Genomic DNA, 93,789 nt, shown 5'->3' with positions numbered 1-93,789 from the left:
AGCTTCGACTCCGAGCGTTGCTCCAGGCAACGGGAAGGATATCTTTGCCCTTGACAACATCTTCGCCCTTATTGACGAATACATTTGCGCAGACCTGTCGTTCGCTCTTCGCTTTTCCCTTGCATTCCGGCGGCGGACCATACATTTTCGGGAGCTAGACAAAGCTGTCAATTCCTAGAAGCTGACGGGTGATTGAGGAAGCTTCTGAAGTTGTCGCGTTTGAACGACGCGCTCCAGTATTGCCTGACGGAATTGGTCTGTGTTGTTGACGATCGATGCAAGGTAAGCAGACTCTTTCATGGCATTTCTCTGCCATTCAACATCGGGGTTCAACTCGCAACTAAAGCGGGCCAGCAAATTCACTGCGGCATCACTCCTTCCACAAATGCCGTGCGCTACTGCGGCGTGAAATGCTGGCCAACCATCACCTGGCTCTTCTTCCCTTCGGAGGTAAAACTTAGACACAGCCTCGATGGACGGAAATAGTGCGCGATAGTGGAGCACTTTCTCCTTCGCACGAACTGCGAGTCCTTCAGCAACTGCTCGGAACTGACCTTCATTCTCGAACGCCTCGAAATTGCTCTCTCTGATATTTCCTACATCGAATGAGATATGGTCTTTCACGTTCCAGAGCCACGTGCAACTGACGTTCAAGTAGCTTCCCTTCGACCAACTGCTGGGTTGGAACTCCACGACGTCCAACCACCATCCATGATCTCCAAGCCAAAGGCGAGAGCGGCCTCTCTGAAACATCCCGATGGGCGCGAATACTCTGCGGGCTGCGTCTATGAGAATTTTCGAGTGTATCGGGCTAGTCTGCGCCATATGCAGAATTCTACGGTGCGTATGGCTTGACTTCCTGAAAAGTCGGGTTTTCGGAAGTTGACAGCTTTGACGCTCCGCCACCTCTAATTACGGCTTTGCGCGAGCAACTGGGTTTGAGAGTCAGAACTGGAAATAATCCTGTAGGGGTAATAGTCATCGATCAAATGACTCCCCCGTCAGCAAACTGAAGGGCACCGTCACATCTGACATCACCTGCACTCTAAGGTCTTGGAGCTAAACCAAATCGTCGTTGCCGCAAAGTCGTGCCAGCTCAACCGGTCGATGCAACACTATCTAATCATCTGATTTCTACCAATGCTTACTTTGAAGAATCAATCTGTTTGGGTGATGTAGCAAAACCGAAGCCAGGGTAAGGTTCCGGCTGATCTAATCTTCACCAGCGCTTTTAGCTTTTGTTTTCAGATGAATGTGGGTCTGAGCTGAGTGTTGCATCGACCCATTGAGACCACCGCGCATGCTGCAATCAGTGTTTTCAACGAAGGCACCTTGAGGCTTAGGGTCTTGACGAGCAACGACGCGGGACTCGCGTATCGCCGAGTGTAAGTTGCCGAGTACGAGAGGAATTTTCTGAAAAGCTGGGCGAATCACAACGGTAACTGGTCGGACGTACGTCGTTTAGAGAGCTTTGGGCAGCCGGAAATCGGGCATTTTGGTAGTCACCGCCCGACTTTTCGGGATTGACAAGTTCTCGATGAGTGCATCGGCGATTATGCGCTCATTGAGATTTGCGGCTGAATCCCTTCCGAATGGCCGATTCAGAACTTTGGCTTATGAAGCCAAAGAGAGGTACTTGGGCGCTTGCTGACACAGCCCATGCGGCCGTCACCGGGGAATGGGCAAATGTGCTATTTGGGTCTTGAACTCGACCCTGTAGCTTGCAAGGGGATAACCATCGAGCGTCGTAAATGCCATAGGCGTAAGTACAAAACTGTATGTCTGGTTCGGCTTCAATTGCACGGGCAACAGAATCTGCAGGCCGTCCGCCGTGAAAGTTGGTTTGCCGGTAACGGGAAAATGTTCATCGCCGTCCATTCCCTTATTGATGGAATATCCTGCACTCGGATCGAGGCGCTTGTCCACTGTAATTGTGATCGTTGTAGCGGAAGCATCCACGTTCTCCGCATGATTGGCAAACGGTTCCATGCTGGTTACATGTGCGGATTTCGCGTCGAATGCGGCGGCCTCAGAAGCAACATGGGGCGCGAATTCACTATAGAACAATTCAATCTGCGGAATATACGAAGTAAAAGTCGGATATTGCGCCCGCTCAGACTCATAACGCTTTAGGCTATCCACCAGCCGATCCATCCAGAAAAAACCGTTTCGCTGCTCTTCGTGTATTCGTTTCAAGTTCTTACGACTGTCCTCACCAGCATCCTGAGAATAGATGATGACCGCCGCACGGACCAGGGACTCATCCACCATCGTTTGTGCAGAACCATAAGCCATTTGCTGCATTTGGGCCGCGACATGTGTATAAATCTGCTCCGCACCCGAGAACTCCTTCCAGTGCTCTGCCACAGCCGGATTAACAAAGGAATGGTTGAATTCATGGATGATGGTTGAGAGATACCCCTTGTCCGGTGGATAGGTTGGATCGCCGGCGTCGTCATGCGTCCAACAACCGATGATCGAGAATAGATCCGTGCGGCCATCTGAATGAACGAGTCTCGGTCCATAGTTTCCGCCCCCATTGTCCATTCCCAGAACGAGGTGATAGGCAAGGTCCGAAGCATTCCCATAAAAATGCGGATACCAGTCGAAATGCACTGTCCCCAAAGTAGTCGCAAAGCGTTCCTCGGCCAGTCGATACATCGCTTGATGCGCCGCATAAAAGTCCGCAAACTTGGTGTCGCGGTAGAAATCACGTAGCAGGGGCAGAAACTTCTCTGCATCTGGCCCCCATCGCTTGTCTGGAATATCCGCGGTAAAGGGAACCAAGGGGTTCAGTTCTGGAGGTGGCGATAAGGAAATCGCCATAACCATCACGGCGTCGAATCCTACATCATTCTTATCTGCAAGCCTATGGGCCATCTGGACGGCAGGATGGGTTCTGTACGGTAAGAAGTAGCGATCAATGTCTGACGAATAGGCCGGAAGCGTGTTCATGTTGTATTCAAAGCTGTCCGCTAGTCGAAAGACAATGCTCAACAGTTCGACACGCTCATCTACCCTTGGCTGAGGTGTCGCCATTTTTGACTGTGTCTGGCACCAGACATTGCCGACAAGCAAAAGAACGACTGCGAGCCAACAGCGCTTGAGCATGAATCCCTCCACGGGTATTGATTTTCTTTATAAATGAGCTAGGGCAGTACAGTCATCCGGGGGAAGCTTCGCATTTCGTCTTTCACGCATGAAAATGTCCTTCATCATTCACGAATTCGCTTGGTAAAAGCCGTTTGGTAGTCCCTTTGTAGGCGGCTTCACGGTCTGCAAATCATCTCATCGTGGCTCACGAGTAGAGCGGATGGATTCTCAACTGCGGTATCAGGCCGATGCACTCATTGAGCCCTGATCGTCGAACTTCCAGGAAACCGGGGTTTTCGTCAAGTGTTGTCAGTTTCCGAAAACCCGACTTTGCAGGAAGAAGAAGCTTCTTAAAAGATTCCCAGAAAGCGCCGCCGCTTTATATAGACGGCTGGGTCAGAAAGAATCAACGGGATTGCCATAACGGTTACGTGCTGTATATCCGATGGCGGCGGATAAGACTCAGTGTCTTCGCCTTCTGATGCAAGTCTGTACGTCACCACGTACGGACATGTTCTCGGTCCTGTGTAGGGGTTGACCTCAAGTGACTGAGCGGAGGCCGTGGCGGAAGCTACTAGCATCGGCGGTCCGCTTACTAGCACGGTGTTCACTACGTTTCCGTCGAGATCGAAGGTCAGCATGAGGATCACGATTTCCTGAACCCGGGCTGCTTTAGCTATGGGCGGATAGAGCGGTGCCTTCCTCTCCCGAACGGAGGTGAACCCGCCACAGTGAGAAACTTGCCCTCTTACACCCGTTGCGATGAGCCAGAAAAGAAGCAGTAAACACAGAGTCCGGCTGTCTTTGATCGTATTCACAAGCTGTCCTCGTCAAAGAATTATGCACTACGGCGCTCCACCCCCGATAAACGGGGTTTTCGGCAAGTGACGGTCAGTTTCCCATTACACGACTTTTCAGGCTCTTTAGAGCTAAATAGAGAGTTGGCCATAGCACCCGTGCTAAAACGTAATATGTTTTGGAAACGGATCGTCTGGCTAACAAAGTGCGTGTTCTGCTGCATATTAGGAATGTTCGTCGCAGGGAGACTGGCGGATCTGCTCAATCCAGTTGTCTGGTGGGCATTGCACAGAAACGCAACAACGGCTTTATCACGCCCGATGTTCATCCCGACTTACTATTTGCCCCTGATAGCGACATATGGATTTGCTTTGGGACTCATTCCGATCCACCGCTTGAAGGAACTAGTAGCTTCGTCGTTGGGTCAATTCAATTTTCAGCCGTCAGATCGGCGAGAAAATGTCTTTAGCCGTCCCTTGCTATGGGCTTGGGCACCAGTAGGGCTAGTGCTGCTGCTCCGCATATTGACCTTTCGTACAAATACAGATCAAAGCGTTCTCGGGGCTGCATACGGAGAGACCCGTTTTGAGCACTTTTTTGCGCCTTCGAGTTGGCGCTCCACAATTGATACTTCTCGATGGATATTTGACCGCTTCGTCCTAACCGGTCCAACACTATTCCTCTTCATGTACACAGTTGCCGTTTGGCTCCGCCATCAATTTCCTGAGCCTCCGCGCAAATCTGCGGAGCCGGAAGTTTAGCTCCCGGGAAACGCGCTTCTCGTCACCGATACGGGAGCTAACCTTCCCCACATCGGTGCAGCGTTACACGCGAGCCGAAAAGGCGACGCTGTATGAAGGGCTCTTCCAGAGTGCAACTTCACTGATCTTCCAACAGCCACCAAAACAGCCACTCGATGACGCTAGCGGAAAGATGCTTTCGGCGGATGGTTTAAATTATTGATTCTAGGGAAGAAATGGTGGACGCGGTAGGGATCGAACCTACGACCAGTCGATTAAGAGTCGAATGCTCTACCAACTGAGCTACGCGTCCTTTTGGTTTTTGCTCCTGGAGAGGAGATCGGCGAGAGTCTTTGCATGGGGTGTTACAGCCTGGACTCAATCACTCGACTTATTAAAGATAACACAGCTTGCAGCCTAAAACTGGCGCTGCAAACTGTGAGTTATGGGAAAGAATTCCGCTGAGCGTTGGTGCTCGGCCAACTGCAGATCTCCGGTTAGCCGACGAAGTCTACATTGGCGCGGTGGGGGATGATGCCGCGATCGTAACCCATGTCGAGCAGCTTGCGAATGGCTTCCTTGCCGTCTTCCCCATAGTTGAGCGTGCGTTCATTGACGTACATGCCGACGAAGCGATTGGCGAGTGTGGGGTCCAGATCGCGGGCGAACTGCATCGCGTAGGTCAGGGCCTCTTCGCGGTTGTCGAGGGCGTGCTGGATGCTGTCGCGCAGGGCATTGGTGGTAGTAAGGAGGGTCTCGGCTCCGAGAGAACGACGAATTGCGTTGCCGCCGAGGGGGAGTGGGAGGCTGGTCTGTTCGCGCCACCACTGGCCCAGATCGAGGAGCTTGATAAGGCCGTCGTTAGCGTAGGTGAGTTGGCCTTCGTGGATGATGAGGCCGGCATCAAACTCGCCCGCGACGACAGCGGGAATGATCTTGTCGAAGGGAACGGTTACGGTTTCGATCTCGGGAGCGAAGAGCTTGAGGGTGAGGTAAGCAGTGGTGAGAGTGCCGGGGACCGCGATGCGAGTCTTCTTAACCTCGTCGAGAGAGAGCTTGCGGGGGGCGACGATCATGGGACCGTAGCCTTCGCCAACACTGCCGCCGCAGGCCATGAGGGTGTAAGTGTCCTGCAGGTACGGGTAGGCGTGGAAGGAGATGGCGGTGACGTCGTAGAAGGCCTCGTTGATGGCGCGATGATTGAGGGTCTCGATGTCGGTGAGGGTGTGGGTGAACTTGAAGCCGGGGACTCGAACCTTATTGGTGGCGAGGCCGTAGAACATAAAGGCGTCGTCGGAGTCGGGGCTGTGGGCGATGCTGATTTCCTGGATTGCAGTGCTCGTGGTGGTCATGATGCTTCCTTCGATGTTCTTGATTGCAGGTGAGAGGCGCAGAAGGAGTGAATGGGGCTCTGCGCTGAGGGTGGATGCTTGCGGTTGATCGCTTGGGTTACGACTGACGCCAGCGTTGAAGTGAGCTGAAGATGCCGGCGGCAGCGGTGATCTTTACGACTTCACCGGGAAGGAACGGGGCGACGGCCATGGTCCATGTGGCTGCAGTGCCGATGTGGAGAAGATGAGCCAGCCAGCCTGCGCCGAGGAGAAAGATGGGTGCGCTGGCAACGGCGGCGGCAACGAGGCCGGCGCGGAAGCGTGTGGTAATGCGCTGCATGACGCGGACAGCCCAACCGGCGGTTGCAGCGGCAAGAGGATAGGAGAAGAGGTAGCCCGCATTGGGGCCGAGCAGATGCGCGACGCCCCCCACACTGTGGGGGGTGAAGACGGGCAGGCCCATTGCCCCTTCGGCAAGATAAAGCACCATCGCGGAGAAGCCGGCGACCGGGCCGAGCAGCATGCCGACCAAAATGACGGCGAAGTTCTGCAGGGTGAGTGGTACGGGAGTAAAGGGAAGCGGGAGAGAGATGTGAGCGCAGATCGCTACGAAGGCGCTGGCCGCGACGGTAAGGATGACTTTGCCGGAGAGGGACTCTTGAAGCGATCCGGTGCGGTGGGTGAGACCGAGTTGAGACGAAGTGGCGGATTGCATGCTGGAGGGTCCTTTCGTGCTGGTGATGATGTGAGGAGCTTGCTTCAGTATTGATTCCGTAGTTTCGAAATTTAAATGGTCGCCTGGTGAGTTTATGTGGCCTTTTGAGATGCAGCTAAGGCTTGTGAGAGAGTCGATGTCGGCTCTTTGATTGTAAGCCAAAGAAAAAAGAATGCGATTGCCGCTGTGTTGTGAGCAGGGAAACGCCGCGTCGAGATGGCAAAGGAATTTGCATGCTCCACAAGAAGGATAACAAGGCGGCTGCGCTTCGTGCAGTTTTTCGGTTTCGCGTTGCTGCGATATGAAATAGAGTTTCGACTAGTGCGGAGGCGGCGGTATGAAGTAGGTACATGCCTGCGGGAAACAGGTTTTCCACTTGACGCTGAAGGGTGAGAAGTTTGTACTTGGTGTGAGATGACTCGTTTAAATACAACGGGCGTGGTGGCGAAACGGTCTGGAGCAATCGCGCGTCTGTATGAGCGGGGCCGGGTGGGGTGGCGGAAGGTCGCTACCGGAGCCGCAGCGGTGCTTGCGGTGGCGATGGGTTACCACGTCATCTTTGGGCAGAATGGGCTGACGGTATATCAGCAGAAGCGTAACGACGCGCAGAGCTTGGACGTTCAGCTGCATAGTCTGCAGCGCGAGAACGATCTGTTGAAGGGGCATGTCGGCAGACTGCAGAGTGATCCGAACGCGATTGAGCACCAGGCCCGCGAAGAGCTGCACTACACGCGGCCCGGTGAGGTGATCGTGTATATGCCTGCTCCCACGGGATTAAGTCCCGCGAGTGTCGCGAAGCAGTGAACGAACGAATCTAGCTGCTTAGTCTTGCAGTGCTGCAACTTCCAGACACTTTCCCTATCTTTCATCCTCTAAGCTGTCTTCTTCTTGCTTACCTGAGGCGGAGCCCTTGAGCTACTCGGAGCGTAGTGCCTGGGTCAGGTCGACAGAGGCTGCGCGTCGGGCGGGAAGCAGAGAGGCGACCAGGGCGAGCAGCAGGAGCGAGAGTGTCGCGATGGTCAGGACCAGAGGATCAAAGGCACTCACCCCAAAGAGGAAAGACCGAAGCAGACGAGAAGCGGCCAAGGCTCCGGCTAGACCGATTGCGCAGCCGAAGAGTGCGAGCTTCGCTCCCGAGGTGACGACGAGGCGGACGATGCCGGCACGCTGGGAGCCAAGCGCGATGCGAATGGCCATCTCTTGAACGCGCAGCGCGACCGAGAACGCGATGACACTGTAGATGCCAAGCACGGCCAGCAGGACTGCGATCGCAGCGAAGGCTGAGATCAACGCAGTGTTGAAGCGGCGGGGAGCCTCGGTATCCGAGATGGCGTGCTCCATGCTTTGCACTTGAGTGAGAGGAAGCTGCGGGTCGATAGAGTGCACGGTGGAGCGCAAGAGGTTTTCCATCTGCTCGGGAGCCATCGCTGTTCGCACTGCAATGTATCCGCCGTCGCCACTGATATCAGTGGGTGAGCCGAGCGATCCCGCCATCTCCTCCTGCTGTTCGACGGGCATGTAGTACTGCTGCTTGAGGGGCAGATCGGGTGAGTTCTCCTTCACGTCCGCGACTTCGCCGACTACCGTCGCCCAAGGGGTCTTCATCGTCTCTGTGCCGATACGAAACCTCTTGCCGATTGGGTTTTGATTGGGCCAGGACTGCTGGGCCAGCATGTGATTGACGATAACAACAGGCGGCTGACTGGCGTTGTCGTCAGCGGTAAAGAGCCTGCCCTGGAGGAGTGGAATCCCCATCGCGCGGAAGTAGTCGCCTTGGACTGCGATCGAGGTTCCGAGGTCGAGTCCTCCTGCAGTAGCCGGCAGAACATGTCCTTCTGCGACGAAGGCGCTGCTGGAGTTATTGCCACTTGCGGGCAAGAAGGTGGTAAGGCCTACACTTTTTACTCCGGGAAGAGCCTGCAGTCGCGCCAAAAGCTGGTGACTGAACTCATTAACTGCGGTCTGGTTTCCATACTGTTTTTTGGGGAGGCTGTAGTTCGCGACGAGGGTGTGGTCCGGTTGAAAGCCAAGATCGACTTGACGCATCTTCTCGAAGCTGCGGAGTAGAAGTCCGGACGCAGCTAGCAGGACGAGCGCGACGGCGATCTCTGAGATAACCAGGGCTGACCGAAGCCTTGCGTGACCTCCACCAGAGGTTCCGGTTCGCCCGCCTTCTTTGAGTGTGTCGTTGACGCTGGTGCGGATGGCGGCGAAGGCCGGTGCCAGACCGCAGAGGACGCCGGTGACGACCGCAAGGCCCAGGGCAAAGGCGACGACCGGCCAGTCGAGGCCAATCTCGTTGATCCGTGGCAGAGTCTCGGGGAGCGCCTGAATGCCGACGCGGAGAGCAATCGCGGCGAGAATGAGCCCCAGAACGCCTCCGGTTACGCTCAGGACGAGGCTTTCCAGGATGGCCTGCCAGAGCAGAGTGGACGCAGTAGCGCCAAGCGCGAGACGGACGGCAATCTCGCGGCGGCGGCGGATGGAACGTACCAGAAGGAGCCCGGCGAGGTTCGCGCACGCGATCAAAAGAACGACGGCAACAGCGAGAAAGAGGGTGCGAATGAGAGGGCGTGCTTCTTCGACGGTCTCTTCGTCGAGCGGCCTGATGATGGACGTGATGCTGAATCCGGCCATGAACGCGGGGTAGTTCCGGACAGTCTCTTTGGCGACAAGGTTTGCGTCCTCAATGGCCTGAGAGATTGTTACACCCGGTTTGAGGCGACCAACCATCTGAAAGTTCCACGAGGCTGCGCCGATGCCGAGCTCCTCCGTTTCGAAGCTGACGGGAACCCAGAACTCACTGCGGTTAAGATGACCGGGGACGAGGGGGAACTCGAAGTTGCGAGGCATGACGCCGATGATGAGGTAGGGCTTGCGATCAAGCAGGACCTTTCGGCCGAGGATGTTGGGGTCGCCCTGAAAACGGGTCTGCCAGGTGGCGTAGCTGAGGACCAGGACCTGCTGACGCTGATCGTCCTCCTGCTGCGTGAAGAAACGACCGAGGAGGGGCTGTACTGCAAGCGCGGGGAAGACACCACTGCTCATGCGGGTAGCGTTGACATTGGCGGGCTCGCCTGCGCCGGAGAGCTCGTAGCTGGTGGAGTGGTAACCGCCAAGGCTGGTGAAGCTGTGGGTGTCGCGAGTGTAGTTACGGATATCGGGTGCGGTGACACCGGCTTCATTGTTACCGCTGCCGGTGTCCAGACCTTTGAGGATGTCTGAGAGAACCACGAGGCGGCTGGGCTCAGGAAAGGGAAGCGGCCTCAGAAGAACGCCTTCGACGAGAGAAAAGATTGCAGTGGTCGCGCCGATGGCTAAGGCCAGCATCAAAATGGCTGTGGCAGCGAATCCGGGCGACTTGGAGAGGTGGCGAATTGCAATCTTCAGATCTTGAAAGAAAGAGCGCATGCGGGTCCTCGGAGAGATGATTATGAGGGAGTTAGCAATTGTCTTGCCAGAGAGAATAGGACGAAGATCCTGTTTTTTGGGGTTTATTGAGTTATGCATGCGTTGGTAAAACTGTATGGTGTCCACGATCGGAATGAATGTCCGCAGATGGACACAGAATTGGGTGGAGTTCTGGACGGCCTTCGCGGATGCGGGTGAATTTCCATAGCTGGTGATTTATACTTGTCGCTTGCCCTGCAACCGGCGTGGCGTTGGTCGAGAGACCTCCCCGCAAGGTCACGCAAAATCCCGGGCACGCAGCCAATTCCCAGCAGGGAAGCGGCTTTCGCGCGAAGTGAAGGTTTTAGTCAAGCATGATTCGTATTCTGCAGCAGGACAACCGCATCACGAAGATTATCTTCGCCGTCATCATTGGATTCGCAGTGATCACAATGGTGATTACGCTGGTGCCCGGCATCTTTGACAACGCTACGACGAACGATGCGTCGGTCTACGCCACGGTCAAGCAGCCTGGGCCCATCGGGCGGATTTTTGGTGAAAGCACCCCGATCAAGACGGTTGAGGTGAACCAGCTGGCGAGCCGGCAGCTGCAGCAGCAGCACTTTCCCGATGCGTTGCTGCCCTACTTCCTACCGCGTGCTGGTCAGATTCTGGTGCAGCGGGCGATCCTGAAGCATGAAGCTGACAGGATGAACCTGCAGGTGAGCGATGAGGATCTGCGTCGCGAGCTGCAGACCGGACCATTTGCACAGTACCTGTTTCCCAATGGCCAGTACATTGGCGACGATGCCTACATCAACTTCGTACAGAGCGCATTCCAGACGACTCGCGGCGACTTTGAGTCGCAGGTGAAGAGCGACATGGAGCTGAACCGCCTGCAGGCGCTGATCACGGGTGGTGTTTCGGTCTCTGACAACGCGGTGCGCGAAGCCTACAAGGTCGATGGGACCAAGGTGAAGTTTGATTACGCGGTGATCTCGGCGGATGATGTCCGCAAGACGATCAACCCATCGGACTCGGAGCTGCAGGCGTTCTTCAAGACGAACGCGGCGCGTTATGCGAATGCCGTTCCTGAGACGCGAAAGATTGAGTATGTTTCGTTCGACACGTCGAATCTGCCTGGCGGGAAGCCGCAGATCTCGGATGCGGATGTGTTGGCCTACTACAACGCGCATCAGGACCAGTATCAGGTGAAGGAGCAGGTGAAGGTTCGCCACATCCTGATCGCCGTTCCTGCTGGTTCTGATGCGAAGACGGATGCCGCGGCAAAGGCGAAAGCCGAAGACATTCTGAAGCAGATCAAGAGCGGCGGAAGCTTTGCGGATCTAGCAAGCAAGAACTCGGACGACCCGGGCAGCAAGACGCAGGGTGGCGAGCTGGGTTGGCTGGATCGCGGCAAGACGGTACCGGAGTTTGATAAGGCGGCATTTACGCTGGCTCCCGGACAGACCTCGGATCTGGTCAAAACTCAGTTTGGCTATCACATCCTGCAGGTGGAGGAGAAGAAGACCGCGCATCTTCGTCCACTGGCAGAGGTAAAGCCCGAGATCGTGCCGGTGCTCGAACAGCAGAGGGCGGGCGCAGCGGAGCAGACCTTCGCTTCGGCGTTGGCTGCAGATGCGAAGAAGAATGGTCTGGAGAAGGCTGCTGCTTCCAAGGGGCTGCACGCGGTGACGACAGAATTCGTAGCCAAAGACGGTGTTATTCCCGGACTGGCGGACGGTTCGGCGTTGCTGACGCAGGCGTTTTCGGTGGTGAAGGGCGCAGACCCGGCTCCGGTCGCTACTGGCGATGGATTTGCTGTCTTCCAGGTGACCGACGTGAAGTCGGCTCATGCTCCCGAGTTCGCGGATTACAAGTCTCACATTCTCGAGGACTATCGCGAGCAGCAGGTGCCTCAGTTGCTGAGCGCCCAGTTGAACAAATTGGATGATCGGGCGAAGGTACTGAACGATCTGAAGAAGGCGGCTGCAGAGATGAACGTTCCGCTGAAGACGAGCGATCTGGTCGGCAAGGATGGTCAGGTGCCGGATCTCGGTGCGATGAGCGGCGCAGGTTCGGTGGCGTTCTCGCTGCCGAAGGGTGCTATCTCAGGGCCGATCAATGCTGGGCGCGTTGGAGTTGTGCTTAGCGTGATCGACAAGCAGGAGCCAACGGCCGACGACATTGCGAAGAACTTCAACGCAACCAAGGACAAGCTGCTCAACGATCAGCGGGAGGAGATCTTCCGCGTCTATATCGGCGAGTTGACCCAGAAGTACGAGAAGGGCGGCGCGGTCAGGTTCTCGAAGAAGCAGGCTGAGCCGGGTTTGCCCGCCGGCAACTAACCGCTCGCTCCATGCTGTAAGAGATGCCCCAGGAAAATCAAGGCCTGGGGCATCTTTGCGTTTTGCACCGAACGGCATTGGCGGCGAGCGAGGGCTCTCCCGGAGCGGTCGACTTCTGGCATCATAGTTGGAGCTACACAAGGGGGCTGGATGAGTGGGGAAGTGAGCAATCAGGAACGTCAGTCGGGAGTTTTGCTGCATGTTACCTCGCTGCCTTCGTATGGTGGGATAGGGGACTTTGGACCAGCTGCGTATGCGTTTGTGGATTTTCTGGCAGCCGCGAAGCAGAGGATGTGGCAGGTACTGCCGCTTAGTCCGACCGGTTACGGGAGTTCTCCCTACTCCGCGCTTTCGGCGTTTGCGGGGAATCCGCTTTTGATCAGCCTCGAGCTTCTGGTGAATGACGGGTGGATTGCGGGAGAGCGGCTCGCAGGACTGCCGGGACATGACGGGCCAGCGGACTTCGACGCGGCGTTCCGCCTGAAGCTACCGCTGATCGAAGAGGCGGCGGGGAATTTTCTCGATCATGCGCCCGATAACAGACGCGCGAGCTTCCTGAGGTTCTGCGAACACAACAGTTCGTGGCTGCAGGACTATGCGATGTTCAACGTCCTTCGTCGTATGCACGAGTATGGCAGTTGGCATGAGTGGCCACCGGAGTATGCACGGCGTGCGGGCGATGCACTGAGCAAGCTGTTGAACGATCGTGGACGCGAGCTTGCCATTGAGCAGGTGGTCCAGTTTTTTTTCAACGAGCAGTGGTGCGCGCTGCGGGGATACTGTGCCAAGCGGAAGATTCGCATCATGGGGGATGTTGCGATCTTCGTAAACTACGACAGCGCCGATGTATGGACGCACCCCGAGATGTTCGAGCTGGACGAAGAACTCAGGCCAGTTCGCGTGTCCGGTGTGCCGCCGGATTACTTTTCCGTGACCGGACAGCGGTGGGGAAATCCTCTCTACAAGTGGGGGCTGCTGAAGGAGCGAGGATTCGACTGGTGGGTGGCGCGGATTAGACGTTCATTGACGCTGTATGACGTGATTCGGCTGGACCACTTCCGCGGATTTGAGGCGTTCTGGTCGATTCCCGCGGAGGAGGAGACGGCGATCAATGGGCAGTGGGTGAAGGCTCCTGGGCATGAGCTGTTTCAGCGTCTGAAGGAGGTCTTTGGGGATCTTCCGTTTGTCGCGGAGGATCTTGGGCTGATCACTCCCGAGGTGGACGAACTGCGGGAGCACTTTGGCATGCCAGGTATGCGGATCCTGCAGTTCGGGTTTTCGGATCGCGGCGCACATCTCTATCTGCCGCACCGGTACGTTCCGAATACGGTGGTGTACACGGGCACGCACGACAACAACACGACGCTGGGTTGGTGGCGGGATGATGTGACCGATGTCGAGCGTACCAATGTGCAGACCTATCTGCAGAAGTTCGATCACGACGAGGATATCGTCTGGGCGATGATTCGGGCGGCAGCACGGTCGGTGGCGAATCTCTGTGTCTTTCCGATGCAGGATGTGTTGCATTTGGGCAGCGAAGCGAGAATGAATACGCCGTCGGCGGGAGCGGGCAACTGGAGCTGGCGGTATGGCCTGAACGCCGTGCATCCGGACTTTGCGACTCAGCTGGCCGAGTTGATGGCCATGACCGATCGCGATGGATGGGAGAAGCCAACCGAGGGGGTCGAAGCAGGCAAGCCGGTAGAAGAGGCGTCGAAACGGGCAGAGCTGGGCGCGAACGTTTAGACTGGATAAGTATCTTTAATCTCTTAGGAGCACCAAAGCATGCCTCTCTCTGGCGAAGCAATCCGCACTATGAACTACGTTGATGACATCTCAGTAACGCTGCGCCGCATTCTCGCGGTGCTGCCGTCGCTGACAGAGGAGGAGCGCCAGCGCGTGTCCGACCATATCAAGGGCGCGGAGCCGAGCTACGACTCCGTAATCGCTGCCGTCGCGAGCAAAAAGTGATGCAGGAGGTTGCGGGCCAGCTGCCGCTCGAGATTCGCAGGGTCGCGATTATCGGAGCCGGAGTGGCTGGCCGCAGCTTCGCTTTAGCTTGTGCTGCAGCGGGCTTCGACGTGGTGCTCGAAGATGTAATGCCAGCCAATCTTTGGCGGGCAGAGGCGGAGTATTCAGACCTCAGCAAGCGCGTTGCGGCGGGAAGCCTTGAGTTGGCTTCAACCGTTGAAGATGCCGTTCGTACGGCTGATATTGCCGTTGACTTTGTGCCGGATGAGCTCGAGTCGAAGCTTGAAATCTTCAGCATGATCGACCGGATGGCCCCGCCCAAAACGATTCTGTGTACGCCGAGTTACGCGCTGAGCATTACCGACCTAGCGTCCTGCGTCTATCGGCCGGATCGGTGCATTGCAGTGCGGGGCGATCTGGTTCGTGGCGATGCACCAGTAGCGCCGGTGGTACGGGTGTTATATCCAGCCGCTGCATTGACGTCGATTGTCGAGACAGTCAGCCGGTTTCTCTCTACACTTGGACTTGCGGTGCAGGCGGAGCCGGATCCCGAGGAGCCTGCGCTGATCAAGAACGTCTCCCGGGCGACGCACTAGTTGCTTTCCTGTTGCAGTTATCCCTTTCTGTGTCAGCGAAGATTGCCGATGTTAATTCATTGGTGGAAGGGAACTGGTTTGCGCAACTTTGCGTAGACAACTTCGGGAAGCTTTCGTCCAACCATAGCTATGCGCGCTCTTATCAATATCTTCGCTCAGGTATTCCGCTCGATCGGGGCCAACAAGCTGCGTTCGTTCCTGACGATGTTCGGCATTGCCTGGGGTGTTGCCTCGCTTTTGTTGTTGATCGGATTGGGAGAAGGATTTCGTTCGGGGCAGCGCAGGGGGCTCGCCGAGCTTGGCACCGATGAGATCATGATGTGGGGTGGGACGATCCCTGTGCTGCCGGAGCAGCATGTGGGGATGCGTCCGTACAAGCTGACGATGAGCGATGCGGCCGCGATTCGTGAGCAGGCGCCGAACGTTCGTAACGTCACCTCGATCATCAATCGCAGTGATCTGAAGCAGGTAAGCGATTTTTCGAGCGCGGGCGGCCAGGTCTTGGGAGTTGAACTCAACTATCCAGAGATTGCGAATCTTCCAATCGCGCAAGGCCGCTACTTGAACCAGCAGGACCTGGGGGAACGGCGGCAGGTCGTGGTGCTGGGACAAAGGATGGTGGGGCTTTTATTTCCGGGTCGGCCGCCTCTCGGTGCCGTCATCACGTTGAACGGCTACCGGTTTCAGGTGATCGGGGTGGCGAAGAAGGTAGGCCGCGGCAACAGTGATGGGCTGAATCAGCGTATCTACATTCCGTTGACGACGATGCAGGAGTTCTTTCCTCTGACGGGTGACAACATCCCACAGGATTCGATCTCCCAAATCCAGTACCAGCCGCTGACAGAAGAGTTGAACGAGACCGCGAAGGCTGAGGTACATAAAGTCATCGCGACCCGGCACGGCTTCGATCCATCGCGGAAAGAGGGGTTCGAGGAGTGGGATACGATCAGGTCGAACCGGATGGTTGGGTTGATCTTTACCGCGATGGACGTGTTCCTCGGGGGCGTCGGAATTGTAACGCTGGCTCTGGGTGCGGTGGGAATCATCAACATTATGCTGGTGACGGTGACGGAGCGGACGAAAGAGATTGGCCTGCGGAAGGCACTTGGTGCGACCAATCGAAGCATCCTCTTCCAGTTCTTTCTTGAGGGGCTGACGCTGACGGCGTTGAGTGGACTGATTGGCATTATTGGTGCTGCGGCTCTGATGACAGCGCTCGGTTCGGTAGTCGGAAATAACGATATGGGATTCGATCCGCCGCGCCTTGTGCCATGGTCGGCAGCGATGGCGATGGGGACGCTGACATTGTGCGGAATTGTGGCCGGGCTTTATCCGGCGAGACAGGCTGCGATGCTCGCTCCTGTGGAAGCACTGCGAAAGGAATAGACCATGCTGAGTGACATCCTGGGGCAGGCTGTTGAGGCGATGAAACATAATCGTCGAAGGACGATGATTACGATTGTTGGCATGGCCTGGGGCATTGCGACGGTAGTGCTGCTGCTAGCCTATGGCGCGGGCTTCGGGCAGGCGTTCGAGAACATCTTTGCGCAGTTTGGAACGAACATGATAGGCGTCTTTCCGGGGCGCACCAGCGAGCAGGCGGGAGGATCGAAGGCCGGCGTGCAGGTCCGATTGACGCAGGAGGATGTGGAACGGATTCAGGAGACGGTGCCAGGTGTGATGCGTGTGGCGCCGACGGTGGATAAGACCGTTCCGGTGCAGAACGATCTGCATAGTTACAGCTGGGACGTGACTGGGATTACGCCGGAGCTGCAGTCAATCCAGAGGCTGGAGCTCGCCGAGGGCCGGCCGATCACCGAGGCGGATGTCCAGCAAAGAGCGCACGTAACCGTGATTGGATCAGAGGCGAAGACGAAGCTGTTTTCGGGCTTGTATCCGATCGGAGAGAAGATTCGGCTGAATGGAGTGAGCTTCGAAGTGGTGGGGGTGATGACGCCGAAGATGCAGGAGGGTGATGACAGCGACATCAACCGCCAGGTGAATGTGCCGCTCACGACGATGAGCGATATCAAAGACACAAAGTACCTCGATGGTATATGGCTGGACTACAAGGGCGACCCGAAGATGGTCGAGGTGGCGCTGCGCAAGACCCTCGCGATGGCGCATGGCTACAGACCGAGCGATCGGCGCGCTGTGTTTGTGGCGAACATCATGGAGCAACTGACGCAGTTCCGAATTATTTCGCTGGGGTTGCAGGTGCTGCTGTCGTTTATCGGCGCTCTGACCTTGGGGATCGCCGGCATCGGTCTGATGAACATCATGCTGGTGAGTGTCCAGCAGAGAACGCGCGAGATCGGCGTGGAGAAGGCGCTGGGAGCAAGAAAACGCCATATTTTGCTGCAGTTTCTGGCTGAAGCGCTGGTGATCTCCGGAATCGGCGGCGTGGGTGGAATCGCCCTGGCGTACGCCGTGGCGAAGGGCGTGGGGAAAATTACTTTCTACAGCGCATTGGCCTCGAACGCGGAGGCTGGAGATATTCATCTGCTGATTTCGCCGAACACAGTTCTGGTGGCGACGGTAATTCTCATCATCGTAGGAACCATCAGTGGGATGATTCCGGCGATGAAGGCAGCAAGCCTGGATCCCATCGAGGCGCTCCGGTACGAGTAATCAGTTCTCCGTCTGCTCGCGCTTATAGGGCTTCTGCATCGAAGCACGGGCTTCGTTGACGGCACCCTGAGTGTTGTCGTTGGTCTGGACAGCGAGCCGGTACTCGTTGACGGCTCGGTCGCGCTGACCAGTGACGTCAAAGATGCGACCCAACTCAATGTGGCTCCAGACCTCGACCCACTTGGGGTCGCCGTCACCGCGAAGGGCGTCGCGGAAGCTATTGGCGGCGGACTGGTAGTTGCGTTGCATGAAGAAGATCTCGCCGATGCGGTAGGCAGCGAGCGAGCTGTTCTTGTTGGCATCGAGAGCCTTTTGATACTCGATAAGTGCGGCTGTGAGATCCCCCTGAGCAACCTGCTCCTGACCACGGAGGACAGCCACGCGGACAGCCAGATCGGGGGTACTCTTCAGAAGCCAGTTGTCGGGGTCGATGCTGATGCGACGGGGACGGCCGAAGGTTTCAATGGAGTACTGCGAGTCAGAGCCGGAGATATCGACGCGACGGATCTCTGTCTTCCCGTCGGTTTCTATGCGAAGCTCAATCGGCATTCGGAAGAGATCGAGGTCCTGAGTGATGGCACCTATGGTGCGGAAGCCCTTGTTGTCGCCCAGACGAAACACAGAGTACTTGTCAGCGAAGGCTGGCGCGCCGGTGCCGTCGAGCCACTGGGCAAAGAATGGCTCGAGCTGCAGGTTTGATTCCTTTTCGGCTAAAGCCTGGACGTTTGAGGTGCGAACGGACTTGTCGGTGTACTGCGAAAGAATGGCGCGGAGAAACTTGGTAAAGACGTCGTCGCCCATCTCCCAGCGAAGCATGTGAAAGACCATAGCGCCTTTTTCGAGGGTCATGGACTGGAACTGCGGGGAGAATGGATCGAGGCGGCCGATGGTGGTGAGGGGTTCGGTGTCGTAGGCAAGAGCGCCGGCGGAGACGTCGGTGATGGCGGACTGGAAGGCGTTTTTGCCGGAGGAATCTTCCAGATACATCAGCTCAGAGTAGCGAGACATGCCATTAGTGATCCAGGCGTCGTTCATCGTCGCGGGCGATACCTGGCTGCCCCACCATTGATGGGCGAGGGTATTGGAGAGCAGCCGTTGCTCGTTGCGCGCTGCAATTCGATTGCCTGCGATAGCGGCGATCTCCGGGGCCCAGGCAGCGGAGACGGCGTCGTCAGGCAGCTCGACCAGGTTCATGCGAGTAGATTCGGGCTGGCCAAAGGTGCCGGACAGGAAGAGATATTCGCGCTCACCCAGGCTGGCGAAGTCGTGGGCGTGGTCTTTGTGTTTTTCGGTGACGTAGACGCGCATGTTTCCGGCGGTGATCGGCTCAAGAAACTTGCCTGCGATGATGGTGCCGGGGAAGCCGGGTTTGGACCACTTGAAGGTGTGCTCCGTGCGATTGCCAGGGAGGCTCTTTGCTGCGGCGACTCCGCTGCCTGAGCCTACAACGCGCTCGTCCGAAGGGACCCGGATGTGCATCTCGGCGGTGAACCGGTTGGTGAAGAGGCCGGTCATTGGGAACCAGCGCCCGGCGTAGAGCAGGATGCTGATCGGGTCTTCGACGGAGGCGAGCTTGATGCCTTCGACCGGGCTGGTCTCCGCGCCTTTTAGGGTCCCGGAGTACTCGAAGTGATAGGTGGTGCTTGTTCCCTTCCGTAGAGGCGTGGCCAGGGTAAAGCGGACCGTACTGTTGTTGGTCAGCCGTTCGGATTCGAGGGGATGGCCCTGCGCGTCGGTGACCTTGGTGATCTGAAGGCCGTTGTTCAGCTCAAAGGTGGGGGTGGAGAGCTCTTCAAGCGCCGTGAAGGTGACATCGGCGGTGGCGCTGAGGCGGTTGGCGGAGGGGTCAAGGTCGGCACTGATCAGGTAGCTGGTGATCTGCAACTGAGGTTTGACAGGCGCGGCCCATACGGTAGCTGTGAGGAGGCAGAGAGAGAGCACTCTCGTGGGTGTCGTTCGAAGGATGCGGAAGAGAGCGGACATGCGAGCTAAGATTCCTCAAAACATCATGGTACAGCGGTCGGTTGGTTAGACGCTTGCCGTTACGTTTAGGCCACCTGCGGGAGTACTTCGAGACAGCAGTTCTTCGACCCCATCGCAAACCCCCTGTATCGAGCCTGAATTCAAGTCTGGACGCAGGATATCGCGGATTTCTGCGAGGTCGGCGATCATCTGCTGGCGCTGGGGGGTGTCGGCGAGCAGAGGAGCCAGCGCGTCCGCCAAGTCTTTGGCGGTGAATCGGTCTTGCAGCAGCTCCGGCACGATGCGGCGGCGGCCGATTAGGTTGACCATGGCGATCGGAAGGTTGCCGTCGGCATCGGTCTGGGCGGGCGGCCAAATCTCAGGAGGGTAATGGACGAGGCGTTTTGCCAGCCGAAAGGTGACGGGGGAGACCCGATAGACAACGACAAAGGGGTTTCCAATGACCGCCGCCTGGACCGTGGCTGTGCCGCTGGCGACGACGCTGGCGCGGGCGTGGTAGAGAGCGTCGCGAGCGTCCGGCACGAGATGGAGATGCAGGCGTTTCAGGTCGGACTCAGGCTTCGCGGGCCACCATTCGTCTGGGCCGGCGATATAGGCCTCCAGCTTTTGGCGATCAATCGTGGCGGCTACGGGCAATAAGAACTCGAACCCGGAAGAGAGTTGGTGAGCCAACTCGATCATTGCCTCTACGTTGGCGGTGATCTCTTTCCAGCGACTACCGGGTAAGAGCGCGATCCACTGCTTGGCCGGGTCGAGACCATGGGCTGCGGCGTATTCTCCGCGAGAGACCGTCGGCCTGGGAAGTTCAGCCAGGGGATGACCGACAAATACGGCATCGACTCCTCGGGCTCGGTAGAACTTCTCTTCAAACGGAAAGATGACCATCATGCGATCCACGCGCTTCTGGACCCAACGGAGGCGGCGGCGCTTCCAGGCCCAGAGTTGCGGGCTTACGAAGTAGATGACTGGAACGCCCAGTTTTTTCAGTTCGCGCGCAAGGCGGAGGTTGACATCGGGAAAGTCGATCAGGATGGCGACGTCGGGGCGGCGTTTTTTGATGGCGGCCACGAGGCGGCGGTACTCCCCATAAATGTAAGGAATGTGCCGGATGACCTCGGTGATGCCCATATGGGCGACATCCTCGGCGCGGACGATGCGCTCAAGGCCGGCCTCTTCCAGCTCCTTGCCTCCGAGACCAAAGCTGGTGAGGCCTGGTCGGCGGCTGCGAAGTTCGGACAGGATCTGGGCGCCATAGTGGTCGCCGCTGGCTTCGCCTGCCGAGAGAAAGATCCGCGGGTTGGAACTCGTAACAATGGATACAGTGTAGATTTTTATCCTGGAGATTGCATGGCTTTAAGTGCAGTTAAAAAGATTCGCGCAGTACTCGAGCCGGCCAACAACGGACTAGGTTGGGTCATCGTTCGGCTTCCGTTCGAGGTTGATAAAACCTTGAAGAACATGGTTCGTCTCCGGGTGAAGGTCGAAATAGGGGGCGAGGTCTTTCGCACTTCGCTATTCGGCGATGCCGTACGGGGCGGCCACTTCGTTCTGATAAACAAGAAGATGCAGCGGGCAGCCGAGGCAAAAGTCGGAGCGATGGTCGACCTCCAGATTGAGCCTGACCTGGAGGAGCGCGAGGCGGTCGTAACGCCCGAGTTTGAAAGGCTGCTAAAGCGGGAGAAGAGGCTCGCCAGATGGTACGGAGAGCAGAGCGAGTCGATGCAGCGTGAGGTGGGCAAGTGGTTGGGCGCGGTGAAGAGTCCAGAGGCTCGGAAGAGGCGGGCGGAGCAGATGGCCGAACGGATGTTGCTGACCATGGAAGGAGAGAAGGTGCTGCCGCCGGTGTTGGAAGTTGCCTTTAACCGGGTGCCGGTAGCGCGCAGAGGGTGGGAGTTACTGACGGAGACGCAGAGGAGGAACAGTCTGCTCGCGATCTTTTATTATCAAAGCCCTGAGGCGCGGGAGAGACGAGTGAAGAAGTTGGTGGAAGACTGCCTGAAGGCGGCAAAAAGATGAGAGACCGAATTCTTTCTTTTGGGCTGGATATCGTCGGCCGGGTGTTTCTTCGAAGAGATCGCCTGAATGGCTCGATGAAACGTTTGCTCGGTGCGTTCGCTTTCGACCAGCAGCGTCTGACTATCCGAAGCGGTGGCAGGGAACTGTCTGCCGTATATGTTCGAGCGAGCAATGACGCACCGGTGTTTCTGATCTGCCACGGAATCGGTGAGCAGGTTGAGTACTGGAGTGGCGTTCAGGAGCTTTTGAAGGCAATGGGAGTCTCATCGCTCGTGTTCAACTACTCCGGATATGGCGCGAGTTCCGGAAGAGTGAGCGTGACCCATTGCGAAGAAGATGCGATAGCGGCCTATCGGTTGTTGAAGGATCGCGGGCACGGATGTATTTTTCTGCTGGGCTTTTCTCTTGGTTCAGGGGTGGTCTTAGCTGTCACACCGACAATCCAGGTTGAAGGTGTGATTCTTTGCCAGGGGTATCCCACGCTTCGCGAAGCGGCACTCGCGATGGGGTTTCGCCGTTGGATGACGCATGCTATGCCGGATGTCTGGCACAATCTTCGTCGGCTGAAGGAAATAACAACTCCGGTCCTGGTCGTACACACTGATGGAGATCAACTGTTTCCTGTAGCCATGGCGAAGCGAGTCCATGAGGCTTGTGGGTTGAAAGGAGAGCTGATCATCGTCTCCGGATTCGCACACGATGGGCCGGTCTACTTTCCGACAGAGGCATACTGGCGTCCTATCGTTGAGTGGGCTGCGCGAACCTCTTCAAGGGTCGCAGCGGAGCAGTTGCCGACCGGAGATTAGTCGGCGCTGAGTGGTTCCAGGGGGATCGAGTCGCTGCCCGTGCCGAGCTCCTGGTCGCGGTACTGCAGTTGGTAAAGCTTCCAGTAAAGCCCGCGTTCGGTGAGCAACTGCTGGTGGGTGCCGCGTTCGCGAAGCTGACCTTTGTGCATCACCAAGATAGTATCGGCGCGTTGAATTGTGGAGAGACGGTGCGCTATAAGGATCGAGGTGCGCCCGGTGATCATGCGGGAGAGTGCGAGGCGGACGCGAAGCTCGGTATCGGTGTCGACCGAGGAGGTGGCTTCGTCGAGGATGAGAATACCGGGATCGTGGGCGAGTGCACGGGCGAAGCTGATGAGCTGCTTCTGGCCTGTGGAAAGAGTGGCGCCACGTTCGCGGACCGGTTCGGCGAATTGCAGCGGGAGCGAACGGATGAAGTCCCCTACATTGACCTCGTCCGCAGCCAGTTCAAGCCGCTCGTCGGTAATCCATTTAGAGCCAAGGCGAATGTTATCGGCGATGGTGCCAGTAAAGAGGAATGGGTCCTGCAGGACAACGCCAAAACGCTGGCGCAGCTTCTTCAGATCCTGCTCGCGGACGTCGACGCCATCGACCAGGATGCTGCCGCGTTGAATGTCATAGAAGCGCATCATCAGCCCGGTGATGGTGGTCTTTCCGGCACCAGTATGTCCGACGATAGCGGCGGTTTCGTCGGGTTCGACGGTGAAGCTGACGCCGCGAAGAATCCATTCAATATCTGCAAAGGTGTTGAGTTCTTCTTCGGTTGCCGAGGCTATACGTGCGTGTTGTGCTTCATCGAGTTTTTGATAGGTAAACCAGACGTTACGGAACTCGACGCGGCCAGAGTCATCTCCAACGATCGGGGCGGCTGGCGAGACGATAGTCGGCTGGGTATCCAGCAGGTTGAAGACGCGTTCGCTGGCTGCCATGGCCGCTTGCAGGATGTTGTACTTTTCGCTGAGATCCTGAATGGGTCGGAAGAAGCGCTGCGCATACTGGATGAAGGCGATCAGAATGCCAACGGTCACGACGCTGCCAGCCTTCGGCAGCGCGTGCAGAAGCGGCTGCAGTTCGTGCAGTTGCGTCGCCTGAAGATAGTGGAGCGCGGAGATGCCGCCACGCCAGATCACCAGCGCGATCGCCGTAGAGCTGAGGAACTCAACCACCGGGTAGTAAACAGCGTACGCGAAAATGGCGTCGGTCCACGCTTGCTTGTTCTCGGCATTGACGGAGGAGTAGTCGTTGAAGGCCCGGCGCTCGCGGTTAAAGAGCTGCACGATGGACATGCCCGAGACGTACTCCTGTGTAAAGGAGTTGATGCGAGCTGTTGCGGCGCGCTGGCGGCGGTAGCTGTCGCGAACGTGCCGCCGAAAGATCTTGGTGACGTAGAGAATCGCCGGGATGACCGAGAGCGCCAGAAGAGCCAGAGGCCAGCTCATCCGCAGCATGATCAGAACGATGAAGAGGAGTACGAAGATATCCTCGAAGATGGCAAGCACCCCGGAGGTGAACATCTCGTTGAGCGCATCTACGTCCGAGGTCACACGGGTGACGAGCTTGCCGACAGGGTTGTGATCGAAGAAAGAGGGCTGCATGCGCTGCAGGTGACGGAAGATCTGGCTGCGAAGGTCGAACATAATCTTCTGGCCAGTCCACTGCATCATGTAAGTCTGCGCGAACTCCAGCACATAAGTGAGAAGCAGCGCACCGAGATAAAGACAACCGATCTGCGTGATGCCGGTCATGGGGCGCGAGCTGAGATGACGCGCAAGCCAGGAGAGCTTTGCCGGCTGCGTGTCGGTCATATAGGTGTCGACCGCGACCTTGACCAGATATGGCCCCATGACGTCGGTCGAAGCCTTGAAGAAGATGGTGAGTGCGGACAGACCGGTCTGTAGCTTGTAGGGCTTCAGATAAGTCAGAAGGCGACGCATGAGGCGCGCGTCATAGGCTTTGCCCGCGACCTCATCGTCCTGCGGCGGCTTTTTCGCGGGCTGTTCCTTCGGATCCTTCGGTTTTCGGTCGTCGGCCATTTGCAGTCTCTATTCTAGATGCTTAAGGGCGACGGGAGATTCGGGAAGTGCAGTTCCACTAGCGTTTTACGTCGGTCACCACTGCGCCCAGAACATTGCCCTGGTTGTTCTGCTGGGCGAAGACCACCACACGTATGTTGACCAGATTCGCATCTCCGGGAGCGTTGAGGCTGAAGTTAAGTGGGCCGGCGCCTAGGTCTTTCAAAGAGCCGATGCGTTGCAGGTTCCGCACAACACCGACGTGCAGTAGCCTGCGGCCACCATTTTCACCGTTGCGAACGTCGGTAACGTCGGTCGGGTCGACCAGAGCAGCGTAGAGTTCCCCGTGCGACGAAGACGACGACGCTGGCAACGAGACGGAGGCTGAAATCTTTCGGGCGTCCACCACTGGACGGGACAACGACAGGTTCAGCTTGGCCTTCTGTGCAGCGCTTGTGATCGACCGGCGCGCGTGAGTGGAGTCGTTACCGACGAACTGGTCCGTTCCGTCTACGATCATCTGCGGAGTGTAGACGCCATCAACGCCCAGGCGGGCACTGTACTGGCTCTGGCGCTCGGTGTACTGGTGCGAGGAGAAACGGTCGTGCCAGCCTAGGTTATCCCAGTAGTCGACATGCTCCCCGAGGACGATGATCTCTGCGTTCTGAATGGGCTGATCTTGGTCAAGCCTGGCCAGCAGAGCATCCGCGGGAGGGCAGCTGGAACAACCCTCCGAAGTGAAGAGTTCCACCAGCACCGGCGTGCGGTTCGACGAAGCAGATTGTGAGTGTGCGGAGACCGGCAGCGCAAGGAAGAGGAGCGAAAGGACGTAAGTGAAGAAGGAGCGAATCTGCAGCATAGGACTGACCTCTGCGTCGTTAGAGTCGCCGTCAATGGTTTAGTTACGTCCGCGAGAAACGACAGGCCGTGAAACAATTGAGGGAGGGGTATTTCAGACGAATGGCTGGACCTGTCGGCGTCTACATCTCGGTTCCGTTCTGCAAGGCGAAGTGCACCTTCTGCAACTTTGCTTCCGATGTATTCGGCGCGGAGCGGATGCAGCACTATGTGGACCGCCTATGTGGAGAGATTCGCGGAGCACATGAGGCTGCAGAAAGAATCGAAGGTTCGCTCCCCAGAGCAGTGGACACGATCTACTTCGGCGGGGGAACGCCTAGCCTGCTTTCGGCTCAACAGTTTCAGAAGATATTTCACCATCTGCGTGGAGAGTTTGACCTTGACGGTGATGCCGAAATCACTCTGGAGTGCGCTCCCGGGCAGCTCGCGGATGAAACACTCGACCAACTGCTACGGCAGGGAATGAACCGGATCAGCTTCGGAGTTCAATCGTTTGTTGACCAGGAGACAGCAGCCGTGGGGAGGCTGCATACCCACCAGCAGTGCGATGCAGAGATCGCGAGGGTGAGAGCCGCTGGCCTTAGCGAGATCAACATCGACCTCATCGCCGGGCTGCCACACCAGACAGCGCAGAGTTGGCAGTACTCGGTGGAGCAGGCGATTTCAAGTGGTGCGCCACATATAAGCGTTTATCTGCTCGAGGTGGATGAGGACTCGCGGCTTGGCCGAGAGATGCTGAAGCAGGGAAGTCGTTACAGTGCGGCGGCCGTGCCTGAAGAAGATCAGGCTGCGGAGTGGTATCAGCAGGCGTGCGACATGCTGCACGAGGCGGGCGTGCAGCAGTATGAGATCTCGAACTTCGCGCGACCCGGACACCGCTCCCGCCACAATCTGAAGTACTGGCAACGTCAGCCCTATATCGGCTTTGGGCTCGATGCTCACTCGATGCTTCTTGCCGGTCAAGAGGCGGTGAGATTTGCCAACACGAGCGATCTTGATCGATATCTTGGGCAAACCACCGAACCAAATTCGTTTCAAATGTTTAGCTCCGGACAAAACGCGACCCATGCCGAGGTGGATGTTGTCGGGCGCGGCGAGGCCTTTGAAGAGGCACTCTTTCTCGGCTTGCGTTTGAATGAAGGGGTCGATCTCGACCAGTTGCGGAGACAGTTTGGCGAGGACTTGTTGGGGGAGACGATGCCTGCGTTGATAGAGGTCCGCGATGCAGGTCTGCTGGAACTCGACTCCGACAGGATTCGGTTGACCCCACAGGGACGATTAGTCTCGAACGAAGTCTTCAGTCGGCTGTTGATTCCCACCGCCGCATAAACAAAGAACAATCATCACAGGAGAGAACGAAGACCATGATCGATCTGCGCAGCGACACCGTGACCCGCCCCACTGCAGCCATGCGCGAGGCAATGGCCTCCGCGGAGGTTGGCGACGATGTCTACAGTGAAGACCCAACTCTCAACCGTCTCGAGAAGGAGGCCGCAGAGGTCTTCGGTCGCGAGGCCTCCATCTTCGTGCCCACGGGGACGATGGGAAATCAGATTGCGATCCGACTGCACACGCAGCATGGAAAGGAGGTCATCTGCGAGGCGCGATCCCACGTACTGGACTGGGAGATGGCGATGATGGCCGCATTCTCCGGCTGCCTGGCGCGGACGGTTGCAGCAGAGCGCGGCATTCTTACGTGGGACCACATCAAGCCTGCGATTGGAGCGAAGATCTATTACAGGGCTCAGACCGGCCTCATCACTCTGGAGAACACCCACAACATGGCCGGCGGTACGGTGACGCCGTTGCCGGTGCTCGAAGAGGTGTGGGCAGGTGCTCGCGCAACTGGCCTGCCAGTACATCTCGATGGAGCAAGAGTCTTCAACGCTGCGACTGCGCTGGGACTCAGTGTGGCGAAGTTGACGAGCGGATTCGACACCGTCATGTTCTGTCTGTCGAAGGGATTGGGCGCTCCGGTCGGCTCTATGCTGCTCGGCAGCAGGAAAGCGATTGAAGAAGCGCGAATCTATCGCAAAGCCTTAGGCGGGGGGATGCGACAGGCGGGAGTTCTCGCGGCTGCAGGGCTAATCGCTCTACATGAAATGCCGAAGCGGCTGCAGGATGATCACGACAATGCTCGCCTCCTGGCGGACGCTGTTGCCGCAGTGCCCGGTAAGGCGGAGATCGATCTGGATGCGGTGCAGACCAACATTGTGATCTTCAAGCTGCGGGCCAAAGATCAGGTAAATGGAGGTGATGCCGTAGGCTTCGTTGCGACCTTGAAGCAGAAAGGAGTCTTGGCCAGCGCCGTTGGCACGCACTCGGTGCGATTCGTGACCCACTACGATGTCGATCGCGTCGCCTGCACCAACGCCGCTGCGATTGTCTCAGAGGAGTTGCGGGCGCTCTAGCGATAACGCGCTTCTTCCGCAGCTTAGTCTCCACCGGCATTGATGGTGGGATTGGTCGCAAGGAAGACGCTCACCCAGGTGCCGTGCAACGCATCGCTCGTGTCACTGACGACGGTGATGGTGCCCCCGTGTTTATTGATGATCCCCCGGCTCACCCAAAGGCCGAGGCCAGTGCCATTTTCTCCTTTGGTCGTAAAAAAAGGCTGGAACAGGTGTGGCTGTACATCGTCTGGAATGCCTTCGCCATTGTCGGCGATCGTCACCGTTGCTCCGGCCTGCAGCTTCTGGCCATTTGCTTCCACGCTTGCGCTCCGTGGCGCGACGCTGACCTTCACCTTGCCATTAACGCCCGCTGCTTCGGCTGCATTGGTGATGAGGTTCGTGAAGACCTGGCGCAGCTCCGCGGGAAAGGCGCAGACTTCGATGGGTTCAGGCATCTCGGTTGTGATCGTGACACCGAGATCACTCAGCCGTCTTTCCATCAAAAGAAGAATCTCCTCAAGCATTTCTTTGAGGTCGACGACCACGGGAGCCTTCGATTCGCGATACAGCCCAAGCATGGCGCGGCTGATCTGCGTAACTCGCGTCAGCTCCTGCTCAGCCATATCCATGAAGTGAACAGACTCCTCCGGTGACGCCCCGTTGCGCATGAGATAAAGCAGATTCGAGACAGAATCGAGTGGATTGTGAATCTCGTGCGCGATGGTTGCGGCGAGACGACCCGCAACCGCCAGTTTCTCGTTAGCAATCAAAGCTTCCTGGGTCTTGCGTTCCATCGTGATGTCGCGAAAGACAAGAACGATGCCGATCGTATGGCCGGCCTTGTCGTGGATAGGCGCGCCGCTGTCGGAGATATCGAGTTCAGTGCCATCCTTGCGCAGAAGAATCGTGTGATGGTTTGCCATGCCGACAATCTTGTCCAGTCGCCTCACCTTTGCGACGGGCGTCTCTACCGGCTCACGCGTCGTCTCATTGACGATGCGGAAGATCTCTTCGAGTTGTCGTCCATTCGCCTCGGTCTGGCTCCAGCCCGTCAACTCCCTGGCCACGGGATTCATCATCTGGATGCGGCCTTCGGCGTCGCACGTGATCACACCGTCGCCGATTGATTCGAGTGTCGTCCGAAGTTGCTGCTCGGATTGGTAGAGCTCTTCGGCCCGGCGACTAAGAATGTCGAGCGAACCCCGGTAGGCTGCGGAGACGGCATGGAGACGGCCTCGCGTAAAGAGGCCTATCAACACCCCCATTCCAAGGGCCAGCGCAAGCAACACCAGCAGCATGCTATGCACCTGACGATGCCAGAGTGCAATGCGCCGAGCACGGCTGGCCTCAGCCTTCTGAATAATGTCGGTAAGATCGTGGCGAACGTTGTCCATCAACACCTTGCCGTGAAGGTTCAGATCCACGTCGTTGGTCTGTCCCCCACCGCGAACGGTCGCAATGACGGGAAGCGCAAACGCATCCTGCCACGTCTGGTGTTCATCCCGAAGATCCGCGATATCGTGCTTCTGGTCCGCATCCGCGCCGGCCATGTTGTCGAGGGTTTGAATCTCGGTCTGCAGGTGGGACTCAGCCTCGTAAAACGGCTGCAGAAACCTTGTGTCGCCGGTGGTTTCGTATCCGCGCAGACCCGACTCCTCGTCGACAATCAACTTCGAGAGAAGGGTCGCCTGTGAGATTCTGGCATCAGATTCCTGAATCAGATTCACCGTGACGTTCGATCCCCGGATCTGAACGTAGAGCGCGCCAGCGACCACCAGCAGCGCCACCACAGGCAATACGAACACCTGCCTTAAAATGTTATTGAACTGACTTAGATTCACAGTCCTCTCATCTCGTACCTTGCTTTGAGGGGCGGGTCAACTGACGGGTTGCAGAAGGCTGCCTAGTTTTTCCAGAAGGACCGGCGCGCCCTCTCCCTTGGTCATATACAGATCGACGACAGCAGTCACCTCGGGAGCCAACCCAATATAAGCCGAGAGCAAAAGGATCGGGACCTGAGGCTTGACCTGGCGCATCTGGATGGCGATCTCGCCGCCGTGCATGCCAGGCATTGAATAGTCCAGCACAACCGCCTCTACCGGCTCGGCGGAGAAGATTGCGAGCCCGGTCGGTCCATCCGATGCGGTTAGCACTCGGTATCCAGCCCGTTCCAGCAGAATCTTCCGAACCTCGAGCCCGATTCGTTCGTCATCCACGCAGAGGACGAGATTGGAGTTTTGTTTCATGGAGTTCTGACCTTCTACAACCCGTAGAATTACTCTAGAGTATACGGACGTACTCTTCATACGGTTTACTGTGGACGATTCATCGTACGTTAGCAATCCCCCGTCCGGGGTGCGCTAACCTGACGTTAATCAAGTTGCGAGTTGACAGGGGTTTACGAAGTGAGTCAGACGATTTTTGTTTTGGAAGACGACGCGGATATCTCCCGCCTGGTGCAGTACCACCTGGAGAGCGCAGGTTTTACGGTTCGCCCATATCTCGCTATCAATCAGATACTTGCCGATGCCGAACGGCAGCCGCCCGCACTTTTTCTGCTGGACATCATGGTTCCCGGTGGCGACGGCCTCGACCTGTGCCGGCGTCTTCGTCAGAACCCTACCCTCAGCGTGGTGCCGATCATCTTCCTGACAGCACGTGCGGCTGAGAACGACCGTGTCCACGGTCTGGAGATGGGCGCCGATGACTACATCACCAAACCCTTCGCCACCCGCGAGCTTGTAGCCAGAGTCAAGGCAGTCCTAAGGCGCTTCGAGCGGCCAAGCTCGCCGTCGGTGCTGAAGTTCGAGAACGTGGAGATCGACGCCAGCGCCATGCAGCTTCGTGTGAACGGCGACCTGGTAACGACGACGGCGACAGAGTTCCGGCTTCTGGACTATCTCGCCCGACATCCCGGACGAGTCTTTAGCCGCGATCATCTCCTGGACGCAGTCTGGGGCGATGCCCGCTTTGTCACGCCGCGTTCCGTCGATGTTTATGTCCGGCGTATTCGCGAAAAGATCGAAGCCGATGCTGAGACGCCGCGCTATCTGAAGACCATGCGCGGCGCAGGCTACCGATTCGAGATTCCGAAGGCGGCACAGGCCTAGGCGAGGGGGCGACTCGTGAGGCGTAGCTTCTTTCTTTCGGTATTCTTTCGCATCGCGATCGCATTCGTACTCTGTGCGCTGGTCGGGCTCTCCTCGCTTCCGTACCGATGGATCATCGCCGGCCTGCTCGTCATCGCATGGGCCGGCATCACCGCGCTCTTTCTGGCGCGTTCGGTTCGGCAGGACGTCACACTTCTGCAGAACTCTGCCGCGGCGGTTCCTGAGCGCCAGGTCGGAGAGATCAATCCCTCCTTCACCGACTTCGATGGACTGGCCCGTGCCATTTCGGTCGCCTCCGATCACGTAAACCGCTCGCTCAGCGATGCCTCCGAGAGCCGCCACGAACTTGAGGCGATGATCGACAGTATGCAGGATGCAGTCGTCGCCGTCGATCCCGCAGGCCGCATTCAGTGGACCAATCAGCGGATGCAGAAGCTGATTCCGGGTGCCTCCTTTAGTAGTGCCATCCGTGTCGGCCACGCGCTGGTCCAGACGATTCGCGATCCGGAGATTCTGGACTGTGTTCGGACCGCACTCGAGCAGAGAGTGGTGAGCGATGGCCGCTCGACCTCACTTCTGCCCGGGCGCATCTTTGAAGTCAATGTTTCTCCGATGCCAGGTGGCGGAGCCGTAGCCGTCCTCCACGACATTACCCGCATCGAACAAGTCGAACGAACCCAGCGCGACTTCGTGGCTAACGTCTCGCACGAGCTCCGTACTCCTCTGACCTCGATCACCGGTTACGTTGAAACTCTGCTCGACCATGAGGCTTCGCTCAGTCAACCAGCCCGAGAGTTTCTGAGCATCATCCTGAAGAACGCAACTCGCATGAACCGCCTGACCGAAGATCTCCTGGTGATGGCGCGGGTCGAATCCTCCGAGCAGGAGCTGCACCCAGCCCCCATCCCAGCCGACATCCTGGTGCGCGACGCCGTGCAGGCGATGAGCGGCCTCGTACAGGACACCGAATCAATCCTCGAGATCGGTGAAATCTCCACCGCCGAGGTCTTTGCCGACACCGATGCAATACTTCAGGTCCTCAGCAACCTCATTGAGAATGGCATCAAGTACGGCCAGGCCAGGAACGCGCCCGTCTGCAGGGTGATCGTCTCCTCCCGCGATGTGTCGGACCCGATTGAAGCCGTCGAGTTCAGTGTTCGCGACTTTGGCCCCGGAATTGCCTCCGAACATCTAGGCCGCATCTTCGAGCGCTTCTACCGGGTCGATAAAGCCCGTTCCAGGGAGTCTGGTGGCACCGGGCTGGGACTCGCCATCGCACGACACATGGTGCAGACGCACGGCGGGTCGATTCGGGCAGAAAGCGAACTCAACGCCGGCAGCAACTTTATCTTCACACTCCCCAAGGCCCAGAACTTGGTGGAATAATGCCGTTTTCACTACGATGTAACCTCTCCGTAACAATTCCCGCTCACACTCAATATTGAGATGTATTGACTGATTGATTTGGATCGATGCATTTAATCCTAGGGGGACGAGTGAAACTGAAAGTCATCGCAGCAGCAGTATTGGCGCTTGTAACTGCCGGAGCCAACGCACAGAACATCAACGGAGCCGGGGCCACATTCCCCTATCCGATCTACTCCAAATGGTTCAGCGAATACAGCGCACTACACCCGGAAGTGAAGATCAACTACCAGTCCATCGGCTCCGGCGGCGGTATCCGCCAGGTCTCTGAAGGTACAGTGGACTTCGGTGCCAGCGATAGCCCTATGACTAACGACCAGCTTAGCGCGGCCAAGGTCAAGGTTATGCACATTCCTACCGTTCTGGGGGCCGTTGTTCCGGTGTACAACATTCCAGGCATCAACAAGGATCTGAACTTCTCAGGTGATGTAATTGCCGATATCTATCTCGGCAAGATCACGAAGTGGAACGACTCCCGCATCGCGAAAGACAATCCTGGCGCCAACCTGCCGGATAAGGCCATCCTTCCCGTTTACCGTTCGGACGGAAGCGGAACGACCTTCATCTTTACCGACTACCTCTCCAAAGTTTCGTCTGGCTGGAACTCCGGTCCTGGAAAGGGAGCCTCGATCAAGTGGCCTACAGGAATCGGGCAAAAGGGCAACGAAGGCGTCGCCGGCATGGTTCGTCAGTCGCCGTTCTCCTTCGGATATGTCGAGCTGATCTACGCCGAGACGAACAAGATGAGCTTCGGCGCGGTTCGCAATGCCTCCGGCAAGTTCCTCAAGGCCTCCACCGGCGGAGTCACCGCCGCCGCCGCCGGAGCCGCCAAGACGATGCCCGCAGACTACCGCGTCTCCATCACCAACGCACCTGGAGCGGACGCCTACCCGATCTCCAGCTTCACCTGGCTGTTGATCCCGACTCACTCCACCGATGCGAACAAGGCAAAGGCGCTGGCTGATTTTCTGGGCTGGATGCTGGACCATGGCGAAGGCGAAGCCGCTGCGCTGACCTATGCTCCGTTGCCCAAGCAAGTGCAGGATATGGTTCGCAAGAGCATCGCAAACGTAAAATAGCTACTCTGCCGCACGGGTTTCGCAGCGAAGGCCGTGCGGCATCTTTTTTCCCCCAGCTTCAGGATAGTAAGCTCGATACAATCGACCCGTAGAGTCAACCGTCAGGAAAATAGGATTGTGTCTTCTACCCGTATGACTCCCGAAAGAGAATCAAGCTCTCCGTTGCCTGTGCCATCGCCCCTGCCACAGCCTCCTGTGGCATCTGCTGCCGATGCGACGCCAGCTTCGGTTGGTGCAGCCCTCTCTCCGATTCGCGACTTCCTCAGCAAGCGGGGAAGCGGCAGCTTTGCTGATAATAGTTTCGCCGCTGTCATGCTTCTATGCGCCTGCAGCATCTTTGCGATTGTCCTCTTCATCTTCGTTATCCTGGTCGTTCACTCACGGTTGAGCCTCATCCAGTTCGGCTGGAAGTTCTTCACACGTCAGGCGTGGGATCCGGTCTCGGGTGACTTTGGCGCGCTCCCCTTCATCTATGGAACACTCGCGACCTCGCTGCTGGCTCTGTGTATGGCGGTCCCTCTGGCACTTGGCGTAGCGATCTTCCTTACGGAGCTATGCCCGCGCGTGCTTCGCGCCCCGATCTCCTTCCTGACCGAACTGCTCGCAGCCATCCCCAGCGTCGTCTATGGTCTTTGGGCGGTCTTCGTCCTTGTCCCGCTCATGCGTGATCTTATCGGCCCCTTCCTCTATAAAATCCTGGGCTGGACAGGATTCTTCGAAGGCACCAACTTCGGTGTCGGCCTTCTAACCGCCAGCATGATCCTCGCCATCATGATCCTTCCGATCATCTCTTCGCTGACCCGCGACATCATGAACGCAGTCCCCAACAGCCAGCGCGAAGCTGTACTAGCCCTGGGAGCCACCCGCTGGGAGATGATTCGCATCGGCGTTCTGCGCAACTCCCGCATCGGCATCGTCGGAGCGATCATGCTGGGCCTCGGACGCGCACTCGGAGAGACGATGGCCGTCACGATGGTCATCGGCAATCATCCCGATATCAGCAAGTCGCTCTTCGCCCCCGGCTACACGCTGGCCAGCGTCATCGCGAACGAGTTCTCCGAGGCCACCGGCGATCTTTACCTTAGCGCCCTCATCGAGATCGGCCTCGCCCTCTTCCTGGTCACCATTGTTGTGAACGCCATCGCACGGCTGATGGTGTGGGCGGTCACACGCAACGCACCGGCGCGGGTGAACTGACATGAGCACTCAACCCCTGAGCAACCAGCCCCGCCCCATGGACTTCGAATCCGGGTCCATGCGCAGGAATACGGCACGGCGCTCCGCCACGAACTACTTCGTCAGCGGTCTTTGCATCCTCGCGACCGTCCTGGTGATCCTTCCGCTGGTCGCAATCCTCTTCTACCTCATCTATAAGGGTGCCAGTTCTCTGAATCTTGCCTTCTTTACCCACATTCCCGCCCCTGTGGGTGAGGTAGGCGGAGGTATGGCGAACTCCATCGTTGGTTCGGGCATCGTCCTCTTTCTCGCGAGCCTGATGGGAATCCCGATCGGCATCGCGGCGGGTGTCTATCTGGCGGAGTTTGGTCGCGGCAAGACCCTCGCCACCGCAGTCCGCTTCACCGCCGACGTGCTCAATGGCGTTCCATCGATCGTCATGGGCATCTCGATCTATTCGCTGATCGTCGTCCAGCAAAAACACTTCTCCGCTCTCGCTGGCGGAGTAGCTCTCGCCATCATGATGGTCCCAACCATCACACGCACCACCGAAGAGATGCTGGCCACGGTTCCTCATGCTATTCGCGAGGCAGCTCTTGGCCTCGGCGTCCCCAAATGGAGGACAGCGATCTCGGTCAGCCTGCGCACGGCCTCGCCCGGCATCATCACCGGTTGCATGCTGGCATTTGCCCGCGTTGCCGGAGAGACCGCTCCGCTGCTCTTCACCGCCTTCGGAAATCAATTCTGGAGCTTCAAACTGAGCGAACCTATCGCCGCCCTGCCGCTGCAGATCTACGTCTACGCCATCTCGCCGTATGACGAGTGGCATCGTCTGGCGTGGGCCGGCTCGCTCGTTCTTATCGTCTTAATCATGGTCTCGGTCACGCTCGTCCGCATCTTTGCCAACCGCGGCGTACTCAAGGGAGGAAGCTAGTGGGAGTCGGCATTTTAGTTGAGGATTTGAACGCGTGGTATGGAACAACCCACACCCTGCAGGACATCAACCTGCACATCCCGGCGAACCACGCCACCGCGCTCATCGGTCCTTCAGGCTGCGGCAAATCCACCTTTGTCCGTTGCCTCAACCGCATGCACGAGACCAACCCCATCGCCCGCGCCACCGGTATCGTCAAAATGGGCGACATCGACATCTACAACGACGCCTCACCGGTTGAGATTCGCCGCCGCGTCGGAATGGTCTTCCAGCGCCCAAACCCCTTCCCTACGATGTCCATCTACGACAACGTCGTCAGCGGACTCAAGCTCAATGGCTTCCGCAACCGCCGCATCCTCGATGAGACGGTCGAGCGTTCACTCAAGCAGGCCGCGCTCTGGGAGGAGGTTAAAGACGACCTCAAGAAGAAATCAGGAGCTTCGCTTTCGGGTGGCCAGCAACAGCGCATGTGCATCGCCCGCGCGCTCGCCGTCGATCCCGAGGTTCTCCTGATGGACGAGCCCGCCTCCGCGCTGGACCCCGTCTCAACCTCCAAGATCGAAGACCTCATCTTTCAGCTCAAGAGCCAGTACACCATCGTCATCGTGACGCACAATATGCAGCAAGCCGCCCGCGTTGCGGAGAACACCGGCTTCTTCCTCAACGGTAAGATGGTAGAGTTCGACTCGACCCATAAGATCTTCACTAATCCACGCGACAAGCGAACGGAAGACTACATCACCGGGAGATTCGGCTGATGCGCGTCAAATTTCATCAGAGTCTCGACGACTTGAAAGAAAAGCTGCTCGTCATGGCGGGCATGGCGGAGCAGGCGATTCAGCGTTCCATCGAGGCCTATCGCACGCGCGATCTTTCCATCTGCGAGCTTGTCTTCCGAGCCGAGCCTTCCATCAACCGCCTCGAACGCGAGATCGATCAGATGGCGCTCGACCTTCTGGCCATGGAACAGCCAATGGCCATCGACCTTCGCTTCATCCTCTCAGTGATCAGGATCAACGCCGATCTCGAACGCGTAGGCGACCAGGCGGTCAACATCGCCGTGCGAGTACGAGAGATGGGAGCCTTCGCCAACATCGATCTCCCCGTCGACATTCCTAAGCTCGCCTCCCTCTCCTCCGCCATGGTTCGCAAATCCCTCCAGGCCTTTATCGAAGGCGATGCCGAACTGGCCGAATCGGTTCTCCGACTCGACGATCAAGTTGACGAGATGAACGATGCAGCCTTTTATGCACTCAGCACGCTCATCAAGGAGAAGCCTGAGTTGACCCCGCAGTCACTCAACGCCCTGATCATCGCCCGTAACCTGGAGCGCGTCGGCGATCACGCCACGAATATCGCAGAAGATGTCATCTTCTGGGTTCGCGGCGCCGACGTTCGTCACAACAGTTCGGTAATCTGAGTTTTAGCGGCGGGACACCACACCTGCAGTTGATCTCAAAGAGCCTTCTGCCTCCGAGCAGCATCTCTACTCCCCGAAACGGCCTGTCAGTCTGTCTCAGGTTCCCACCAGACGAGCTTTGGCAACATCGGGTAGTACAAACCAACCCGCAGTCTTCCGCTCTCTACGCGGCCCCTCATCATCCGGGCATACACTTTCATCTGCTCCGCGTACTTAATCCGCTCTTCGGCAAGAAACCCGGTGAGCCCTTCACGCCCGTGGGTTGCAGTTTTGTAGTCGATGATCCAAAGATAATCAGCCCCGGTCTCCATCGGTTGGGCTCCGCTATAAAACACCCGATCTAGTCTCACACTGCTGCGCGCATCATTCCACGAGTTCAGTGAGAGTTCGTTCGACGCTTGCTTGTGCTGGCTCAACACCCATCGTCCTTCATTGTCCTGCAGCATGTTGGTGAGCGCAGTCTTCACCCGTGGGACAAGCCGCTCAACGACGGCCAGATGTAGTCCATCTCCCCGCAGCACTGATGCAATTCTGGGCGTCCATCCCGCCACTTCGTGCAGCACGGCCTCAACCCTCGTACCATCTGCCAGCTTCGTCGCCAGCATCTCTAAAAAAGCATGGACGGCGATGCCAAAGGCACGAGCCTCGAAGGAACCTTCAGGTCTTTCGAAGTGTGCAGGTCCTGGTGCAATCGCATCCTCACCGTAGGAGAGCTTACGGCTTGCTGAGAATCGTGATTCCAGCCTGAACTCCATTGGAAGGCGCTGAAGCATCGCTGGTCGTGCCGCTTCGTCGGCGCCTGCCGCAATCGTGCCGACGAAGCCCTCTTCTTCCTCGGACTTGGGAAACATCATTGGCATCTGAACGAGCCTCTCCGAAGCCGGCGCACCCCTCGTAAAGTGTCGCTCCGCCGCGGGCCACGCAGTAGCCAGCAGACTCCCATACGGTCGTATGACTTCTCCCCTCGCCGTTGCTTCGGGCGATGCAAACAGATGCAGCTCCTCCCGCGCTCGCGTGCACGCAACATAGAAGAGACGCTTTCTCTCCGCGGCCTTCTTTGCTTTATCAATACCCCTCAACCAGAGATTCAGCGCCCTGGAACCCTCGCCGCGGCCCGCGATCGGCGCAAGCATGATGTGCGCGGCTTCTGTGTCGTCGGAATCGATCTCGCTCCACGTCAACAATCTTTCACGATCCGCAGGATCCTTCTTCTGAAGTCCCGGTACTATCACGACATCCCACTCCAGACCCTTCGACTTATGGATGGTCATCAAATCGACCGCCCAACCTCTCGCCGCCGGTTGGGCAAACAACTTATCGAGTTGACGTTTCAACAAACTCACATCAATCCCCCCGATGTACTCTTCCATCTCATCTAAAAGCTGCAAATACCTTCGTGCATTGGCCAGTTCTCCCGGCTTTAAATACGCGTCACCGCCTAACGTCCGCCAGGTCCTCTCAACCCATTGGGCCACGCTCAAGCCCGACCGTTTCTCCTCTGCCGCCTGCAACACAGGCCACACCCGCATCACCCTTGCGCGAATCTCTTCCTCCAGCAGGTCCAGCCTCTCTGCGATCACATCTCCCATGCATCTCTCTGCCCAGTCGGGATCATCCCCACCCGCCAGCAAATGAAGATCGCCACGCCCAAGGCCGCACCACGGAGCACGCAGTACCGCGAGCCACGCCACGCGATCAGCCGGGTGCATCAGTGCTCTGGTCAGTGCAAAGAGATCGAGAACCTCCTGCCTCTGGCCCAGTGCCTCTATATCCACTGCACGAAACGGGATCGCACCCTTCAGCTCATCCTTCAGCTCCGTCACGATCTCGGTCAGCAGATTGCGGCTCCGCACCAGCACAGCCACCTTCCATGGCTCGCTCCGCCCCTGAGGCAACGGTCTGTCGCGCCAATGCTCGACGATGGCCCGCACCTTTTCAGCCTCCAACCTGGCCTGTCGCCGCTTCGCTCTCTTTGTCGCTTCGGCCGAAGTCTCCGAAGCCAGAACACGCGCATGCCACACAAGATTCATCGAGCCACTTCGCGAAGGTCCCCGTACAGCCCGTGCCTCGACATACGGCACATCCTCGGGGTTTGTGGCACTGATCTTCCGAGGAAACAGCAGCGAGAAATCATCGTTGAACGCTTCAACAAGAGTTCTCTGCGAACGGAAGTTTGCCGTCAACTGTAGTCTGCCAACGGGAAGGTCCCCCAGAAACTCCGTCTGCATCGTCTTCACAAATCGCTCCACCCGCGCCTGCCGGAACAGGTAAATCGACTGCTTCGGATCGCCGACGAGAAATACTGTCTGACCATGCCCGTCCCATCTCTGTGTGAGCAGTTGAATCAGTTCGTATTGGCCCGAGGACGTGTCCTGCATCTCATCGACAAGAAGGTGCTGAAGACTCATTCCCAACGCCTTGTTCAAATCGGCGACGGCACCCTCCCGCTGCAATACAACCCGCGCCAGCAGTCCAAGTTCGGCAAAATCGCACTCTTCACGCCGCGCAAACACCAGCTGCAACTCAGCCAGCGCCCTGTTCAAAACTCGAAACAACGCCTTTGCCACGACCCACTGCTCCTGCGGATACTGAACAGGCGGCAGGCTCCTCACTCTCTTGATTGCCTCCAGCACATCGTCGCGATCCCGCAGCTGTTGCACCAGAAGCTTCAACCGCTCGGCGTGATGTCTTTCAATTTCGAAGCCGAGATGATTCCTTGCTGCGGTGGCCCTCCACTTCGACTCCTGCGTCGTGAGCAGATGAATCAAGCCCCGCCAGCGTTCGAGGTCTTCAGAGGTCTCCTGCGGCGTTTGGTGCAGCCCGGCGCACATAGCAATCGGAGAAGGACTTCCTCGATAACCTTCCGCGTGCCCCATCTCACCCGCAAGCGATGTCAGTTCCTGCAAAATATCCGCCGGAACGCTGAGCGACAATAGCGTTAGTCCTACACAGACCGCCTGCTCCAGCGCCAGCTCAAGCTTAGGCAATACCGTTTCATCCAGAAAAGCATCATCCAGCTGCTGCGTCCCCAGCGGAACCAGCTCTCCCCACTGGTTGCGCAGCGGCAGCATCTCCATCAACAGACGCTCGCAATCGCGAAGACTGCCATCCCGATGCAACAAAACGGTGCGCAGGGCAGTGTCCAGCTCAACATCGGCTCCACCGAGTTGCATTAAGGTCTCTCGTGCCGCTTCGCGATACATCAACGTCGCATCTTCAACCGGGATCTGTCGCCCTCCAGCGCCCGAGAGAACCGGCAACAATCGCGCCACCTCACCGCAAACCGAATCGATCGTGCGAATATTCAGTCTGCGCGGATGTTGCAGCAACTCCCATCCCAATAAAGCGTCGCGACGGAGCACCATCTCCGCCAACACACGTGTCACACGATCAAAGTCGGAGTCGTTCTTCAGTGGCTCGCTCCGGGCAGCGCTTTCCAGTTGATTAATGACACGCTCCCGCATCTCCGCCGTCGCCTTTACGGTGAATGTGATGGCGAGAACCTGGCTAGGATCTTCGACGCTCTCATCGGCCAGCAGCTTCAGGTAGCGTTGTATCAGCAGACCGGTCTTGCCAGACCCCGCCGGCGCCTCAACGATCCACGACCGTCGAATATCAAGCGCTCGCTCTCGCTCCTGCCAATCCGGTGGCCTTGTACAGCTCGTACCCATTGGAAGATCTGGAAGGTTGTCGCTCCTTGGCACGACAAAAAGATCAGCCACGGCTCACCTCCGCCACAGAGCCGTCCTCCTGCTCGTCCTCCTCCTCAAGCAACGACACGTCAAGCCGGCAAAAGATCCTCTGTCCGCAGTGAGCGCAGGTCCCCGGAAATGTCTTTGGACTCACACGCGCATCGCCTGAATAAAACTCCTCAGCCAGCCCCACCAGCACCTCTCTCCATCGCTCCACCTGCGCTTCAAGTGTTGCAGCTTCTTTCAGTCTGGTTGGCTTGGGCAGCACTCCATCACTCGCAGCGTACCCCTGTAGACCACGATCTTTACCAGCCTTGACGAGGCCAAATGCGATACCCTGCAGCTGGTCTGCTTGAGAGAGAATCGCATACAGCGGAAGCTGAGGAGCGTTGGGCCTCTGCGTTAGCCAATCATTCGCCGAAGCCGAGCCAGTCTTGTAGTCGATCAGCACCTCCCCGCCTTCCACAACGTCGACCCGGTCCATGCGTACACTCAAACGCAGCGGCCCAACGCGGACATCGTTAAATTCTTTCTCACTGAGCTTCACCTCAAACGGCAGTCTTCGCTCCAGTTCCAGCTCAAGCCATCCGGACAGAAGTCTGCGCAACCTCTCGCTCTGCACCTCTACATAAGCCTTATCCCAGTCGGTCGCACTCGCTTCTAATGTCTGCTTCAACGCCCTGGCGACACACCAGATTAGTGCCTCATCCCGTTCCTCCATGGTCATCGAACGTAGATTGTACTGCGTCTTCACCTCGTCCCAAAAAATCTCGAGCGCCTTGTGCAGCGCCGTACCGCTCTCTCGCGCATCCATGCCAGGCTCAATCGACTCAAGCTCCGTCGCCCACAATCGCTTCTCTGCAAACGCACGAAAACCACACGCTGCCTGCAGCTCCAAAACTTTTGCGCCACCGCGAATCACTCTGTCTGGTGGCGCCTGAACCTGAGCAGCATCCGCAATATCTTCCAACTCAACGAGGGTCCGCTGTGATTCAGACTCCACAAACTCAGCAGCCTTAACCGTCTCCAGGCCGAGCCCGGTCAACAATGGCGAAGGCCTCTGGGTTCCCTCCGAAGATTCCTTCGCATAGCTGAATACAATGCTGCCCGCACTTGCCGTAATCCGTTCCGTGATCTTCTGCGCGCGTTCACTGTCGAGCGTCGGATCTGTTCCCGGCATCTCCAATTCACGTTGTAGATGCCAGGGCAGCAGGGAACTGCCGACAGCTGACATTGGCCAGTCGAGCTCGCCCGCGCGCAAGAACCACACCGCATCAAACGTGCTTCCAGCAGCCTCCAGCGGACCCATCACCTGCACGGGCGCTTCTCGCGACTCAGGCGCAAACATAGTCAGGCGCGCAACTCTTTCGAGTGCTTCCAAGGCTTGCGCATAGTCGACAGCTACGCCCTCGAAGTCCAGCATCGCGACTTCATCCAGAGCACTCTCCCACTTCCGCTGCGTCTGAAATTCGACAGTAGAGTCCCCGCCCCCTGTGCCCCACGCCGCCGTCATCAGGAACTCCCGCATCTTCTCCGCCCACTCTGCATGAGAGCGTTCATCGAGCCCCTGCAATCGGCCCGCAACCCGCTGCATCGCGCGCAATGTACCGAGCACTTGCGGAAACTTCGCCCTCCGTTTTGATCCATCCATCATCTCGATCAGTCCAAGCAGCGAGATCTCCGGCCGCAGCATCCGCGCCTTACGCAGTTCAAAGGCATCGAACTCCGCACGCGCGCTCCGCTCTCCACTGCTCATCGCGAAGTAAGGCGACAGCAGCAACGCACTCACCCTCTCCAGAGGCAACGGCTCGTTTGACCATCGCAGTAGATCGAAGGCGACAGCAACCAGATGAGTCTCACTCAACGTCGAACCAAGCGAAAACTCATAAGGGCCAACGTGATCGTCCGCGTGGATGTCTTCAAGCTCAGGAGCCAGCACCTCACGAAACACTTGGTCAATCTCTCTGCGCTCCGTCTCAAGCGCGGGCGCGATCACAGCGATGGTTGCCCCCGTGTTCTCTTCGAGAAATCTCCGCACCCAGCGCGCCGCGAGAAACAGTTCCTCCTGGCCATCGGCCGCTTCCACCAGCAACCGTCGCTGCGCAGGAAGATTCAGTCGTAGCTCTTCCACTTGTATTCCCGTCGAATGCAACGCCTCTACCAATCGGCTTTGTGACGGGGTCATCTGATCGAATCCCACCAGCACGACCCTGTCCGCTAGGAGTCCGATGAACACGCTTCTCGCAGCCTCCCTTTCGACTTCTTTGCGAAGCGTGTCCTCCAGTTGGGCCTGTGCGACAAATCCCTCAGCCTCGCAAAGCCGTTCAAAGGTGCGCGCCCATCGTTGAAACGATCGTGTATCCGAGTTGCCAATCGCTGCCTGCAGGTTCAATCGCCCATCGTAGCTGCATACCAGCCGCCACGCGTCCGCCGCCATAGCCGCCAGCGTGTCCACACTCCGCAAACTAGCTAGTTCATCGTCGGCCTCAAGAATGGTTCGCCAAACCACCTGCTCCTGCGAATGATTCAACATCATCGCGGTGACGTGGCCCTCCACCAACAACCGCTGCCACATCTTCGCAAGCCATGCATCCCATGACGTCACAGTCGCAGGCGACCAGCTTGCCAGACCCAAAGCGCGGTTACGCCGATCCCACCCGCGTCGAATCGCCCGTGCTGCTCGCTGGTTACCCGTTACAACGACTGAACCCTGCTCCAACGCCTCAGCAATCCCACCCGGCAGCAGCCCACGACCATCCATCCTTTGGTTATACGCCCAACGTCGCAGGAAAAGCAGACTCCGAAATCACTCCGCAACAGCCAACGCCCGAGGTGCAAACAAACTCATCGCGAGAAGTCCCAGAGCGGCCGCAAAGGGCAGGGCAAGCGCCAGTTGCAGTGATCCAGTCCGTGTAGAAATTACTCCCATCATCCACGGCAAAGCCGCCGCCCCCAGCCCCGAAACCGCGACCACGATCCCCGCCTGCCGCGCCGTCGGCCGCTCCGCCATCAGTAGCGCAAAGGTAGCCGGAAAGAATGGCGCAAGACTAAGCCCGAGAAGCACAGCAAAGATCGCAATCGTCCCCGCAGAATGCGCCATCGCCAGGGCCGCCGTGAATCCGGCCGCCAGTGCAAGAGTCCATTGCTGCGCCGTCTTCTCTCCCACGTGCAGCATCACTGCCGAAGCGCCCAGCCGCCCGAAGGTCAGCGCCATCCAAAGCAGCAGCGTCGTATACTCGCTCACCGCCAGTGTCTTATCCCCATAGCGCAGTGCGAACGTCGTCAGCCACCCGCTCAAGCACGTCTCCAACCCACCGTAGAGCACAAGCAATCCAGCGAAGTACAGATAGACGCGCCCGCTCAATCCCGTCTGCGGCCCGGTTTGTAGCGGTGTAGCGTCGAAGCTTTCAGCTCCCGAAACATCTCCACGCATCTGCATCCACAGCACCAACAGCCCAACCACAAACAGACCAGCGAATACTTCAAGCACTCCCTTCAAGGCAAAGTGCGGCAACAGCCATGCCGCCAGTAGCGCAGACAACATGGCTCCCAGGCTGAAAGAAAAATTCAACAGTGACAGAGCAGAGCCCCGATGCGCCGTGAACTTGCGGCCAGCCAGAATGTTGATCGAAGTAATGATCTGCCCCAGCCCAAATCCCCCCACAAACAAACCGATGCACCCCAGCCCCATCGACGGAGACAGCGCAAAGCCACCGAACCCTACCGCGCCTGCTGCCAGGCCCACCAGCAGACTCCACCTCAGCCTTTGCGAAACCGTCACTCCACCAAGAAACGCACCGCAGAACTTCGCCATCATCAGAAGCCCGCTCTGCGAGTCCACCATCTCCCACTGCTTCGCTAGCAAAGGAAGAATCGGCCCCAGCAATGCGGTTCCCAGCCCGGCCAGCATCAGCCCAAAGTGCATCAGCCCCGGAGAAGGCGCCTCCTTCTTACTTCGCTCCATCAATCGCCCCCTGCGTAATCTCACCGTTCAGCCATTATCATTGACTCAGGAGTCTGCCCGTGTCCCGCAAGCCTTTATTTCTCCTCGCCTTTCTTGTTCTTCTCGCTGGCTGTCACCAGAACGCATCATCCACCCCATCCAAGCCAGCTTCTGCCGCAAGTACTTTCACCATTCGCGGCCAGGTCGTCTCCACCGATGCCACACACGTCACGCTCGATGGCGAGCAGGTTCCCGGCTTCATGGAGGCGATGACCATGGACTACAAGCTCGCCGATCCCAGCGTCGTCAGCGAACTCCACCCCGGCGACCGCATCACCGCCAAGGTCCTCGCCGACAAGCAGGGCGACAACTTCGAAAATGTTCGTCTCAAAGATATCGTCGTCATCGCCCAGGCCCGCCCCGACTACAAACCTCCCATCGCCTATCACGTTCCCACCATAGGCGATCCCGTGCCCGACTTTAAACTCCTCAACCAGAGCGACCGCACGATTCATCTCGACCAGTTCAAGGGCAAGGTCGTGCTGATGACCTTCATCTACACCCGTTGTCAGCTCGCAGATTTCTGCCCCCGCATGAGCCACAACTTCGCCGACATCGACAAAGCGCTTGCCGCCGACCCAGCCCTCTACAAGCAGACCCATCTCATCAGCGTCAGCTTCGACCCAGCCTACGACACGCCAAAAGTTCTTCGCAGCTACGGGGGCGCGTACACCGGCAACTACACCAACGAAAAGTTTCTTCATTGGGACTTCGCAGCGCCTCCGGAAAAAGAGTTGCCTGCGATGACACAGTTTTTCAACGTAGGCGTCACCCCCGGCGACAGCAAATCTCTCACTCACTCTCTATCGACGGTCCTCATCGGCAAAGATGGCAAGATCATCGACTGGTACCCCACCAACGAGTGGAAGCCGGAAGATGTATTAGCTGCAATCAAAAAGCGTGCAGCCTGACCTCCAGACAACAACCTGCCTTCAGACAACGAGGAATCAAGACCTCTCATCTGATTACCTGTGCAGAAGACGCACGGAGGTAGGATCAAATGAAGATTAATAGACTCGCTATCCCAGCACTTGCTATCGCACTTGCTGCTCCCGGTTTCGTGTTCGGTCAGCCATACACGCCGTTACCTCAGGGTTTCGGACAGGGGCCCGGTGGCTGGGACGCCCCACCGCAGGAGTTCCGCGACATTCAGCGTCAGGGTTACCATGACGGCATCGAGGGAGCGCGTAAGGACGTTGACAATCATCGTCGCCCCGACGTAAACAATCGCGACGAGTACCGTCATCCTCATGTGCCCGCAAGTGCAAGAGGCGACTATCGCGAGGGCTTCCGTCGCGGGTATGATGCTGCAATCGCTCATCTGATGAACGGCCCAAGATAACCGAAGTCTGGTCTTCGCACGATACACAGCCCGCAAAAATACCCAGCTTTCGAGCTGGGTATTTTGTTGTCAAACGCTTCTACGAGCCTCTGCCAGATGGTTAGACCTGCCATTCAAGTATCCTGATAGTGGTTCAATCAAGGAGTTCATCTCATGGCAAAGCTCACTATCGCCTTTGGCATTCTGCTCATCTTGCTCGGTATCACCGGATATGTCACTACGGGCAGCGCTCACCCAACGGCTCTGATCCCGAGCGGCATTGGCCTCTTCTTTGTCCTCTTTGGCGTCATGGCGAATACTGACGACTCCAAAAAGCGCATGCTCTGGATGCACATCTCCGTCACCGTAGCATTGCTGGTCTTTCTGGGAATGATTCCCTCCGCGATCGACACGCTCAAGCTCTCCCGTGGCGCCACATTCCCTCACCCCATCGCCGTCGAAGAGAAGGGCGCGCTCTGTCTGTTCTGCCTGATCTACGTGCTCTTCTGTGTCCGTTCTTTCATCTCAGCCCGCCGTGCTCGCCTCGCCTGACAGCGCCTCCAGCGTAAACTCAGATCAGCTATGTCCTCCTCCTTCGGCCCATCCAGTTTTGGCGGCGGTATGAAAGCCGCAGACCGTCCCTCTCGCGGCACCGGCAGAGCCACAGCGGCCGACCTCACAGCCTCGCGTCCCAAGCCCAAACTCACCAAGGTAATGCCAGAGGTTTGGAAGCTGGTCAAGCCGCGCCGGTGGCTGCTCGCAGGCAGTTTCCTGCTGATGATCATCAACCGTCTGTGCAGCTTCGCTCTGCCGGTCTCCTCGCGCTATCTCATCAACAACGTGATGTACAAGCATGAGCTAAACCTGCTGCCGTGGATCATCGGAACCGTCGCCACAGCCACCTTCCTGCAAGGAGTTACCTCCTACACCCTCACCCAACTCCTCTCCACAGCCGGCCAACGGCTCATCTCAGAGCTTCGTACCCGTGTTCAACAACACATCGGCCGCCTGCCTGTAGCTTTTTACGACGAGAACCGAACCGGCACCTTAGTCGCCCGCATCATGACTGACGTCGAAGGCGTCCGCAATCTGGTCGGCACAGGCTTACTCGAATTCGTCGGCGGAATTCTCACCGCAATCATCGCCTTCTGCATCCTCATCCGCATCAGCGGACGCATGACCCTCCTCACCGTCTGCATCCTGCTCGTCTTTGGCCTCATTCTGCAGAAGGCCTTCAAGACCATCCGCCCCATCTTCCGCGAGCGCTCAAAAATTAACGCCGAGGTCACTGGCCGTCTCACCGAATCGCTTGGCGGCGTGCGCGTCGTCAAGGGCTACCACGCCGAAGAGAGCGAGGCCCGTGTCTTTGCCCGCGGCGTCGAACGGCTCCTCAAGAATGTAATCAGCTCCATCACCGCCCAATCGCTGATGACCCTCTCCTCCACGATGGTGCTGGGAGTTGTCGGCGGTCTCATCATGTACCTCGGCGCGAAAGAGATCGCAGCCCACCGCCTCGATGTCGGCGGTTACGTGGAGTACACCATGCTGCTCGCCTTCATGGTGGCGCCCATCGTTCAACTCGTCTCCATCGGCACCCAGCTTACCGAAGCCCTCGCAGGCCTCGACCGTACCACCGAGATTCTGAACGAACGCGAAGAAGACAGCGAGCCGAGCCGCACCGTCGTCATCAATCCCATCCACGGCGACGTGGCCTTTCAAGACGTAACCTTCGCCTACGAAACCAACAAACCAGTCCTCCACGGCATCAGCTTCGAAGCCAAACCCGGAACCGTCACCGCACTCGTGGGTTCTTCAGGCTCCGGCAAGTCCACTATCATCTCGCTCATCTGCTGCTTTCACAACGCCGTCGGCGGCCAGGTTCTCATCGACGGCATCGATCTCGCGACCATCCGCCTCAGCAGCTACCGCCAGCAGCTGGGAGTCGTCCTGCAAGAGACCTTCCTCTTCGACGGTACCATCCGCGAGAACATCCTCTTCAGCCGCCCACAGGCCACCGAAGAGCAACTGATGGAGGCCAGTCGCATCGCCCGAGTCGACGAGTTCGCCGAGCGCTTTCCCGAGCAGTACGACACCATCGTCGGCGAACGCGGCGTCAAGCTCTCCGGCGGCCAGCGCCAGCGTATCTCCATCGCCCGCGCCATCCTTGCCGATCCGCGCATCCTCATCCTCGACGAAGCCACCAGTTCGCTCGACTCAGAGTCCGAGGCCCTCATTCAGAGCGGTCTCAACTTCCTCATGCAAGGCCGCACTACCTTCGTCATCGCGCACCGCCTATCCACCATCCGCCGCGCCGATCAGATCCTCGTCATCGAGCAGGGAAGGATCGTCGAACGCGGCACCCACGACTCGCTCTACAAACTGCAAGGCCGCTACTACGATCTCTACACCCGCCAGCACGGCCTCGAAACAAATCTCTTTCTCGCACCCGGAGAAGGCGACGAGATCGAAGAGTCCGTTTCGGCACAGTCCTAGTGCTATCGCGTAAATAGACGCCTGGCCCTCCCAAACACGAACAACTCAAGATCCCGACGACCGGAGAAAAAGTGGAAGCCGCAAAAGTCGCAATGAACGTGCAGGAGCAGTTCGGCCAGATTGATATCTACGTCTTCGACCAGATTCTGCGAGGCAACATCACTTCCGATATGCGCGTCCTCGACGCTGGCTGCGGCTACGGTAGAAATCTCGTGCATCTTCTACGAGAGGGTTGCGAGATCTTCGCGATAGACGCAAACCCCGAGGGAGTAGCGCACGTCCGAGCGCTTGCAGCAGAACTAGCCCCATCCCTGCCGGCAAGCAACTTTCAGGTGGGAAAACTCGAACAAATAAACCTGCCGGATAACTTCGCAGACGTGGTGATCTGTAGCTCGGTGCTACACTTCGCGTCGGACGAATCTCATTTCCTCGCGATGATCGAAGAGCTATGGCGAGTTCTGCGCCCGGGAGGGTTGCTCTTCTGCCGCCTGGGTTCACGCATCGGCATGGACTTCGAACAAGTGCGACCCCACATCTACCGCATCAACGACGGATCGGCGTGGTTTCTGGTCGACCAGGCCATGCTGATGCAGTTAACGCAGCAGTTGGATGCCGTCATGGTGGACCAGCTGAAAACAACAATCGTGCAGGACTATCGTTGCATGACAACCTGGGTGCTGCGCAAGCGCTCCAATCGACATAACGAGCGACACGGAGCCTAGTCCGCCGCTCCGAGTTCGGTCAACAAGAACGCATAGTCGAACGCAATCTCTTTCAGATAGTCATATCGCCCCGAAGCGCCACCGTGTCCGGCATCCATGTTGATGTGCAGCAGCAGCGGAGCATCGTTCGTCTTCAGCGTACGCAGCTTAGCCACATACTTTGCTGGCTCCCAATACATCACCTGGGAGTCGTTCAGACTAGTCTTCACCAGCATTGCTGGGTATTCTCCAGCCTTCAGGTTGTCATACGGTGAGTAAGACCGCATGTACTCGAAGGCCTCCGCCTCATTCGGATTCCCCCACTCCTCATACTCCGCCACAGTCAGCGGCAAACTTGCGTCGAGCATGGTGTTGATCACGTCCACGAATGGAACGTGCGACAGAACCACCCGAAACAACTCTGGCCGCTCATTGACCACCGCACCCATCAGCAACCCACCCGCGCTACCACCCTCAATTGCAACCCGATCCCTGGCCCCGTACCCCTTCGCGACCAACTGTTCCGTCACCGAGATGAAGTCGCTGAACGTGTTGCGTTTCACCATCATCTTGCCGGCATCGTGCCACGAATCTCCCATCTCGCCACCACCACGAATGTGCGCATAAGCGATCACCACGCCACGATCCAGCAGCGACAAACGCGACGAACTGAACCCTATGGGAAGCGGATATCCATACGAGCCATACCCATAAACATAGACAGGATTAGTCGAGTTTCGAGTAAACGAGTCGCGTCGATAGACAACAGACACTGGAATCTTCACCCCATCGGAAGCCTCGACCCAGACTCGCTCCGAAGCATAGCGAGCAGAATCGAAGCCCCCCGGAACCTCCTGCTGCTTCAAAAGCTTCGACGTGCCCAACCGCACGTCATACTCGTACACCGAAGCAGGCGACACCAGCGACGTATAGCTATACCGAAGCTTCTCTGTTGCAAACTCCGGATTCATATTCGTCGCGGCAGCATAAACCGGCTCTGGAAATTCGATCTCTCGCGATCGGCCGAGTCCCTTCGCCATGCCGAATTCGATCACCGTGAGGGTAGGAAGACCAAGTCTGCGCCGCGAACAAACGCAAAACGAATCGAAGACATCGAAGTCTTCAAGCGGGGCGTCTACTTCTAACGGAATCAACTCCTCCCAGAAATCTCGCTCTGGCGTCTCCACTCGGGTCGTAACCACACGAAAGTTTTTGCCCGCATCGTTCGTTCGAATGTAGAACAAGCCCTTGCGATGATCGACCGCGTACTCCTGCTCATCGACGCGTGGCGCAATCATCCGAAACTCGCCTTCAGGCGTCTTCGCAGAGAGAAAGCGGCACTCGCTGGTTGTATGGCTCCCCGCCTCCATCAGCAGGTACTCGTTGTCACGAGTTTTGCCCACTCCCAGATTGAAGCGTTCATCCTTCTCTTCGTAGATCAAAACATCGCTCTCTGAGGAGTCGCCCAGACGATGCCGGAAGAGACGATCATGCCGCTTCGTCACCTCATCCTCAGTGGTGTAGAAGAGTGCGTGCGAGTCTGCAGCCCAGGCGATCGATCCCACCCGTTCTGCGGTATCCGGTAAGTCCAGACCCGTCTTCAGATCGCGAATATGCAGCGTGTACTGCCGAAAGCCCGTGTTATCGGTGGAGTAGGCAAGCTTCGTATCATCCATACTTACCGTCAACGCGCCCAATGCCATAAACGGCTGGCCCTCTGCGAGTTGGTTCACATCCAGCAGAATCTCTTCCGGTTGCGACTCGTCATACGCTGCTCCCAAAGCCAATCGTCGGCAGTGAATCGGGTACTGCTTCCCCTCCACCGTACGGACATAGTAGAACCAGCCCCGATTTCGGTAGGGAGCCGACACATCCGTCTCTTTGATGTGCGACAGCATCTCGTCGTACAGCTTTTTCTGCAGACCTAAGGTCCCCGCCATCACGGAGAGCGTATAAGCGTTTTCCGCTTCAAGATGAGCCAGCACCTCGGGCGAAGACTTATCCCTCATCCAGCGGTAGTTATCTTCAAGTGTCTGTCCATGCAGCGTTGTGGGCGTAGGTTCCTGGCGAGCCTGGGGTGGCTGGATGATGCTTTGCGTCATTAATTTGAATGCTCCATTGACAGGATACAGCGTCCCTCGCGCATCAAGAGGCAACCATAAGTTGGCCGAATACACCCAACACTGACAAGGACATCTGCGGCACGACCGAGATAGGCACGACTAAGACAGTCGTCCGCACTGGAGCACAATCATGAAACCAAATTCAGCATGCAACCGAATCCATCGAATCCTGATCCTCTGTGCAGCAACTCTCTCTCCCACATTTGTTCTGGCGCAGTCTGATCCAATGACTCCCCCAGCCTCACAGACGCAGCCCAACCGAGCGCAGCAAGCGCTTCCCTCAGCAACTTCCATACAGGACTCCGCCACAAACGCCGGAGACGTCGGCCAGACCATGAAGGACAAAATCTTCCTCCGCAAAGCCGCACAGGGAGGAATGGCCGAGGTCAAGCTTGGCCAACTCGCGGCCCAGAAGGGAAGCAGCGACGATGTCAAAGCCTTTGGCCAGAAGATGGTCGACGACCACACCCGGCTCAACAACGATATGGCCCCCATCGCTGACTCCATGGGCGTGAGGCTGCCAACAAATCTGAATAAGGAAGATCAGGCCGAGTACGACAAACTCAACGGACTATCCGGCAACGACTTCGATATGGAGTACCTGTCCTTCATGGTGAAGGACCACCACAAGGACCTGCACGAGTTTCGCCAGGAGGCGGCCAGCACAACCGACCCGACTCTGCAGACCGCAGTCACCAATGCGACGAAAGTCATCCATGAACACAGCGTGATGGTCGATAAACTCGCCCGCGGCAGAGGCGTCCCCATGCCGCAACACGCCCCCAATAAATCAACTAGTCCTACTTCCTAACGTTTGCTCCTCGGTTCAGGTGGTCGAGGGTGCCATGTGCGCCCTCTTTTTTTGCAAGTAACCCAAATTGTTGTTCCACACTCATCAACCGCAGAAACCGTCAGGGGGTAGAATGGCCATCGATGAACTATCTTTCGCGATGGCTGGCCGTCGTCCTCTTGATCTTTGCGCCGTCGCTCGTGGTGACAGCGGAGTCGGTGGCCACGCTTCCGGCCCCTACCGGCTATGTCAACGACTTCGCCGGCGTCCTGTCTCCCTCGACCAAATCCAACCTCGAAAACCTCTGCACCCAGGTTGACCGTCAGGCCCATGCGCAGATCGCAGTCGTTACCGTCAAAACCCTCGATGGCGACCAGTCGATCGAAGAGTTTGCCACGGCGCTTGAAGATAAATGGAAAGTTGGCGCAAAGGGGACTGACCGGGGCGTCCTCGTGCTCTTCTCCACCAACACCCCAAAGCGCTACCGCATCGAAGTCGGCTACGGGTTGGAGGGCATTCTCAACGACGCCAAAGTGGGCGACATCGGCCGTTCGATGGTTCCCGCGGCCAGCCAGGGCGACTTTAACACCGCTATCCCACTCGGGGTAACGCAGATCGCTCGAATCATCGCGACCGATGCTGGCGTCACCCTGAACCTCGCCCAGCCGGTTCATCAATACCACCGCCAGCAGGAGCCCGTTCAACTAAATCTCACAGAGGTCGTCATCGGTGGCGGAGTGATCCTGCTGATCCTCTTCTTCCTGGTCAAAACCGGTAATACCGGCCTCATCTTCTTCCTCCTGGGAAATCTGATGGGGGGCGGAGGCGGTGGTTTCGGAGGCGGCCGAGGACGCGATGACGACCGCGGCGGCGGCGGCTTTGGCGGCTTTGGAGGCGGAAGTTCAGGAGGCGGCGGTGCCAGTGGAGACTTTTGAAGACTTGAATATAACCACGTTGCTGCAAAGTTAGACAAAGAAATCCGGTTACAGTGATAAAGTACAGCCGGAGACACCACCTGTCGGGAACATCGAAACTTCAGACGAAGGGAATTGAGGAAACATGAAATCTTTATGGGTTGTGCTTGGTGTTGTAGCTCTTCTCATCGTCGTTCTGCTCTTTGTAGGAGGCAGCTACATCGGCGCGAAGAACACGCTGGTACAGAAGAATGAGGCCGTCAATCAGGCGTTCTCGCAGGTCAACGTCGTACAGCAGCGCCGCCTTGACCTTATTCCGAATCTCGTCGCATCGGTGAAGGGCTATGTCGCCGAAGAATCAACAATTTTGACCAACATCGCCAACGCCCGCGCCGGTGTCCTCGCCGCAGGCAGCGACCACGCCGCCAACATCAACGCCAACGCCAAGCTGGACGTGGCCCTGGGACCGTTCTTCCGTCTACAGGAGCAGTATCCCAACCTGAAAGGTAACGAGCAATTCACCCGTCTTACAGATGAGCTCGCCGGAACAGAAAATCGTATCGCGGTCGAACGTCAGCGATACAACAAGACTCTTGAGGATTACAATGTTTACGTTCGACAGTTTCCTCAAAGCATCTGGGCCAACATCGCCGGTTTTCATTACCGCGACGAGTACTTCAAGGGCAACCCAGAGAACAGTGTGGCGCCGAAGGTCGACTTCTCAAAGTAGACGAAGCGAACTGACCTGGCCCAATAAAAAAGCCGTCGCATTCCGCGGCGGCTTTTTTATTGCGTGAGATTCGATTTACTTGGTGAACGAAGAGATCGCGGTTGCCTCATCGTCCTTGACGTCGAAGACGGTGTAGAGCTTGGTGATCTGCAGCAGGTCGTGAACCTTCTTCGTCAGGTTCAGCAGCTTCAGCTCGCCGCCGCTGTTCTTGACGGTGGTAAACGCGCTAACCAGCTCGCCGATGCCCGAGCTGTCGATGTAGCTGATGTCGCCAAGGTTGAGCAAAATCTTATTGGAACCCTTCGCCAGAACATCGCGCACGGCGTCGCGGATCGTCACACTGCCTTCGCCAAGGGTGATGCGTCCGCTGAGATCCAGAATGGTGATGCCATCCACCTGGCGAGTTTTTACTTTCATGCTCATGTCTAGTGTTCTCCTTAGGTCCCCGACTGCGCGGGTGTTCGATGCTTGATCAGTGTCAGTTCCGTGCCCGGATGTAACTGCCGAAAGTTTACCTCATCCATGAAAGCCTTGATGAGAAAGATACCGCGACCCGAGCCGCGGAGGATATTTTCCGGAGCCAGGGGATCGGGAATCTTGTCTGGATCGAGCCCTGGGCCCTGGTCCGAGATACGGATAATCAGCGACTCGGAGGTCGTCTCGAACGAGGCAACCACATGCTTGCTGGTATCGTACGAGTTCCCGTGCAGCACCGCATTCACAGCGGCTTCGCGCACCGCCATTGCAATGTGGGGCACCGTATCTTCATCGAACCCCGCCTTTGTAGCGAATTGCTCTCCGATCTGCTCGATCTTGTTGACGCTGTCGAGAGACGAGTCCAATGTGTAGCTGGCGCGCATAGTCGTTGAATCGGCCAAAGCAGTCCTTGCAGTGCTGGTATGCCAGTCGTCAACGTCAGACAACAGCGATGATGGCAGTTTGCTTGTGGATCTCTTGAATGTCAAGGTTACCCCCATCTTCTTCTGTAATTTCAGACTCTTTTTGGGCCCCAGGGGTTGACCAGACCGGCTCTTTCCGGCAACTTATCGTGCTCAAGGTGGGCTAACATGCGATTACAGGTTATGTTTGAGAGCGCAAACCCGTTATGACCAGGCACGCCAATCAAAGGACGAGCGTTTCAGCCCTCATGGGATCGGCCGTTGCCGACGCCCAGGGAGCCACCTTGGGCCACGTGCGCGAGCTGGCCGTGGCGCCTTCGGTCGATGCGGCCCATATCCACGGAATCGTGCTCAAACTGGCCTCGTCCAAGCGCACCGACAAGCCCTCTCTGGTCCTGATCTCCCAGCTCGAATTCGGTCCCGACGGCACCATGCAGCTCCGTGAGTCCGCGCAACCCACTCAACTGCCTGAAGATGAGAGCTTTCTTCTGCTCGAGCGCGATCTTCTCGATCAGCAGATCATCGACGTGCACGGTCACAAGGTTGTCCGCGTCAACGATGTCGACCTGGTATGGGAGAACATCCAGGACGACCTTCCCGACCTCTCGTTGCGTATCGCCGAGGTAGAGGTCGGTATGCGAGGAGCCGTCCGCCGCCTCCTCAAAGGCCTCCCATCCACCTCGGTCGACCGTATCTCCTCCCGCTTCGGTGCCAGCGTCATCCCATGGGACTTCGTCGACCTCATCGACCGCGACCCCGCCCGCCGCGTCCGCCTTAAGATCGAGCAGGATCGCCTCTCCAAGATGCATCCCTCCGACATCGCGGACATCCTCGAAGAACTTGCCCCCGCCGAGCGCCACGCCCTCTTTGTCTCGCTCGACGAGGAGGTTGCAGCCGAGGCCCTCGAGGAGGTCAAGCCGAAGATGCAGCAGGCGCTGATCGAGTCACTCGACTCCGAGCAGATCGCCGGCATCGTCGAAGAGATGGACCCCGGCGCCGCCGCCGACCTCCTCTCCGAACTCACCGACGAGCGCTCCGAAGCCATCCTCGAGGAGATGGACCCCGAGGAGCGCCAGGAGGTCGAAGACCTGCTCGAGTTCGCCGGCAACTCCGCCGCTGGCCGCATGACGACCGAGTACATAGCCCTGCCATCCGCAACCCTCGTCGATCACGCCATCGCCGCACTACGTGACTACGAAGGCGACATCGACATGATCACCGATATCTACCTGCTCGACGAAGAGGAGAGGATCATCGCTCTGGTTCCGCTGGTCCAGCTCCTGCTCGCCTCGCCCGGCACGCCCCTGACGGATCTCCCTCACAGCCATCTCGTCACCTGCAACGTTGATGCCAACGGCCGCAAGGTAGCCGAACTCTTCGACAAGTACAACCTGCGCTCCCTGCCGGTCATCGACAACGAAAAGCATCTCGCCGGTGTCATTCACGCCGAACAGGTGATTGCCCTTTTGCGGGCGAGCCACTAGAACAGGAACAAAAAGGAAACGCAGCATCGCATGAAGATTCTGTACGCCACCGGCCTCTCACCAAACGATACCTCCCTCTATCGCCTCTGGGCACTGGAGCGCCTGGGCCATCAGGTCATTCCGTTCAATGTCTTCGACTACGAATCCAGAAATCCCGTCCTGCGCAAGGTAAATCAGCGCCTCGTCCTGGGACCCTCCGTAACCCGGCTCAACAGTGATCTCATCAGAATCGCAGAAGCCGAAAAACCTGACGTCCTCTGGACAGACAAGCTCCTCTACATCCGGCCTCGAACGCTGGACCGAATGCGCGCCATGAACATCGCGACGGTCAGCTACATGATCGACAACCCCTTCGGAACCCGCCAGGATCCAGGCTGGCGCATGTACATGAAGGACATCCCCCACTACGACCTGCATGTCGTCCAGCGCGACAAGAACATCCTTGACTACAAATCGCGAGGCGCGCGCGACGTCATCAAGATTCAGACCGCCTACGAACCTACGCTGCAATTCCCGCCGCAGGAGGGCTGGTCCGACGCCAACAGAAACCGCGAGGTCTCCTTCATCGGCACCCCCTACGACGACCGCGCCCAAACCCTGACCCGGCTCTGGCGCGACTGCGGCCTTCCCGTCGTCATCTCCGGCAACCCCCGCCAGTGGGGCCGCGCCATGGAGCCAAGCGCCTACAAAGCCCTCTTCAACGGCGGCGAACTCTTTCGCGACGAGTACCGCGAAGGCATCTGGAAATCCAAAATCAATCTCAGCTTCATCACCCACTCCAACTGCGACGAGTTCGTGCACAAGAGCTTCGAGATCGCCGGATGCGGAGGCTTCCTGCTCGCCGAGCGCTCCGATGGCCACATGCAGCGCTTCAAAGAAGACGAAGAAGCTGTCTTCTTCACCGGCTTCGAAGAGTTGGCCGCAAAGATCCGCCGCTACCTGCCCGACGAGGAAGCACGGAACCGCATCGCAGTAGCAGGTTGCATCCGCGCCGCACGCGACGGCTACTACAACGACCGGCAGGTCGAGCTCATCGTCGAGCGCGCCCAATCAATCATCGAAAAATTGAAGCCCTTCGCCAAAACAGAGCACGCAGGCAGTCGGTGATTCACGATCTCCTCCACGAGTCGCCTGCCGTCCTCGCCGCGGACCTCTGCATCGTCGGCGCAGGAGCCGCTGGCATCACCCTCGCCGTAGAATCCGCGCGCAGGGGCAAAAGAGTCCTCCTCCTCGAAGGCGGCGGAGCAACTCGCGAAGACTCGTCGCAGGCCCTCTACGACAGCGAGATCGCCGGTCTCCCCCACCGCGGCATCCACACCGGACGCATTCGCGTGAAAGGTGGAACCACAGTCCGCTGGGGAGGTCAGATCCTCGAACTCGACGCCCACGACTTCACCCCCCGTCCCGGCGTCCCCGAAAGCGGCTGGCCCTTCCCAAAGTCCACGTTGACCTCCTTCTACGAGCGCGCTCTTACCCTCGAGGGGCTAGCCAAAGTCGAACGCAGCGACGCTGAGGTCTGGAAAGATCTCAACCTGCCCTTCACCCGGTTCGAAGACCTCGAAACCTACCTCTCGCGGTGGTGTCCCGAGCCAAACTTCGCCCGCCTCCATCACAAAACCCTCAGGGAGCACCCCAACATCCACCTCTGGCTTCACGCCAGCGCAGTCGAGTTGATCACCGAGGGCACCGCCGCCACCGGCCTCCGTTGCCGCACCCTCACCGGCATCGGAGCCATCTTCCGTGCGCCCAACTACATCTTCGCCCTCGGCGGAATCGAGAGCTCACGCTTCTTCCTTCAAGCTCGCCCCGGCGGCCTACCTTGGAACCGCTCCGGCCTCCTAGGCCAGCACTTTCAGGATCACATCGACTGCAACGCCGCCGCCATCGAACCGCTCGACCCCAAGCGCTTCCATGACACCTTCGATCCCATCTTCGCCCACGGCTTCAAATATCTCCCCAAGCTCCGCCTCCTCCCGCAAGCACAGGCCGCCCACGGCACCCTCAACATCGGCTCCACCATGTCCTTCGAGGACACCGGCAAAGCCCGCGGTCAGGCAAAATCAACCATCCGCAACCTCATGCGCGGACGCTTCAGCGAAGTAACCCGCGACAACCTCCGACACACAGCAAATCATCTCCCCATGCTCGTCCACCAGGGCTGGCGCTACAAGGTCCAGCGCCGCGCCTACAGCCCACCCGAGGTCCGCATCTTCCTCCGCGTCCACTGCGAGCAGGAGCCAACCTCCCGCAGCAGCATCACCCTCACCGATCAGCGCGATCCCCTCGGCCTCCTGCGAATCCGCTTCGACTGGCAGATCTCCGAGAGGGAACTGGCCACCATCCGGCAGTACGTCCTCATCGCCCAGCGCGCCCTCGCCGGCCTAGCCAGCATCCTCCCTAACGAAGACCTACTCTCCGGCAGCCCAAACTTCCTCGCCCGTTGCGACGACAGCAACCACCACATGGGCGGCATGCGCATGTCCCCCTCCGATGCCACCGGCATCGTCGACACCGACCTCCGCCTCCACGGCCTCACCAACACCTACATCTGCAGCTCAGCAGTCTTCCCCAGCTCCGGCTTCTCCAACCCCACCCACACCGTCCTCGCCCTGGCCCTGCGCCTCAGCGACCATCTCGGCTAAGCTCTTCAGGAAAACAAAACGGAGAACCATGGAGCAGATTGCACTCGGAGACACCGGTTGCACCACCACTCGCCTGGGCTTCGGCTGCTCCAGCCTCATGGGCGCAATGGGCCGCCGCGCCTCCCTCGACCTCCTCGAATCGGCCTACGACGCAGGCATCCGCCACTTCGACGTCGCCCCCATGTACGGCTACGGCGAAGCCGAAGGCTGTCTAAGAGAATTCCTACAGCGCCACCGCGACCACGTCACCGTCACCACCAAGTACGGTATCCCCCCGGCAAAAAAATCCCCGTTGATATCGCTAGCCCGCCACATAGCCCGACCCATCCTCAAAGCCGTCCCCAGCGCGAAGCACCGTCTAGCGCAAGCCGCCAGCGCCGCCACGCGCACCAGCGAGAGGGCCACCTTCACCCCGCAGCAGGCCAAAGCCTCCCTCGAACGCAGCCTCGCCGCCCTGCACACCGACCACATCGACCTATGGCTGCTTCACGAAGCAACAGCCGCCGACCTACGGGACGAAGCCCTCCTAAGCCTTCTCGAAGAGAAAGTGCAGCAAGGAACCATCGGCTCCTTCGGCATAGGTAGCAGCGCCGACAAGATCCCCTCCCTCCTCGCCGAACATCCCGCCTACTGCCGCACCCTGCAGTACGAGTGGTCCGTCTTAAATCCCGAGGTAGACCCCCAAGCGGTGCCCCCCCCGCCATCACCCTTCCGCATCCATCACCGCGCCCTTACCGAAAACTTCCGTTCGCTGCATCGCACACTATCCCAAAACAAACAGCTCTGCCAGCGTTGGTCCGCATCCACGAACACAGACCTCAGCAACCCCGACCACCTAGCCCACCTCATGCTCAAAGCCGCGCTCGTCATGAATCCCAAAAGCATCATCCTCTTCTCCTCAAAAAATCCTCTCCACATTCAAGCCAACGCGAAGACAGCCGAAGACCCCACCCTGGAAGCCCCCGCAAGAGAGTTCCACCGCCTCGTACAAACCGAACGCAACCAGCTATAGCCAGCATCAGCAGCCCCAGCCGATGCAACCTGGATACCGCCTCAAAAGGATCGCCCCCTCTTCCCACCCCAGGCATCAAGATGAGCTAACCTGATAGAGGCGAGCCGATAGGTTCCTCAAAACAGCACACATCTCCACCACACCTGTCCACACAAGGATCAGTAATGAGCCCCTGGCGCACCTGGAGAACCCGACTCATTCTCATCTTCGCCGTGCTCGGCCCCGGCTTCATCACGGCCAACGTGGACAACGACGCCGGCGGCATCCTCACCTACTCCGCAGCAGGCGCGCAGTTTGGCTACACCCTCCTCTGGACGATGATCCCCATCACCCTCGCCCTCATCGTCGTGCAGGAGATGTGCGCCCGCATGGGCGTCGTCACCGGCAAAGGCCTCAGCGACCTCATCCGCGAAGAGTTCGGCCTCCGCATCACCTTCGTCATCATGATCCTGCTCATCGTGGTGAACTTCACCAACGTCATCACCGAGTTCTCCGGCATCGCCGGCAGCATGCAGCTCTTCCACATCTCCAAGTACGCCAGCGTCCCCGTCTGCGCCTTCATCGTCTGGATTCTCGTCGTCAAAGGCGACTACAAGAGCGTCGAAAAGATCTTCCTCATCGCCAGCGTCTTCTACATCGCCTATATCATCACCGGAGTGCTCAGCGGCCCGGACTGGCACCTCGCCCTCGTCGAAACCGTCAAGCTCCCCCCACGCAACGTCTGGTCCAACAAGGACTACGTCTACACCACCGTCGCCGTCATCGGCACCACCATCACTCCCTGGATGCAGTTCTACCTGCAATCCTCCATCGTCGAAAAAGGCGTCAGCGTCCGCCAGTACAAGGCCACACGGCTGGATGTCATCATCGGCTCCATCTTCACCGACATCGTCGCCTGGTTCATCGTCGTCGCCTGTGCCGCAACCCTTTACACCCACGGCATCCGCCACATCGCCGACCCCTCCGACGCCGCCGGAGCGATGAAGCCCCTGGCCAGTCAGTACGCCTTCATTCTCTTCGCGGCTGGTCTCTTCAACGCGTCCCTCTTCGCCGCATCCATCCTACCCCTCTCCACCGCCTACACCGTCTGCGAAGGCCTCGGCTTCGAGAGCGGTCTGGACAAGAGCTTCAGCGAAGCGAAGTTCTTCTACTGGCTCTACAGCGTGCTGCTCTTTGCCGGCGCTGCCATCGTCCTGATCCCGAACTTCCCACTGGTCAAATTCAGCATCCTCTCTCAGGTGCTCAACGGCGTTCTCCTACCCCTGGTCCTGGTCTTCATGCTGAATCTGATCAACAAGCACGACCTTATGGGCAAGTACACCAACAAGCGCTGGTTCAACATCATCGCCTGGACGACCGTCATCATCGTCACCTCGCTCTCACTCATCCTGGTTTGGAACACGCTTCATGGCTAGGACGTTTTTCTTCTTATCCAACCGTAAAAACTACGCCATCTCGACCGGAGAAGGCGCTTTTGCCGCCGCAGCGGAGAGACCCCCGTATTTGCTTTTGTTCTTGGCTTTGCTGTGCTGTGCTTTTGTCTTTGCTGTCATCCTGACCCTGAGCGTAGTCGAAGGGGGAGGAATCTGCTTTTGCCCAAATTCAGTAGCCTCAACGCAAAATCCGCCTTACAGCAACTTGCCTTCAGACAGATCCCGAATCAACCCAAGATCAGCAGCCAGAAAATCGTACCCCGGCAGATCCGTCAAAGGCGTCCAGCGCATGTCGTTAAAGATCCGGTTCTCCAGCGCACCATCGAACTCCCGCACCACAAAGAACTGAAGATCGATCGCTCCGCCATTGCGGTACTTGTGCCTCACCCGAGCCACCCGTTGGCCAATGGTAGCCGTAATCCCCAACTCCTCATTCAATTCGCGAGCCAGAGCACCCTCCGACGTCTCACCAGCCTCGATCTTCCCCCCGGGAAACTCCCACTTCAGGCTCATCGGCTGGTCCGGCTTGCGCTGACAGATCAGCACCTCCAGCCCCCGCCCGCCTTCACCCGCATCCCCACGCAAAATCAACGCCGCCACCACTAATCGAAGCGGTTTCTGCACTGCGGACTCAACATGCTCTTCGAATTTGCGAATCGGCTCTCTCACCTGACTACAGATTAGACGATATCCGCAGCTTAAAAGCTTCTATTCACTTTACTTAGGCCGGTCGCACCGTCGCCGGATAGTAAACCGGCCAACCCTCCTGCGCGCTCCGTTCCACCAAAGCCGCGCTAGGATTCACCGGAAACGCCCGCTTCGCAATCGCCAGCATCGCCGCGTCATGGATCGAGTTTCCAAACACCGCATCCGGTGCCGTCACCCCGGCCCGCTTAAGCGATGCAACCTTGCCCTCATCCGTCGGGACATCCACAATCACGTCCGTCACCACGCCGTCCTTCACCTGAACGCGCGCCGCCAGCACTCGCTCCGCCGGAATCCCGAAGCGCTTAACTCCCTCTTCGATGACCCAGTTATTGGTCGAGCTCACCGCCCAGATCTCCACGCCCTTCGCACGTAGTTCCCCCACCAACTCCCTCATCTCGCCAAAGATATTCGGCTCAATCTGGCTGGCAAAGAAGTTCTTCGCTGCCCGCCGCATCTCGTCTTCGCGCAGCCGCTGGTACATCTGCACCATCTCCCCGCAGATGGCCACCTCAGACACCTCACCCTTCAGGTACCCGCGATATCGCGAATCGATCCAGTCCGTCATCTCACGCGAGACCAGCCCCGTCTCGATAGTCCACGTCATAAACGAAGACCCGGCATCCCCCGACCACAGAGTCCCGTCGCAATCAAAGACCGCAACCGAAGGGGAGAGCGAAGCAACAGCCGAATGAAACTCCGAGGTACTCAGGCGACTCACTGAAACAACATGGCTCACAATCTATCTCTACTTTTCTGCGCATCTCGCACGCGCGTTCCACGACAAATTCGACTTGAAGGTTGTCATGATTTTACTACCGTCTGCTCAGCGAAACTCGTCTTATCCCGCTTCGCTAACTCGATTTACATCTGGTTTTAATCTGCTTTTTTGATTCCGCGCGAATCTCAAGTCGCGACCAACGGGAGCGCCGACCGAAGGGGTATACAGGTCACGAAGTGACCGCACTCCGCGTAGGAGGCCCGTCCGGCAGGACATCCCCACCATAACTAGATCGGCGGCAACCCCTCCACCACACTCACCCCATCTGGTGGAACAAACGCAAAGTCCGCATCCTTCACCGGAACATTCTCCTGCATCCCGGTAAACGCGAACTCCGTCACCGCCCCATCCACCTCTTCCAGCTTCATCCGCTCAATCGCCCCGCCCGCAGTCACCCAAAGAGACAGCAGCTTCACCCTCTGCGCCATCCCCTTCGGCACACCCGAGATCCGGAACCCGCTCCCATCCGCCACCACAGCCAGGCCATCGAGCTCTTTCTTCAACTGTGTATGCCCCAGCAAAAACCGCAACGGCGACCGCAGATCATCCAACTGCTTCGCCGGCACCCGTGTAGCCTGCGCATCGCCCGGCGTGTAGAACCAAGCAAACTTCCCATCCAGCACAAACACCTTGCCCACCGGAGCAGCATAGCTCCACCGCATCCGCCCCGGCTTCCTCAGCAGCAGCGTGCCCTCTTCCGTGCGGTTCATCCCCATCCCCGCATAGCTCTCCGTGTAATGAGCCCGCAGGGAACTGAGATGGTTGTAATGGTCATCCACCTTACGCACCAACGCGTCGTTCTCCTGCGCAACCAGCAGCGGAGCGCAGCAAAACGACGCGAACAGCAGAGCCCTCGCCAACATTACTGAATGGGCTGTGTGCAGTTGGTTCCACCCGCCGGGTCATAGCGGATCGTATTGTTCTCATCCGTACAGAAGCCGCGGTCGCCGGTCTTCCCAATCGAGTTCGGAACCGCCGTAATCTCAAACGAGGTATACATATCCTGATTGTTCACCGTCACCTTCGTGCAATTGGTGATGGCAAACGTATACCCGGCCTTCTGCCCGCTCGCCAGATCCGGCGTAATCAGCTGCGCCGACTGTGACGTAGGCGCGCCCGACTTCGGATCCCCACCCAGCGTAGCCAGCGAGCACGAGAATCCATTCGCCGGATAAGCCGAGTTATACTGCAACTCTGCTTGCCCGATCGTCCTCAAAGACTGCACCGCCGAGGTCTCCTGCGCCTGCTTCCTCAGCTTCAACAGCTGTGGCACTGCAAGCGTCATCAGGATCAGCATCACCGACATCACGATCAGCAGCTCGATCAGCGTAAATCCGTCTTCGTTCGGTCGTCCCTCAAGCCCTGCGCGCAATCGGTCCCGTAAATTCATTGTCTTTATCAATCCTCGGCAATTCTGTATCTCTACCACCGAACAAACTCTATCAGCAGCGAGACCTAGCAGGCCAAATCTTCCCGCTCGATCTTCATCGTGCCAAGATTTCCCAGCAGCGTCAACGCCATCGTCTCCGGCCTGAACAGCTCCTGCGCCAACTCCTGCACGTCGGTCGTCGATACCGCTTCGATCTCGTGCATAATCTCATCCACGCCGGAAAACCGCCCAAAGTACATCTGCTGCCGCGCCAGATTCGCCATCCTGCTGCCCGAGCTCTCCAGCCCAATCACCATATTGCTCTTCAGCTGGTCCTTGGCCCGCTTCAACTCCACCTCGCTGACCGTCTCTTCCTTCAGACGCCGCAACTCCTGCAGGGTAAGCTGCAACACCTCCTCCGTCTTGTCCACCGAGGTCCCCGCATACACGCACAGCGAGCCAGTATCCCGGAACGGGTTCATCTCCGAGTAGATCGAATACGCCAGCCCCCGATCCTCGCGAATCGTCTGGAACAGCCGCGAGCTCATCCCGCCGCCCAGCATCGTGTTCATCAGGTACACCACATACCGCCGAGAATCGTTCACCGGAGGCGCCGGCATCCCAAGACAAAGCTGCACCTGCTCCAGCGACTTCTTCCTCTTCAGCGTAATGTGCGGAGTAGCCCTCGGCGCCGCCACCTTCTCAGGAACGCTGTCCCCGCTGGCCGCCAGTGAGCCGAACTCCCGCTCCACCTGGGCCACAAACGCATCATGCTCCAGGTTTCCCGCCGCCGAAAACACCATATTCCGCGGAGTGAACTGCCCCGCATAAAAGTTCAGCAGCGTCTGCTGATCGAAGCTCGAAACCGTCTTCGCCGTCCCCAGAATCGGCCTGCCCAGCGCGTCGCCCTTCCAAAAGTTCTGTGTCCACACCTCATGCACCAGATAGTCGGGGTTATCCTCGTCCATCTTGATCTCTTCCAGAATCACGCCCTTCTCGCGCTCCACATCCTCAGGAGCAAACGTCGGGTGCAGCACCAGGTCCGACAGCACATCCAGCGCCGGCGCCACATTCTCATCCAGCACCTTGATGTTGAAGCAGACCGTCTCCTTCCCGGTAAACGCGTCCAGATTGCCCCCGATCGTATCCACCTCCCGGGCAATCTGCTGCGCCGACCGCGAGGTCGTACCCTTGAACACCATATGCTCCACGAAGTGCGAGACCCCGTTCACCCCAGCCGTCTCGTCCCGCGAACCAGAGCCCACCCACGCCCCCATCGAGACGCTCCGAACGTGCGGCATGCTCTCGGTCAGTACCAACAGGCCATTCGACAACACAGTTTTCCTGATGTTGCGCGTGGCAGTCTTCGTAATTGCGGCATCATCTACTAGCGTTACAGACATGAGACTCCTTCAGACTCCATTGTTTCACAGCCCAACCCGCGCCATCTTTTCCACCTAACGGAGTAGACTTATATAGATGCTCCGGCTCAGCTCTACGCTTCGATGGATCTAAAGCCTTTGTTATCAACCAATTATCTAAAGCCTTTGCTATCAATCTAGGCCGCGCGACGTCCTCCTATCCGGAGCAAACTGGCCGTTGCAACTAGAAGCGAACAGTTTTTTGCCGACATCCTAAAGTCTTTGCCGTCATCCTGAGCGGAGCGAAGGATCCCGACGAATTCGATCCTGCCCAAACCGCTCGTCCCTTTCAGCCAGATTCATGTGCTGGAATCATAAAATATTTAAGTATTTACAAATGAATGACATAGAAAATTTACCTAATCCAAAAGTCGAAGACAAACCGCTCTTCGGCGCCTCCCTCCATGAGCTGACCGGTCTGATGGAGAACCACGGCCAGCCCGCCTACCGGGCGCGCCAGCTCTACGAGGCCCTCTACGCCCAGCGCACCCCCTCGCTCGACCAGATCACCACCCTCCCCGCAGCTCTCCGCCAGGCACTCAAAGACGCAGGCCACACCGTCGGCCTGCCCGAGCTCCTCCAGACCGCCCGCTCCATCGACGGCACCGAACGCTATCTAGTCCGCATGGCCGACGGAGAAACTGTCGAGACCGTCTGGATGCCAGGAGGCGACGGAGGCGAGCGCGGCGACGGAACCCAGGCAGCCGAGGAAGAAGAGCACCCGTCTCACGATGACGACGACTACAAGCGCGCCACCATCTGCATCTCCAGCCAGGTAGGCTGTGCCGTCAACTGCCAGTTCTGCCTTACCGCCAAGCTGGGCATCCGCCGCAACCTCACCCCAGGCGAGATAGCCGGCCAGGTAGCGGCCGTCCTCAACCGCCACAAGGTCGAAGTAGGCCGCGACCGTATCAATCTGGTCTTCATGGGCATGGGCGAACCCTTCCTCAACTACGCCAGTTTCATGGACGCCGTCCGGCTCCTAGCTGGCCCCATGAGCATCCCCGAGTCCCGCATGACCGTCAGCACCTCCGGCATCCTCCCCGGCATCGAGCAGTTCGCCGGCGAGACCATCCGCCCCAAGCTGGCCGTCAGCCTCAACGCCTCCAACGACGTCGTCCGCGAGTCCATCATGCCCATCACCCGCAAGTGGAACATCGCCGCGCTCCTCGAGGCCATCGCCGCCGTCCCGCTGCGCCCCCGCGAGCGCGTCACCTTCGAGTACGTCCTCCTCGGGGGCATCAACGACCAGCGCCAGCACGCCGACGAACTCATCGCGCTCCTGAAAAACCTTAGCGCCAAAATCAACCTCATCGTCTGGAACTCAGGCCCCGACATGCCCTTCCACGAGCCCACCCCGCAGGACGTAGGCACCTTCCAGAAGCGTCTCCGCGACGCAGGCATCCCCGCCTTCATCCGCAAGCCCCGCGGCCGAGACATCTACGCCGCCTGCGGCCAGCTAAAGCGCACCCTCGAGCAGCCACCCCTCGTCGAGATCGCCACCCTCTAAAGACGCTGTCCTGCCGGACGGGCCTCCTGCGCGGAGCGCGGTCACTTCGTGACGTGTATACCGCTTCGCCCGGCGCTCCCGATGGTCGCGAATTACGCTCATTCCGACCAACGGGAGGACCACGCGAAGCTCTAAAAAGGCGTGCGAACGCCCGCCCCACGCGCAGTGGGCCCGTCCGGCAGGACATCCATCTTTAGAAGGTTTGACGCCTTCATGCTGCCATGAAAGACTCGCGTCACAACCCCTCAGCTCTGAAGGATGATTGCGAATGTATTGGATCTACGACATTCCGAACTGGCTCTTTGGACTGTTGACCGTAGCGGTTTTTGTCGCCTTTGGATTAGCGGGTCTCTTCGCCACGCGAAGATGGGTTGGCCGTCTCCACCGCAGCCAATCCCATAACGACATCGTCGGCTTCTACCTCGCCGCAGTCACCGTCTTTTATGGCATCACGCTAGGCTTGCTTGCCGTCGGTACATGGACGACCTACTCCGATGTAGAGAGAAGGGTCGATCACGAAGCGACAGCTCTGGGCGTTCTGTACCGCGACCTTCAAGGCTATCCCGATCCGGTGCGCAGCGTGCTGCAAGAGGACCTCCGCCAATATACCCGTCAAGTCATCGACGTCGGCTGGCCGCAGCAGCGACAGGGAATCATCCCCACCGGAGCGAGCGCGATCCTGTCGAAGTTCCAAACCGATTTTCTGCAGTTCGATCCTACGACGAGTGGGGAACGAGTTGTCCAGGGAGAGGCGTATCACCACTTCGATCTGCTCGTGGAAAACCGGCGAGCAAGGCTCGACAGTGTGACAGCAGGACTCTCCGGCCCGCTGTGGACACTGGTATTGGTCGGCGCTCTGCTCAGCATCGCTCTTACCTGGTTCTTTGCGCTGGAGAGCCTCAGCATGCACTGCTGGATGACCATCATCCTCTCGGCGCTCCTGGGATTGATGATCTTTCTGGTGGCGGCCATGGACAATCCATTTCGAGGAAAGATCAGCGTGAGCCCGGAGCCTCTGGAGCGCGTCTACGAACAGCTGATGAAGCTTGGCAGATAATATGTCCGGCACGACACCTTCTTTAGACAGCTTCTAAAGTGGGGGCAGACAATCAACCGGACAGTTCTCGCGTTTGCTGTTCCCATCCCACCCCAAATTCGTCATCTCGACCGAAGCTGTTCACAGCCTCACCGTGAACAGCGTAGTGGAGAGACCCCCGTATTTCGCTTTTGCCGCCCCACCCAGCCTGTTCCATGTAGGTATGACTGCGCCGAAGCCCAAGCCTCATTTTCCTGTCAACCCCCCAAAAACCCCAACCCCCTTGCCTGCCAAGCACATACGCGTGGCGCATGAGTTCCCCCCCACTCGCTATACTGGATAGAGAAGGAAAAGATGCCCCGGCCAAAAAGCCGGGGCATCTCATTTCACCCCTAAACAAGGAGAAGTCCAGACCTAAATCCTTATCTTCGAAGACTTTGTACACACTAAGTACGGGGAGGGGGGAGTACCTGCCCCGCACCCGCAACCGCCAACGGAGGCTCCATCCCCAACTCCAGCAACCGCTCCGCCAGAAGGTCATAGTCATGCCGCAGCACATCGCCCTCATGGACAAAGTTGCCCGTCACCGGCTCCACCCCCAGCGCCCGAACGCGCTCCAGGTCCGCCACGATCGGCTGCTGACCCTCACGCGCATACTGCTCCAGCCGTACCGCCGAGATCTGCCCCGTGTTGATCAACGCATAGTCAAAGATAGGAACCCTAACGCTCCCCGCATGCTGCATGATCTTCTCGATATGCTGAGAGGCCGTTAGCCCCAGCGACTCGTTCGCCTGGGTCATCAGGTTGCACACAAACACCTTGGTTGCGCGCGACGCCGCCAGCGCCTCCGGGATGCCGCGAACCAGCATGTTGGTGATCAGCGAAGTGTAAAGCGACCCCGGCCCCAGCGTGATCAGGTCTGCGTTCGCAATCGCCTCCAGCGTCTGCGGCAGAGGGTCGGCAGTCTCCGGCTCCAGCCGCAGCTCCACGATACTGCGCTTACTCGCCGTGATGTTGGTCTCCCCGCGCACCAGCGACCCATCGTCCATATCCGCCGCCAGGGTCACGTTCGTATTCGTAGAAGGGAAGATCTTCCCCCGCGCGGCAAGAATCTGCGACGACATCTGCACCGCCTGCGCAAAGTCCCCCGTAATGTGCGAGAGCGCGGCCACAAACAGATTGCCGAAGCTATGCCCCTGCAGGTCGCCATGCTCGAAGCGATACTGAAACAGCTTCGACAGCAGATGTTCATCTTCCGAGAGCGCAACCATGCAGTTCCGGATGTCCCCCGGCGGAAGCATCTTGAAGTCCTCGCGCAGACGCCCCGACGATCCGCCATCGTCAGTGACCGTCACCACCGCGGAAAGCTCCCGAATGATGCAGTGCGCCTCAGGGCAGGGTGGCGTAGGAGCCCGCTCAACCCGCGCAGACTCTCCCAGACGAATCCCTCTCCTCCGGTCCGGAGTCACCACGTACCGCTTCAGCCCCCGCAGCAGCGTAGACAACCCTGTGCCGCCGCCAATGGCAACCACGCGCAGGTCTTTCTCTTTCGATTCGGTCAGCTTCCGCAGCGACATGCGCAGGTTCTCCTACACCAGCCTAAACGAAGCGCAGTGGGCCTGGAGCAAGTTCGTAGTTATGCTTCGGGATACAGCAGCTCCGTAAAGCGCGGATCGTCGGCCATATCCTGGAAGTCCGAGTCAGCCCGCGCCTGGATTCTGTTCCGCGGATTCTGTCGGATCGCCTCGGTCAGATGCTCCAGGCAGTGATGCGAGTCACCCGTCATGCTCGCCAGCACCGCCAGACCGTAGAAGGCATAGTCCGCCTTGTCATTCTCCTTCAGGATCAGGTGGAAGTGTTCCTTGGCATCTTCGTAGTGTCCGTCGTTCAGCAGAGAGATGGCGTAGTCATATTGTTCTTCGCAGTTGGAGAAGGCATTCTTTCCCTTGGTCATCTGCTGAGCACAGGCCGTCGAGTACATGCGGACGCGGTCGCTCAGTTCGCCTGCCCCGGCGGCCAGCATCTTGTCGAACGCCGCGTGGGCCTTGTCGTACTTGCCCTCCTGCATCAGCCGCAGCGCAACTTCATAGTGAGCCACCAGCTGCGCGCGCGCATTGTCGTTTGTCTGAGGAATGGTTCCAGCGAGTGTGCGTGGAGCACGCTTTGTTGCAGTAGGTACAGTTGCAGTCTTTGTCTGAGCCATCGTCATTCCTGTCGCCTAAGGCGTTTCTGAGCTCTCCCATTCTAACGGGTGCTCATTCGGTTTGTTCTCGTGTCGGTTTTATACGCAGACCTGGCCGTCAGGTCAACCCCACCTCAGTGCAGTGCAACTGAAGCCCGTCTCTATCGTGCGATCACACTGCAACGGTTATCCCCGCCCATACACCGCCGGGTTCAACTCAGGGTCGTTATACATCTTCATCTGCCGATAGAGCTTAAACCGTCGCGTGCCCCCCAGCACCTCGTTCCACAGCACATCCAGGCAGCCTGCCAGATCCTCCCGCTGCTCCACCAGCAGAGCCAACCGCCCCACATTGCGCGAGCGATGCTCCTCAGTCGCACTCGCCCGATGCGCCTCCTCCAGCGTGTGGTAGATCTTCAGCGCCAGAATGGAGAGCCGATCGATCATCAGCCCAGGCGTCTCCGAGTGCAGGGGAGCTACCGGATCCTGCTCCAGCCGCTCTATCAGCCACAGGTCCATCTTCTCCACCAGGTCGTTCCGTCGCTGATTCAACCTATCGATCGCATGCTTCACCCGCACGATCTCCGCATCAGGCACCCCGGGTACCCGCGCCTTATCTTCCTCATGCCAGAGCTCGAAGTTGGCCCGGTGCTGCGCCATCGCCAGCGCCATCAACCCATCAGCGCCAGTCTCAAACTTCACTTCGTTCTCCGTCTCATGCAAGGCCGCCGTCATCTCGTCCTGCATCCGCGTTATCAAAAGTGCATCGAGCATAGGCCTCCTCACAACCAAAGACTTTATCAGTAGTAGCGGTCAGGGTCGTAACCACTCGAAGCCACTGCGACAGCTAAGCCGGAAGTTTTATTCAGTGTCGTCTTCGAGGACGATCGCATAATCCTCATCGCTGAGGGTGCCTTCAATCCTCTTCAGCCATCCCAGCGAGCGGCTCACCGGCCACACCGCCCATGCTGCCGGAATCGCGCCCGACTCAAACTCGCAAACCAGAACGATCTTCGATTCGCCGCTCGGAAGCTTGGCAAGCTGCAACTGCGGAATATCCTGACGATAGATCTCAGCGCCGCTCTCATCCTTAACCCCGACATACCAGAACTCAGGATCGTCGAGAGCCGCAGCAGGCAGAGCCGCGCGATCAAACGTGATCCGCACCATCCACGGAAATATCTGTCCGGCCCAGTCGGCAGCAGCTTCGGGATTAGGCGGCTCCCCACCCCGCACCGTGTAATCCTGAGCCTTGCGCAGCTTGAACGAAAGTCCTGCATAAACCTCATACTCCTCAAGGCTCCTCGCCGATCCCAGCCCGTAGCTCTCCACCTGCTGTCCTGCAAGCAGCCGTCGCACCTTCTCCTTGCTGCGCGAGTCCAGTTCATGCCACACGTGACCGGTCTTGTCCACAGTATTCTCGATGTGATCGCCCCAGTGCTTAGGCGCGGTCGGCCTCCCGTAGTCGTGCCAGACGATCGTCTCCTGCGGATGAAACAGGTCATATCCACTGGTGAAGGCGCGCAGCGTCATCGCCGTCTCCTCCCCCAGAAAATACAACTCAGGATCGTATCCAATCTCGTCAACAAACGTCCCCTGAGCAAACAAAAATCCCGCCGAAAGAAATCGCGCCCGTCGCGGCTTCGTCAGGTTCTGCCAGTCCGCAATTGCCATTGGCTTCATATGAGGGATGCCGTCCTCAGTGAATCCCTGAAAGACCATCTGCAGCGGCCCATCCACCAATACCTCGTCCCCATCAGGCGTAAAAGGCGAAGCATACGTGCTCAAGATAGGCTTCGCGCTTCCTGTCTGCCCCATCTCGTCGACAAGCTTCGCATCCCAATCCCACGCAAACCGGCAGTGCGAGTCCACCTGCAGAAACCAGTCCTCGCCCCGCCAGAGCTTCATCACCTCAGACCGCGCCCAACAGGCCCCCTTACTCTCCCGCCAGTCAACGGCAAGTATTCTGAAGCAGTCGTCATTGCGAAAGGGAAGCGTATCTTCCTTCGGATCGTGTTGCCAGCAGATACCAAATCGCAGTCGTTCCGGGTGGCGAGCCTTCGCAATGCAGTCTTCCATGGTGGGAACCAGCTGCGGATCACGATACGCAGCGATTGAGACAAAGATCAGATGGTTCGCTTCGTTCAAACCCACGTTCCTCGCCCGATCAGGCTAACAGGCTCCTCCTCCCCCTTTCGTCCTATTTGCCGTAACTGCCGGAAGCAAGCAGACTAGACAGAGACAATGGCAACCTCCCCCAAACGGGTCCTGATCTACCGCCTCGGCAGCCTTGGCGACACCCTCATCGCACTCCCCGCCCTCCACCTCGTCGCTCGCGCCTTTCCACAGGCCGACCGCCGTATCCTCACCAACTTCCCCGTCAACGTCAAAGCCCCGCCCGCCGCAGCGATCCTCGAGAACAGTGGCCTAGTCAATGGCTACTTCCGTTACATCGTCGGTATGCGCAGCCCACGCGAACTAGTCACCCTTTGGTGGCAACTCCTGCGCTGGCGCCCAGAGGTCTTGGTCTACATGGGGTCAGCGCGAGGAGTCGAGTCGGCACGCCGCGACGAAAAGTTCTTCCGTCTCTGCGGAATAAAACGTCTCATCGGTGTTCCCCTCACCGAAGACATGCAGCAGAACCGTTGGGAGGAGCTCACTCAGGCTCTCGAACCAGAGGGAGCGCGCCTCACCCGCAATCTCGCCGAGTTGGGCGACCCTCAACTCGACAGCCCCGCAAGCTGGGACCTTCGCCTCACCTCCGCCGAGCACGCCCGAGCCAAAGAAGTTCTTGCCCCAGCCGCAGGTCTGCCCGTCATAGCGGTTAGCGTGGGCACCAAAGTCCAATCCAAAGACTGGGGCCGGGAAAACTGGCGCGCACTCCTGCAACACATCGCAGCTCTTTATCCCAACCATGCACTCGCCCTCTGCGGAGCCCCCGAAGAGGTCGAAGCCAGCAACTTCGCGGCAAGCGGCTGGCAGCAGAACTCCACTAATCCGGTGATCAATCTCTGCGGAGTCCTCACTCCGCGCGAGAGCGCCGCCGTCTTCGCCCAGTCCCAAATCTTCATCGGCCACGACAGCGGCCCCATGCACCTCGCCGCGGCCGTCCAAACCCCCTGCGTTGCCATCTTCGCCGCCCGCAACAAGCCTCGCGTCTGGTTTCCCTACGGCGAGCAGCATCGCGTCGTCTACCACCAGACCGACTGCTGGGGCTGCGGCCTCGAAACCTGCATCGTCGAAAAAAAGAAGTGCCTCACCTCCATCACCGTCGACGAGGTGATCACCGAGGTTCGCGTCATCCTCGGCTAACCGAGAGCACGCATCGTCACGCAAAGATGCGATGATGTCGCGAGGAGATCTTTTTCGTTCATGCTGCCCGAACTTCATTCGATCCTGAACCTGCTTGAGGGCGGCTTCAGCCAACTCAAGGTGCTCGTCATCGGCGACATCATGCTCGACCGCTACATCCATGGCGAGGTCGAGCGCATCTCCCCCGAAGCTCCAGTCCCAGTCATCCGTCACGCCCAGCGATACGAGCGCGCAGGCGGAGCAGCCAACGTAGCCATGAACCTCGCCGGCCTCGGCTGTCAGACCTTCCTCGCTGGCCTCTGGGGAGCAGACTCCGAGCAGGCCGAATTAGCCGCCATCCTCGATCGCGCGGGTATCAACACCGCAGGAGTAGTCTCAAGCTCACTCCCCACCATATCAAAGACCCGCATCGTCGGCCGCATGCAGCAACTCCTTCGCCTCGACATCGAAAGCCGCGACCCGGTCCCCGCAGTCGAAGCCCAGCGCCTTCAGGAGCGCTCCGTCGAACTCGTCGCAAAGGTGCACGCAGTGGTCCTCTCCGACTACGCCAAAGGTGCCCTGACCCGTTCCCTCTGCGAAGCTGTCATCCGCGCCGCACGCAGCGCAGGCATTCCAGTCTTCGCAGATCCCAAGACTCCCGACTTCAGCAAATACTCCGGAGCCACCACCGTCTGTCCCAACCTTGGCGAGCTCTCCGCAGCAACCGGCATCCCCTCTCACCACACCGATGAACTCCTCGCCGCCGCCCAGGCCCTGGTCACCGAACACGACTTCAAATTCCTCACCGTCACCATGAGCGAGAAGGGAATCACAGTCCTTAGGCCACCGTCAGAAGGCAACCCAGGCATCTATCACTCACCCGCCCGCGCCCGCGAGGTCTTCGATGTCTCAGGAGCAGGCGACACCGTCATCGCAACCCTCGCCACCGGAATCGCAGGCGGACTGCAGATTGAAACCGCAGTCGAACTCGCCAACCTCGCCGCCGGAATCGTAGTCAGCAAGGTAGGTACCGTCCCCATTGCAGCGCACGAGTTGGTAGCCGCCCTCACCCCCAGCTCCGGACTCACCGCCGGAGAAAAGATCCTCGACCTCGACCGCCTCAAACTCCGTGTAGCCGAGTGGCGTTCCTCCGGCGAGACCATCGTCTTCACCAACGGCTGCTTCGACCTCCTCCACGTCGGTCACATCACCCTGCTCGAAGACTGCCACCGCTTCGGCTCAAAGCTCGTTCTGGGCCTCAACGCCGACGCCTCCGTCTGCCGCCTCAAAGGCCCAACCCGCCCCATCGTCTCCGAGCGAGAACGCGCCCGCGTCATGGCCGCCCTGGCCGCAGTCGACGCCGTCGTTCTCTTCGAAGAAGACACCCCACTCGAACTCATCCGCGCCCTGCGGCCCAACGTCCTGGTCAAAGGCGGCGACTACACCGTCGAGACCGTAGTAGGCCATGAAGATGTGATCGCCTACGGAGGACGAGTCGAAATCGTCCCCACCGTAGAAGGCTTCTCCACCACCAACATCGTAAAAAAGCTCACGGCAAATCCCACCACGAGCGAGGAGATTAAGCAGTGATCATTGTCACCGGCGGAGCAGGCTTCATCGGCAGCAATCTCATCCACCAGCTCAACCGCGCAGGCGAGCGCAACATCCTGCTCGTGGACAACTTCGCTCCGGCCCCCAACCTCACCGGCCCGAAGTTCCTCAACCTCGCCGGAGCCGAATATGCCGATTACATGGACAAGCGCGAGTTCCGCGCCGCACTCAAAGCCGGCGACTTTGAGAACACCAGAATCCGCGCCATCCTCCATCAGGGCGCCTGTTCGAACACCCTTGAAGACGACGGCCGCTACATGATGGACAACAACTTCACCTACTCCAAAGAGTTGTTGCACTTCGCACTCGACCGCAAAGTTCCCCTCGTCTACGCCTCAACCGCCGCGGTCTATGGCGCCAGCACCAGCTTCACCGAACTCCCCGCCAACGAGCGTCCCCTCAACGTCTACGGCTACTCCAAGCTCGTCTTCGACAACTACGTCCGACGCCATCTTCACGACATGAAGTGCACCGTCGTAGGTCTCCGCTACTTCAACGTCTACGGCCCGCGCGAGCAGCACAAAGGCCGCATGGCCAGCGTCATCCACCACTTCACCGGCCAGCTCAAAGACACCGGCTCCATCCGCATGTTCGAGGGCTCAGGAGGCTACGCCGACGGCGAACAACGCCGCGACTTCGTCTTCGTCAAAGACCTCGCCCGCATCAACATGTTCTTCGCCGGCCTCCTCCCCGAAAGTCCCAAAAAGCCCATCCACGCCGTCGTCAACGCCGGCACCGGCGAAGCCCGCACCTTCAAGGCCGTCGCCCAGGCGCTCATGCAGGTTCACGGCCAGGGCAACATCGAATACATCCCATTCCCGGGCGATCTCAAGAACCGCTACCAGCACTACACCCAGGCAGACATCTCAGGTCTCCGCGCCGCCGGATACACCGCGCCCTTCACCACCCTCGAGGACGGCGTAAAACAAACCTTCGCCGAGGAGCCCGCGTCATAGCAGTTCTGTTCCATCGCAAAAACAGTTACTCTAACCAGGCCTGAAATCTTGGAGTGGTAGCCAATCTGTTCCTAACTACAGGAGCCAGTGTGACTGATACGCAACGGATGCCCACGATTCTCTGCATCAGCACCTACGAAAAAGGCCAGCTTTTTCTCAAAGAGGCCGCACGACTCGGCGCCAGCGTTCTCCTGCTCACTGTCGAAAAACTCGAACACGCCGACTGGCCCCGCGAGTCTCTCACCAAACTCATCACCATGCCGGAGAAGCTCACCCCCGAGCAGGTCCTAAACACGGTCACCTATCTCGCACGCACCAACCCCATCGACCGCATCGTCGCGTTAGACGAGTTCGACCTTGAGGTCGCCGCCCTCCTGCGCGAACACATGCGCCTCCCCGGAATGGGCGAATCTCTCACCCGAAACTTTCGCGACAAGCTCGCCATGCGCGTAAGCGCCAAACAAAAGGGCGTCCCCGTCCCCGAGTTCACCGGAGTTTTCAACCACGACGATCTCCGCACCTTCCTCCATAACGTCCCCGGGCCATGGTTGTTGAAACCTCGCACCAACGCCTCCGCCATAGGCATCCGCAAGATCGAGTCCCCAGACGCCCTATGGCCCATCCTCGACGAGCTAGGCGACCTCCAGTCGCACTACGTCCTCGAGCGCTTCGTCCCCGGCGAGATCTTTCACACGGAAGGAGTCACCTGGAACTGCAACGTACTCTTCGGCGCACCCTATAAGTACGGCAAGCCGCCCATGCAGACGATGCACCAGGGAGGCATCTTCAGCACACGAGCCATCGACAGGGAATCAAGCGACGCCATCGCCCTCGCCGCCATCCACAAGCAGGTGATCGAAGCCCTCGGCCTCGTCTCCGGCGTCACCCACACCGAGTTCATCAAATCGCAGGCCGACGGCAGTTTCTACTTCCTCGAAACCGCAGCTCGCGTCGGTGGCGCCCACATCGCCGATGTCGTCCAGTTCGCCTCAGGCATCAACCCCTGGGTCGAGTGGGCAAGAATAGAAGTAGCCACACTCCTCAAAATGGAGTACACGCTGCCAAATTTAAACAACCAATACGCCGGCAGTGTCATCTGCCTCGCACGGCAGGATCATCCCGACACCAGCAGCTACGATGCGCCCGAGATCGTTCACCGTCTCAATCGTCATCATCACGCCGGTCTCATCCTCCGCGCCGACTCCGCCGACCGCATCGAAGATCTGATCGGCCAATACACCAGCCGCTTCCTCGAGGATTTCTGCGCCGTTGTGCCCCCTCCAGATAAACCAACGGCATAAGCCTTAGCGCGAATCCCCTCGTAACGTTCGCAAAAAAAAGATTCGAGATGGGACGCACTCTCGACGAACCAGTATTACGGCCGCAACGACCACGCGCTTAGCTGCTCCGGTGTTTCGATCTGCCCCGTCAACAGCTTGTCGAAGAGCTCACGCGTTCTTATCGATTCAAACGGCTCGTCAATGTGTGCAGGCGTTGTCTGCCCAGGAAGCTTCACAAGGTAGGCAGGTCTATCGTCAAATGTGACATTGTCCGAAGCAATACGCTCTTCTTCTGTCCATTCCGGACTCTTCGCCCAGAACAAATTAACTCGCCACGAGTGATCACCCATAATCACCAGCGTCGAGTTATTCCAGGTTCCGTTCTCTTCCAGTTCACGCCGAACATGCGCCAGGTAGACATCGCACAGGGCAAGGTTATCGATGTAGCTGGGGTGAGATACCTCGAAATTACCCGTATACCGGTTGTAGATTCCTCCCGGATGCGGGATCGGCATATGGAGCAGAATGAAGTCGGCCGAGGAGTCTCTGAGAAGCTCGTCTCCGGCTGCAGCAAGTTCTCGGTAATCCTGTTGATGAAGTCTGACCTGAGTAGAAGGAGCGTTCTGTCGTGGAAGCAGATGCGCCGACCTCGCCAGGTTTACAAGATGACCTATGATCGGCTGCTCGCTGTTCCACAGGATGCTTCGCTCCGGAAACATATCACCCGGCACGACGGTGTGATTCGTCCAGAAACATCGGTCGAGAACCTCAGGCAGAATGCGGCAATATGGGTTGTACCATCCCGCGATCGCAGTACTGTAGCCTGCATCGAGCGCATCTTGAAAGACTGTCTTGTGAGGATCAAAAGTCTCCCACGTTCCCGTAGACCGGTTATGCACCTCAAGAGGCCACCCTGCAGCAGAGGCGCGCATGCCATCGTATCGGTGTCCCGCGATTAGGGAAGGAAGAACCTGTTCTGTGTACACACCGCTCGGCACAGTATGGGTGAACACCGTCGCAGTACGAGCCAATTGCGTAAACGCGGGCAAATCAAGACCCTGATAACGATGTTCATAAACTTGCCGGTACGAGAGTTCATCAAAGAGTATCCAGATGATTCGCCCGTGGCGAGCAGAGGAAGCGCTGTCTCCCGTTCGCTGATGCAGGGGGCGCGGTGCGTTCAGGTGACGAGCCTGCCAGGAGAACAACACCGCTTGAGCAATCATCATCAGCCCGCTCAGAGCTACGAATCCAAGTATCGGAAGAGCCAACTGTCGCGCTCGATAAAGAATCGGTTGAACGCGAGAACGCCATGCCACCCAGGCGAAGAAGATCAGGCAAACCCCAACCAGAAAGATCGTTTTGACAACAACTGGCACGAGAGAGTCGTGCAGGACGTACCAGTCCACTATGATCTTCCAACTCAACCCGATACCTACGACGCTCCACACCCAGGAGTTGAATCGCTGATGACTCCGTCCCCAGGCAAGCAGGAGAGTCAACACTAGCCACTCAGTGGCGAAGTTCAGCAGCACAGGTACGACTACCGCACGAACCGGTCCGATCAGATGGTAAAACTCGTTGTGCGAAGGCGATGCTAGAGCCCCGAGCAGGACCATCAGGACGATCGTAGTTGCGCCTAACGCAGTGATAACCGGGTGTCTCAACAACTTACGTGGCCCCTCCTACCAAAAAGACACGATCGAACGCTCTTGCACCGTGATCTCCCGCCGCTTGATCTTCCACAGTCTGGCGTAGACATCCCATGACCAGTTGGCGCGAGCTTCACCGCTGGAAGATCTCCTCTGTCCGGCCGAAATGATTTCTTAATCTCGACCATTTAGAAAGTGGAATAGGTATCTGATAATGGGATAGTTATGGTGAGAGCGCTGGGGCTCGAACCCAGGACCAACGCCTTAAAAGGGCGATGCTCTACCAACTGAGCTACGCTCTCAAACCACACAACCAAGTTAGCACATTTAGGCAGGGGAATATTGCCTTCAACCAGCGCCACCGCAAGCTTTTACCCTCTTTCTCCCTTTCACCCGCAGGAAAACCGGAGGACTCCCCGCTCAATCGACGCCTGGATACATCACGAGCAGATTCTTTCAGGATCAAACCCCGAAAGTTCCATTCCGGGAAGCCTGTTTTCACCCCAAATTCAGCTGCGATTGATGCGAAAACCCGCGCCCCCATTGCATTCTCACACTTAAGTCGCACAACGGTTTCATTGACTTAGGATACTACCCACAGTAGCCTCAGGCTATTGCATTGGAACGGGTGCAACCACCTAATTTGAACTGGCAGCGAACCGGCGCAGTTCAAACTGAAAGAAACCGCTTCACCGAACTCACAGGACCAAGAGCTATGGACTCTCGCGGCACAGACAAGACCACCGACAAGGTCGAAGATCTCGCAGTAACGGAAACACCTGAAGACGTTGCTGTACTTTATTCCTGGGCAAATCTTCACGGAGCCAAGTATCGCGACTTCTCAGCATCGCGTCGTGAGTATCGTGCGCAGCTCAGACATCGCGCCGCAGAGCAGGTGCGGGAGCAGGCACTCCTGGCTCAGGCCGAGGCCGAAGACGCCGCCGCAACTGCAGATGCCGCCGCACGCAACGCATCGAAGGTCGCACTCGATCCCTACTCGGAAGACTCAGACTCCCACAGACGGCGTGCGTTGCGCGAAGCGGAAGAAGCCGCTCGAACCGCCGCAGCCGAACGCCTCGAAGCCGCTCGCCGGGCCGAAGTCGCCGCCGTCGCCGAAGCAGCCGCCCGCCGCGAAGAACGTGAGATCGCAGAGGCCCACGCCTCCGCCCAGCGACAGGCCGCTCGCTATGCCGACTCGGAGATTCGCCGCAGAGCCTCTGAAAACGCTCCAGAGCTGCCCGGCCGGACCTCGGACCCCTACACGCCTCATGCTCAAACCCCAACTCAGGCGCATCCCCAGCCAAACCATCATCCAGCTACCGAAGCCGCACTCCACCAACCGGCCGTTTCTCCACAGGAATCGCCCTTGAGCAACGATCCAATCCAGCCGAGCGATCCAATCCAGCCGGAGCCGCGTGTCTACGTTAAGCAGAATATGACCCCACGCCGTCCCCAGGGCTACCGCCCAGATGAAGCCTCCGGTGTCCGCCAGATTTATCGCGGCCCCGACGACTCTCAGGCCGAGTACACTACTCCTGATCCAATCAGACATTTAATTCCTACGCAAAACCGAGCTGTGCCTGCACCACTTTTATCCCAGGATATGAAGCCAACCCACGAACAGCCCGCACCGCCGCCTCCACCGTCCCCAAACGAAGACGCGGCCCCGCTCCTGGGTCAACGTCGTACAGATCCTCAACCCCGCGCCGTCGCCTCTCAAAGCGAACCGGCACCCGCGTCCTCCGCTGCCAATCTGGATCAGCGGACTCCATCCGCCAAGGATCCTTCGAGGACATCGGATGATGCTCCGCTCGATTCCACACGAGACTCTTCATCGAATCTCTCCCCCGCCACACCGCCTCGCCCCAGGCTATCGGGAGCCTTTCGGTCTGCACCGCCCATCTCTTCCACGCCCCCAAGGCCCGTCTCGCCGTTCTCTCAAGCGCTCGTTCCCTCAGACTCCACCCGCGGCCGCCGAGCCCAGGACGACTTCGACTATCAGCAGCCGCACAATCCATCCGAGCCGTCGCGTCGCAACCCGGCAGACCCATCCCCTGAGCCCGCGCCGCTGGCCTCTGCGCGACCTGCCTTCCAGTCAGATCCTGCCGGTCCGGCCTGGCTCTACGCCTCGCCCGCGCAGCCCGTCGCTGCAAAGCCACTTGCACCGCAGCAGCAGCCACCATCTCAATCCTCCGTAGCCGACACCCTCCAGCACTCCAGGGAGCGCGTTGCCGCCCGCTGGTACGCCCTCAAGGGTGTCTTCGAGCAGCCCGGACAGGATCAACCCGAGGCTGCACCCGTGCGTCAAAAGGAGACCCGGACCCCCGTCCTCGCCGTCTTCTCCCTCGCCGGCGGAGTCGGCAAAACCAGCCTTGTCGCGACCGTCGGGCGCGCGCTCTCTTCCATGGGAGAAAAAGTTCTACTCACTGACACCACCTCACACGGCCTGCTGCCGTTCTACTTTGGTGCCAGCGAGCTTCGCCACGGAACCGTCCGCACCTTCTCGCCTCCCAGCGGCAGCACCGATGCGCCCATCTACCTCGTCAGCTATGACGTAGATCAAAAGACCACCGACGAAGAAGCGCAGGAGCTTCTCGCCGAAGAGATCATCAGCAACGGCCGCGGCGCCCACCGCATTCTGCTCGACCTCACCGTAGGCTCCAGCTGGATCGTTCGCCGCATGGCCCGCATGAGCCCGACCATTCTCGTTCCCGTCGCGCCCGACATGAACTCCGTCATCAGTCTTCAGACCGTCGAAAAGTTCTTCAGCGGCGTCAACGACGGCGACGGCCGCCCCCTGCAGCCCTTCTACGTGCTCAATCAGTTCGACACCTCGCTGCCACTGCACCTCGACGTCCGTGAGGTGATGCGCCGGCAGTTAGGAGATCGCCTCCTCCCCTTCGTCATCCGTCGTGCCCAGTCTGTCAGCGAAGCTCTGGCCGAGGGCATGACCGTAGTCGACTACGCCCCCGACGCACCCGTCGCCGAAGACTACCTGAACCTCGCCACCTGGCTCCGCACCGTCGCCGCACCGGCAACCGCGGGCTTCCGCAACGTTCGTTGGAGCGAGCGATGAGGGAGGGCCCTCTCTTCGATCAACTTCAATCAGGTGACGCTCTCTTCTACAAAGCACTACGCTTTCTCATCCTTCTCAGCGGAGTATTTCTCCTAGCATTCACCGGCATTCTGGAGCTCACCTGGCCCCAGCAGATCGTCCTCGGCATCCTCACCGTAGCCCTGGTCATCTGGATGGATCGCAGCTCCGGCTCCTACCTCGTCACCCTGACGCTCATGCTGGCGTCCATGTTCTCCACCTTCCGCTACGGCTTCTGGAGAGTCTCCACCACCCTCAAATTCTTCCGCGATCCCGGCTCGACCTGGAGCGTCCTAGACGGCTTCTTCATCTGCCTCCTCCTCTTCGCCGAAATCTACGCCTTCGTCGTTCTCTTCCTCGGCTACTTCCAGACGCTCTGGCCGCTGCGCCGCACGCCCGTCTCCTTGCCCGACGAGATCGACCAGTGGCCCGCCGTCGATCTCCTCATTCCTACCTATAACGAGCCGCTCAGCGTCGTAAAGTACACCGCCCTCGCCGCCCTCAACATCGACTGGCCGTCCGACAGGCTCAACGTCTACCTCCTCGACGACGGCAAGCGCGAAGAGTTTCGCCAGTTCGCCGCAGACATCGGTATCGGCTACAGGACGCGCGACGACAACCAGCACGCGAAGGCCGGCAACATCAACCACGCCCTCGCCAAGCTCAACTCTCCCTACGTCGTCATCTTCGACTGCGACCACGTCCCCACGCGAAGCTTCCTGCAGATCACCATGGGCTGGTTCCTGCGCGACGAGAAGCTGGGAATGCTGCAGACCCCGCATCACTTCTATTCGCCCGATCCCTTCGAGCGCAATCTCGATCAGTTCCGCACCATCCCCAACGAAGGCGAGCTCTTCAACGGAATCGTCCAGGACGGCAACGACTTCTGGAACGCAACCTTCTTCTGCGGCTCCTGCGCGGTAATCCGCCGCTCCGCCCTCAACCAGATCGGCGGCATCGCCGTCGAAACCGTCACCGAGGACGCCCACACCTCACTCCGCATGCAGAGGAACGGCTGGAACACCGCCTACATCAACATCCCTCAGGCAGCCGGCCTCGCCACCGAACGTCTCAGCGGCCACATCCGCCAGCGCATCCGCTGGGCCCGCGGCATGGTCCAGATCCTCCGCACCGAAAACCCACTCTTCGCCCACGGCCTCACCGCAGCCCAGCGTCTCTGCTACTTCAATGCGATGACGCACTTCCTCTACGCTCTGCCCCGCCTCATCTTCCTCACGGCGCCGCTCGTCTATCTCATCTTCGGACACGTCAATCTCCCCGGCTACTGGCTACTCATCTTCGCCTACGCCCTCCCGCACCTCGTCCTTGCAAACATCGCCAACTCCCGCATCCAGGGCCAGCACCGCCACTCCTTCTGGAATCAGATCTACGAGACAGTGCTCGCGCCTTACATCCTTCTTCCCACACTCTTCGCCTTCCTCAACCCCAGATTCGGCAACTTCGACGTAACCGCCAAGGGCGGCGTCGTCACGCGTAGATTCTTCGACTCGCGCATCGCCCAGCCCTTTCTCTTGCTCTCAGCGCTCAACGCCATAGGCATCCTCTGCGCCATCCCCAGATTCATTCAGTTTCCCGGCGCCGGAACGCCCTCCCCGCTCCACGTCATCGCGGACATGTACGACGGAGGCCACGCCGGCACCATTCTGATGAACCTCCTTTGGGCCTGTTTCAACATGGTCATACTCGGCGTCGCCACCTCCGTCGCTTGGGAGAGCCGTCAGCGCCGCCAGGCCGTCCGCCTTCCGATGTCCGTCCCCGCCGACGTAGAACTCGGCAATGGAACCATCGTTCGCGGAGTCACCAGCGATATGTCCAGCGGCGGTCTCATGGTCCGCATCGAGCGCGCCTTCACCGCCCGCATCGGCGATGCCGTCAAGCTCACCCTGCCGGTTCTCGACGGCAAAGCCACCCTGCCCGCAACGGTGGTCGGAATCGATGGCAACACCATCCGCGCCCAGTTCGACCCGCTCACTCTCCTTGAGGAAGAGGCGCTTACCATGGTCCTCTACTCCCGCGCCGACACCTGGCTAGGCTGGGGAGAGTCACGCGAGGCAGACAGACCACTCACCAGCCTGCGCCGCATCGTCCAACTCGCCGGCCAGGGCTTCGTTCGAACCTTCCGCAGCGGCGCAAAAGCAAAAGAGCCATCGCCCAACGGAAATCTGGCTCCCAGCGTTGTGCCGCTTCTCGTCCTCGCCCTGCTGGTGAGCTCTTCCGCTCTCTCCGCTCAGGTTCACCCGGTTCACACCACACATTTTTTGCTGCAGAGTGATTCCAGCACTCCACCACCGGCTCAAACCGCGCCTCCTACTCAAACTCCAGCCCCCACTGCGCCAGCAGCCCCCAGCGCCCCAGCAGCCCAGAACCCGCCTTCGACCGAAACCCAGCAACCACCTCAAAACCCGCCTGCGGTCAAACCATTCCTTTCCTACAAGGCATACGCCGCTCGACTGGCTGCTGCACAAGCTGCCGTCGCACCATCCGACACCTTCGACAAAGTCGTCAGCCTCTCCGACCTCGGCGTCCCAAGAACGATCGTCATGCAGGGACTCGACGCCTTCAACACGATCCACTTCGCGCTGCCGCAGACGCAGGTCGTCAAGACCGCCACGATGCATCTTCGCTACCACGTCTCTCCCGGCCTCATTCCATCCCTCAGCCATATCAAGGTCAGCCTGAACGGCGCCCTCTTCGCGACCCTTCCCGTCGTCGATCCACACTCCACCGCTGCCACACAAGCAACCCAAACAGCTACAAATCCGCCTCCAACCCAAAGCACCGACCTGCTCGAATCAACCGTCACGCTTCCAGCCGATGCTCTCACGCGAGACAACCAGCTCACCTTTGAGTTCGTAGGCCACTACGCCTCTCAGTGCGAAGACCCAGCCCACTCCACTCTCTGGGCACACATCGACAATAGCTCCACCATCGAGTTCACCGGAACCCTCACCCAGCTTCACGACGACCTCAAACTCCTCCCCGCGTTGTTCTACGATCCCCTCGTCAATCCTCATCCCGTTATCCCCATCGTCTTCCTCGGCCAGCCTTCTCCGAAGGCGCTTCAGGCCGCGGGCATTATCGCCTCATGGTTCGGTATCCTCGCCGACTCCCGCCCCATCCGATTCCCAGTCATAGTCGGAACCATCCCCGCCGGCAACGCAATCGTCATCGGCCAGAACGGCCCCTCTCTGCCCGCCGCCCTCCAGATCAACTCCATCGCCGGGCCCACCGTCGTCATGCGGCCGAACCCCTCGGACCCCTACTCAAAGCTCCTGATCCTGACCGGCGAGACCGACGCTGATCTCCTCAGCGCAGCCCTCGCGCTCACCCTCCAACGCGACCTCCTAAGCGGCGATCGTGTCCGCATCCCCGCCATCAAAATGCCTGCCCCTCGCGAAGCCGACGACGCACCACGCTGGCTCAGCACCGACAAAAACACACCCATCGGCGACCTACTCCAAGCCTCCGACCTCTCGACCGGCATTCTCCAGACCGACGGCTCCAACCCGGTGGCCCTCTCCCTGCGCCTCCCGCCCGACCTCTTCTACGGCACGCGGCAGAATCTCGGCTTCCATCTCGCCTATCGCTACAACGGCGTCCCCCTCTCAGACGAAAGTTCCCTCCAGGTCTATCTCAACGACGCCTATATCAACTCAACCCCGCTATCGCACACCGACAAAGCCTCCCCCGCGCGCATCGTCCCATTCCCCGTCTCGGACATGCGTCCCTTCTCGAACTCCATCCTGCTGCGCTTTTTCTTCCAGCTCGCCAAAAAGCCCGACTGCCCCGACCCCGCTCCCACAAATCTGCAAGGCTCCATCCTCAAAGACTCCTACCTCGACCTCAAGGACATCCCTCACTTAGCCGTCCTGCCAAACCTCGAGATCTTCGCCAACGCCGGCTACCCCTTCACCCGCAAAGCCGACCTCTCTGACACCGCCGTCGTCCTGCCCGACAACCCCAGTCCCGAAGAGATCGAGCTCTATCTAACTCTCATGGCCCACTTCGGCGCCCAGACCGGCTACCCCGTCCTCAACGTCACCGTCACCAACGCCGAAGGCATGCGCCCCGACGCCCACAAGGACTACCTCGTCCTCGGCACCGTCGACGATCAGCCCGCCATCAACCGCCTCAATCCATCACTCCCCGTCAGCGTCGACGGCAGCGGCCTTCACATCCAGGACACCCAGGACTTCTTCGCGCAACTCCAGCACGCCTGGTGGAAAGTCCGCAGCTCCGACCACATCCAGTCCGGCCAGCTCGAAACCGCCGGCACCATCCCCGACGCACTCATCGAGGGCGTCGAGTGGCCCAGCGGATCGAAGCAGTCAGTCGTCGTCATCGCCCTGCGGAACAAAGACGTCATCCCCAACTTCCTCTCCACCTTCCTTCAAATCTCTCAGTCCTCCGACATCTCCCAATCCGTAAGCGTCCTGCACGACTCGCACTTCTCCTCCTACCGCATCGGCAACGACGTCTACCGCGTAGGCTCCCTCTCGCTCTGGCTCCAGCTCAACATGCTCTTCGCCGACTACCAGTGGCTCATGGTCATCTCCACTCTGGTCGTCTGTTTCCTACTGGCCGTCATTCTTCGCTCTGCCCTGCGCCGCCGAGCCCGCGCCCGCCTGCAGGGAACCAGCTACACCCACCCAGCCTGAAGCAACGAACGCCGAAGCCAATTCGGAAGCGGGAATATCCCCCATCCGACGTACCTGGCCGCCCCCTGAATTCCCTTGAACTACTCTCCTCTCCCACGTATAACTCTCAAACGTACACAATCCTGTCACGCAGCCGGACGCTTCCAATTCGACGGTGGGGCCGCCAGTGTATCGAAGACCCGATGACACGACGAACGGACCAGCGAGCAGAGCAATTGCGCAAACTCCATCTATCTATCTCGACAATTAGCCTCATCCTCTTCACCGCGATCCCAGCGCTCGCCTCCCGCCCGGACAGCGTTCCCGACTGGGTCCGCACCGCCGCGCAGCAAAAGATCCCTCAGTATCCGCCCGACACCAACGCCGTCGTCCTTTTCGAAGACACCATCTACAGCGTCGCGCCCGATGGCAGCGCCACCGAGCACTTCCGCAGCGTCGTCAAAATCCTTCGCCCCCAGGGCCGCGACGAGGGCAGAATCGCCGTCCCCTTCGACAAGGACACCAAGATCCTCTCCCTGCACGTCTGGAGCATAGGCCCCGACGGACACGAGTACGCCGTCAAAGACAGCGAGCAGGTAGAGTTCGGCTATCCCGGCCAAGGCAGCCTCTTCATGGATCTCAAGGTCAGGGCGGCAGAGGCTCCCGGCCGCGATCCCGGCGGCGTCGTTGCCTACGAGTACGAGCAGCGCACCCACCCCTACCTCACCGAAAAGACCTGGTTCTTCCAAAGCGACATCCCGCGCCTCAACCAGAGCTTCACCCTCGAGCTGCCCCCCGGATTCATTCACGGCACCGTCTGGGCGCACAGCAGGGAACTCCCGGCTATCGACCTCGAACATCAGCGCTGGCGCTGGGAGATGAAGGACGTCTCTCCCATCGATCTCGACCAGGTTGAGCTTCGCCCGTCGGAGTCCTCGCTCGAGGGCCGAATGACCGTCCATTACGCTGGGCCGACTATCCAGTCGCCCACCGAAGGCACCTGGCAGAGCGTCGGCCAGTGGTACCAGGCCCTCGCGAAGGATCGCGTCGTCGCCACACCCGAGATCGCAGCCAAAGCCAAAGAACTAGCTGGCGACAAAACCGACTTCTACGACAAGACCGAAGCCATCGCAGAGTTCGTGCAAAAGCAGGTTCGCTACTTCGTCATCGAGATGGGCATCGGCGGCCACCAACCGCACTACGCCGCAGATATCTTCCACAACCGCTACGGCGACTGCAAAGACAAAGCCACCCTGCTCGTCTCCATGCTCTCTACGGTAGGGGTCCACGGGGCTCTCGTCCTGGTCGACCATCGTCGCGGGGTCATCGACCCCGAAGCCCCGTCAATCATCGGCGATCACATGATCTCCGCAATCGAAATCCCCAAAGGCTACAACTCCCCCAAACTCCGCAGCGTCGTTACCGCCAAGTCCGGTCGCCGCTACCTCATCTTCGATCCCACCTGGGACAAGACCGCCTTCGGCCAGCTTGCTCACAACCTCCAGGGAGGATACGGCGTCCTCGTGGAAGACTCCGACAGCCAGATCATCCAGTTTCCGTTGCTCTCTCCCGATCTCAACACCATCCGCCGCACCGCCACCTTCCAGCTGCAATCCGACGGCTCGCTCAAAGGCACCGTCACCGAGAAGCGCTTCGGCGATCTCTCTGAAGGCCGCCGCGATCTCTACACCAGCAGCGACGCCAAAGAGCAGACCAAGTTTCTCGATCGCCTCCTCGGCCAGGACTTTACCACCTTTACCGTCTCCGACTTCAAGGTGCAGAACGCCGAGGCTCTCAACAAAGACCTCACCACCTCCTACTCCCTCACCGCCGACCACTTCGGCAAGCCCATGGGTCCCTTGCTCATGGTCCGTCCCCGCGTCCTCGGCAGCGAGGCTCTCTACGCCGACCGCAAAGAACGCCACAACGTCCCGATCAACCTCAGCGAGACCATGCAGGAGCAGGACGACTACACCATCGAGCTGCCCTCCGGATACGCAGTCGATGAGATCCCCGATCCCGTCAAGCTCGACCTTGGCTTTGCCTCCTACGAGAGCTCCAGCGTAGTCAAGGACCACACCCTCTACTACACCCGCACCTATACCGTCCGCGAGGTCACCCTCCCCGCCGACAGATATCCCGACGTTCAAAAGCTCTCCGGCGTCATAGCAGCCGACGAACAAAGCAAAGCCGTCCTCAAAAAGCAGTAAAAATCTGTAACCAAAATCGATCACAAAACGACTCACGCACCACGAAGCAATCGAACAAGGACGACTCCAAACATGAACCACACCTCACGCCGCACCCTCTGCCTCACTCTTCTCTCTGCCTTGGCTCTCCTCGCCGCACCCTTCGCCCGCGCGCAGTGGACCGTCCCCACTCCCGAAGAACTCTCCATGACCTCCCAGCCCGAGGTTCCCGGCGCCGCCGCCGTCTACCTCTTCCGCGAAGAGACCACCGAAGACAAGTTCCACATGTTCAGCACCTACGTCCGGCTCAAGGTCCTCACCGAGCGCGGCAAGGAGTACGCCAACGTCGAACTCAGCTACGCTCACTCCAGCGAAGGCGGTTCCACGGACATCGACGACATCCAGGGCAGAACCATTCACTCCGATGGCACCATCATCCCCTTCACCGGCAAACCCTACGAAAAGCTCGTCGAAAAGACCCAGGGCGTCCGCTTCATGGCCAAGGTCTTTACCTTGCCCGACGTCGAGGTCGGCAGCATCATCGAATACCGGTACAAGCTGCGACTCGGCGACAACTGGTTCAGGGCGCCACAGTGGTACATCCAGACCGCTCTCTACACCCGCAAAGCCCACTACTCCTGGCGCCCTACCAGCAAACAACTCATCTCGTCGGAAGATGGCGGCCTCACCAACACCATCTCCTGGACCAAAATTCTTCCCACAGGCACCGATCTAAAAGAAACCCAGCTTCCCGCCAGATCCTTCGAAGATGGTCAGTACATCTTCGATCTCAACGTGCACGATATCCCTCCCGCCCCCGAGGAGGACTACATGCCACCCATCTCCAGCTTCACTTATCGTGTCCTCTTCTACTACTCCCCCTATCGCACTGGCGACGAATATTGGAAAAACGAGGGCAAGCGCTGGGCGAAGAGTCGCGACAAGTTCATCGGACCCGGCCCCATCGTCACCGCAGCCGTTCACGACCTCATCCTCCCGGCAGATTCGCAGGATCAGAAGCTGCGCAAGATCTACGCCGCCGTAATGAAGCTCGAAAACACCAACTATACCCGCGAGCACTCCAGCACCGAAGAGAAGTCCCAGGGCCTCAAAGAGGTTCACACCACCGACGACATCTGGACCCGCAAGCGCGGCAACAACGATCAACTCACGGCACTGTTCGTCGCCATGGCCCGCGCCGCCGGCATGAAAGCCTACCTCGGAGTAATCACCAGCCGCGACCGCAGTGTTTTTTTTCGCGCCTTCCTCAGCATGTCGCAGCTCGATGACGACGTCGCAATCGTCAACGTAGACGGCAAGGATCAGTTCTTCGACCCAGGCTCTCGCTACTGTCCCTACCAGCATCTCGAATGGAAGCACAGCCAGACAACTGGTCTTCGACAAATGGATAGTGGCTCAGGACCAGTGGAGACTCCCGGAGAGACCTATCTCTACTCGAAGACCACCCGAATCGCCGATCTGACCATGGATGAGCACGGTGAAGTCTCCGGCAGTCTAAAGATGTCCTACACGGGATCCCCCGCTCTTCACTGGCGGCAACGCGCCCTCACCGGCGACGACGAAAGCCTCAAACGCGAACTTCGCACCAACGTCGAACGCCTTATGCCTGCCGGCGCCGACATCAAGGTCACCTCCATCGAGAAGCTCGAAGACTACGAACAACCACTCGTCGTCAATCTCTCCTTCAAAGGAAATCTCGGCTCCGCCACAGGCAAGCGTATGCTCATCCCCGCTGATATCTTCGAGGTCAACGCGAAGCCTGCGTTCCCCCACGAGAAACGAGAGATTCCGGTCTACTTCCCATACTCCCGCATTAATCAGGACGCCGTCCGCATCAAGTTCCCACCGTCCTTCAAAGTAGAATCTCTCCCCACGGCCGACCAGATGGGCTTCCAGAAGTTCGCTCTCTACACTCTGCGTTCGGAATCTACCCCCAACAGCTTCACCATCCGTCGCGACTACGTTCTCGGAGAGATCTACTTCAAGACCGAGGAGTACGCCGGCCTCCGCAGCTTCTACTCCAAATTCGAGAACAAGGATCAGGAGACCGTCGTCCTCACCACCGCTCCTGCTCCCGCCAAACCAACTCCAGCAGGGAACTGAAGCCCGTCGCCGCCTTGCTCCCTCACGGCAGGCGGCACACCTTCACCACCTCATTTTCGTAAGCACACCCAAACCCCGCCGCAGCGTCTCGCTCCAGAATCACCCACGTCGCACCGACCGCCTTCAGCCCAGCAAGCCGGCCAGGCGCCGACTCCCTGCCAAGCCCCCCACCAAGCCCAGTCTGCAGCGCCATCCCCTGCGACCACTCCTCCGTTAGCTCCGGTCTGTTCGACGCCGTTCCACCATCTTTCGAATCCGGCAGAGAACTCCGCTCCGCAATCGCCCGAAAGCCCTGTGCATCTTCCCCTTCCTGGACCGTGTAGTGAGCGTCCAGCGCAAACACCGCATTCTTCGGCGTGTTCTCTCTGATCCAGACAAACGCCTGCATCCAGCGATTTCCCCCACCCCCACCGGTCCATCCCAAGGCAGCCGGAAGTTCAAGGTACTTCGAAGCCGGGAAGGCGATACGGTCGACCTGCAGCATAATCGTCGCCAGCACAGAGAACGCTGCAACCCACCGCCACGCCCGTCGCCGCAACAAGCGTTCTCCCAGCGTCGAACCCATAATCAAAATCATCACCACGTACACCAGTTGGAAGACCCGCAAAGGTTGCAGCCTCGCCACCTGGTGCACCGCCGCCCCCTCTCGCGCAAACAACAACGCCACCACAATCGCCGTCCCTCCCGACGCGATTGCAACCCGCGCCAAAGCCACCCCCACCACCTCCAAATCGCGACCTCGCCTCACGGCCACGATTGCAAGAATCATCAGCGGCGCCGCCAGCCCAACCCACTCATACCAGTGCCATTGGCTAAGAAACCAGTAATACCTTGTCAGCATCACTCTCTGGTAATCCGCGCTCTCCACCGGGGATGACAACTGCACCCCCGCCGCCACGATCACCGCCGTCAAACACAGTCCCACCGTCCCCCACACCCGCACCAGCCGGCTCGTCCACAGCGTTGTCCCCAGCACCAGCACCGATCCCAGCGCATAAGCCCCCATCAGGGGATGCATCGTCGCCGCACCCATCAGCGCTCCGCAGCAAAGCCCCAACCCTCGCTGCCACTCCCCCTTCATCTCAAACTGCGGCGACAAAAACTGCAACGCTCCCACCAACGCCAGCAGCGCGCAGGGAGTCGAGATACTTCGCGCCGTCACATACGGGTCCATCAGCATCAACGACGTCCCCGCAATTGGAATCGTCAACCACACTGCCAGCAGCGCCACCGCTCCGCACCTCGCCTCACGCGACGCGTAGCAGCGAGCCGCCAGCAGCCACGCCGCAAACAACGTCATCCAGAAGCTCGCAAGATGCACCAGCAGCAGCACCATCTCCAGACTCAAGCGCGACTCGCGCACCAGCCCAGCCACCAGCGGCGCAAACACCGAGTACCGCAGGTGCCCCACCACAAACTCCGCCCCATACGGATAAAGCGCCGGATCCAGCAGCCGTTTGATCTCAGGCAGGTAGATACCCCCATCCTCGGCATAGGGATGGTAGCCGTGGATCAGCAACGCAAGAAACGTCAACGCAGTCACCAGCACAGCGGCAAAACTGCGCTCCCGCCGGTACCGCTCCAGTTCGAGCTCTATCGAAGAGAGCTGTGATGCGATTGATGTAGCCAAATAAATCCTGCTCCTGCGTGGTCTTAGTTTCTATCGCATGACATCAGTTCTGCGTTCTGCGAAATCGTAATCGAAAGCCATGCAACTCCTCGCGATCAAATTCGCGCACTTCTCAACAAACACCTCAACGAAGACAAACTCTCTGGCTTAGACGTCAAAACATCGATTCAGCCTACGTCTCTCCCAAATCAAAAAAAGCCGCGCACAATACATAGAAATCTCTCATCCCGCGTTCCTGCAAGTTGGCCCTCCGATTGCTCTACAAGGGCAGGTTCATCAAGCCGTACGAAGGAGACAACACCAGGAGAGGCCACACCATGCACATTCACAGCAGTCCGGTCAGCCAGCTTGCTCTGGGCTCTACCCAATCCACCTTTCAGGCCCAGGAAGCCAGAAAAGCCGCAGCCGCCGTACGCCGAAGACTCAGCAGCTTCGCAGCCAGCGACGAGGACGAAGCGATCTCCCGCGTCGAGGCCCAGGCAGAGCCCGACCCACAACGCAGAAAAAATCCGCAGCAGGACGAAGAGGCCTTCCGCAGTGTCTTCGTCTCCGTCTCCGTTTAACTGCCCCGACGCATACTGCTTCCGCAACGCAAAACGCAAGAGGATCGGCAACACGCAGACGATACAATCGAAGCTGCATGTTTGATCGTCCCTTTCCCCTTCCGGTCCCCCGCGAAACCAACCATCGCCCGGCATCCCTCAGGCTGCCCGCATGAGCGCCGCCGCCAACAGCCGCAACCTGCTGAAGACCATCCCCGGCCTTCTCATCAGCGCCTTCTTCCTCTGGTACACCTTCCATAACATTCAGCTCAACGAGTTCCGCGCCCTCCGCGCCGTGCACCCGGCGTGGATTCTCGGCGTTCTCGGCTTCACCCTCGCCAGCTACACCCTGCGCTGCGTTCGCTGGAGCCAGATGATGCCGTGCAACGGCCGCTCCCTCCGCGCCCACTTCGCCGTCTGCGCCCGCGTCCTCATGACCTCGCTCGCCGCCAACAACATCCTCCCCTTACGCATCGGCGACATCATGCGCATCTTCACCTACTCGGACGACCTCGGCACCGCACCCTCAGTCATTCTCAGCACCGTCATCCTCGAAAAGCTCCTCGACATCTTCGTCCTCGTCCTCCTCTTTGTCTCGACCGTAGGCAGAATAGCCACACCGCGCCTTCGCCTCATTGCCAACATCTCGCTCGCCGTCTCAGCCATCGGTCTGCTGATCCTCCTCGTAGCGGCGCG

The 93,789-nt window shown here is 58.7% G+C and carries 72 protein-coding genes, 2 tRNA genes and 1 pseudogene (1 of these 75 cut by a window edge); 44 read left to right on the top strand and 31 right to left on the bottom strand.

Going from position 1 to position 93,789, the window contains the following annotated elements; translation table 11 throughout:
* Positions 1–174: 174 nt before the first annotated feature.
* Positions 175–624 (bottom strand): hypothetical protein, encoded by a 450-nt coding sequence (locus HDF10_RS19495; protein ID WP_183816430.1) that lies wholly within the window; start codon positions 622–624, stop codon positions 175–177.
* Positions 625–899: 275 nt separating this feature from the next.
* Between HDF10_RS19495 and HDF10_RS21500 the strand changes: the two are divergent.
* Positions 900–1,013, top strand: a pseudogene (locus tag HDF10_RS21500) (DUF3738 domain-containing protein); the annotation flags it as partial.
* A 655-nt stretch (positions 1,014–1,668) separates the two neighbouring features.
* Here the strand turns inward: HDF10_RS21500 and HDF10_RS19485 are convergent.
* The 5 genes from HDF10_RS19485 to HDF10_RS19465 form a co-directional block, all read right to left on the bottom strand.
* The gene (locus HDF10_RS19485) at positions 1,669–3,111 is read right to left on the bottom strand and encodes a DUF4932 domain-containing protein (protein WP_183816429.1); all 1,443 of its coding nucleotides are present in this window, start codon (positions 3,109–3,111) and stop codon (positions 1,669–1,671) included.
* A 332-nt stretch (positions 3,112–3,443) separates the two neighbouring features.
* Entirely contained in the window at positions 3,444–3,911 is a 468-nt protein-coding gene (locus HDF10_RS19480) for an energy transducer TonB (protein WP_183816428.1), read from the bottom strand.
* A gap of 957 nt (positions 3,912–4,868) precedes the next feature.
* A tRNA-Lys gene (locus HDF10_RS19475) sits at positions 4,869–4,944 on the bottom strand.
* A gap of 184 nt (positions 4,945–5,128) precedes the next feature.
* Positions 5,129–5,983, bottom strand: a complete 855-nt coding sequence (locus HDF10_RS19470) for a menaquinone biosynthesis family protein (protein WP_183816427.1) — start codon at positions 5,981–5,983, stop codon at positions 5,129–5,131.
* A gap of 97 nt (positions 5,984–6,080) precedes the next feature.
* Complete coding sequence (locus tag HDF10_RS19465) at positions 6,081–6,677, bottom strand: biotin transporter BioY (RefSeq protein WP_183816426.1); 597 nt, start codon at positions 6,675–6,677, stop codon at positions 6,081–6,083.
* Positions 6,678–7,091: 414 nt separating this feature from the next.
* Here HDF10_RS19465 and HDF10_RS19460 point away from each other — a divergent pair, with 414 nt between their 5' ends.
* Positions 7,092–7,481 carry an FtsB family cell division protein gene (locus tag HDF10_RS19460; RefSeq protein ID WP_183816425.1) on the top strand — a complete coding sequence of 130 codons (390 nt, stop codon included), beginning with the start codon at positions 7,092–7,094 and terminating at the stop codon, positions 7,479–7,481.
* Between the two features lie 111 nt (positions 7,482–7,592).
* Here the strand turns inward: HDF10_RS19460 and HDF10_RS19455 are convergent, their stop codons facing one another.
* On the bottom strand, positions 7,593–10,088 hold the full coding sequence (locus HDF10_RS19455) for an ABC transporter permease (protein ID WP_183816424.1): 2,496 nt from the start codon (positions 10,086–10,088) through the stop codon (positions 7,593–7,595).
* A 353-nt stretch (positions 10,089–10,441) separates the two neighbouring features.
* On the opposite strand from HDF10_RS19455, the gene HDF10_RS19450 reads away from it, so the two are divergent.
* From HDF10_RS19450 to HDF10_RS19425, 6 genes are all read left to right on the top strand, one after another.
* On the top strand, positions 10,442–12,415 hold the full coding sequence (locus HDF10_RS19450) for a peptidylprolyl isomerase (protein WP_183816422.1): 1,974 nt from the start codon (positions 10,442–10,444) through the stop codon (positions 12,413–12,415).
* A 150-nt stretch (positions 12,416–12,565) separates the two neighbouring features.
* Positions 12,566–14,161 carry a 4-alpha-glucanotransferase gene (gene malQ / locus HDF10_RS19445; protein WP_183816420.1) on the top strand — a complete coding sequence of 532 codons (1,596 nt, stop codon included), beginning with the start codon at positions 12,566–12,568 and terminating at the stop codon, positions 14,159–14,161.
* Between the two features lie 39 nt (positions 14,162–14,200).
* Positions 14,201–14,386, top strand: a complete 186-nt coding sequence (locus HDF10_RS19440; protein ID WP_183816418.1) for a hypothetical protein — start codon at positions 14,201–14,203, stop codon at positions 14,384–14,386.
* Positions 14,386–14,982 (top strand): 3-hydroxyacyl-CoA dehydrogenase NAD-binding domain-containing protein, encoded by a 597-nt coding sequence (locus HDF10_RS19435; protein WP_183816416.1) that lies wholly within the window; start codon positions 14,386–14,388, stop codon positions 14,980–14,982. Before HDF10_RS19440 ends, HDF10_RS19435 begins: the two co-directional genes overlap by 1 nt.
* A gap of 129 nt (positions 14,983–15,111) precedes the next feature.
* Entirely contained in the window at positions 15,112–16,368 is a 1,257-nt protein-coding gene (locus HDF10_RS19430; RefSeq protein WP_183816414.1) for an ABC transporter permease, read from the top strand.
* 3 nt (positions 16,369–16,371) lie between these two features.
* Positions 16,372–17,613: an ABC transporter permease gene (locus tag HDF10_RS19425; protein WP_183816412.1), complete on the top strand. Its 1,242-nt coding sequence runs from the start codon at positions 16,372–16,374 to the stop codon at positions 17,611–17,613.
* On the opposite strand, the gene HDF10_RS19420 is transcribed toward HDF10_RS19425, so the two are convergent.
* Positions 17,614–19,596 carry a M1 family aminopeptidase gene (locus tag HDF10_RS19420; protein WP_183816410.1) on the bottom strand — a complete coding sequence of 661 codons (1,983 nt, stop codon included), beginning with the start codon at positions 19,594–19,596 and terminating at the stop codon, positions 17,614–17,616. It lies immediately after the preceding gene.
* A 45-nt stretch (positions 19,597–19,641) separates the two neighbouring features.
* The gene (gene lpxB / locus HDF10_RS19415; RefSeq protein WP_311732832.1) at positions 19,642–20,886 is read right to left on the bottom strand and encodes a lipid-A-disaccharide synthase; all 1,245 of its coding nucleotides are present in this window, start codon (positions 20,884–20,886) and stop codon (positions 19,642–19,644) included.
* Positions 20,887–20,943: 57 nt separating this feature from the next.
* On the opposite strand from lpxB, the gene HDF10_RS19410 reads away from it, so the two are divergent.
* Positions 20,944–21,612, top strand: a complete 669-nt coding sequence (locus tag HDF10_RS19410; RefSeq protein WP_183816456.1) for a DUF1905 domain-containing protein — start codon at positions 20,944–20,946, stop codon at positions 21,610–21,612.
* 74 nt (positions 21,613–21,686) lie between these two features.
* Positions 21,687–22,418, top strand: a complete 732-nt coding sequence (locus tag HDF10_RS19405) for an alpha/beta hydrolase (RefSeq protein ID WP_183816408.1) — start codon at positions 21,687–21,689, stop codon at positions 22,416–22,418.
* Here HDF10_RS19405 and HDF10_RS19400 read toward each other — a convergent pair.
* Together HDF10_RS19400 and HDF10_RS19395 are read right to left on the bottom strand one after the other, a co-directional pair.
* Positions 22,415–24,451 carry an ABC transporter ATP-binding protein gene (locus HDF10_RS19400; RefSeq protein WP_183816406.1) on the bottom strand — a complete coding sequence of 679 codons (2,037 nt, stop codon included), beginning with the start codon at positions 24,449–24,451 and terminating at the stop codon, positions 22,415–22,417. The genes HDF10_RS19405 and HDF10_RS19400 overlap by 4 nt on opposite strands.
* A gap of 58 nt (positions 24,452–24,509) precedes the next feature.
* Complete coding sequence (locus tag HDF10_RS19395) at positions 24,510–25,289, bottom strand: DUF1223 domain-containing protein (protein WP_183816404.1); 780 nt, start codon at positions 25,287–25,289, stop codon at positions 24,510–24,512.
* A gap of 101 nt (positions 25,290–25,390) precedes the next feature.
* Here HDF10_RS19395 and hemW point away from each other — a divergent pair, with 101 nt between their 5' ends.
* Complete coding sequence (gene hemW / locus HDF10_RS19390; RefSeq protein ID WP_183816402.1) at positions 25,391–26,617, top strand: radical SAM family heme chaperone HemW; 1,227 nt, start codon at positions 25,391–25,393, stop codon at positions 26,615–26,617.
* 35 nt (positions 26,618–26,652) lie between these two features.
* Positions 26,653–27,699, top strand: a complete 1,047-nt coding sequence (locus HDF10_RS19385) for a threonine aldolase family protein (RefSeq protein ID WP_183816395.1) — start codon at positions 26,653–26,655, stop codon at positions 27,697–27,699.
* 23 nt (positions 27,700–27,722) lie between these two features.
* On the opposite strand, the gene HDF10_RS19380 is transcribed toward HDF10_RS19385, so the two are convergent.
* On the bottom strand, positions 27,723–29,522 hold the full coding sequence (locus HDF10_RS19380; protein WP_183816393.1) for an ATP-binding protein: 1,800 nt from the start codon (positions 29,520–29,522) through the stop codon (positions 27,723–27,725).
* 36 nt (positions 29,523–29,558) lie between these two features.
* Positions 29,559–29,927 carry a response regulator transcription factor gene (locus HDF10_RS19375; protein WP_183761427.1) on the bottom strand — a complete coding sequence of 123 codons (369 nt, stop codon included), beginning with the start codon at positions 29,925–29,927 and terminating at the stop codon, positions 29,559–29,561.
* A gap of 159 nt (positions 29,928–30,086) precedes the next feature.
* Here HDF10_RS19375 and HDF10_RS19370 point away from each other — a divergent pair, with 159 nt between their 5' ends.
* The 7 genes from HDF10_RS19370 (at position 30,087) to phoU (ending at position 36,825) form a co-directional block, all read left to right on the top strand.
* Positions 30,087–30,791, top strand: coding sequence for a winged helix-turn-helix domain-containing protein (locus tag HDF10_RS19370; protein WP_183816391.1), 705 nt, complete (start codon positions 30,087–30,089; stop codon positions 30,789–30,791).
* Between the two features lie 15 nt (positions 30,792–30,806).
* Positions 30,807–32,177, top strand: a complete 1,371-nt coding sequence (locus HDF10_RS19365; protein ID WP_183816389.1) for a sensor histidine kinase — start codon at positions 30,807–30,809, stop codon at positions 32,175–32,177.
* 110 nt (positions 32,178–32,287) lie between these two features.
* The gene (gene pstS / locus HDF10_RS19360; RefSeq protein ID WP_311732830.1) at positions 32,288–33,295 is read left to right on the top strand and encodes a phosphate ABC transporter substrate-binding protein PstS; all 1,008 of its coding nucleotides are present in this window, start codon (positions 32,288–32,290) and stop codon (positions 33,293–33,295) included.
* A gap of 117 nt (positions 33,296–33,412) precedes the next feature.
* The gene (pstC, locus tag HDF10_RS19355; RefSeq protein ID WP_406706790.1) at positions 33,413–34,492 is read left to right on the top strand and encodes a phosphate ABC transporter permease subunit PstC; all 1,080 of its coding nucleotides are present in this window, start codon (positions 33,413–33,415) and stop codon (positions 34,490–34,492) included.
* A gap of 1 nt (position 34,493) precedes the next feature.
* Positions 34,494–35,405 carry a phosphate ABC transporter permease PstA gene (gene pstA / locus HDF10_RS19350; RefSeq protein WP_260178025.1) on the top strand — a complete coding sequence of 304 codons (912 nt, stop codon included), beginning with the start codon at positions 34,494–34,496 and terminating at the stop codon, positions 35,403–35,405.
* Positions 35,405–36,163, top strand: a complete 759-nt coding sequence (gene pstB, locus HDF10_RS19345; protein ID WP_179637861.1) for a phosphate ABC transporter ATP-binding protein PstB — start codon at positions 35,405–35,407, stop codon at positions 36,161–36,163. Before pstA ends, pstB begins: the two co-directional genes overlap by 1 nt.
* A complete protein-coding gene (gene phoU, locus HDF10_RS19340) occupies positions 36,163–36,825 on the top strand; it encodes a phosphate signaling complex protein PhoU (protein ID WP_183816385.1) in 663 nt (220 codons plus the stop codon). The genes pstB and phoU overlap by 1 nt, the downstream gene beginning before the upstream one ends.
* Positions 36,826–36,911: 86 nt before the next feature.
* Here phoU and HDF10_RS19335 read toward each other — a convergent pair whose 3' ends face one another.
* Genes HDF10_RS19335 through HDF10_RS19325 form a run of 3 tightly spaced genes read right to left on the bottom strand, consistent with a single transcriptional unit; the run spans position 36,912 to position 44,481 of the window.
* Positions 36,912–40,496: a UvrD-helicase domain-containing protein gene (locus tag HDF10_RS19335; RefSeq protein WP_183816383.1), complete on the bottom strand. Its 3,585-nt coding sequence runs from the start codon at positions 40,494–40,496 to the stop codon at positions 36,912–36,914.
* 43 nt (positions 40,497–40,539) lie between these two features.
* The gene (locus tag HDF10_RS19330; protein ID WP_183816381.1) at positions 40,540–43,278 is read right to left on the bottom strand and encodes a PD-(D/E)XK nuclease family protein; all 2,739 of its coding nucleotides are present in this window, start codon (positions 43,276–43,278) and stop codon (positions 40,540–40,542) included.
* Positions 43,279–43,323: 45 nt separating this feature from the next.
* The gene (locus tag HDF10_RS19325) at positions 43,324–44,481 is read right to left on the bottom strand and encodes an MFS transporter (protein ID WP_260178024.1); all 1,158 of its coding nucleotides are present in this window, start codon (positions 44,479–44,481) and stop codon (positions 43,324–43,326) included.
* A gap of 59 nt (positions 44,482–44,540) precedes the next feature.
* Here HDF10_RS19325 and HDF10_RS19320 point away from each other — a divergent pair, with 59 nt between their 5' ends.
* The 5 genes from HDF10_RS19320 to HDF10_RS19300 all read left to right on the top strand — a co-directional run bounded on the left by HDF10_RS19320 (position 44,541) and on the right by HDF10_RS19300 (position 49,056).
* Positions 44,541–45,431 carry an SCO family protein gene (locus HDF10_RS19320; RefSeq protein ID WP_183816379.1) on the top strand — a complete coding sequence of 297 codons (891 nt, stop codon included), beginning with the start codon at positions 44,541–44,543 and terminating at the stop codon, positions 45,429–45,431.
* An 89-nt stretch (positions 45,432–45,520) separates the two neighbouring features.
* Complete coding sequence (locus tag HDF10_RS19315) at positions 45,521–45,862, top strand: hypothetical protein (RefSeq protein WP_183816377.1); 342 nt, start codon at positions 45,521–45,523, stop codon at positions 45,860–45,862.
* 153 nt (positions 45,863–46,015) lie between these two features.
* Complete coding sequence (locus tag HDF10_RS19310) at positions 46,016–46,393, top strand: TMEM14 family protein (protein ID WP_183816376.1); 378 nt, start codon at positions 46,016–46,018, stop codon at positions 46,391–46,393.
* Positions 46,394–46,462: 69 nt separating this feature from the next.
* On the top strand, positions 46,463–48,334 hold the full coding sequence (locus tag HDF10_RS19305) for an ABC transporter ATP-binding protein (protein ID WP_406706784.1): 1,872 nt from the start codon (positions 46,463–46,465) through the stop codon (positions 48,332–48,334).
* Between the two features lie 71 nt (positions 48,335–48,405).
* A complete protein-coding gene (locus HDF10_RS19300; protein ID WP_311732829.1) occupies positions 48,406–49,056 on the top strand; it encodes a class I SAM-dependent methyltransferase in 651 nt (216 codons plus the stop codon).
* Here HDF10_RS19300 and HDF10_RS19295 read toward each other — a convergent pair.
* Positions 49,053–51,137: a S9 family peptidase gene (locus tag HDF10_RS19295; RefSeq protein WP_183816372.1), complete on the bottom strand. Its 2,085-nt coding sequence runs from the start codon at positions 51,135–51,137 to the stop codon at positions 49,053–49,055. The two genes, HDF10_RS19300 and HDF10_RS19295, sit on opposite strands and share 4 nt — an antisense overlap.
* 151 nt (positions 51,138–51,288) lie before the next feature.
* On the opposite strand from HDF10_RS19295, the gene HDF10_RS19290 reads away from it, so the two are divergent.
* The 3 genes from HDF10_RS19290 (at position 51,289) to HDF10_RS19280 (ending at position 53,592) form a co-directional block, all read left to right on the top strand.
* Positions 51,289–51,969: a DUF4142 domain-containing protein gene (locus tag HDF10_RS19290; protein WP_183816370.1), complete on the top strand. Its 681-nt coding sequence runs from the start codon at positions 51,289–51,291 to the stop codon at positions 51,967–51,969.
* Between the two features lie 122 nt (positions 51,970–52,091).
* Complete coding sequence (locus tag HDF10_RS19285) at positions 52,092–52,883, top strand: TPM domain-containing protein (protein ID WP_183816368.1); 792 nt, start codon at positions 52,092–52,094, stop codon at positions 52,881–52,883.
* Between the two features lie 124 nt (positions 52,884–53,007).
* A complete protein-coding gene (locus tag HDF10_RS19280; RefSeq protein ID WP_183816366.1) occupies positions 53,008–53,592 on the top strand; it encodes a LemA family protein in 585 nt (194 codons plus the stop codon).
* A gap of 75 nt (positions 53,593–53,667) precedes the next feature.
* Here HDF10_RS19280 and HDF10_RS19275 read toward each other — a convergent pair whose 3' ends face one another.
* Together HDF10_RS19275 and HDF10_RS19270 are read right to left on the bottom strand one after the other, a co-directional pair.
* Entirely contained in the window at positions 53,668–54,015 is a 348-nt protein-coding gene (locus HDF10_RS19275) for an STAS domain-containing protein (protein WP_158945525.1), read from the bottom strand.
* 14 nt (positions 54,016–54,029) lie between these two features.
* Positions 54,030–54,470: an ATP-binding protein gene (locus HDF10_RS19270; protein ID WP_260178023.1), complete on the bottom strand. Its 441-nt coding sequence runs from the start codon at positions 54,468–54,470 to the stop codon at positions 54,030–54,032.
* A gap of 227 nt (positions 54,471–54,697) precedes the next feature.
* On the opposite strand from HDF10_RS19270, the gene HDF10_RS19265 reads away from it, so the two are divergent.
* The 5 genes from HDF10_RS19265 to HDF10_RS19245 all read left to right on the top strand — a co-directional run bounded on the left by HDF10_RS19265 (position 54,698) and on the right by HDF10_RS19245 (position 61,044).
* Positions 54,698–55,975: a magnesium transporter MgtE N-terminal domain-containing protein gene (locus tag HDF10_RS19265; RefSeq protein ID WP_183816364.1), complete on the top strand. Its 1,278-nt coding sequence runs from the start codon at positions 54,698–54,700 to the stop codon at positions 55,973–55,975.
* A 30-nt stretch (positions 55,976–56,005) separates the two neighbouring features.
* Positions 56,006–57,082, top strand: coding sequence for a CgeB family protein (locus HDF10_RS19260; RefSeq protein ID WP_183816362.1), 1,077 nt, complete (start codon positions 56,006–56,008; stop codon positions 57,080–57,082).
* Positions 57,079–58,617 carry a GMC oxidoreductase gene (locus HDF10_RS21265; protein WP_221271911.1) on the top strand — a complete coding sequence of 513 codons (1,539 nt, stop codon included), beginning with the start codon at positions 57,079–57,081 and terminating at the stop codon, positions 58,615–58,617. Before HDF10_RS19260 ends, HDF10_RS21265 begins: the two co-directional genes overlap by 4 nt.
* A 28-nt stretch (positions 58,618–58,645) precedes the next feature.
* Positions 58,646–59,629: an aldo/keto reductase gene (locus tag HDF10_RS19250; RefSeq protein ID WP_183816360.1), complete on the top strand. Its 984-nt coding sequence runs from the start codon at positions 58,646–58,648 to the stop codon at positions 59,627–59,629.
* A 164-nt stretch (positions 59,630–59,793) separates the two neighbouring features.
* Complete coding sequence (locus tag HDF10_RS19245; RefSeq protein WP_183816358.1) at positions 59,794–61,044, top strand: Nramp family divalent metal transporter; 1,251 nt, start codon at positions 59,794–59,796, stop codon at positions 61,042–61,044.
* Positions 61,045–61,257: 213 nt separating this feature from the next.
* Here the strand turns inward: HDF10_RS19245 and HDF10_RS19240 are convergent, their stop codons facing one another.
* The 5 genes from HDF10_RS19240 to HDF10_RS19220 form a co-directional block, all read right to left on the bottom strand.
* Positions 61,258–61,686 carry a (deoxy)nucleoside triphosphate pyrophosphohydrolase gene (locus HDF10_RS19240; protein ID WP_406706776.1) on the bottom strand — a complete coding sequence of 143 codons (429 nt, stop codon included), beginning with the start codon at positions 61,684–61,686 and terminating at the stop codon, positions 61,258–61,260.
* Between the two features lie 97 nt (positions 61,687–61,783).
* Positions 61,784–62,506: an HAD family hydrolase gene (locus HDF10_RS19235; protein ID WP_183816354.1), complete on the bottom strand. Its 723-nt coding sequence runs from the start codon at positions 62,504–62,506 to the stop codon at positions 61,784–61,786.
* Positions 62,507–62,775: 269 nt separating this feature from the next.
* A complete protein-coding gene (locus tag HDF10_RS19230) occupies positions 62,776–63,411 on the bottom strand; it encodes a LolA family protein (RefSeq protein ID WP_183816352.1) in 636 nt (211 codons plus the stop codon).
* Positions 63,411–63,938 carry a prepilin-type N-terminal cleavage/methylation domain-containing protein gene (locus HDF10_RS19225; RefSeq protein ID WP_183816350.1) on the bottom strand — a complete coding sequence of 176 codons (528 nt, stop codon included), beginning with the start codon at positions 63,936–63,938 and terminating at the stop codon, positions 63,411–63,413. The genes HDF10_RS19230 and HDF10_RS19225 overlap by 1 nt, the downstream gene beginning before the upstream one ends.
* A 65-nt stretch (positions 63,939–64,003) precedes the next feature.
* On the bottom strand, positions 64,004–65,320 hold the full coding sequence (locus HDF10_RS19220; protein WP_183816348.1) for a M16 family metallopeptidase: 1,317 nt from the start codon (positions 65,318–65,320) through the stop codon (positions 64,004–64,006).
* A gap of 355 nt (positions 65,321–65,675) precedes the next feature.
* Here HDF10_RS19220 and rlmN point away from each other — a divergent pair, with 355 nt between their 5' ends.
* Positions 65,676–66,848: a dual-specificity RNA methyltransferase RlmN gene (gene rlmN, locus HDF10_RS19215; RefSeq protein WP_183816346.1), complete on the top strand. Its 1,173-nt coding sequence runs from the start codon at positions 65,676–65,678 to the stop codon at positions 66,846–66,848.
* 268 nt (positions 66,849–67,116) lie between these two features.
* Complete coding sequence (locus HDF10_RS19210; RefSeq protein WP_183816345.1) at positions 67,117–67,905, top strand: bestrophin-like domain; 789 nt, start codon at positions 67,117–67,119, stop codon at positions 67,903–67,905.
* 425 nt (positions 67,906–68,330) lie between these two features.
* Here HDF10_RS19210 and HDF10_RS19205 read toward each other — a convergent pair whose 3' ends face one another.
* From HDF10_RS19205 to HDF10_RS19190, 4 genes are all read right to left on the bottom strand, one after another.
* Entirely contained in the window at positions 68,331–69,461 is a 1,131-nt protein-coding gene (locus HDF10_RS19205; RefSeq protein ID WP_183816343.1) for a gluconeogenesis factor YvcK family protein, read from the bottom strand.
* 59 nt (positions 69,462–69,520) lie between these two features.
* Positions 69,521–70,087 (bottom strand): tetratricopeptide repeat protein, encoded by a 567-nt coding sequence (locus HDF10_RS19200; protein ID WP_183816341.1) that lies wholly within the window; start codon positions 70,085–70,087, stop codon positions 69,521–69,523.
* A 165-nt stretch (positions 70,088–70,252) separates the two neighbouring features.
* Positions 70,253–70,840, bottom strand: a complete 588-nt coding sequence (locus tag HDF10_RS19195; RefSeq protein ID WP_183816339.1) for a DUF4254 domain-containing protein — start codon at positions 70,838–70,840, stop codon at positions 70,253–70,255.
* Between the two features lie 87 nt (positions 70,841–70,927).
* On the bottom strand, positions 70,928–72,214 hold the full coding sequence (locus HDF10_RS19190) for a GlcNAc-transferase family protein (RefSeq protein WP_183816337.1): 1,287 nt from the start codon (positions 72,212–72,214) through the stop codon (positions 70,928–70,930).
* Between the two features lie 96 nt (positions 72,215–72,310).
* On the opposite strand from HDF10_RS19190, the gene HDF10_RS19185 reads away from it, so the two are divergent.
* The 4 genes from HDF10_RS19185 (at position 72,311) to HDF10_RS19170 (ending at position 77,225) form a co-directional block, all read left to right on the top strand.
* The gene (locus HDF10_RS19185; protein ID WP_183816335.1) at positions 72,311–73,378 is read left to right on the top strand and encodes a glycosyltransferase family 9 protein; all 1,068 of its coding nucleotides are present in this window, start codon (positions 72,311–72,313) and stop codon (positions 73,376–73,378) included.
* 60 nt (positions 73,379–73,438) lie between these two features.
* Positions 73,439–74,947: a bifunctional D-glycero-beta-D-manno-heptose-7-phosphate kinase/D-glycero-beta-D-manno-heptose 1-phosphate adenylyltransferase HldE gene (hldE, locus tag HDF10_RS19180; protein ID WP_183816333.1), complete on the top strand. Its 1,509-nt coding sequence runs from the start codon at positions 73,439–73,441 to the stop codon at positions 74,945–74,947.
* The gene (gene rfaD / locus HDF10_RS19175) at positions 74,944–75,924 is read left to right on the top strand and encodes an ADP-glyceromanno-heptose 6-epimerase (protein WP_183816331.1); all 981 of its coding nucleotides are present in this window, start codon (positions 74,944–74,946) and stop codon (positions 75,922–75,924) included. The genes hldE and rfaD overlap by 4 nt, the downstream gene beginning before the upstream one ends.
* An 89-nt stretch (positions 75,925–76,013) precedes the next feature.
* A complete protein-coding gene (locus HDF10_RS19170) occupies positions 76,014–77,225 on the top strand; it encodes an ATP-grasp domain-containing protein (RefSeq protein WP_311732828.1) in 1,212 nt (403 codons plus the stop codon).
* 74 nt (positions 77,226–77,299) lie between these two features.
* Here HDF10_RS19170 and HDF10_RS19165 read toward each other — a convergent pair whose 3' ends face one another.
* Both HDF10_RS19165 and HDF10_RS19160 read right to left on the bottom strand, forming a co-directional pair.
* Positions 77,300–78,871, bottom strand: coding sequence for a sulfatase-like hydrolase/transferase (locus tag HDF10_RS19165; RefSeq protein WP_183816329.1), 1,572 nt, complete (start codon positions 78,869–78,871; stop codon positions 77,300–77,302).
* A 211-nt stretch (positions 78,872–79,082) separates the two neighbouring features.
* Positions 79,083–79,158 (bottom strand) — tRNA-Lys (locus HDF10_RS19160).
* A 413-nt stretch (positions 79,159–79,571) separates the two neighbouring features.
* Between HDF10_RS19160 and HDF10_RS19155 the strand changes: the two genes are divergently transcribed.
* The 4 genes from HDF10_RS19155 (at position 79,572) to HDF10_RS19140 (ending at position 90,921) form a co-directional block, all read left to right on the top strand.
* Entirely contained in the window at positions 79,572–81,932 is a 2,361-nt protein-coding gene (locus HDF10_RS19155) for a cellulose synthase operon protein YhjQ/BcsQ (RefSeq protein ID WP_183816327.1), read from the top strand.
* Positions 81,929–86,629, top strand: coding sequence for a UDP-forming cellulose synthase catalytic subunit (gene bcsA, locus HDF10_RS19150; protein WP_183816325.1), 4,701 nt, complete (start codon positions 81,929–81,931; stop codon positions 86,627–86,629). Before HDF10_RS19155 ends, bcsA begins: the two co-directional genes overlap by 4 nt.
* A 182-nt stretch (positions 86,630–86,811) precedes the next feature.
* Entirely contained in the window at positions 86,812–88,818 is a 2,007-nt protein-coding gene (locus tag HDF10_RS19145) for a DUF3857 domain-containing transglutaminase family protein (RefSeq protein ID WP_183816323.1), read from the top strand.
* A 72-nt stretch (positions 88,819–88,890) separates the two neighbouring features.
* Positions 88,891–90,921: a DUF3858 domain-containing protein gene (locus HDF10_RS19140; protein ID WP_183816321.1), complete on the top strand. Its 2,031-nt coding sequence runs from the start codon at positions 88,891–88,893 to the stop codon at positions 90,919–90,921.
* 22 nt (positions 90,922–90,943) lie between these two features.
* On the opposite strand, the gene HDF10_RS19135 is transcribed toward HDF10_RS19140, so the two are convergent.
* Positions 90,944–92,551, bottom strand: a complete 1,608-nt coding sequence (locus HDF10_RS19135) for a DUF6798 domain-containing protein (protein WP_183816319.1) — start codon at positions 92,549–92,551, stop codon at positions 90,944–90,946.
* A gap of 317 nt (positions 92,552–92,868) precedes the next feature.
* Here HDF10_RS19135 and HDF10_RS19130 point away from each other — a divergent pair, with 317 nt between their 5' ends.
* Both HDF10_RS19130 and HDF10_RS19125 read left to right on the top strand, forming a co-directional pair.
* Positions 92,869–93,114 (top strand): hypothetical protein, encoded by a 246-nt coding sequence (locus HDF10_RS19130; protein WP_183816317.1) that lies wholly within the window; start codon positions 92,869–92,871, stop codon positions 93,112–93,114.
* A 151-nt stretch (positions 93,115–93,265) separates the two neighbouring features.
* A protein-coding gene (locus HDF10_RS19125) for a lysylphosphatidylglycerol synthase transmembrane domain-containing protein (RefSeq protein WP_183816315.1) crosses the window boundary here: on the top strand, positions 93,266–93,789 show its 5' portion. 496 nt of this gene lie beyond the right edge of the window; the window shows 524 of its 1,020 coding nt (coding positions 1–524); it begins with the start codon at positions 93,266–93,268; its stop codon lies beyond the right edge, outside the window.

It is taken from the genome of Tunturiibacter empetritectus (assembly GCF_014201375.1).
GTDB classification, from domain to species: Bacteria; Acidobacteriota; Terriglobia; order Terriglobales; family Acidobacteriaceae; genus Edaphobacter; species Edaphobacter lichenicola_D.
This window is presented reverse-complemented; position numbering and strand designations above follow the sequence as displayed.

Bases quoted from the DNA above. Each gene is read 5' to 3' on its own strand.
- HDF10_RS19485 (WP_183816429.1), bottom strand. From the start codon at position 3,111: ATGCTCAAGCGCTGTTGGCTCGCAGTCGTTCTTTTGCTTGTCGGCAAT.
- HDF10_RS19470 (WP_183816427.1), bottom strand. From the start codon at position 5,983: ATGACCACCACGAGCACTGCAATCCAGGAAATCAGCATCGCCCACAGC.
- HDF10_RS19465 (WP_183816426.1), bottom strand. From the start codon at position 6,677: ATGCAATCCGCCACTTCGTCTCAACTCGGTCTCACCCACCGCACCGGA.
- HDF10_RS19460 (WP_183816425.1), top strand. From the start codon at position 7,092: ATGACTCGTTTAAATACAACGGGCGTGGTGGCGAAACGGTCTGGAGCA.
- HDF10_RS19455 (WP_183816424.1), bottom strand. From the start codon at position 10,088: ATGCGCTCTTTCTTTCAAGATCTGAAGATTGCAATTCGCCACCTCTCC.
- HDF10_RS19450 (WP_183816422.1), top strand. From the start codon at position 10,442: ATGATTCGTATTCTGCAGCAGGACAACCGCATCACGAAGATTATCTTC.
- malQ (WP_183816420.1), top strand. From the start codon at position 12,566: ATGAGTGGGGAAGTGAGCAATCAGGAACGTCAGTCGGGAGTTTTGCTG.
- HDF10_RS19440 (WP_183816418.1), top strand. From the start codon at position 14,201: ATGCCTCTCTCTGGCGAAGCAATCCGCACTATGAACTACGTTGATGAC.
- HDF10_RS19435 (WP_183816416.1), top strand. From the start codon at position 14,386: ATGCAGGAGGTTGCGGGCCAGCTGCCGCTCGAGATTCGCAGGGTCGCG.
- HDF10_RS19430 (WP_183816414.1), top strand. From the start codon at position 15,112: ATGCGCGCTCTTATCAATATCTTCGCTCAGGTATTCCGCTCGATCGGG.
- HDF10_RS19425 (WP_183816412.1), top strand. From the start codon at position 16,372: ATGCTGAGTGACATCCTGGGGCAGGCTGTTGAGGCGATGAAACATAAT.
- HDF10_RS19420 (WP_183816410.1), bottom strand. From the start codon at position 19,596: ATGTCCGCTCTCTTCCGCATCCTTCGAACGACACCCACGAGAGTGCTC.
- HDF10_RS19410 (WP_183816456.1), top strand. From the start codon at position 20,944: ATGGCTTTAAGTGCAGTTAAAAAGATTCGCGCAGTACTCGAGCCGGCC.
- HDF10_RS19405 (WP_183816408.1), top strand. From the start codon at position 21,687: ATGAAACGTTTGCTCGGTGCGTTCGCTTTCGACCAGCAGCGTCTGACT.
- HDF10_RS19400 (WP_183816406.1), bottom strand. From the start codon at position 24,451: ATGGCCGACGACCGAAAACCGAAGGATCCGAAGGAACAGCCCGCGAAA.
- HDF10_RS19395 (WP_183816404.1), bottom strand. From the start codon at position 25,289: ATGCTGCAGATTCGCTCCTTCTTCACTTACGTCCTTTCGCTCCTCTTC.
- hemW (WP_183816402.1), top strand. From the start codon at position 25,391: ATGGCTGGACCTGTCGGCGTCTACATCTCGGTTCCGTTCTGCAAGGCG.
- HDF10_RS19385 (WP_183816395.1), top strand. From the start codon at position 26,653: ATGATCGATCTGCGCAGCGACACCGTGACCCGCCCCACTGCAGCCATG.
- HDF10_RS19375 (WP_183761427.1), bottom strand. From the start codon at position 29,927: ATGAAACAAAACTCCAATCTCGTCCTCTGCGTGGATGACGAACGAATC.
- pstA (WP_260178025.1), top strand. From the start codon at position 34,494: ATGAGCACTCAACCCCTGAGCAACCAGCCCCGCCCCATGGACTTCGAA.
- phoU (WP_183816385.1), top strand. From the start codon at position 36,163: ATGCGCGTCAAATTTCATCAGAGTCTCGACGACTTGAAAGAAAAGCTG.
- HDF10_RS19335 (WP_183816383.1), bottom strand. From the start codon at position 40,496: ATGGGTACGAGCTGTACAAGGCCACCGGATTGGCAGGAGCGAGAGCGA.
- HDF10_RS19330 (WP_183816381.1), bottom strand. From the start codon at position 43,278: ATGGATGGTCGTGGGCTGCTGCCGGGTGGGATTGCTGAGGCGTTGGAG.
- HDF10_RS19325 (WP_260178024.1), bottom strand. From the start codon at position 44,481: ATGGAGCGAAGTAAGAAGGAGGCGCCTTCTCCGGGGCTGATGCACTTT.
- HDF10_RS19315 (WP_183816377.1), top strand. From the start codon at position 45,521: ATGAAGATTAATAGACTCGCTATCCCAGCACTTGCTATCGCACTTGCT.
- HDF10_RS19310 (WP_183816376.1), top strand. From the start codon at position 46,016: ATGGCAAAGCTCACTATCGCCTTTGGCATTCTGCTCATCTTGCTCGGT.
- HDF10_RS19305 (WP_406706784.1), top strand. From the start codon at position 46,463: ATGAAAGCCGCAGACCGTCCCTCTCGCGGCACCGGCAGAGCCACAGCG.
- HDF10_RS19295 (WP_183816372.1), bottom strand. From the start codon at position 51,137: ATGACGCAAAGCATCATCCAGCCACCCCAGGCTCGCCAGGAACCTACG.
- HDF10_RS19290 (WP_183816370.1), top strand. From the start codon at position 51,289: ATGAAACCAAATTCAGCATGCAACCGAATCCATCGAATCCTGATCCTC.
- HDF10_RS19285 (WP_183816368.1), top strand. From the start codon at position 52,092: ATGAACTATCTTTCGCGATGGCTGGCCGTCGTCCTCTTGATCTTTGCG.
- HDF10_RS19280 (WP_183816366.1), top strand. From the start codon at position 53,008: ATGAAATCTTTATGGGTTGTGCTTGGTGTTGTAGCTCTTCTCATCGTC.
- HDF10_RS19275 (WP_158945525.1), bottom strand. From the start codon at position 54,015: ATGAGCATGAAAGTAAAAACTCGCCAGGTGGATGGCATCACCATTCTG.
- HDF10_RS19265 (WP_183816364.1), top strand. From the start codon at position 54,698: ATGACCAGGCACGCCAATCAAAGGACGAGCGTTTCAGCCCTCATGGGA.
- HDF10_RS19260 (WP_183816362.1), top strand. From the start codon at position 56,006: ATGAAGATTCTGTACGCCACCGGCCTCTCACCAAACGATACCTCCCTC.
- HDF10_RS19250 (WP_183816360.1), top strand. From the start codon at position 58,646: ATGGAGCAGATTGCACTCGGAGACACCGGTTGCACCACCACTCGCCTG.
- HDF10_RS19245 (WP_183816358.1), top strand. From the start codon at position 59,794: ATGAGCCCCTGGCGCACCTGGAGAACCCGACTCATTCTCATCTTCGCC.
- HDF10_RS19230 (WP_183816352.1), bottom strand. From the start codon at position 63,411: ATGTTGGCGAGGGCTCTGCTGTTCGCGTCGTTTTGCTGCGCTCCGCTG.
- HDF10_RS19225 (WP_183816350.1), bottom strand. From the start codon at position 63,938: ATGAATTTACGGGACCGATTGCGCGCAGGGCTTGAGGGACGACCGAAC.
- HDF10_RS19220 (WP_183816348.1), bottom strand. From the start codon at position 65,320: ATGTCTGTAACGCTAGTAGATGATGCCGCAATTACGAAGACTGCCACG.
- rlmN (WP_183816346.1), top strand. From the start codon at position 65,676: ATGAATGACATAGAAAATTTACCTAATCCAAAAGTCGAAGACAAACCG.
- HDF10_RS19210 (WP_183816345.1), top strand. From the start codon at position 67,117: ATGTATTGGATCTACGACATTCCGAACTGGCTCTTTGGACTGTTGACC.
- HDF10_RS19205 (WP_183816343.1), bottom strand. From the start codon at position 69,461: ATGTCGCTGCGGAAGCTGACCGAATCGAAAGAGAAAGACCTGCGCGTG.
- HDF10_RS19200 (WP_183816341.1), bottom strand. From the start codon at position 70,087: ATGGCTCAGACAAAGACTGCAACTGTACCTACTGCAACAAAGCGTGCT.
- HDF10_RS19195 (WP_183816339.1), bottom strand. From the start codon at position 70,840: ATGCTCGATGCACTTTTGATAACGCGGATGCAGGACGAGATGACGGCG.
- HDF10_RS19185 (WP_183816335.1), top strand. From the start codon at position 72,311: ATGGCAACCTCCCCCAAACGGGTCCTGATCTACCGCCTCGGCAGCCTT.
- hldE (WP_183816333.1), top strand. From the start codon at position 73,439: ATGCTGCCCGAACTTCATTCGATCCTGAACCTGCTTGAGGGCGGCTTC.
- HDF10_RS19155 (WP_183816327.1), top strand. From the start codon at position 79,572: ATGGACTCTCGCGGCACAGACAAGACCACCGACAAGGTCGAAGATCTC.
- bcsA (WP_183816325.1), top strand. From the start codon at position 81,929: ATGAGGGAGGGCCCTCTCTTCGATCAACTTCAATCAGGTGACGCTCTC.
- HDF10_RS19145 (WP_183816323.1), top strand. From the start codon at position 86,812: ATGACACGACGAACGGACCAGCGAGCAGAGCAATTGCGCAAACTCCAT.
- HDF10_RS19140 (WP_183816321.1), top strand. From the start codon at position 88,891: ATGAACCACACCTCACGCCGCACCCTCTGCCTCACTCTTCTCTCTGCC.
- HDF10_RS19130 (WP_183816317.1), top strand. From the start codon at position 92,869: ATGCACATTCACAGCAGTCCGGTCAGCCAGCTTGCTCTGGGCTCTACC.